This is a genomic window from Streptomyces corallincola (genome assembly GCF_019104725.1).
Lineage (GTDB): Bacteria > Actinomycetota > Actinomycetes > Streptomycetales > Streptomycetaceae > Streptomyces > Streptomyces corallincola.
This window is the reverse complement of the sequence record NZ_JAHRXF010000010.1, coordinates 1-113,326: the sequence shown is the minus strand read 5'-3', so window position 1 is coordinate 113,326 and position 113,326 is coordinate 1. Positions and strand designations below refer to the sequence as shown.

The 113,326-nt window shown below is 71.8% G+C and carries 104 protein-coding genes; 57 read left to right on the top strand and 47 right to left on the bottom strand.

Translation table 11 applies throughout. From position 1 onward, the window contains the following. Positions 1 to 6: 6 nt before the first annotated feature. Positions 7 to 213, bottom strand: coding sequence for a hypothetical protein (locus KUM39_RS09970; RefSeq protein ID WP_217785099.1), 207 nt, complete (start codon positions 211 to 213; stop codon positions 7 to 9). Positions 214 to 515: 302 nt separating this feature from the next. Between KUM39_RS09970 and lanKC the strand changes: the two genes are divergently transcribed. Continuing rightward, positions 516 to 2,981 (top strand): class III lanthionine synthetase LanKC, encoded by a 2,466-nt coding sequence (gene lanKC, locus KUM39_RS09965; protein ID WP_217785098.1) that lies wholly within the window; start codon positions 516 to 518, stop codon positions 2,979 to 2,981. Between the two features lie 445 nt (positions 2,982 to 3,426). Here lanKC and KUM39_RS09960 read toward each other — a convergent pair whose 3' ends face one another. Beyond that, complete coding sequence (locus KUM39_RS09960) at positions 3,427 to 4,149, bottom strand: HD domain-containing protein (RefSeq protein ID WP_217785097.1); 723 nt, start codon at positions 4,147 to 4,149, stop codon at positions 3,427 to 3,429. Between the two features lie 162 nt (positions 4,150 to 4,311). Between KUM39_RS09960 and KUM39_RS09955 the strand changes: the two genes are divergently transcribed. After that, positions 4,312 to 5,007 (top strand): copper homeostasis protein CutC, encoded by a 696-nt coding sequence (locus KUM39_RS09955; protein WP_217785096.1) that lies wholly within the window; start codon positions 4,312 to 4,314, stop codon positions 5,005 to 5,007. 1,056 nt (positions 5,008 to 6,063) lie between these two features. Here the strand turns inward: KUM39_RS09955 and KUM39_RS09950 are convergent. Continuing rightward, positions 6,064 to 8,169, bottom strand: coding sequence for a HelD family protein (locus tag KUM39_RS09950; protein ID WP_217785095.1), 2,106 nt, complete (start codon positions 8,167 to 8,169; stop codon positions 6,064 to 6,066). Between the two features lie 310 nt (positions 8,170 to 8,479). After that, on the bottom strand, positions 8,480 to 8,605 hold the full coding sequence (locus KUM39_RS28560; protein ID WP_281425669.1) for a hypothetical protein: 126 nt from the start codon (positions 8,603 to 8,605) through the stop codon (positions 8,480 to 8,482). 483 nt (positions 8,606 to 9,088) lie between these two features. On the opposite strand from KUM39_RS28560, the gene KUM39_RS09945 reads away from it, so the two are divergent. Together KUM39_RS09945 and KUM39_RS09940 are read left to right on the top strand one after the other, a co-directional pair. After that, on the top strand, positions 9,089 to 9,289 hold the full coding sequence (locus tag KUM39_RS09945) for a hypothetical protein (protein WP_217785154.1): 201 nt from the start codon (positions 9,089 to 9,091) through the stop codon (positions 9,287 to 9,289). A gap of 236 nt (positions 9,290 to 9,525) precedes the next feature. Next, on the top strand, positions 9,526 to 9,777 hold the full coding sequence (locus KUM39_RS09940; protein WP_217785094.1) for a chaplin: 252 nt from the start codon (positions 9,526 to 9,528) through the stop codon (positions 9,775 to 9,777). Positions 9,778 to 10,050: 273 nt separating this feature from the next. On the opposite strand, the gene KUM39_RS09935 is transcribed toward KUM39_RS09940, so the two are convergent. Further along, a complete protein-coding gene (locus tag KUM39_RS09935; RefSeq protein WP_217785093.1) occupies positions 10,051 to 10,776 on the bottom strand; it encodes an SDR family NAD(P)-dependent oxidoreductase in 726 nt (241 codons plus the stop codon). 360 nt (positions 10,777 to 11,136) lie between these two features. On the opposite strand from KUM39_RS09935, the gene KUM39_RS09930 reads away from it, so the two are divergent. Beyond that, positions 11,137 to 11,316: a hypothetical protein gene (locus KUM39_RS09930; protein WP_217785092.1), complete on the top strand. Its 180-nt coding sequence runs from the start codon at positions 11,137 to 11,139 to the stop codon at positions 11,314 to 11,316. Between the two features lie 354 nt (positions 11,317 to 11,670). Then, positions 11,671 to 12,729 (top strand): glycosyltransferase 87 family protein, encoded by a 1,059-nt coding sequence (locus KUM39_RS09925; RefSeq protein WP_217785151.1) that lies wholly within the window; start codon positions 11,671 to 11,673, stop codon positions 12,727 to 12,729. Here the strand turns inward: KUM39_RS09925 and KUM39_RS09920 are convergent. Both KUM39_RS09920 and KUM39_RS09915 read right to left on the bottom strand, forming a co-directional pair. Further along, positions 12,681 to 14,330 (bottom strand): DNA repair helicase XPB, encoded by a 1,650-nt coding sequence (locus tag KUM39_RS09920; protein WP_217785150.1) that lies wholly within the window; start codon positions 14,328 to 14,330, stop codon positions 12,681 to 12,683. The genes KUM39_RS09925 and KUM39_RS09920 overlap by 49 nt on opposite strands. A 99-nt stretch (positions 14,331 to 14,429) precedes the next feature. Continuing rightward, positions 14,430 to 16,979 (bottom strand): helicase C-terminal domain-containing protein, encoded by a 2,550-nt coding sequence (locus KUM39_RS09915; RefSeq protein WP_217785091.1) that lies wholly within the window; start codon positions 16,977 to 16,979, stop codon positions 14,430 to 14,432. Between the two features lie 150 nt (positions 16,980 to 17,129). Between KUM39_RS09915 and KUM39_RS09910 the strand changes: the two genes are divergently transcribed. Together KUM39_RS09910 and KUM39_RS09905 are read left to right on the top strand one after the other, a co-directional pair. Beyond that, a complete protein-coding gene (locus KUM39_RS09910; protein WP_217785090.1) occupies positions 17,130 to 18,191 on the top strand; it encodes a hypothetical protein in 1,062 nt (353 codons plus the stop codon). Positions 18,192 to 18,288: 97 nt separating this feature from the next. Beyond that, the gene (locus tag KUM39_RS09905) at positions 18,289 to 18,960 is read left to right on the top strand and encodes an HAD family hydrolase (RefSeq protein WP_217785089.1); all 672 of its coding nucleotides are present in this window, start codon (positions 18,289 to 18,291) and stop codon (positions 18,958 to 18,960) included. On the opposite strand, the gene KUM39_RS09900 is transcribed toward KUM39_RS09905, so the two are convergent. Beyond that, complete coding sequence (locus KUM39_RS09900) at positions 18,921 to 19,187, bottom strand: hypothetical protein (RefSeq protein WP_217785088.1); 267 nt, start codon at positions 19,185 to 19,187, stop codon at positions 18,921 to 18,923. The genes KUM39_RS09905 and KUM39_RS09900 overlap by 40 nt on opposite strands. Before the next feature lie 226 nt (positions 19,188 to 19,413). On the opposite strand from KUM39_RS09900, the gene KUM39_RS09895 reads away from it, so the two are divergent. Continuing rightward, on the top strand, positions 19,414 to 21,063 hold the full coding sequence (locus tag KUM39_RS09895; protein WP_217785087.1) for a recombinase family protein: 1,650 nt from the start codon (positions 19,414 to 19,416) through the stop codon (positions 21,061 to 21,063). 875 nt (positions 21,064 to 21,938) lie between these two features. Continuing rightward, positions 21,939 to 23,090 (top strand): helix-turn-helix domain-containing protein, encoded by a 1,152-nt coding sequence (locus tag KUM39_RS09890; RefSeq protein WP_217785086.1) that lies wholly within the window; start codon positions 21,939 to 21,941, stop codon positions 23,088 to 23,090. Between the two features lie 752 nt (positions 23,091 to 23,842). Here the strand turns inward: KUM39_RS09890 and KUM39_RS09885 are convergent. From KUM39_RS09885 to KUM39_RS09870, 4 genes are all read right to left on the bottom strand, one after another. Further along, complete coding sequence (locus tag KUM39_RS09885; protein WP_217785085.1) at positions 23,843 to 24,529, bottom strand: helix-turn-helix domain-containing protein; 687 nt, start codon at positions 24,527 to 24,529, stop codon at positions 23,843 to 23,845. A gap of 181 nt (positions 24,530 to 24,710) precedes the next feature. After that, positions 24,711 to 24,953, bottom strand: a complete 243-nt coding sequence (locus KUM39_RS09880) for a hypothetical protein (RefSeq protein WP_217785084.1) — start codon at positions 24,951 to 24,953, stop codon at positions 24,711 to 24,713. After that, positions 24,953 to 25,372, bottom strand: a complete 420-nt coding sequence (locus tag KUM39_RS09875) for a hypothetical protein (protein ID WP_217785083.1) — start codon at positions 25,370 to 25,372, stop codon at positions 24,953 to 24,955. Before KUM39_RS09875 ends, KUM39_RS09880 begins: the two co-directional genes overlap by 1 nt. A 386-nt stretch (positions 25,373 to 25,758) precedes the next feature. Continuing rightward, positions 25,759 to 25,965: a hypothetical protein gene (locus tag KUM39_RS09870; protein WP_217785082.1), complete on the bottom strand. Its 207-nt coding sequence runs from the start codon at positions 25,963 to 25,965 to the stop codon at positions 25,759 to 25,761. Between the two features lie 735 nt (positions 25,966 to 26,700). On the opposite strand from KUM39_RS09870, the gene KUM39_RS09865 reads away from it, so the two are divergent. Further along, on the top strand, positions 26,701 to 27,255 hold the full coding sequence (locus KUM39_RS09865; protein ID WP_217785081.1) for a recombinase family protein: 555 nt from the start codon (positions 26,701 to 26,703) through the stop codon (positions 27,253 to 27,255). 158 nt (positions 27,256 to 27,413) lie between these two features. Then, positions 27,414 to 27,797, top strand: a complete 384-nt coding sequence (locus tag KUM39_RS28555; protein ID WP_217785080.1) for a cold-shock protein — start codon at positions 27,414 to 27,416, stop codon at positions 27,795 to 27,797. Positions 27,798 to 27,873: 76 nt separating this feature from the next. Here the strand turns inward: KUM39_RS28555 and KUM39_RS09855 are convergent, their stop codons facing one another. From KUM39_RS09855 to KUM39_RS09840, 4 genes are all read right to left on the bottom strand, one after another. Beyond that, positions 27,874 to 28,812, bottom strand: coding sequence for a 1,4-dihydroxy-6-naphtoate synthase (locus KUM39_RS09855; protein WP_246619877.1), 939 nt, complete (start codon positions 28,810 to 28,812; stop codon positions 27,874 to 27,876). Beyond that, the gene (locus KUM39_RS09850; protein ID WP_308288096.1) at positions 28,766 to 29,512 is read right to left on the bottom strand and encodes a futalosine hydrolase; all 747 of its coding nucleotides are present in this window, start codon (positions 29,510 to 29,512) and stop codon (positions 28,766 to 28,768) included. The genes KUM39_RS09855 and KUM39_RS09850 overlap by 47 nt, the downstream gene beginning before the upstream one ends. A gap of 11 nt (positions 29,513 to 29,523) precedes the next feature. Further along, on the bottom strand, positions 29,524 to 30,024 hold the full coding sequence (locus tag KUM39_RS09845) for a DUF2771 domain-containing protein (protein WP_217785079.1): 501 nt from the start codon (positions 30,022 to 30,024) through the stop codon (positions 29,524 to 29,526). Positions 30,025 to 30,127: 103 nt separating this feature from the next. After that, positions 30,128 to 31,519: an MFS transporter gene (locus KUM39_RS09840; RefSeq protein WP_217785078.1), complete on the bottom strand. Its 1,392-nt coding sequence runs from the start codon at positions 31,517 to 31,519 to the stop codon at positions 30,128 to 30,130. A 384-nt stretch (positions 31,520 to 31,903) separates the two neighbouring features. Here KUM39_RS09840 and KUM39_RS09835 point away from each other — a divergent pair, with 384 nt between their 5' ends. Further along, positions 31,904 to 32,830: a DUF3027 domain-containing protein gene (locus KUM39_RS09835; RefSeq protein ID WP_217785077.1), complete on the top strand. Its 927-nt coding sequence runs from the start codon at positions 31,904 to 31,906 to the stop codon at positions 32,828 to 32,830. 145 nt (positions 32,831 to 32,975) lie between these two features. After that, the gene (locus KUM39_RS09830; RefSeq protein ID WP_217785076.1) at positions 32,976 to 34,055 is read left to right on the top strand and encodes a hypothetical protein; all 1,080 of its coding nucleotides are present in this window, start codon (positions 32,976 to 32,978) and stop codon (positions 34,053 to 34,055) included. A gap of 279 nt (positions 34,056 to 34,334) precedes the next feature. Here the strand turns inward: KUM39_RS09830 and KUM39_RS09825 are convergent, their stop codons facing one another. Together KUM39_RS09825 and KUM39_RS09820 are read right to left on the bottom strand one after the other, a co-directional pair. Continuing rightward, a complete protein-coding gene (locus tag KUM39_RS09825; RefSeq protein WP_217785075.1) occupies positions 34,335 to 36,017 on the bottom strand; it encodes a bifunctional 3'-5' exonuclease/DNA polymerase in 1,683 nt (560 codons plus the stop codon). A 178-nt stretch (positions 36,018 to 36,195) separates the two neighbouring features. Then, a complete protein-coding gene (locus tag KUM39_RS09820) occupies positions 36,196 to 36,930 on the bottom strand; it encodes a Clp protease N-terminal domain-containing protein (protein ID WP_217785074.1) in 735 nt (244 codons plus the stop codon). Between the two features lie 237 nt (positions 36,931 to 37,167). Between KUM39_RS09820 and KUM39_RS09815 the strand changes: the two genes are divergently transcribed. Then, entirely contained in the window at positions 37,168 to 38,274 is a 1,107-nt protein-coding gene (locus KUM39_RS09815; RefSeq protein WP_217785073.1) for a DUF2786 domain-containing protein, read from the top strand. 40 nt (positions 38,275 to 38,314) lie between these two features. On the opposite strand, the gene KUM39_RS09810 is transcribed toward KUM39_RS09815, so the two are convergent. Continuing rightward, entirely contained in the window at positions 38,315 to 38,833 is a 519-nt protein-coding gene (locus tag KUM39_RS09810; RefSeq protein ID WP_217785072.1) for a DUF4232 domain-containing protein, read from the bottom strand. Positions 38,834 to 38,926: 93 nt separating this feature from the next. Next, complete coding sequence (locus KUM39_RS09805) at positions 38,927 to 39,253, bottom strand: hypothetical protein (RefSeq protein WP_308288095.1); 327 nt, start codon at positions 39,251 to 39,253, stop codon at positions 38,927 to 38,929. A gap of 426 nt (positions 39,254 to 39,679) precedes the next feature. Here KUM39_RS09805 and KUM39_RS09800 point away from each other — a divergent pair, with 426 nt between their 5' ends. Beyond that, the gene (locus KUM39_RS09800) at positions 39,680 to 39,949 is read left to right on the top strand and encodes a DUF397 domain-containing protein (RefSeq protein ID WP_217785071.1); all 270 of its coding nucleotides are present in this window, start codon (positions 39,680 to 39,682) and stop codon (positions 39,947 to 39,949) included. A gap of 28 nt (positions 39,950 to 39,977) precedes the next feature. Here KUM39_RS09800 and KUM39_RS09795 read toward each other — a convergent pair whose 3' ends face one another. Then, positions 39,978 to 40,457: an ATP-binding protein gene (locus KUM39_RS09795; protein ID WP_246619876.1), complete on the bottom strand. Its 480-nt coding sequence runs from the start codon at positions 40,455 to 40,457 to the stop codon at positions 39,978 to 39,980. Positions 40,458 to 40,776: 319 nt separating this feature from the next. Here KUM39_RS09795 and KUM39_RS09790 point away from each other — a divergent pair, with 319 nt between their 5' ends. The 3 genes from KUM39_RS09790 to KUM39_RS09780 all read left to right on the top strand — a co-directional run bounded on the left by KUM39_RS09790 (position 40,777) and on the right by KUM39_RS09780 (position 43,876). Then, positions 40,777 to 41,637, top strand: a complete 861-nt coding sequence (locus tag KUM39_RS09790) for a Sco1979 family transcriptional regulator (protein WP_217785069.1) — start codon at positions 40,777 to 40,779, stop codon at positions 41,635 to 41,637. Positions 41,638 to 41,701: 64 nt separating this feature from the next. Then, positions 41,702 to 43,162, top strand: a complete 1,461-nt coding sequence (locus KUM39_RS09785; protein ID WP_217785068.1) for an aldehyde dehydrogenase family protein — start codon at positions 41,702 to 41,704, stop codon at positions 43,160 to 43,162. 168 nt (positions 43,163 to 43,330) lie between these two features. Next, on the top strand, positions 43,331 to 43,876 hold the full coding sequence (locus tag KUM39_RS09780) for a DinB family protein (RefSeq protein WP_217785067.1): 546 nt from the start codon (positions 43,331 to 43,333) through the stop codon (positions 43,874 to 43,876). Between the two features lie 37 nt (positions 43,877 to 43,913). On the opposite strand, the gene gad is transcribed toward KUM39_RS09780, so the two are convergent. Both gad and KUM39_RS09770 read right to left on the bottom strand, forming a co-directional pair. After that, entirely contained in the window at positions 43,914 to 45,320 is a 1,407-nt protein-coding gene (gene gad, locus KUM39_RS09775) for a glutamate decarboxylase (protein ID WP_217785066.1), read from the bottom strand. A gap of 84 nt (positions 45,321 to 45,404) precedes the next feature. Next, entirely contained in the window at positions 45,405 to 46,691 is a 1,287-nt protein-coding gene (locus tag KUM39_RS09770) for an ion channel protein (RefSeq protein ID WP_217785065.1), read from the bottom strand. A gap of 123 nt (positions 46,692 to 46,814) precedes the next feature. Here KUM39_RS09770 and KUM39_RS09765 point away from each other — a divergent pair, with 123 nt between their 5' ends. After that, positions 46,815 to 47,582, top strand: a complete 768-nt coding sequence (locus tag KUM39_RS09765) for a MerR family transcriptional regulator (RefSeq protein WP_217785064.1) — start codon at positions 46,815 to 46,817, stop codon at positions 47,580 to 47,582. Between the two features lie 10 nt (positions 47,583 to 47,592). Here the strand turns inward: KUM39_RS09765 and KUM39_RS09760 are convergent, their stop codons facing one another. Then, positions 47,593 to 47,958, bottom strand: a complete 366-nt coding sequence (locus KUM39_RS09760; RefSeq protein WP_217785063.1) for a YbjQ family protein — start codon at positions 47,956 to 47,958, stop codon at positions 47,593 to 47,595. A gap of 239 nt (positions 47,959 to 48,197) precedes the next feature. Between KUM39_RS09760 and KUM39_RS09755 the strand changes: the two genes are divergently transcribed. After that, a complete protein-coding gene (locus KUM39_RS09755) occupies positions 48,198 to 49,319 on the top strand; it encodes a DedA family protein (RefSeq protein ID WP_217785062.1) in 1,122 nt (373 codons plus the stop codon). Between the two features lie 30 nt (positions 49,320 to 49,349). On the opposite strand, the gene KUM39_RS09750 is transcribed toward KUM39_RS09755, so the two are convergent. Then, on the bottom strand, positions 49,350 to 51,008 hold the full coding sequence (locus KUM39_RS09750) for a threonine/serine exporter family protein (protein ID WP_217785061.1): 1,659 nt from the start codon (positions 51,006 to 51,008) through the stop codon (positions 49,350 to 49,352). Between the two features lie 122 nt (positions 51,009 to 51,130). Beyond that, positions 51,131 to 51,622 (bottom strand): inorganic diphosphatase, encoded by a 492-nt coding sequence (locus KUM39_RS09745; protein ID WP_003975424.1) that lies wholly within the window; start codon positions 51,620 to 51,622, stop codon positions 51,131 to 51,133. Positions 51,623 to 51,701: 79 nt separating this feature from the next. Here KUM39_RS09745 and dacB point away from each other — a divergent pair, with 79 nt between their 5' ends. From dacB to folE, 6 genes are all read left to right on the top strand, one after another. Then, positions 51,702 to 53,306: a D-alanyl-D-alanine carboxypeptidase/D-alanyl-D-alanine endopeptidase gene (gene dacB / locus KUM39_RS09740; RefSeq protein ID WP_217785060.1), complete on the top strand. Its 1,605-nt coding sequence runs from the start codon at positions 51,702 to 51,704 to the stop codon at positions 53,304 to 53,306. Positions 53,307 to 53,381: 75 nt separating this feature from the next. Beyond that, positions 53,382 to 54,518: an Rv3626c family coenzyme F420 biosynthesis-associated protein gene (locus tag KUM39_RS09735; protein ID WP_217785059.1), complete on the top strand. Its 1,137-nt coding sequence runs from the start codon at positions 53,382 to 53,384 to the stop codon at positions 54,516 to 54,518. Positions 54,519 to 54,713: 195 nt separating this feature from the next. Continuing rightward, a complete protein-coding gene (gene tilS, locus KUM39_RS09730) occupies positions 54,714 to 55,778 on the top strand; it encodes a tRNA lysidine(34) synthetase TilS (protein ID WP_217785058.1) in 1,065 nt (354 codons plus the stop codon). A gap of 96 nt (positions 55,779 to 55,874) precedes the next feature. After that, entirely contained in the window at positions 55,875 to 56,435 is a 561-nt protein-coding gene (hpt, locus tag KUM39_RS09725; RefSeq protein WP_217785057.1) for a hypoxanthine phosphoribosyltransferase, read from the top strand. Between the two features lie 206 nt (positions 56,436 to 56,641). Further along, positions 56,642 to 58,678 (top strand): ATP-dependent zinc metalloprotease FtsH, encoded by a 2,037-nt coding sequence (gene ftsH / locus KUM39_RS09720; protein WP_217785056.1) that lies wholly within the window; start codon positions 56,642 to 56,644, stop codon positions 58,676 to 58,678. A 114-nt stretch (positions 58,679 to 58,792) separates the two neighbouring features. Further along, a complete protein-coding gene (folE, locus tag KUM39_RS09715) occupies positions 58,793 to 59,398 on the top strand; it encodes a GTP cyclohydrolase I FolE (RefSeq protein ID WP_217785055.1) in 606 nt (201 codons plus the stop codon). Positions 59,399 to 59,411: 13 nt separating this feature from the next. Here folE and KUM39_RS09710 read toward each other — a convergent pair whose 3' ends face one another. From KUM39_RS09710 to KUM39_RS09685, 6 genes are all read right to left on the bottom strand, one after another. Continuing rightward, on the bottom strand, positions 59,412 to 59,900 hold the full coding sequence (locus KUM39_RS09710; RefSeq protein ID WP_217785054.1) for a DUF3180 domain-containing protein: 489 nt from the start codon (positions 59,898 to 59,900) through the stop codon (positions 59,412 to 59,414). Between the two features lie 56 nt (positions 59,901 to 59,956). Then, entirely contained in the window at positions 59,957 to 60,568 is a 612-nt protein-coding gene (gene folK / locus KUM39_RS09705) for a 2-amino-4-hydroxy-6-hydroxymethyldihydropteridine diphosphokinase (protein ID WP_217785053.1), read from the bottom strand. Beyond that, positions 60,565 to 60,924 carry a dihydroneopterin aldolase gene (folB, locus tag KUM39_RS09700; protein WP_217785052.1) on the bottom strand — a complete coding sequence of 120 codons (360 nt, stop codon included), beginning with the start codon at positions 60,922 to 60,924 and terminating at the stop codon, positions 60,565 to 60,567. The genes folK and folB overlap by 4 nt, the downstream gene beginning before the upstream one ends. A gap of 249 nt (positions 60,925 to 61,173) precedes the next feature. Next, positions 61,174 to 61,731 (bottom strand): nuclear transport factor 2 family protein, encoded by a 558-nt coding sequence (locus KUM39_RS09695; RefSeq protein WP_217785051.1) that lies wholly within the window; start codon positions 61,729 to 61,731, stop codon positions 61,174 to 61,176. Then, entirely contained in the window at positions 61,728 to 62,624 is an 897-nt protein-coding gene (folP, locus tag KUM39_RS09690; RefSeq protein WP_217785050.1) for a dihydropteroate synthase, read from the bottom strand. Before folP ends, KUM39_RS09695 begins: the two co-directional genes overlap by 4 nt. Before the next feature lie 70 nt (positions 62,625 to 62,694). After that, positions 62,695 to 64,503, bottom strand: coding sequence for a phosphatidylglycerol lysyltransferase domain-containing protein (locus KUM39_RS09685; RefSeq protein ID WP_217785049.1), 1,809 nt, complete (start codon positions 64,501 to 64,503; stop codon positions 62,695 to 62,697). A 227-nt stretch (positions 64,504 to 64,730) separates the two neighbouring features. On the opposite strand from KUM39_RS09685, the gene KUM39_RS09680 reads away from it, so the two are divergent. Both KUM39_RS09680 and KUM39_RS09675 read left to right on the top strand, forming a co-directional pair. After that, positions 64,731 to 65,861: an alpha/beta hydrolase gene (locus KUM39_RS09680; protein ID WP_217785048.1), complete on the top strand. Its 1,131-nt coding sequence runs from the start codon at positions 64,731 to 64,733 to the stop codon at positions 65,859 to 65,861. Positions 65,862 to 66,053: 192 nt separating this feature from the next. Beyond that, positions 66,054 to 67,157 carry a hypothetical protein gene (locus tag KUM39_RS09675; protein WP_217785047.1) on the top strand — a complete coding sequence of 368 codons (1,104 nt, stop codon included), beginning with the start codon at positions 66,054 to 66,056 and terminating at the stop codon, positions 67,155 to 67,157. A 98-nt stretch (positions 67,158 to 67,255) separates the two neighbouring features. On the opposite strand, the gene KUM39_RS09670 is transcribed toward KUM39_RS09675, so the two are convergent. Then, on the bottom strand, positions 67,256 to 68,647 hold the full coding sequence (locus tag KUM39_RS09670; RefSeq protein ID WP_217785046.1) for a PH domain-containing protein: 1,392 nt from the start codon (positions 68,645 to 68,647) through the stop codon (positions 67,256 to 67,258). After that, positions 68,644 to 69,219 (bottom strand): PH domain-containing protein, encoded by a 576-nt coding sequence (locus KUM39_RS09665; RefSeq protein ID WP_217785045.1) that lies wholly within the window; start codon positions 69,217 to 69,219, stop codon positions 68,644 to 68,646. Before KUM39_RS09665 ends, KUM39_RS09670 begins: the two co-directional genes overlap by 4 nt. Positions 69,220 to 69,250: 31 nt before the next feature. Here KUM39_RS09665 and KUM39_RS09660 point away from each other — a divergent pair, with 31 nt between their 5' ends. Then, a complete protein-coding gene (locus KUM39_RS09660; RefSeq protein WP_217785044.1) occupies positions 69,251 to 70,399 on the top strand; it encodes an NADH-quinone oxidoreductase subunit D in 1,149 nt (382 codons plus the stop codon). 67 nt (positions 70,400 to 70,466) lie between these two features. Here KUM39_RS09660 and KUM39_RS09655 read toward each other — a convergent pair whose 3' ends face one another. Continuing rightward, positions 70,467 to 71,519, bottom strand: coding sequence for an SAM-dependent methyltransferase (locus KUM39_RS09655; RefSeq protein WP_217785043.1), 1,053 nt, complete (start codon positions 71,517 to 71,519; stop codon positions 70,467 to 70,469). A gap of 147 nt (positions 71,520 to 71,666) precedes the next feature. Between KUM39_RS09655 and KUM39_RS09650 the strand changes: the two genes are divergently transcribed. Together KUM39_RS09650 and KUM39_RS09645 are read left to right on the top strand one after the other, a co-directional pair. After that, a complete protein-coding gene (locus KUM39_RS09650; protein WP_217785042.1) occupies positions 71,667 to 72,872 on the top strand; it encodes a sensor histidine kinase in 1,206 nt (401 codons plus the stop codon). A 125-nt stretch (positions 72,873 to 72,997) separates the two neighbouring features. After that, entirely contained in the window at positions 72,998 to 73,669 is a 672-nt protein-coding gene (locus KUM39_RS09645) for a response regulator (protein WP_217785041.1), read from the top strand. A 25-nt stretch (positions 73,670 to 73,694) separates the two neighbouring features. On the opposite strand, the gene KUM39_RS09640 is transcribed toward KUM39_RS09645, so the two are convergent. Next, positions 73,695 to 74,948 carry a threonine aldolase family protein gene (locus tag KUM39_RS09640; protein WP_217785040.1) on the bottom strand — a complete coding sequence of 418 codons (1,254 nt, stop codon included), beginning with the start codon at positions 74,946 to 74,948 and terminating at the stop codon, positions 73,695 to 73,697. A 182-nt stretch (positions 74,949 to 75,130) separates the two neighbouring features. On the opposite strand from KUM39_RS09640, the gene KUM39_RS09635 reads away from it, so the two are divergent. The 10 genes from KUM39_RS09635 (at position 75,131) to KUM39_RS09590 (ending at position 83,538) form a co-directional block, all read left to right on the top strand. Beyond that, positions 75,131 to 76,216 carry a Rossmann-like and DUF2520 domain-containing protein gene (locus tag KUM39_RS09635; protein WP_217785039.1) on the top strand — a complete coding sequence of 362 codons (1,086 nt, stop codon included), beginning with the start codon at positions 75,131 to 75,133 and terminating at the stop codon, positions 76,214 to 76,216. Continuing rightward, positions 76,213 to 77,262 carry a pantoate--beta-alanine ligase gene (gene panC / locus KUM39_RS09630; protein ID WP_217785038.1) on the top strand — a complete coding sequence of 350 codons (1,050 nt, stop codon included), beginning with the start codon at positions 76,213 to 76,215 and terminating at the stop codon, positions 77,260 to 77,262. Before KUM39_RS09635 ends, panC begins: the two co-directional genes overlap by 4 nt. Continuing rightward, on the top strand, positions 77,259 to 78,956 hold the full coding sequence (locus tag KUM39_RS09625; RefSeq protein WP_217785037.1) for an L-aspartate oxidase: 1,698 nt from the start codon (positions 77,259 to 77,261) through the stop codon (positions 78,954 to 78,956). The genes panC and KUM39_RS09625 overlap by 4 nt, the downstream gene beginning before the upstream one ends. A 67-nt stretch (positions 78,957 to 79,023) precedes the next feature. After that, entirely contained in the window at positions 79,024 to 80,001 is a 978-nt protein-coding gene (nadC, locus tag KUM39_RS09620; RefSeq protein WP_217785036.1) for a carboxylating nicotinate-nucleotide diphosphorylase, read from the top strand. Between the two features lie 5 nt (positions 80,002 to 80,006). Further along, complete coding sequence (locus KUM39_RS09615) at positions 80,007 to 80,804, top strand: type III pantothenate kinase (RefSeq protein ID WP_217785035.1); 798 nt, start codon at positions 80,007 to 80,009, stop codon at positions 80,802 to 80,804. A 149-nt stretch (positions 80,805 to 80,953) separates the two neighbouring features. Next, positions 80,954 to 81,577 carry a hypothetical protein gene (locus tag KUM39_RS09610; protein WP_217785146.1) on the top strand — a complete coding sequence of 208 codons (624 nt, stop codon included), beginning with the start codon at positions 80,954 to 80,956 and terminating at the stop codon, positions 81,575 to 81,577. A 165-nt stretch (positions 81,578 to 81,742) separates the two neighbouring features. Further along, positions 81,743 to 81,922, top strand: coding sequence for a hypothetical protein (locus tag KUM39_RS09605; RefSeq protein ID WP_217785034.1), 180 nt, complete (start codon positions 81,743 to 81,745; stop codon positions 81,920 to 81,922). 113 nt (positions 81,923 to 82,035) lie between these two features. After that, the gene (locus KUM39_RS09600) at positions 82,036 to 82,452 is read left to right on the top strand and encodes a BlaI/MecI/CopY family transcriptional regulator (protein WP_281425671.1); all 417 of its coding nucleotides are present in this window, start codon (positions 82,036 to 82,038) and stop codon (positions 82,450 to 82,452) included. Positions 82,453 to 82,461: 9 nt separating this feature from the next. Then, the gene (locus KUM39_RS09595) at positions 82,462 to 82,995 is read left to right on the top strand and encodes an amino-acid N-acetyltransferase (protein ID WP_217785033.1); all 534 of its coding nucleotides are present in this window, start codon (positions 82,462 to 82,464) and stop codon (positions 82,993 to 82,995) included. Between the two features lie 201 nt (positions 82,996 to 83,196). Next, on the top strand, positions 83,197 to 83,538 hold the full coding sequence (locus KUM39_RS09590; protein WP_217785032.1) for a histone-like nucleoid-structuring protein Lsr2: 342 nt from the start codon (positions 83,197 to 83,199) through the stop codon (positions 83,536 to 83,538). On the opposite strand, the gene KUM39_RS09585 is transcribed toward KUM39_RS09590, so the two are convergent. Beyond that, on the bottom strand, positions 83,517 to 84,173 hold the full coding sequence (locus KUM39_RS09585) for an SCO3374 family protein (protein WP_217785031.1): 657 nt from the start codon (positions 84,171 to 84,173) through the stop codon (positions 83,517 to 83,519). The genes KUM39_RS09590 and KUM39_RS09585 overlap by 22 nt on opposite strands. Before the next feature lie 461 nt (positions 84,174 to 84,634). On the opposite strand from KUM39_RS09585, the gene KUM39_RS09580 reads away from it, so the two are divergent. Next, on the top strand, positions 84,635 to 87,160 hold the full coding sequence (locus KUM39_RS09580; RefSeq protein ID WP_217785030.1) for an ATP-dependent Clp protease ATP-binding subunit: 2,526 nt from the start codon (positions 84,635 to 84,637) through the stop codon (positions 87,158 to 87,160). Between the two features lie 121 nt (positions 87,161 to 87,281). Here the strand turns inward: KUM39_RS09580 and KUM39_RS09575 are convergent, their stop codons facing one another. Next, positions 87,282 to 87,887, bottom strand: coding sequence for a TetR/AcrR family transcriptional regulator (locus KUM39_RS09575; protein ID WP_217785029.1), 606 nt, complete (start codon positions 87,885 to 87,887; stop codon positions 87,282 to 87,284). 127 nt (positions 87,888 to 88,014) lie between these two features. Here KUM39_RS09575 and KUM39_RS09570 point away from each other — a divergent pair, with 127 nt between their 5' ends. Together KUM39_RS09570 and KUM39_RS09565 are read left to right on the top strand one after the other, a co-directional pair. Beyond that, a complete protein-coding gene (locus KUM39_RS09570; protein ID WP_217785028.1) occupies positions 88,015 to 89,610 on the top strand; it encodes an MDR family MFS transporter in 1,596 nt (531 codons plus the stop codon). 166 nt (positions 89,611 to 89,776) lie between these two features. Then, a complete protein-coding gene (locus tag KUM39_RS09565) occupies positions 89,777 to 90,082 on the top strand; it encodes a hypothetical protein (protein WP_246619873.1) in 306 nt (101 codons plus the stop codon). A 15-nt stretch (positions 90,083 to 90,097) separates the two neighbouring features. Here the strand turns inward: KUM39_RS09565 and cseC are convergent, their stop codons facing one another. The 5 genes from cseC to KUM39_RS09540 all read right to left on the bottom strand — a co-directional run bounded on the left by cseC (position 90,098) and on the right by KUM39_RS09540 (position 94,657). Continuing rightward, the gene (cseC, locus tag KUM39_RS09560) at positions 90,098 to 91,477 is read right to left on the bottom strand and encodes a two-component system sensor histidine kinase CseC (protein WP_217785144.1); all 1,380 of its coding nucleotides are present in this window, start codon (positions 91,475 to 91,477) and stop codon (positions 90,098 to 90,100) included. Between the two features lie 11 nt (positions 91,478 to 91,488). After that, positions 91,489 to 92,193, bottom strand: coding sequence for a two-component system response regulator CseB (gene cseB / locus KUM39_RS09555; protein ID WP_217785026.1), 705 nt, complete (start codon positions 92,191 to 92,193; stop codon positions 91,489 to 91,491). 77 nt (positions 92,194 to 92,270) lie between these two features. Continuing rightward, complete coding sequence (locus KUM39_RS09550; protein WP_246619872.1) at positions 92,271 to 92,924, bottom strand: LppP/LprE family lipoprotein; 654 nt, start codon at positions 92,922 to 92,924, stop codon at positions 92,271 to 92,273. Further along, positions 92,912 to 93,457 carry a SigE family RNA polymerase sigma factor gene (locus KUM39_RS09545; RefSeq protein ID WP_217785025.1) on the bottom strand — a complete coding sequence of 182 codons (546 nt, stop codon included), beginning with the start codon at positions 93,455 to 93,457 and terminating at the stop codon, positions 92,912 to 92,914. The genes KUM39_RS09550 and KUM39_RS09545 overlap by 13 nt, the downstream gene beginning before the upstream one ends. A 324-nt stretch (positions 93,458 to 93,781) precedes the next feature. Continuing rightward, complete coding sequence (locus KUM39_RS09540) at positions 93,782 to 94,657, bottom strand: iron-sulfur binding domain-containing protein (protein ID WP_217785024.1); 876 nt, start codon at positions 94,655 to 94,657, stop codon at positions 93,782 to 93,784. Between the two features lie 190 nt (positions 94,658 to 94,847). On the opposite strand from KUM39_RS09540, the gene KUM39_RS09535 reads away from it, so the two are divergent. Further along, the gene (locus KUM39_RS09535) at positions 94,848 to 95,675 is read left to right on the top strand and encodes a hypothetical protein (RefSeq protein ID WP_217785023.1); all 828 of its coding nucleotides are present in this window, start codon (positions 94,848 to 94,850) and stop codon (positions 95,673 to 95,675) included. A 232-nt stretch (positions 95,676 to 95,907) separates the two neighbouring features. Here KUM39_RS09535 and disA read toward each other — a convergent pair whose 3' ends face one another. Next, a complete protein-coding gene (gene disA, locus KUM39_RS09530) occupies positions 95,908 to 97,032 on the bottom strand; it encodes a DNA integrity scanning diadenylate cyclase DisA (RefSeq protein ID WP_217785022.1) in 1,125 nt (374 codons plus the stop codon). An 80-nt stretch (positions 97,033 to 97,112) separates the two neighbouring features. Further along, complete coding sequence (radA, locus tag KUM39_RS09525; RefSeq protein WP_217785021.1) at positions 97,113 to 98,522, bottom strand: DNA repair protein RadA; 1,410 nt, start codon at positions 98,520 to 98,522, stop codon at positions 97,113 to 97,115. Positions 98,523 to 98,722: 200 nt separating this feature from the next. On the opposite strand from radA, the gene KUM39_RS09520 reads away from it, so the two are divergent. Beyond that, on the top strand, positions 98,723 to 100,474 hold the full coding sequence (locus tag KUM39_RS09520; protein ID WP_217785020.1) for a BACON domain-containing protein: 1,752 nt from the start codon (positions 98,723 to 98,725) through the stop codon (positions 100,472 to 100,474). 120 nt (positions 100,475 to 100,594) lie between these two features. Here KUM39_RS09520 and KUM39_RS09515 read toward each other — a convergent pair whose 3' ends face one another. Continuing rightward, complete coding sequence (locus tag KUM39_RS09515) at positions 100,595 to 101,479, bottom strand: DUF3109 family protein (protein WP_217785019.1); 885 nt, start codon at positions 101,477 to 101,479, stop codon at positions 100,595 to 100,597. 72 nt (positions 101,480 to 101,551) lie between these two features. On the opposite strand from KUM39_RS09515, the gene KUM39_RS09510 reads away from it, so the two are divergent. From KUM39_RS09510 to ilvD, 4 genes are all read left to right on the top strand, one after another. After that, a complete protein-coding gene (locus tag KUM39_RS09510; protein WP_217785018.1) occupies positions 101,552 to 102,484 on the top strand; it encodes a Ppx/GppA family phosphatase in 933 nt (310 codons plus the stop codon). 144 nt (positions 102,485 to 102,628) lie between these two features. After that, complete coding sequence (locus KUM39_RS09505) at positions 102,629 to 103,585, top strand: sugar phosphate isomerase/epimerase family protein (protein WP_372455733.1); 957 nt, start codon at positions 102,629 to 102,631, stop codon at positions 103,583 to 103,585. Continuing rightward, positions 103,582 to 104,187: a TetR/AcrR family transcriptional regulator gene (locus KUM39_RS09500; RefSeq protein ID WP_217785017.1), complete on the top strand. Its 606-nt coding sequence runs from the start codon at positions 103,582 to 103,584 to the stop codon at positions 104,185 to 104,187. The genes KUM39_RS09505 and KUM39_RS09500 overlap by 4 nt, the downstream gene beginning before the upstream one ends. Before the next feature lie 247 nt (positions 104,188 to 104,434). Next, positions 104,435 to 106,288: a dihydroxy-acid dehydratase gene (ilvD, locus tag KUM39_RS09495; RefSeq protein WP_217785016.1), complete on the top strand. Its 1,854-nt coding sequence runs from the start codon at positions 104,435 to 104,437 to the stop codon at positions 106,286 to 106,288. A gap of 94 nt (positions 106,289 to 106,382) precedes the next feature. On the opposite strand, the gene KUM39_RS09490 is transcribed toward ilvD, so the two are convergent. Next, complete coding sequence (locus KUM39_RS09490; protein WP_217785015.1) at positions 106,383 to 108,551, bottom strand: serine/threonine-protein kinase; 2,169 nt, start codon at positions 108,549 to 108,551, stop codon at positions 106,383 to 106,385. Between the two features lie 157 nt (positions 108,552 to 108,708). Between KUM39_RS09490 and KUM39_RS09485 the strand changes: the two genes are divergently transcribed. The 6 genes from KUM39_RS09485 (at position 108,709) to proC (ending at position 113,073) form a co-directional block, all read left to right on the top strand. Continuing rightward, entirely contained in the window at positions 108,709 to 109,008 is a 300-nt protein-coding gene (locus KUM39_RS09485) for an SH3 domain-containing protein (protein WP_217785014.1), read from the top strand. A 133-nt stretch (positions 109,009 to 109,141) separates the two neighbouring features. Beyond that, positions 109,142 to 109,615 (top strand): EamA/RhaT family transporter, encoded by a 474-nt coding sequence (locus KUM39_RS09480; RefSeq protein ID WP_217785013.1) that lies wholly within the window; start codon positions 109,142 to 109,144, stop codon positions 109,613 to 109,615. Positions 109,616 to 109,722: 107 nt separating this feature from the next. Continuing rightward, complete coding sequence (locus tag KUM39_RS09475; protein WP_217785012.1) at positions 109,723 to 110,529, top strand: class I SAM-dependent methyltransferase; 807 nt, start codon at positions 109,723 to 109,725, stop codon at positions 110,527 to 110,529. 101 nt (positions 110,530 to 110,630) lie between these two features. Further along, positions 110,631 to 111,422, top strand: a complete 792-nt coding sequence (locus tag KUM39_RS09470; protein WP_217785011.1) for an ABC transporter ATP-binding protein — start codon at positions 110,631 to 110,633, stop codon at positions 111,420 to 111,422. Beyond that, positions 111,419 to 112,201 (top strand): ABC transporter permease, encoded by a 783-nt coding sequence (locus KUM39_RS09465; protein WP_217785010.1) that lies wholly within the window; start codon positions 111,419 to 111,421, stop codon positions 112,199 to 112,201. Before KUM39_RS09470 ends, KUM39_RS09465 begins: the two co-directional genes overlap by 4 nt. Positions 112,202 to 112,260: 59 nt before the next feature. Further along, positions 112,261 to 113,073: a pyrroline-5-carboxylate reductase gene (gene proC / locus KUM39_RS09460; RefSeq protein WP_217785009.1), complete on the top strand. Its 813-nt coding sequence runs from the start codon at positions 112,261 to 112,263 to the stop codon at positions 113,071 to 113,073. Positions 113,074 to 113,326 lie beyond the last annotated feature (253 nt).

Here is a 113,326-nt window from a genome sequence, read left to right as displayed (position 1 = left end):
TGCCGCTCAGACCGGGCCGGGACGCGTCGGGTCGTGGCTGCCGCAGTACGGCGAGCCTTCGCCCCCACCGCCGCAGCCTGCGGTGGGAACGGCCTGCATCCAGGTCTCAAGGTCCTGGTCATCGAAATCCACCGGAACAATCAGTTCCTGATGATCGAGCTCGACCAGCGTCTCCGCCGGTTCGGCGAGAACCGTGGAACCGAGCGATTTCATGGGTTACCTCCTTCGTTTTGACTCACTTGCGCACATGTATCGTTGAGCAGGAGTACATCGGAAGGCTCGAAGTATCGGGTCTTCCCTCTCGCTGTCGGACGATTGCTATGATGCTAATTAGAAGGGCGGCTTTTCCGCAATCCATCGAGCCGGTCCCGGGTACTCATTTAACGTCTCTTTACCAGATTCGACCCGCCTCTGTCGGGCGCTATTCGGCTCTTCCGTGCTTTCGCGTGGTGTCGCCAGTGCCGACTTCGCGCCGGATGTGTGCCCTGATCGGATGACATAGGAGTTCACTCAGGATGCTCGACTTCCGGTTCCTTGAGTTCTGTCGGCCCGGCACGTTCTTCTACGACACCACCGACGCCGGATCGACGGAGGCGGCCTTCGACGTGCCACTGCCCGACGGCTGGGTCATGGAACACAACCGCGACTGGTCCATATGCCACCCGTCGGCTCGCGCCGGCCTTCCCGAGCAGGGCTGGAAGATCCATGTGTCCGGCACCCCGGACACGGCCCACGGCCTGCTGCAGTCGGTCGTGCCCTATCTGACTGAACGACAGGTGAGTTTCAAGTTCATCCGCAGCGCCACCGTACTCAAGCGTCGCGGCTCGAAGAACAGCGATCGCACGGCCAGCGGCAAGTTCATCACGATCTATCCCCGCGACGACCTGCAGACCGAGGAACTCCTGCACGGCCTGGACGAACTGGTCGGAGGGACCCCCGGTCCGTACATCCTGACGGATCTGCGCTGGAAGCAGGGGCCGCTTTACGTGCGCTACGGCGCGTACATGTGGAAGTGGACGCGCGACCAGCGCGGCGTGATGGTCGCAGCGATCACCGCCCCCGACGGCAGCCTCGTCCCCGACGAGCGCCGTCCGGTGTTCCGGCCTCCGGCGTGGCTGGAGATACCCCCCTTCCTGGAGGAGGCCGTCGCGGCTCGCGGGCGGGGTACTCTGCGCGACTTCCCGTTCAAGATCCGCGAGGCCCTGCACTACTCCAACGGTGGCGGGGTCTACCGTGCGACCGAGATCAGCACCGGACGGGACGTGCTGCTGCGCGAAGCCCGCCCACTCGCCGGGACGGACGCCGCCGGCGCGGACGCGGTCGAACGCATGGAACGCGAACGCTGGGCACTGGAGCGGTTGCGTGGCCTGTCCTGCATCCCGGAAGTCATCGATCACCTAGTCGGCTACGAACACCGTTATCTGGCACGTCAGTTCGTCGATGGTGAGCCGTTGACCGCGCTGCTGACCAGTCGGCACCCGTACGCGACCGGCGACCATAGCCACGCCGGGCGCCGCGCCTACCGCACCTGGGCACTGGACGTTCTGCGAAAGGTCGAGCAGGGACTTGACGAGATGCACGAACGAGGCGTCGTCTTCGGCGACCTGCACCCTGCCAACGTCCTCGTCACCGACGATGATCAGGTCGTCTTCATCGATCTGGAGACCGCGGTGCCCGTCGACCACGCCGAGCCGCAGGCACTCGGAACCCTCGGGTTCAAGGCTCCCCACCACCTGGTCGGACCGGACGTCGACCGGTACGCCCTCGCCGTACTGAAACTCACCCTGTTCGTCCCCGTACCGCAAGCCGTGCCGTGGGGCGCCGGCAAGGTTCGCCAGCTGGTGAGCTGCATGATCCGTGACTTCGACGTGCCCGCCGCATTCGTCGACTCGATCCTTGACCGGCTCGACCCGGAACAGCCGGGCGCACCTGCGGGCTACGGCATCGCCTGGCCCGAGGCCGCGGAGAGCTCCGGCGTGGAGGCACGCATCGTGCGTTCGGTGCTCGGCAACGCCACGCCCGACCGCACGGACCGGCTCTACCCGGGCGACCCGCTGCAGTTCATGACCCCCGGCGGCGGGACCACCTTCGCCTACGGGGCAGCTGGAGTTCTGTGGGCTCTGTCCCGTGCCGGGCATGCCGTGCCCGACGACCACGTCCGCTGGCTGGTCGACCGTGTCAAGGGCGGGGAAGGGGGAGACGGACCCGGTTTCAACACCGGCCTGGCGGGCCTGGGTCTCACCCTCGATGAGCTGGGCGAACACGACCTGGCCACCGAGGTGCTGGAGCGGGCCCTGCTCCAAGCCGACGACCGGGGAGTGACGGACTCCTTCGCCTCCGGCCGTTCGGGCCTCGCCCTCGCGGTACTCGCCCATCACCGGGCGACCGGCGTGGCAAGGTGGCTCGACGCCGCGGTGGACCTCGCGGAGAAGGTTGGCCATGGGTCGAGAGAGGTCCGTCAGATCGGCCTGCTGCACGGCCGTACCGGGCCGGCGCTGCTCCATGTGCACCTTCACCGCGCTACCGGTGACTCGGCTTTTCTGACCCGGGCGACCGAGGAACTCACCCGTGACCTGCAGGCACTGGACACCGCTCGGAGGACCGCAGCCGGGCTGGACGGCACCGGCGGCATCGCGGCCGTCGCTCGGGCGGCTGTCCGCTTCGGCGCGGAGGAACTACGGGAGGAGCACGAGAAGGTGGCACGGTCCCTGGACTGCCTCGCCCTCGGCTTCGGCCTGTGGACGGGCCGGTCGGGCACGGTCATCGCCCGTGTCGACCACGGCCTCCCTGTCGACGCACATGTTCGCGCGCTGGGCTGGAACGCGGTCTCCGTGCAGGACGAATCCGTCGACTTCATCGGTGATCGCCGCTTCAGGTTGTCCACCGACCTTGCCACCGGCTCGGCGGCCGCGTTGCTGGCTCTGGCCAGTGCCCGTGAACGGACCGCGCTGTTCCCGTTCCTCGGCATGGATCTCGCCTAATCGTCCGGTCGGGGCCGTGGCCCGTGCCCCCGGCCGTCGGGACGGGGGCAGGGCGACTGATGGCCTCGTCGCCTGCGGGCGGACTCTGCCGTAGATCACGCACCAGCATGGCCCGTGCTCGCGGGAACACCGTCCGAGCGAGTCAGCGTGCCGCCCATAGGCGCATCGCCGACAATGCGTTAATCGATGCGCTCTTGCGACACCGGAGTGAGTTCCAGATCGAACTCCTGACGGCGTCCCTCGACGACCTCCACGGCAGGCGCCTCAGGGCCGTCCCGTAATCCCCGGCGGGCGCACGACGACAGCTACGGCACCCCGCAGCGTTGTCGGGGTCGCCCGAATACGCTCAGTGCGAGGACGACTCTCGGCTTTGCGATGCACTGCATCTGACGCCGTGCGCCGACCCACCGGAGATTACGGGACAGCTCGTAGAAGCGGCGGACGGTCACGGCGAGAGGATTTCCAGTTCCCCGGCGAGGTTCCGGCGGGCGGTCCGTTCCCAGTGCTCCGCGCCGTACGGAGTGCGGAACAGCTTTGGCAGGGTGAGGAGTTGGCGCAGTACCGCCGAACGCCCCTCGCGGAACGCGTCGTTGGGTACGAAGTGGTACTCCGCGCGGATCTCGGCGGTGTACGCGGCGTACGCGGCCGGGGGCGCGGCCAGCACCGCGAGGTCGGCGTCGCACAGCACCTGGCCGTTCCGGTCGTCGTCCGCCGGGTCGTGCGACACGGTCAGCCGGACCAGCCGCGCCACCTCCGCCGTACGCCCCGCGTCCACGCCCGCCTCCGGCAGCGCGCGTTCCGCGAGCCGCGCCGACCGCTCCTCGTTCTCCGACCGCTCCGGCAGATACACCGCGTCGTGGAACCAGGCGGCCAGCCGGACGGCGTCGGGGTCGGCGGCGTGCGCGGCGAGGGTGTCCACGTGGTCGAGGACGGCGGTGAGGTGGGTGAGGGTGTGGTACCGGCGCTGGGGCTCCTGCCAGCGGGCGAGGAGGTTGTCGGCGTAGGGGGTGGGGTCGGGGGCCGGGGCCGCCCCGGTGGCGGACGGGGTTCCGGCGTCGGCCGTGCGCCCGTTGGCGGTCGTGGGCCCGTCGTCGGCCGTGGGGCCGGTGGTGCGGGCTCCGTCCAGCGCGCGGGAGAAGCGGAGACGCAGGGAGTCGAGGTCGGCCATACGGACCATTGTTCCGCGCGCACCCCTTCCGTGTGCGCCGGGCGTACGCGCCGTGGTGTTGCCCGGAGGGCCGCCCGGTGGCCGCTCTGGGGCGTACCCTCTTGATTGGACTAGACCTATAGCCACTGGGGTGCGCCGAGGGGCGCCGACGAATGGGGTGTCATGAGCGAGCGTGCGGTCCTGGAGGTGATCGCGCTGGACGTCGAGGACGCGGTCGCCGCGCAGGCGGGCGGCGCGGACCGGCTGGAGCTGGTCACCGAGATGGCCGCCGACGGACTGACCCCCTCGGTCGCCACGGTGGCCGCGATCCGGGCCGCCGTGGACATCGACCTGCGCGTGATGCTGCGGCTGGCGGACGGGTTCGCGGCGGGCGACCTGGACCGCCTGGCGGGGATGGCGGGCGAGTTGCGCGCGGCGGGCGCGGACCAGTTCGTCCTCGGCTTCCTGGACACGTCCGGCGGGGTGGACCTGTCGGCGGTGGAGCGGCTGGTCGCGGAACTGGACGGCTGCCGCTGGACGTTCCACCGGGCCATCGACCGCGCCACCGACCGCGCCCGCCTGCGCCGCCGTCTCGCCGGACTCCCCGGCCTCGACACCTACCTCACCGCGGGCTCCGCCTCCGGCGTGGACGCCGGACTCCCCACCCTCTGCGCCGAAGCGGGCCGCCGCGGCGAACCCGGCTACGCCCAGACCGTCCTCGTCGGCGGCGGCCTCCGCCTCGACCACGTCCCCGCCCTCCGCACGGCCGGACTTCACGCCTTCCACATCGGCGGCGCGGCCCGCCCGGACGGCTGGACGGGGCCGGTCTCGGCGGAATCGGTGGCCCAATGGCGCACGACCCTGGACACGGCGGCCTGAGACACCCGCGCACGGACGACTCCCGGCGTCGGGAGTTCCTCGGTACGGCACAAGTGGTCGGCGGTGCAGCCGAGTTCGGTGCGGAGGAGTTGACGGGCCGCGCCGTGCGTCCGCCCCGCTTCTCCACCCCGACCGGCCACTCATGTCCCGAACCAACCACGCGATTCCGGAACTTGTTCGCCAAGACCCTTTCGCCGGGAAGACCTCGGCGGCATCAGAAGTGCCCGACCGTAAGCGTTGTAGTGCTCATTTGCCTGGCGCGCAATGAAACGCTCAAGCCGTGCCCCAGCGCTCCTCGGGCGTTTTCGGGGGCGGATTCAGGAAAGCTCAATTCCGTCTCAAATAGGTGATGTGATCTGCTTCACATCGACATTGGGTGATTACGGAATCGGCTTCGGTATATCCCGATTGATACCGCTGGACCTCGGTGCAGGACCACTCTGCGTAGACATCGCAGGTGAGGCGCGGATTCCGCCAGTACGGCCGATGAAGTTATTTCCCGAAGTGCCCGCATATCCCGGTAGGGTTCCATCCGTCACCGCGAGAGGGGGAACGAAATCAACTCGCGGTGATGACCGCACGGGGGTGCGGTCACGGTCCTTCGGCAGCACCAGGCGCTCTCCGGCGACCAGCGGGTGAAGTTCCTGAATGTGAGTGCCGTCCAGGGCGGCGGGGCGTCAGGGTCGAAACCGCCGGTGCTGTGGTGAGCCCAATCGGGCACCGAGAACGCCATCCAGCTCACCCATCACCGCATGAGGAGTAGCCATGTTCGGAATGCTCGACCTCTGGCCCGTCCTGTCCTTCGTCATCGTCATGCTCGCCGTCGTCGGTGCCGCGGTCTGGGTCGTGCGGCGTCGATGACGTGCCCTCGGCAGGCGAATACGGCATACCGAAGTCCAAGGGGCCTTCGGTATGCCGTATCGCCACAACTCCCCGCCGCCGGCCGGACCGGGAAGGGAACCGCGTCCACATGAAGGCCGCCGTTCGGATTGCGGAACCGGGATCGGCCGGGGGTCCGTACGGCACCGGAGAACGCGGCCCCCGCGCCCGCGTGGGCTACTCCCCGAGCTGCTCCGGGAGTTCCGCCGCGTGCGTCACGATCAGGCCCGACACCGCTCGGGTCAGGGCGACGTAGAGGCGCCGCAGGCCGGTTCGTTCGTCGGGTTCGCCGGAGACGACGGCGGCGGGTTCGTCGAGGACGACGTAGTCGTACTCCAGGCCCTTGGCGAGGGAGGCGGGGACCAGGGTGAGGCGGGTGTCGAGGGTGGTCTCCTCGCCGGGGGTGAGGTGGCCGATTCCGGCGGCGGTGAGGGCGTCGGCGAGGGCGGGGACGCGGGCGTCGGCGGCGATGAGGCCCACGGAACCCTCGCGGCCGAGCAACTCCGCGCAGGCGGCGACGACTTCGGCCGGGCCCTCACCGGTGGCGCGGACCTCGAAGAAACCGGGGTTCTCACGGACCGAGGCGACCGGGGTGAGGCCGGGCGCGATGTGCGGGAGCAGCCGGGAGGCGTAGGTGATGACGTCGGTCGGGACACGGAAACCGGCCGTCAGCTCCTCGACCACGCCCTCCGTCTTGCCGAGGTGGGCCAGCGCCTCCCGCCAACTGCGGGTGGCCCAGGGGGTGGTGCCCTGCGCGAGGTCGCCGAGGACGGTCGCGCTGCCGGTGGTGCAGCGGCGGCCGACGGCGCGGTACTGCATGGGGGAGAGGTCCTGCGCCTCGTCCAGCACGACATGCCCGAGCGAGTGGGTGCGCTGGATCAGATCGCCCGCCTCGTCGATCAACACCGCGTCCGCGGCGGACCACTTGGCGCTCTTCACACTGCGCGCGGGCTTCGCCCGGAGGATCGTCTTCTGCTCCTCCACGTCCAGCAGCCCCTCCGCGTGCTCCGCGAGGAACTCCGGGTCCGAGAGCAGCCGCAGCACCAGCTTGGCCGGGTCCACGGCGGGCCACACCGCCTTCACGGCCGCCTTGACCGCGCTGTTGCGGGCCACCGCGTCCTGCACCCGGTCGTCCGGCGCCTCCCCGGCCCGCTCCATCTGCACCAGCACCGCGTGCGCGATCCGCTGCGGCAGCGCGTCGCGGGCCGCGCCGTAGCGGATGTCCCGGTCCAGCAGCTCGCGCACGACCTCCTCCAGCTCGTACGCCGGGACGCGCCACCGGCGGGAGCCGCGGACGACCATCACCGGCTCGGTGGGCATCGTGACGTGGGAGTACAGCGCCCGGCGCAGCACCTCCGCCATCCGCGCGTCGCCCTTGAGCACGGCCGCCGGTGCCTCGTCGGTGCCGCGCACCTCGACGTGGGCGACCAGATCGTCCACGGTCGCCTGCCGCACGCTCAGCTCACCGAGGGCGGGCAGCACCTGCTCGATGTAGTGCAGGAACGACCGGTTCGGCCCGATGACCAGCGTGCCGGTGCGCGCCAGCCGCTCCCGGTGCGCGTACAGCAGATACGCCACCCGGTGCAGACCGACGGCCGTCTTGCCGGTGCCGGGACCGCCCTGCACGCAGACCGTGCCGCCCAGCCCGCTGCGGACGATCTCGTCCTGCTCGGGCTGGATGGTGGCGACGATGTCCCGCATCGGGCCGACACGCGGGCGCTCGATCTCCTGCTGGAGCAGCTTGCTGGTCGCGGCGGCCTCGGCCGGGTCGGACAGGTGCTCGTCCTCGTACGCGGTCAGCTCGCCGCCGGTGTAGCCGAAGCGGCGGCGCAGCGCGATGTCCTGCGGGTCCTTCTTCGACGCCCGGTAGAACGGCTGCGACACCGGCGCGCGCCAGTCGATCACCATCGGGTCGCCGTCCGCGTCGTGGACGTGCCGACGCCCGATGTAGAAGCGCTCGCCGTCCGCCCCCTCGGCCGCCGCCAGGCCCGGCGCGTGCAGATAGTCCAGCCGCCCGAAGAAGAGCGGGGTGTCGCTGAGGTCGGCCAGCGCCTTGATCCGGTCGTCGATCTGGCGGGCCAGCACCTCGGCGTTGACCCAGTTCGCGGTGACATCGCGGATGTTCAGCGCCTCCGCGTCCTCGCGCATCGCGCGCAGGGCCGAGCGGGAGGCGGTGAGGTGGGTGCGCTCGCGGGTGAGCGGGTCGGCCGTCGTGCCGGAGTCCGTACGGGCGTCCGTACCGGGGGTCGCACCGGTCGTCGTGTCGTGGGCGGGGGTGGACAAGGGAGTGCCTCCGGATGGCCTGCTGCGGGCTGTGTGCGGGCTGTGACGGTGCCGTCCGGTTTCCGTCCGGGCGGCGGCGCTCCGAGGGGGAGGCGGGCAAGAGGGGGGATTTTAGTGAGGTGGGAGGTTTGACGCCAATGGATATCCCCCGCGCACGCACGTACGCCCCCGGCGGCCCGCGGGTACGGGTGCCGGGGGCGTACGGGCCCGCGCGGAGGAAGTCGGCTCGGCTCCCCATACGAGGCGTACGAGGCATACGGGGCGTACGGGCCGGGCGCGGGTGGAGTCAGGGTCGGATGTCCGGGGTGTGTCAGGGTGCCGTCGTCTCGTCGCTCGGTTTGTCCTCGGGGAACAGCAGATTGCTGAACGCGTCCATTCCGAGGAGCAGCAGGAGCATGGCGACCGGCATGAACAGGGCAAAGGCTATGGCGACCATCGGGCCTCCCCGCCGAAACACCGTCGAAGCTGTGCCGGTACCGGCGGGACCGGTAAGGGCAGCGGGCCTCTCCCACTGTGCACTCGTACGGCGTACCCCGCATGTCGGCCAGGGAGCGGGAGGGGAGCGGGAGGGGAGCGCGCGGGCGGAGCGGGCGGCTGAGGCGAGTGAGGGCGCGGGCCGGTGGAGCGTGGCGTACGGGGCGGGGTGCTTCCGGAGACAGGAAGGGCATCCCCGCAGGCTGTGCCGGGAAACGGGGGATGAGGGTTTTCCTCTCGTCCGCGTCGGCTCGGCCCGCGCCTTCGGCGGCCGACCGATCCTCGGGGGCGTTCACCGTACGGTGACCACTCCCGGGCTTTTCCTTGGCCCTGTACGGTCAACGGTCGGCCGACTCCGCGCAGTGGCACGGCACCGGCCCGGCACGTCAATCAACCCTCCGGCTCACCGAGTTGGCGGCGCACACCGGAAAGAAGTCACGTCACCATGTCCTGGAACACCCCGATTTTCGACCGTCTCGTCGCCGAGCGCGGCGACGTACCCGCGCAGGTACGGGACCAAGCGGAGCGCATACACCGCGACATGGCGCAGGTGATGCACCATTCGGCGCTCACGACCCCGGCACGGCATCCGGTGCCGGAGGGACATCTGCCGCTCGGTCCGGGAGACCAGCACGGGCCGTTCTGAGGGGCGCGGTGCGGTGCGGGGCGCTGCGGGGTGGTGCGGGGCGGCGCGCGGATGGCCGGGGGGTCTCCAGCTCCACGTGCCTACGGTGCCCTCGGGTGCCGTCCGTGGTGCGTTCGGGTGAACCCCGCCGCGCCGGGCAGTCCGCGCGGCCGGTGGTGGCGTATCACCGGTGCCTGGGCACGAGTCGTGCCGGGCCGACGGCGACAGCCGTCGTACCGCGAGGAAAGGAAAAGGACATGGCGAACCTGGCAGCACGGGTGATCCGCGGTGCGGGCCTGCTGGCGGCGGCGGGCGCGATGGTGGCCGGTGGCACGACGGCCGCCCTGGCCGACAGCGGCGCCCAGGGCGGCGCGGCCAACTCCCCGGGCGTCCTCTCGGGCAACGTCGTCCAGGTCCCGGTGCACATCCCGGTCAACGTCTGCGGCAACACGGTGAACGTCATCGGCGCCCTCAACCCGCCCTTCGGCAACACCTGCGCCAACGTCTGACCCGACGGGCGAGGGGCGCGGCCGTATCCGGCCGCGTACCGCGCCGCACGCCTGAGCGCCCCGGCACGTGCACGCGTGCCGGGGCGCTCAGGCTGTCCGGTGGCGCCCGAGATCGGCGTGTCCGGCCGGTTCCGGAGTCGGGGGACGGGGTGAACGGCTGGACCGTCGGCCGGATCAGGCGGAGATCAGGCGCAGATCACGCGGGGAGCGGGCGAAGACCAGGCGGGGATCAGGTGCAGATCACGCGGGGATCAGACGGAGATCAGGCGGGGATCACGCGGAGGTCGGCTCGGGGAAGAGGTATTCGACGCGGTCGCGCCTGACGTAGAGGTCCCAGTAGGTGTCGGCGAGTGTGTCGTTGTCGAGGGTCCCGATGCCCTTGCCCGCGACGGCGGAGAGCTGCTCCGCGGTCATGGACTCGTGGGCCTCACTGCCGGTGATCAGTGCCGTGAGCGTGACCACGGCGGCGTAGACACCGGCGTCGGCGACCTCGCCGTGCAGGGAGAAGACGTAGTTGCGGATCGCGGACATGGCCGGGCCGAGGCCGCTGATGAAGGGCTGCGGGTCCGCGGCGGTGAAGCCGCCGGTGACGAAGAACGCGCCGTCGCCGCGCTCCCTCAGCTCCGGAATCACCTCGTGGGCTATCTCGACCGGCGTCAGCACGAACAGGTCCATCAGCTTGCGGAGCTGCTCGGCGTCGAGGTCGGCGGCCGGGGTGAAGGTGGTGCCGCCGGGCAGCGGCTGGTAGGAGACGACGTCGATCCGGCCGAAGCGGGCGCGGATCGCGGCGACCGCCTCGCGGCCCGCCGCGGGGTCGGACAGGTCCGCCGGGAAGGAGGCCGCCTCGATGCCCTCGGCGGCGAGTTCCGCCTCCAGCGCCCTCAGCTTCTCCGCGCGCCGTGCCACCAGCGCGACCTTGAACCCCTCACGCCCGAACCGGCGGCCCAGCGCCACGCCGAGCCCACTGCCCGCACCGAAAATCGCCACGACCTTGGACATGAGAGAGCCCTTTCAGCTGACGGGGGATCTGATTGATCCAACCGGTTGGTTGGAAACTAGCAGGAAGGAGCGAGGAGTCGCAACCACCCGGTTGGTTGTGGGCGGGCGGAGGGGGTCGAGGGCTGGACCGTATCGGGGGCTGGGGCTGGGGCTGGGTGCTGAGGTGGGGGCTGAGGGCTGAGGGCTGGAGTGGGCGCTGGGCGCTGAGGTGCGGGTTCGCGGCTGCGCGTCAGGGTCGTCACTAGGGGGTGCGGCCCTGCGGTCTCGGGGTGCGCTCCACCCTCGGGTGGAGGGGGGCCTCCGGGAAAATAGACCCGTGGGCCGATGCCCGCTTTATGTGCGAAGTACCACTATGGAGTCATGAGTGCAGCGACCATCTCACCAGCCCCCGCCCGCCCCACCGGAGCCACCGCCGTGGACGGCCCCCGCCGCCACACCCTGGGCGACGCCCTGCGCGCCGCCAAGGTGTACGTGGTGGCCGCGTTCAACGTGGTGATCCTCGGTGAGTACGGCGAGGAAGCGGGCATACGCCGCAGGTGACGGCATAGGGTCACGTCCGTGCCGAAACGGATGGTGACGCCCCCGCCCCCTGCCCGAACCGCCCGGCACCACCCGCCACCGGACTCCGTACGCGACCCCGGCCGACATCCCGGCCCGCCCCGGCCCGCGCGGTCTGCACGGCTCACCCGTGCCATCCGTACCGCCCGCGCCGTCAGCGCCGCGTCCGTCACCCGCGCCGTCCGTGCCCTCTGTGCTTCCGGTGCTTCCGGTGCCGCCCGTGCTGTGCCCGTCGTCCGGCTTCCCCGCGTCGTCCGTGCCCCCTGGGCCGGGCCGCTCCTGCTGGCGGTCTCCTTCTGCTCGTTCGCCGTGCTGTGTCTCGCGCAGCACGCCCCGATGGCCGATCTGCTGGTCTACCGGGCCGAAGGACTGGCCGCCGCCCACGCGGGGGACCTCTACGGCTTCACGGTCACCCGGTGGCGGCTCCCCGCGACCTATCCGCCGTTCGCCGCGCTCCTGTTCGTCCCGCTGGCCTGGATTCCGCTGCCCGTCCTGAAGGTGCTGTTCCTCGTCGGCAACGCGGTCCTGGCCGCCGTCCTGGTCGCCCTGTCCGCCCGGCTGGCGGGCCGTCCGCTGCCGCTCTGCGCGCTGTGCGCGGTCACGGCTCTCGCCCTCTGGCTCGAACCCGTCTTCCAGACGCTCCTGTTCGGCCAGATCAACCTGGCCGTGGCGTGCCTGGTCCTTGTGGACCTGACCCGCCCGGCCACCGCCCGCACCAAGGGCATCGCGCTCGGCATGGCCGCCGGGATCAAGCTGACCCCGGCCCTGTTCATCGTCCTGCTGTTCCTGAGAGGAGAACGACGTCGGGCGGCCACCGCCACGGCCGCCTTCACCGGCACGGTCCTGCTCGGCGCGCTCCTGCTGCCCTCGGCGAGCACCGAGTTCTGGACCCGGCGCCTCTACGAGACCGGAAGGGTGGGCAAGGCGTGGATCGTGGACAACCAGTCACTGCAGGGCCTGCTCGCCCGCGCCCTGCACACCCCGGCACCGGGCACCCTCTGGCTGCTGTGCGCGGCGGCCGTGGCGGTGGCGGGCCTGGGTCTGGCCGCCCGGGTGCCCGACGCACGGCACGCGGTGCTGCTGACCGCGTGCACCGCCCTGCTGGTCTCCCCGATCAGCTGGTCCCACCACTGGGTGTGGTGCGTGCCGCTGCTGGCGGTGCTGCTGGCCGACGGGCGGTTCCGGCTCGCCGCGCTGACGGCCGCCCTCTTCACCGCCCGCACCTTCTGGCTGGTGCCCCATGCCGGGGACCGGGATCTCCGGCTGCCGCTGTGGGAGCAGCCGCTCGCCGCGCCGTATCCGCTGCTCGCGCTGACGCTGCTGGCGTGGGCCGCCCTCGCCCGGACTCAGCCGGTGCCCTCCGCCAGGATCTCGTCGGCGTCCACGATCCGGTAGGCGTAGCCCTGCTCGGCCAGGAACCGCTGGCGGTGCGCCGCGAAGTCCTGATCGACGGTGTCACGGGCGACCACCGAGTAGAAGTGCGCCTGGTGCCCGTCCGCCTTCGGGCGCAGCACCCGGCCGAGCCGCTGCGCCTCCTCCTGCCGCGAGCCGAAGGTGCCGGACACCTGGATGGCGACCGTCGCCTCGGGCAGGTCGATGGAGAAGTTGGCGACCTTGGAGACCACCAGCACGTTCAGCTCGCCCTCGCGGAAGGCGTCGAACAGCTTCTCGCGCTGCGCGTTGGACGTCTCGCCCTTGATCACCGGCGCGTTCAGATGCTCGCCCAGCTCGTCCAGCTGGTCGATGTACTGCCCGATGACGAGGATCTGCTGCCCGGCGAACCGGCGCACGATCGCCTCCGTGACCTTCCGCTTCGTCGCGGTGGTCGCACAGAAGCGGTACTTCTCCTCCGTCTCGGCGGTGGCGTAGGCGAGCCGCTCGGAGTCGGTGAGGTTGACCCGGACCTCGACGCAGTCGGCGGGCGCGATGTAGCCCTGCGCCTCGATCTCCTTCCACGGCGCGTCGAACCGCTTCGGCCCGATCAGCGAGAACACGTCCGACTCGCGGCCGTCCTCCCGGACCAGGGTCGCGGTCAGCCCGAGCCGCCTGCGGGCCTGGAGGTCGGCGGTGAACTTGAAGACGGGCGCGGGCAGCAGGTGCACCTCGTCGTAGAGGATCAGGCCCCAGTCGCGGGAGTCGAACAGCTCCAGGTGCGGGTAGACGCCCTTCCGTCTGGTCGTCAGCACCTGGTACGTGGCGATGGTGACCGGCCGGATCTCCTTGCGCGTCCCGCTGTACTCCCCGATCTCCTCCTCGGTCAGCGAGGTCCGCTTCACCAGCTCGTGCTTCCACTGGCGGGCGGAGACGGTGTTGGTGACCAGGATCAGCGTCGTGGACTTCGCCTGGGCCATCGCCCCGGCACCCACCAGCGTCTTGCCCGCGCCGCAGGGCAGGACGACGACACCGCTGCCGCCGTGCCAGAAGTTCTCCACGGCCTGCTTCTGATACGGCCGCAGCGCCCAGCCGTCCTCGTGCAGCTCGATCGGGTGCGCCTCGCCGTCCACGTACCCGGCGAGGTCCTCGGCCGGCCAGCCCAGCTTGAGCAGCACCTGCTTGATCTGCCCGCGCTCGGAGGGGTGCACGGCCACGGTGTCCGGGTCGATGCGGTTGCCGACCAGCGGGGCGATCCGCTTGGAGCGCAGCACCTCCTCCAGCACCGGACGGTCGGTGCTGGAGAGCACCAGCCCGTGCGCCGGGTGCTTGGAGAGGGTGAGCCGCCCGTAGCGGTCCATCGTCTCCGCGATGTCCACCAGCAGCGCGTGCGGCACCGGGTAGCGGCTGTACTGCACCAGCGCGTCCACGACCTGCTCGGCGTCGTGCCCGGCGGCCCGCGCGTTCCACAGCCCCAGCGGGGTCACCCGGTAGGTGTGGATGTGCTCCGGCGCCCGCTCCAGCTCCGCGAACGGCGCGATGACCCGGCGGCAGTCGTCGGCCTGCTCGTGGTCAACCTCCAGCAGCAGGGTCTTGTCGGACTGGACGATCAGCGGGCCATTCACGCGCGGCACACCCTTTCCACAACGGCCAAACGTCCAGTGTGCCCTATCCGCCCCGACCGGTGGAGCCCTCGACGACTCCCGGTGTCCGTCCCGGTCCGGTCAGTCCTCGGCCAGTTCCGCGACGCCCGTGATGCGGTGCAGGGGGTAGGTGCGGACCTCGTCGGCGGTGTGGTCGTAGGCGGTGACGAAGCCGCCCTCGACGCGGACCGGGGCGATGACGCGCTGGCTGGCGGTGCCCTCGGCGTTGACGTAGCCGATCCACAGGGACTCGCCGGTCAGGACGGCGGCCTGCACGGTGGCGAGGGTCTCGGCCGCGCCGGTGCGGGGCGGTTCGCCGCCCGTCCCGGCGGGGGCGGCGGACGCCTTGCGGGGCGCGGTGGCGGCCCGGTCGCCCGCCCGGACGGCGCGGACCGCCGCCGACAGCAGGGTCGCGTCGGGCGGCGGCGGACCGTCCGGGACCGGCTCGGGCGCGCCGCGCGGCGGGGTGCGGTGGGCGTCGGCGCGGGTGATCAGCACATCGCCCTCGGCGGACTCGGCGGCGGGCGCGTACCCCATCCCGCGCAGCCCCTCCAGCAGGGCCGCCGGGTCGCACGGCGCGGCCAGCACGGTCGGGGCGAGACGGCGCAGCCGCAGCCCGGCGGCCCGCTTGTCGGCGAGGATCTCGTTCAGCACGCTGTCGTCGTCGCAGCGTACGTAGGCGGACGCGGCGCCCACCCGGAGGTGGCCGTGGCGCCGGGCCACGTCGTCGATGAGGTAGGCCAACGGCTGCGGGACGGGCGTGCGGGAGTGCGCGGTGAGGAAGGCGTGCAGGTCACCGGCGGTCTGCCCGGCGTCCAGCGCGCGCCGCACCGAACCGGGCGTGAAGCGGTAGACGGTCGCCCCGCCCTTGGACTCGACGTCCGCGAGCACCCCGAGCAGCGCGGCGAGCGGGCGCTCCAGCGGGCCGGGTGCCACCGCCGTCAGGTCCGCCTGGAGCAGCACGTGGTCCAGCGGCTCGGGCAGCAGCGGCGCGAGCAGCCGTACGGCGGCGGCGGTCGCGGTGGCCCGGCCCGAGGAGGAGAGGGGAGCGGCGGCGGTGGGGCGGTGGTGGTGCACGGGGAGCCGGTCACCGGGGCCGGGGCCGGGGGAGTCGGCGGCGGCGTCCGGGGCGGCCGGGGCGTCCGCCGGGGTGCCGAGCAGCGCGCGGCCGTGGGCGGAGAGCGCGCCGCGCCCGGTGACACCGAGGAGTTCGGCCTCGGCGAGCGTCCAGCGGGCCAGCCGGGAGCGCAGGTCGTCCTCGCCGTCCCGGCGCGGACCGCGCAGCGGGCGTTCCCAGCGCAGCCGTTCCAGTACCGCACCGGCCGTCGGGGCGCCGCCCGTCGGCAGCCCGGCCAGCAGCGCGAGCACCCGGTGCCGTACCTCGGGGGCGGCGGAGCGGTCCAGGCCGGGGCCGAGCGCGGACAGGGTGCGGTCCTTGGCGTCCCGGCCGCCGACCAGGCCCGCCGTGCGGGTCGCGGCGAGCCAGGACTCGGCCAGCAGCCCCCAGCGTTCGGCGGGCGGGCGCTCCAGCCAGGTGTCGTAGGCGGGCGTCGCCGCGTACCGTTCGTCGGCCTCGCCGTCGGAGGCCAGCAGCCCGGCGGCGTGGGCGAGTTCGACCCAGAAGGCGGCGACCGGTTCCGGCACGTCCAGCGCGACGGCGGTCCGCTTCAGGTCCCGCACGCTCAGCCCACCGGCCCGCAGCACTGCCGGGCCGCCCTCGTCCCAGTCCTTCAGCAGCTCCTCGACGGTGGCCAGCGCGGTGTACGCCTGCCCGGCCGCCGTGGCGTCCACGATCCGGGGGCCGTGCACGGCGGCCGGTTCGACGGCCGGGGGCAGCGGCTCGGGCGTCCGGTGCGCGTGACCGCCCCGCAGATGGAGGGCGACCTCGCGGGGGAGTACGACGGTGCCGGGCGCGGTCGGCAGCAGCAGACCCCGGTCCAGCAGCCAGCGCAGATGAGCGGCCGGGTCGGCGGTCACCTGCCCGTACGGCGGCCCCCACACCAGCCGCTCCAGCACCTCGCGCGCCGCGTCCGGAGCCCCGGACAGCAGCTTCGTCATCTTCTTCCGGTCGCCGAACAGCCCGGTCAGCGCGGTCACGGCGGAGACGGGGTCGTGCGTGGACGCCAGCCCGGCGGCGGCCACGATCTCCTGCACACGGCCCGGCGACATGCCCGAGGTGGCCTCCCGCACGGTCGGGCCCAGCCCGGTGGGGGACGGGTGCTGCGGCGACGGCGCGAGCAGCTCCCGCGCGGTGCGCACCAGGCGCAGCCGCTCGTCGTCGCCCCACACCAGCGCCTGTTCCCGCAGCGTGGCGACGGCCCGTGGCAGCGCCGCCGCCACCGCCTCGTCCCGCTCGTCCCCGCCCATCAGCCCGAGCAGCTCGCCGTACGGCGCCGGGTCCCCGGCCACCGCCAGCGCCTCCGCGCTCTGCAACGTGAACCGGTCCAGCCGCTCCAGCGCCCGCAGCACCGAGGCCCGCGTCCCGGCCCGCGTGGCCAGCTGTGTCAGATCCGTGGGTACCGGACTGATCAGATCGGGCCGGCCGCGCAGCAACGCGCCCAGCGAGGCGTCGTCCCGCGCGCGCAACGACTCTGCGAGGGACCGGGGGGCTGAGTGGGCCTCGGGGCTCATCCGCTCAACGTTAGCGGAAGCCCACGCGCCGGGGGGCTCCACGGGGCGCCCCGTGGAGCCCCGATCCCCCCCACCCGTTCCGGACGCTCGACCCGTCCAAGGGGTACCGTCCTCACGGGGTTTTTCCGTCGTCGCCCCGGAGGGGTTCCGTTGGGGATCGAGAGCGACAAGGTCGTCTACGAGTATCTGAGCCGGGTCGGGGACGTGGCGCAGCAGCGGCAGTTGCCGTCGATGACGCGGATGCGGCTGGTCTCGGAGCTGCGGGACGAGATCGACCGGCACCGCGCGCGGACCGCGGTGGACAGTCCGGCCGCCGTGCGCCGCATCCTGGACCGGCTCGGTTCGCCGGACGACGTGGTGACGGCGGCGGGCGGGGACACACGGGAGCTGCCGCGCACGCCCGTCACCGCCGTACCCGAACAGCGCGACCAGCGCGACGCGGCCCCCGCACCCGAGCCGCGTCCCAAGGGGCTGCGCCGTGCCGTACCCCGCCCGCGCCCCACCGCCCCGGAGCCGCCCGCCCGCGCCGACGGCCCCGCACCCCCGCACCTCGCGCCCGCGCACGAACTGGGGGACAGCGCGGTACGGCCGGACTGGTGGCGTACGGAACCCCACCCCTTCGGTTCGGCGACCGGCGACTCGGTGCCCGGCTTCACGGGCGGTGTCGAGATCCCGGACCTCCTCAAACGCCCCGAGGACCTGCGCCCCGTGGAGCCGAAGGAGCGGAAGGAGGACCCGGAGGCCGCCGCCCCGCCCGCCGCGACCCCGGTGCCCCGCAGGGGCCTGCTCCGCCGCAGGACCGCTCCGGCCCCCGGCACCCCCGGCACCCCCGGGTCCCCGGCACCCCGCCGCCGTCTCCTGCCCGGCCCGGCGACCGGCTGGACCAACCCGCTGCTCCTGCTGGGGGCCGCCGCGCTGGTCGCGGGCGCGGTGCTCGGGATCTGGCCCGCGCTGATCGCCGGTTGGCTGATCGCGTACGTCTCCCGCCGGCTGACCCCGGCCGAGACGAAGTGGGCGGTGTTCGGCATGCCCGGCCTCTCCCTGGCGGCCACCGTCCTCTGGCTCTGGGGCCGCCAGACCCACCACTGGGGCACCCCGATCCCCGACGCCCGGATGAACGAGGCCCTCACCGGGACCTGGCCGTGGACCCTGCGGCTGGCCGCGATCACCTCGGCACTGTTCATCCTCTGGAGGTCGCAGCGGAGCCGGTGAGAGGAGCCGATCGGCGGAGCCGGTGAGGGGAGCCGGTGAGCGGAGCCGGTGTGGGGGTCTTGACGGACCGTGCCCCCGGGGCGGCGAGAATGCCCGCATGGCATCCACCATCGGCTTCGACCTCGACATGACCCTGATCGACTCCCGCCCCGGTATCCACGCCTGCTACGTGGCGCTGGCCGAGCGGACGGGGACGTACATCGACGCCGACCTGGCGGTGACCCGGCTGGGTCCGCCGCTGGTGGACGAGCTGACGCACTGGTTCCCGCCCGAGGAGATACCGGCGGCGGCCGACCTGTACCGCGCGCTGTATCCGGAGACCGCCATCGCCGCGACCCCGGCCATGCCGGACGCCGCCGCCGCGCTGGCCGCCGTACGGGCCACGGGCGCCCGCACCCTCGTCGTCACCGCGAAGTACGCCCCGAACGCCCGCCGCCACCTCACCCACCTGGGCATCGAACCGGACATCCTGGTGGGGGACCTGTGGGCGGAGCGGAAGGCGGACGCGCTGCGCGAGCACGGCGCGTCGATCTACGTCGGCGACCACGTGGGGGACGTACGGGGGGCCCGCGCGGCCGGTGCCCTCTCCGTGGCCGTGGCCACCGGACCCTGCGACGCTGCGGAACTCCGCGCGGCCGGTGCCGATGTCGTCCTGGAGGGCCTGCACGCCTTTCCGGCCTGGCTCACCGCCCACCTCGCGGAGAACGGGCCGTACCCGGCGGGTCGTCCCTACCGCGACGAGCCCGGTACGGCCGCCTCCCGCGCCTGACGGCGCCCGGCCGCGACGGAGCGCAGCACCCCGGCGGCGGCGATCAGGAAGCCGACGCCCATCAGCATGCACAGCCCGTACATGAACGTCGGGAACGGCTTCGCGCCCAGGAACAGCGGGGCCACCGTGACGAGGGTGGCCAGAGCGCCGAGGAAGAAGACGATCGCGCCGGTACGGATCAGGCCGTCACCGGGCGCGGCGGAATTCGGTTGGGTTTTGTCACGCACCGGACCAGGGTAGTTCCCAGCGCGGGAGAACAACCGGGAAGCGTCTTGTCACCCGCCCCAGGACCATTAGCCTGGACGCGGGCGGGTCGATGCGGACCCGCTCCCGCGCTGTGAAAAGCCCTTTTCCAGAAGCGTTTTCCCATCGAGTACGAGGACGAGGACAGACGTGCCCACCGGCAAGGTCAAGCCGGTTACCTAGGCACACAGAGCACGCTACGCTCGCGCCATGACACCTGGTCTGCGCTACCTCTCCTGTCTCCGCCTCTCTGCCGACTCGGACGGCTCGACGTCCATCGAGTGGCAGCGTGGCGTGATCCGACACCACGTCAGCTCTCCACTCCTGTCCGGCGTCCTGGTGGGGGAAGCAGAGGACACCGACGTCTCAGGCTCCATGTCCCCCTTCAAGCGGCCCAAGCTGGGGAAGTGGCTGACGTCCAAGGCTGACGACTTTGATGTCTTGATTGCAGCCAAGATGGACAGGCTCACCCGTCGCTCAATGCACTTCAACGAACTTTTGGAGTGGGCGCAGCAGAACGGGAAGTTCATTGTCTGTGTGGAAGAGGGGTTCGACCTCTCTACTCCCCAAGGCAAGATGATGGCTCGCATGACTGCCGTCTTTGCTGAGGCTGAGTGGGACACCATCCAGGCACGCATCCTGAACGGCGTACAGAGCCGTCTGGAGAACCGTTCATGGCTCACGGGCGCTCCGCCTACCGGCTACACCATCAAGGCCGTAGAGGGCGGCAAGAGGAAGGTTCTGGAGATTGATCAGGACTTCCGCCCCATCGTTCAAGAGATCTTCCGGCGTATTGGTGAGGGACAGTCCACACACCGGATTGCACGTGACTTCAATGGCCGTGGCGTACTCACGTGGGGGGATCATCTCCGGAAACTCAAGGGACAGGAAACCAAGGGGACTCAATGGCAGTCCACCATCATCAATAAATTCATCCGCTCCTCTTGGGTTCCCGGTATCTACACGTACAAGGGTGAGGCTGTCTTGGATGACCAGGGAGAGCCGGTAATTCTCCCTGTAAAGCCTCTAGCGTCAATGCAGCAGTGGGAATATCTGGTGGACCAGATCAAACCCGCTCCCAAGGCTGAGGGAACGGAAAGCCGTACAGGGGCTAAGAGCCTGCTTGCCGGTATTGCTCGCTGCGGTCATTGTGACGCTCCCTTCTCCTCTCTCCTGAACTCAGGACACAAGAGGAAAGACGGTACGAGGATTCCCGGACACAGGTATTACCGCTGCTCCAACAAGTTCAAGGGTGGCTCATGCGAGAGCGGCCCTTACGTCCGTGCTGACGTGCTGGACACGTGGGTTGATCAGGCAATCCAGGGCACCATTGGGCAGTGGGACATGTACGAGCGTGCCGGTACGGGACCGAGCCAGGCAAGGGAACTCCAGTCGGCTAGGACACGGCTGGAAAAGCTGGAAGCCGAATACATTGCAGGGGATTACGACGGAGAGGGGCAGGAAGTCTCCTACCGTCGCATTCACAAGGGCCTGTCGGCAAAGGTGGCTCTCCTGGAAAAGCAAGAGGCAGAGCGTATGACTCCTGCCCTGTGGGCGACGGGTAAGAAGTACGGGGAAGTCTGGGGAGCCAAAGACCAGGAAGACCGTAGGGAATTCCTCCGCGCTTATCGGGTAAAGGTCTGGGCGTGGAATGATGCGATTCCGAATGCGGGATTGGGTATCGTCATGGACCTTGGAGACATTCAGGCCATGTCGCAAGAGCTGAAGCTCAACAAGGAAGAAGGAATGGATAGACTCTTGACCGGTCATAACGTACCGGCGCACTGGATTAGCCCTGAATTGAGGGAATTCGGTACGGATGATGTACCGGCAATCCTAAAGGAACTGGAAGTAGCGTAAAAGAAACAGGCATAAAGAAAAGGCCCTGCCGAATAGCGGAGCCTTATTCTTTTTATGGAATTGTTTATGAATTCGACCCCCCTAGCATTAAAAAGTAATTCAAATTCCAGGGGGGTCTGGTCTTTCTCGTACTCAGGACTGCCAAGGGGGTAGGCAGTAGCCTTTCAGGGCTTGACCAGGGGTTCTCTCTAATCTTGACAGATCCCTGGTTGCTCTGTATCACGCGTACGCGCCCGTTATTTGGCCCTAAGTAAGGCCTATAAGGGTTGTTATAGGGGGTAAGTATTTTCTCCCTAAGGGGGTGTGGGGGGAAGGGGGTACGCCGGACGGTACCGGCGTCCGTGGCCGCCTAGCGGCTCTGTACGGCGCTCTGCGCCCCTATCGGAGCCTCAGGGTCTCCCTGTGCCGGACGCGGCCTCAGAGCCCCGTAGCGGTGACAGGAGCAGCCGCAGCGCCGTACGAGCAGGATGCCCCTGGAGTAAGGCAGGGGGATGTCTTTGGTCTGTCGGCACTCGCCGTGAAGGTCTGCGTAGTCCGGTTCCTGAGCCAGCGTGCACTCTGCGGACAGGTTCTCTGCGGCTCTCACCGGTTCGCCCGTTGCCGTCGGCAGTGAGGGCAGGAGCACGGCGGGTACTTGCTCCCTTGTCGGTCCCAGGCCCCCGTGGGGGATACTCGCCGCGTACCCGAATCCTGGACCACCTTGCCGTCTCTGATCTTGATCACCCGTAGCGTCATGCCACCCGTGGGCTCTGCCATGTCGGCTCCTAGCAGTCGGCTTCCCTGTCCGTCTGCCGACTCAACCGATCTGCGGACGCCATAGGGGAGTTGACCAGCGTTGACTACGATGAGCGGCAACAGTCAACGGGAGCCGCACCATGAACGACTTTGGGTCTGAGGTACGGGGCGCACTCAAGGCACAGGGAAAGAGCCTGAGGGGTGCGGCCAAGGAACTCCATTACGACGTGGCCTATCTGAGCCGGGTACTCAATGGGAAACAGGCTCCCTCAGCCGAGTTGACCCAAGCCGTTAACGAATACCTAGGGCTCTCCCTCACAGTGGAAGACAGCGGCTCCCACGATGATGAGACGGACGCTTGGGAACTTGCTCGACGTGTCCAGGCAAGTGACGTGGGGAACGCGACACTTGAGCGCCTGGAAATGGCCTTTGACCGGCTGGCTATGGCGTACCCGAAAGCCAAGCCGGAAGATCTCCTGAGGCAGGTACGCAAGCACTCCGCGTACGTCGTCAAGCTCCTGGACGGTAAGAAGACCCTCTCTGAACACCGGCGCTTGCTGGTAGTCGGTGGCTGGCTTTCCCTGTTGGGTGCCACGGCTCATATCGACTTGATGCAAGACGATGCGGCTACGGCTCGACTGGAGACAGCAGCAACGCTAGCCAGGGAAGCCGGGCATCCTGAGATTGAGGCATGGTGTTTGGAGACTGAGGCTTGGCGCGTGCTTACCGATGGGGATTACGTCCAGGCCATTGACCTCTCGCGTGCGGCTCAGGAGATAGCTCCCGCCAACGGCTCAGCCATCATTCAGGCGACCGCACAGGAGGGCAGAGCACACGCACGGCTCGGGGAAGCCAAAGAGACCTACTCTGCCATTGAGCAGGTACAGGCTCTCTCGGCTTCCAGGGGAGCCCCTGACAGTCCAGAGCACCATTACCGCTACGACCCTGCCAAAGCCCTTTCCTACACGGCTACAACGCTTGCATGGCTAGGGGATGCGGCAGCAGAGCCGTACGCAAGGGAAGTCATCGAGAGACTGAGTCCCGGTGACGAAGTGAGCCAGTGGCCTAGGCGTGTGGCTTCAGCGAATATCGACCTTGCCCTAGTCCTGTTGAAGGATGACCGGCTGGATGAGGCGTGTGACTCTGCACAGAAAGCCATTCTGTCCGGCCGTGTAGTCCCCTCGAACCATTGGCGTGCGCTGGAAGTAGTGAAGGCTGTAGAGGCTCGACAGCTTCCGGAGAGTGCAGATCTGCGCGAGGCATACCAGGGGCTCAAGGCCATCGAACAGTAAGCGGAATGACTCCCTACCGTTTGTCAGTGCTGCATGGGATGCTCAAAGCACGTTGACAACCGACTAGGGAGGCAGACCATAAGCACACCGGTACGCAAGAGGGCAGACAAGTTGAAGGTTGGCGATAGCCTGAAACTCTGGAATGGCAAGACCGCTGAAGTGCTCTCGATTGAACCAGCGATCAACCAGGTAGGAAGGAAGGCACTCATCCTCACCCTCTACAAGACAGGAAAGATGGTGGTGAAGACAGGGCGTTTCATGACCATGCACTACCCAGAGCAAGACAAGTAACTCCAGGGGGAGAATTCCCCACCCCTTGAAACTCGGAAGTTCTTGCCTGATAGGCGGAACCCCAGCAAGACAAGTAACTGTTGTCAGTCGAGATATCTACGGAAAGTAGGTGTCTCGGCTGAATTTCCTTGGAAAAACAATTACAGTAGCCTTATTCGACTATTAAATAGAGGAATTTATGTATCACAGCCAGCTGAGACCTAATGAATTCCAGGGAATTCTCATTCGCCGCAATGAGGCGCGGCGGTTTCTAGAGCCTATGTAACTTATCTAGTAAGGAATGCCAGGGAATCCAGGGGAGACCAGGGCTTAACCAGAGCCTTTCCATATCCAATAGGTCTTACCGAAGGTGCGGAGCACCGTAGGGAGAGACCAGGGCTTGCCCCAAATCCAATATCTTGAATCCAGGTCTTTCCCTGGTCTACTTGATTACTATCTCTGTACCCATTCGCTGTCCCTGGCTACGCCAGGTGCAGCGGTCGTTCCATTCTTCTTGTTACTTCTTCTAGTTCTTTCTTATTGTTTGTAGCCGGGATTCCATCTACCTCCTGGACGGGATTTCGACTACCCCTAGCCGGTTTTCCGACTACCCCCCTAGTCGGGATTCCGTCTACCTCCCTAGCTGAGGTTCCGGCTACCTTCATTCCTCGCTTATCCATCTCTAGTTTCATGCGGTTAGCTGAGATGGCCAGTCGTGGTGCCGTGTCGGTTCCCTTGGCCTCAATACCGCTCCACGCTTTGTCTTTGTCCATGAGCTTGTCTTTCACGGTGACTTCAACGCGTGCCGTCCCGTGCTTGTACTCCTCCTCAAGGGCTCTGAAGCCTGCTGGAATGGCCAGCGTGTAGGAGAGGGTGTCTCCGTTACTTCCCTGGGTGATAAGCCATCCCTGGGTGCGTAGTTCCTTCACGTACGTCTTGACCTGGGTGAGGCTGATGTTCATGAGAGCCGCTAGACGCTTCTGTCCAGCATTGGCCTTACGGTTCTGTCCGGCGTGCTCTTCCAGGATCATCCATAGGATTTTGGCTTGGGGTGTCAGGTCAAAGCTGTATAGCAACGCCTTTGGTGTGCGGATGAAAGCACCTCCCTTGTAGGAAACACTCGGTGCGTCCAATAGGTCAACGGGAACGCTTGTCTTGTTGTCTGTCATTTCTGATATCCTTGTCTTAGCGAGATTGCTTTAGCTACCGGGTTAAAAATTCGATGCATGAGATGGCTCCCCCTGTCTACACTTAGTTCATCGCAGTTTCCCTTCTTGAAGTCATGAGGCCAATGACACAGAGAGACCCCCATTTCCATCTGATTGGATCTGGGGGTCTCTCTATTTCTGCTCAATCAATACGAATGGGTCGTGCGGTTCTTTGATGAAATAGAACCCCTCTTGGAGTTTCGGGGTGGAATTCCCCGGTCGTTTCGCAGAGTAGACCTGCATTCTTCAATGCATCAAGAATCACCCAGTAATCATCTTCGGGAAACTCCTCTGAAAACCTCGCTTCGCTGATGAGTTCTCCAGTGGATTCAAGTTCTGTGTAGATTGCCAGTGCGGGAAGGCTCAATTCCTCTGGTTTGGCCACTACCCCTCCAACGGATTTGTGTACAGGTGATAGGTGCGCTCCCCCATGTATCCCTGAGTGTCACTTGTCAGCTTGTGAATGTGTCCGGTCTGCTGAAGAACCGCTAGTGCGTTTTCGAACTCAACCTCTGTAGATCCTGGAAGGCGCTTGAGAAACTGAGCTTTTACAGCACTTGCTACGGCTGGTCTGTTCTGGCCTAGGTACTGCTGGACGATATCCATGATGGCCGGTCCGGCGTGATTCATGACGGCCTGTCTCTGCCATTCGGCTCTCTGCTGCTCCTCTGCTCTCTCTGCCTCCAGCTTCTCCTGTTCCTGTCGTGCTCTCTTCTGTGCCTGGTATTCAGGTGTCATCACGCGTGCCCAGTAGTTGTCTGAACGTTCATGCGCTCCATAGTTGAATGCGTCCGGCGTCGTCATAGTTCTTTCTCCTTAGTTCAGTGATTCAATGTGTATCTGTGTGGCTTGTGGCTACGCTCCACTGTGATTAGTCCTCTGTCTTCTAGCTGCGCTACTGCTTCTCTGATGTCTGCTCGGTTCAGTCCAAGACCCAGAGCCTCGCAAAGCTGTAGGTGCGACAAGCGCAGTTCGTTCTCATCGGGAAGAGAGACCAGGTAGAGCCAAAGCATGTTCGCTCTGGCTTTCACTCTTGCCTCTCGTCTCAACTCGATTACCTCTGTCTCTTCCATCTCTTCCTTTCTCTCCTATGCTGTTCTGAGGCCGTTAGGCCACAAGTCCTTGATAAGGCTCCCTCTGACCTCTTCTAGGGCCGTGAAGGCTGCTGGTGTCATTGCCGTACCCCCTGCCTAAGCGAGCCAGCCATTACGGCGTAGCTCATCCATGCAGTCTTCAAGCGGGAAATACGGCACCTTCACGCTGACTAGGTAGTCTTCCCAAGCCTCTTCGCTGAGGCTGATTCCCTTGCTCCACACTGTCCACGCTGCCTTAGCGTGATTGGACAGGTTGGGCACTCGGTCAATGGATGCCGTCGTACGTGGAATCTTGTTGCTCATTGCTTCTCCAGGGGAGTCGTAGTTAATTGCTTTGCTTGCTACGCCTCAACCCTTCTGAGCTAATTATCGCACGTATTCGTTCAATGTTGGTTTGAGCCCAAGACAGCAAAGAGCCCCGACCGCTACGCCGTGTAGCTGATCGAGGCTCTAATTAACTCTTTAGCTACTCTAAGTAGTTTTGGAGTTGGTACTGTTTATAAATCAGTGATCTCGCCGTTATGAAATTGTTGTAAAAACCTCTTGCTTCTCAGGGTTGAAAGTGCCTATAGGGCTGTCTTCAAGGCAGTCCCTAGCCCTCCCTCGATGGCCTGGTAGCCACGTCCCTCCACGGCTCCCTGAGCAAAGTTCCCTGAGCGGCCCCCAGTAGCCATCTGATAGCCCTTCTGGAAGTCCTGGAAGCCCTGTCCCGCTCCCTCGCTTCCGGCCGTGGCTGTCGCTGCCATTGCGTCGATTGCGTCAAGGTCGTGCGGCTGTCCCGGTTCTAGTCCCATGATCGTTCTCCTGTCTGTCTCGTCTGTGCGTCTCCGTGCCTCTCTGTCTTCTATTGTCCCAGTTCTGTAGCAACGTTTGTGGCGTCTCGGAAACGATGGTTATTGAGACTGCCCGGCCGGGCGGCTTCCGACCCCTGTTTGGGTGTTCAAAACCCGTCTCACAACCCTTCCCAATGCCTTGATGTTTTGAGACGAGTTATGAGACACTTCATGTCGGCAAGGGGCACCAGGGAGGGAACGGATCATGGCGGTCATCGGATACCAGCGAGTCAGCACCAACGCTCAGGATGCGCAGCTTCAGAACGACGCTCTGACGGCGGCCGGTTGCTCGAAGATCTATGAGGACAAGGCTTCCGGCAAGAATGTGGAGCGCCCCGGTCTTCTCTCTGCTCTCGACTACATGCGAGAGGGAGACACCCTCTGTGTCTGGAAGCTGGACAGGCTCGGCCGTTCAACTAAGGACGTCCTGACGATCGCTGAGGACTTGCACGCGCGTGGAATCGCGCTCCGCATCCTCACTGGGGCTCTCGCCGGTAACTACTCGCCCAAGGGGGAGGGCAAGTTCTTCTTTACGATGATGGTTGCCTTTGCTGAGCTTGAGCGAGACATGATCGTTGAGCGCACCCGTGCGGGTCTGGATGCAGCCAAGGCGCAGAGGCGTACTGGTGGACGTCCCACCGTCATCACTGAGGATGTGCTCACTGTGGCCAAGGCATGTAAGGCCAAGGGGGAGAGCATCACTGCCATTGCCAAGGCACTCGGTGTCTCCCGTGCCACCCTCTACCGGCACATCGGCTAGCCCCCCACGCTTCCCCCCCACTTTGAGCCTCTGCCTTCACTGGTAGGGGCTCAGAGCCGTTTTAAGGCGTATCCGGGTGGAGAGACCCCCGGTAGGCTGTCTCAACGGCAGTTCAAGGGCGTCCGGCCAGTCCGGGGCGGATCGAGGGAGTGTGTGCTTTGCCCACCGGCAAGGTCAAGTGGTTCAACAGTGAGAAGGGCTTCGGCTTCCTCTCCCGTGACGACGGCGGTGACGTCTTCGTCCATTCCTCCGTCCTCCCCGCCGGCGTCGAAGCGCTCAAGCCGGGCCAGCGCGTGGAGTTCGGCGTCGTCGCCGGACAGCGCGGCGACCAGGCGCTCTCCGTGGCCGTGCTCGACCCCACCCCGTCCGTCGCCGCCGCACAGCGCAGGAAGCCCGACGAACTGGCCTCGATCGTCCAGGACCTGACCACGCTCCTGGAGAACATCACCCCGATGCTGGAGAAGGGCCGCTACCCGGAGAGGACCTCCGGCAAGAAGATCGCGGGCCTGCTCCGCGCGGTCGCGGACCAGCTGGACGTCTGACCCGGCCCGCCGCCACGGTCGTACCCCCGAGCCCGCGCCCGCCCGGCGCGGGCTCGGTCGTCCGCCCGACGAACCCCTACGGGAAGTCCAGCGCCCCCGCCGCCAGCGGCGGAACCAGCCCCTCCGCCGCCGCCCGCGTCAGCAGCCCCCGGATCGCCGCGTACCCCTCGTCCCCGAGGTCGGCGGTGAACTCGTTGACGTACAGCCCGATGTGCTGGTCGGCCACGGCCGGGTCCATCTCCTGGGCGTGCGCCATGACGTACGGCCGGGACACCCCGGGTTCCGCCCAGGCGGCCCGCACCGAGTCCCGGATGCCGTCGGCGAGGCGGGTCAGCGCCTCGGTGCCCAGCGAGCGGCGGGCGATGATCGCGCCGAGCGGGATGGGCAGCCCGGTCGTCCGCTCCCAGTGCTCGCCCATGTCCGCGAGCTTGTGCAGCCCGTAGTCCTGGTACGTGAACCGGGCCTCGTGGATCACCAGACCGGCGTCCACCCTGCCGTCCCGCACGGCGGGCATGATCTCGTGGAAGGGCAGCACCACGATCTCCCCGACGCCGCCCGGCAGGGTGTCCGCCGCCCAGAGCCGGAACAGCAGGTACGCGGTGGACCTCTCGCTCGGCACGGCCACCGTCCGCCCGGTGAGGTCGGCGCCCGCCTCCCGCGTCAGCACCAGCGGCCCGCACCCCCGCCCGAGCGCCCCGCCGCACGGCAGCAGGGCGTACGTGTCGAGGACGTACGGCAGCACGGCGTACGACACCTTCAGCGCGTCGTGCTCGCCCCGCTCGGCCATGCCGTTGGTGATGTCGATGTCCGCGAACGTCACGTCCAGCGCGGGGGCGCCCGGCACCCGGCCGTGCGCGAGGGCGTCGAAGACGAAGGTGTCGTTCGGGCAGGGGGAGTACGCGATCCGCAGCGCGTCACCGCTCGGCGCGGGGCCGCCCGGCTCCACGGGCGCGGTCCGCGCGGCGGGCTCAGTGCTCCGGGCGCTCTGGTTGCTCTGGTCGTTCAGCGAGGTCATGCGGGTTCCAACTCTCCAGTGCGGGCGCGAACTTCCCGAAACCGCCGGTGAGGGCGGCGAGGGCGTCGCCGATGCGCCAGGCGGCGCGGTCGCGCGGGCCGACCGGGTTGGACACCGCGCGGATCTCCAGCACCGGCACCCCGTGCGCGGCGGCGGCCTCCGCCACCCCGAACCCTTCCATGCCCTCCGCGAGCGCGCGCGGGTGCCGGGCCAGCAGCTCGGCGGCGCGGGCGGCGGTGCCGGTGACGGTGGAGACGGTGAGGACCGTGCCGGTACGGGCTCCGGTGGCGGCGGCGACGGCCCGTACGAGTGAATCCGGGGCGCGGTGGCTGTCGGTGCCGAAGCCCAGCGCGGTGACCGGGAGGAAGCCGTCCGGGGTCTCGGCGCCCAGGTCGGCGGCGGTGACGGTGTCCGCGACGACGAGCGAGCCGAGCGGTGCGCCCGGCTGGAAGCCGCCTCCGATCCCGGCCGAGACGACCAGGGCGTACGGGGTACCCGCGAGGGCGGCGGCGGTGAGCGCGGTGGCCGTCGTGGCGGCGGCCCGCGCGGGTCCGACTCCGGCGGCCAGCAGGTCGTACCCGCCGGGGACGCGCAGCAGCGGACCGGCGCCGCCCGGCAGCGGCGCCTCGGTGCCCGCCGGGAACGCCCGTGCCACCGCGTCCCGTTCGGCGGGAACGGCGGTGGCGACGAGAACGCGCACGGCGGACGTGATCAGGAGTCCTTGTTCAGCTTGAAGGACCAGTAGCCCTTGGCCGGGTTCTGCCCCATCTGGATGGACACCGTGTTGCTGTTGCCCTGGGTGCCGTACTGGGCGTTGAAGAACGCGCTGCCGGGGATCGTGGTGTACGTCTTCTTGCTGACGTCGGTGAACTGGCGGCCGTTGACCAGCAGAATCCATCCGGCGTCCGCGATCTTCGGGTCCACCCCGAAGCGGACCGTGGCGTCGGGGTCCACCGAGATCGACTTGGCGCTCTTGACGTTCTTCACGCAGGAGGCCAGCGTCTTGGCGGTCAGCGCGTTGCCGTCGTTGTAGCAGAGTGCCTCGGAGTTGACCGAGTTCTGGCCGACCGTCACCGTCGCCACGGGGGACGGCTTGTCGCAGGCCGACAGGACGAGCAGTCCGGCGGCGACGGCGCCGGCGGCGGCGACGGCACGGCGGCGTCGCGCGACGCGGAGTGGAGCGGCGGCTTCGCCGCGGGGCAGCGTGGTCATGGCCGAAGGCTATCGGGCCTCCGGAACCCACCGCCCACGTGGGGTACGGCGTGCCCGCTTCGTTACGCCACTCGCGGCCCCCGGGTCGCCCGCGCCCGCCGCCTCACGCCACTCGCGTCCGTGTCCTCCCGCCGTGCCGGGCCGACGCGAGCAGCCCCCGCAGCGTGGTGACCCACCCGATGGCCACCAGCACCGCCGCGACCGCCAGCCCGAGGGTGCCGTTGAGGGGCATGACGATGCCGACGGCGCCGCCGAACACCCAGGCCATCTGGAGGATCGTCTCGGAGCGGGCGAAGGCGGAGGTGCGGACCTTCTCGGGCACGTCCCGCTGGATCAGCGCGTCCAGGGCCAGCTTGGCGAGCGCCTGCGCGAACCCGGCGACCGCGCCCAGGCAGGCCACCAGGAACGCCCCGAAGAACACGGCCGCGATCACCGCCGTGCCCACGGCGACCGCGACGACCGTGACGATGATGATCTCCGGCGCCTTGGACTTCAGCCACGCCCCCACCGCCGTGCCGAGCGCGTTCCCGGCCCCGGCCGCCACGCCCACGATGCCCAGCGACACCGCCGCGCTCTGTCCGGCCATCGGGTGTTCGCGCAGCAGGAAGGCGAGGAAGAAGATCAGGAACCCGGACAGGCAGCGCAGCCCCGCGTTGGCGCCGAGCGCGTGCGTGACGGCGGGCCCGACCGTGCGCAGCCCCGGCCGCTTCCCGGTCCTCGTACGGCCCGCCCCGCGCACGTGCTCCTCGTCGGCCGCGAGCAGCGCGGTGTCCTCGCCCTTGGCCGAGTCCACCTTCGGCGGCAGGGTGAAGGACAGCACGGTCCCCGCCACGAAGATCACGAACGCGCCGTACAGCGGCCACGGGTCCCCCAGCGCGTGCAGCCCGGCGGCGGCCGGAGCGGCGGCACCGGTGGCCAGCAGCCCGGCGAGTGTCACCCGGGAGTTGGCCCTGACCAGGGAGAACGCGGGCGGCAGCAGCCGGGGTACGACCGCGCTGCGCACCACGCCGTACGCCTTGGAGGCGACCAGCACGCCGAGCGCGGCCGGGTACAGCTCCAGGCTGCCGGTGGCGACCGCGCCCGCGATGACCAGCGCGAGCAGCGCGCGGGCCAGCATCGCCCCGGCCATCGCCGCCCGCCTGCCGTGCGGGAGCTTGTCCAGCAGCGGGCCGATGACGGGGGCCAGCACGGTGAAGGGGGCCATCGTGATGGCGAGATAGAGGGCGACCCGGCCGCGTGCCTCGTCGGTCGGCACGCTGAAGAAGACGGTGGAGGCGAGCGCCACGGTGATCATCACGTCCCCGGCGCCGTTCACCGCGTGCAGCTCGATCAGCTTGCCGAGGCCCGACTCGCCCGCGCCGTGCGCGTGCGTCGCCCGCCGGATGCCGCGCGCCGGCAGGTGCAGGGCACGCCCCACCGAGCGGACGGCACCGCCGACCCGGCCCGAACCGCCACCCCGAACGCTCCCCCTGTCCGTGGCTGCCACGACGTTCATAGTGCCCCGAGACACCGCCGGATAGTGCGGTTTGCGGCCACGCGAGTCGGGACGGTGCCCGGCGGGCGGCGGGGAGAACACCCGGGAGTCCGTGACCGGGACGGCGAGCCGGGCGGGAAATCCACCGCGCGGAGAACAGGCACCGAGCGGCGCGGCGAGCGAGGTACCGCAAGACCGCCGGAGGCACACGCGCGCCCGGACTGTCCCCGACCACCACCCACGGGGTAGCGTGCGTATCTCAGCCATCAAGCAGAATAGATGGCAGAGGTGCGCCCGAGCGCGAGCCGGAGTACAGACGTCGATGCGGTCCTGCGGTCCGCTCCGTCCCCTCCGCCGCCAAAGGCAGCCGCACTCATGAGACGGCGTAGGAGAGAAGCGATACCTGTGAGCGCAGCGACAACGCGAAGCCGCACCCCCGACCGCCTGTGCGCCGAGGCCATCGACCTGGCCCGTACCGCCGCCGAGGAGGCAGCCGCGCCCGGTGTCGTGGGCGAGCACACCGGGACGGTCTCCGAGGGCGACCGCGTTGTCACCCACTTCTTCGAGTGCAAGGACCCGGGCTACCGGGGCTGGCGCTGGGCCGCGACGGTGGCCCGCGCCTCCCGCGCCAAGATCGTCACGCTGGACGAGGTCGTGCTGCTGCCCGGCCCGGACGCGCTGCTCGCCCCCGAGTGGGTGCCGTGGAGCGAGCGGCTCCGCCCCGGTGACATGGGCCCCGGCGACCTGCTCCCCACCGACCAGGAGGACCTGCGCCTGGAGCCGGGGTACACCGGCGACGAGGAGCCCGTGCCCAACTCGCCGGTCTCCGAGGAGATGGCGGAGCTGGCCGAGGCCGAGGACGCCGACGTCACACCGGGTACGCCCGCCGAGCAGCCCACCACCCCGACCCGGGGTTCCATCGCGGCGCTCGCGGAGGAGCTGGGCATGCGCCGGGCCCGGGTGCTGTCCCGCTACGGCCTGCACCTCGCGGCCGACCGCTGGGAGGAGTCGTTCGGCCCCGGCACCCCGATGGCGCAGGCCGCCCCGGCGACCTGTGTGACCTGCGGCTTCCTCAACCCGATCGGCGGCTCGCTCGGCCAGGCGTTCGGGGTCTGCGCCAACGAGTTCTCCCCGGCCGACGGCCGGGTCGTCTCCCTCTCCTACGGCTGCGGCGGCCACTCCGAAGCAGCCGTCATGCCCAAGCCGCCCCAGCCGTCCGCGCCCGTCGTGGACGAGACCCTCATCGACGCCTTCCCGCTCCGCCCGTCCCCCGACTCCGGCTCGGTCCCGGACCCCCAGGACGCGACGGCGGCGGAACTCGGACACTCGTAGACGAACCCGGCCTCCACTCCGTCCGCCCCCGTCGGACACTTGACCGAATCGTGGTCCTCCACCGGGCTTGCCCGTGACCGCGATGTGATCAACGCGCCGTAATCTCCGTGCGGTTGTCGATGATCGTGGGGGCGGGGGAGCGGGGATGACGTATCGGCGTGCGGCCGTACCGGTGTTGACCGGTGGGCTGGTGTTCGTGGTGCTGCTGTGGTGGGCGGGTCAGAGTATTCACGCGCTGGGCCTGTCGGGGGCCGACACCATGATCGACGGGCAGACCTACGCGACGCTGCGGCAGTGGCTGCTCCCCTGGTCCTACGACGGACTGGGCGCCGGACCGGGCGCCGACTACCTCCGGCTCCTGCACACCGGCCTCCAGGTGCGCTACGCCGCCGCCTTCGTCTTCTTCGTGGCCGGAGCGGTGCTCCTGGTCCACCGGATGCCGCCGGTACGGGGGCGCCGGGTCGCGCTCCTGCTCGTCCTGTGGGCGTGGGCGCAGATGGCCGCGACGCTCGCGCTGACCGTGTCCGCGCCCTGGCTGCTCCTCGCCTCCGTGCGCCCGAGCTTCCGGCCGCTGTCCCGGCTGTCCGCTCTCATCGCCGCCGGGCATGAACTCCCGCTGTTCGCCGGGCTGGTCGCGGCCGGGGTGACGGCGCTGATCGCGCGGCTCGCCATCGAGGACGCCGAGCCGCCCCGGCCGACCGCCGTGACGCGCCGCGCCGCCCGGTGGGCCGCCACCGCCGGTACGGCCGTCGTCGCCGTCTCGCTGCTCCTGCTCTCCTACGTGGCGGTCGCCGCCCGCATCCAGGCGTTCGACCCGACCGCGATCGGCGTGCTGTCGGAACCAGGTGAATTCCTGCGCCAGTGGCTGCTGCTCGGCTTCTGGGCGGGTCCCGACGGCGCCTCCCCGGGCACCTGGCTGCTGGGCCGCGCCGCCGACCTCCTCACCCTGGCCGTCGTCTGGTTCACCCTGCGCCGCCTCCCCGCCCTGCTGACCCGCCCCACCCTCCCCGCACTCGCCCTGGGCGGCGTCTGCGCGACCGTACTCGGCCTGATGGCGGGCCAACTGCTCCGCGTCCTCACCACCGGCTCCGCCCCCCTCCAACTCGTCGGCACCTTCGCCACCGCCTACCCCTCCGCCCTCACCTTCGGCCTCCTCGCCGGCCTGGCCACCACCCTCGCCCTCCACCTGACCCCCACCCCAGCCCCAGCCAACTCCCAGGAGTAACGCGCCCCCCAGGGGCGCGGGGAACTGCGCGACGAGCCACAGCGAACCCGCACGGAACAATCCGCCCGAGCCACCAGGGGCGCGGGGAACTGCGCGATCAACCACAGCGAACCCGCACGGAACAATCCGCCGAAGTCCCCGGTGCCTCGTGCCAGCGGACGCAACCTGCAACCCCCTCAGGGGCGCGGGGAACTGCGCGACCAGCCACAGCGAACCCGCACAAACCAACACAGCCCAGCGCACCAAGCGCCAGCACCGCCAACTACCCAGAAGTAAGCACTACTTGGCGTCGGCGTAGCACTCCACCACAGCCGTACTGAAAGGAAACCGCACCGGCGTCTCCCCGAACGTCAACCGCCCGGCCAACTCCGCAGCCTCCCGAATCGCCGAGACGACGACACCCGCCTCCCCAGCCGGACAGTGCACGATCACCTCGTCGTGCTGAAAGAAGACCAGCTCGGCGGAGAGCCCCGCACAGGACCGCCGCAGCGCGGCCAGCATCAGTAGGGCCCAGTCGGCCGCGCTGCCCTGGACGACGAAGTTGCGGGTGAAACGGCCCCGCGCGCGGGCGTCGGTGGAGGCGTACCCCGGTGTCCACCCCCGTTCCTCCGCGTCGGAGCCGATGGGAATCCCCGCCTCCTCCGCCACGTCCTCCCCCGGGCGCCCGGCGGGCGGGCACGTACGCCCGAGCCACGTCCGCACCAGCCGCCCCTCCTCACCGGCCCGCGCGGCGTCGTCCACGTAGGCGACGGCGAGGGGGAAACGGCGGCGCAGCGCGGCCAGGTTCTTCAGGCCGTCCCCCGAGGTCTGCCCGTAGACGGCACCGAGGACGGCGAGCTTGGCCTGGGCGCGGTCGCCGGAGAACGCGCGCTCGGAGACCGACTGGTACAGATCGCTCTCCCGCCCGGCGACCTCCATCAGCCCCGGATCACGGGAGATCGCCGCCAGCACACGGGGTTCCATCTGGTCGGCGTCGGCCACCACCAGCCGCCAGCCGGGGTCGGCGACCACGGCCCGCCGTATCACCTTGGGGATCTGCAACGCGCCCCCGCCGTGGGTGACCCAGCGCCCGGTGACCGTGCCGCCCGCCTGGAACTCCGGCCGGAACCGCCCGTCCCGCACCCAGTCGTGCAGCCAGGACCAGCCGTGCGCGACCCAGATGCGGTACAGCTTCTTGTACTCCAGCAGCGGCGCGACCGCCGGATGGTCCAGGGAGCCGATCTCCCAGCGGCGCGTGGACCGCACCTTGATCCCGGCCCCCGCGAACGCCCGGATCACATCGGCGGGCAGGTCCGGCCGGACCCGGCGGCCGAACGCGGCGGACACCTCGTCGGCCAGCTCCGCCAGTCGGCGCGGCTCACCGCCGCCCGCGTACCGCTCGCCCAGCAGACCGCGCAGCACCTCGCGGTGCGTCTCGGCGCTCCAGGGCAGCCCGGTGTGGTTCATCTCGGCGGCGACCAGGGTCCCGGCCGACTCCGACGAGGTCAGCAGCCGCATCCGGCCGGGATGCTCGGCCTTGTCGTGCCGCCGCAGCTGATCGGCGTACACCTCCAGCAGGCCGGTCAGCGGCAGGTGGGTGCCGGACTGCTCGAACAGAGCGGACTGCGCGCCCGGTCCGGCGGGGCGGGTGCGCGGATCGGGGGGCACGGGGCCGCCCCGGAGGCGGGCCAGGGCGGCGGCGGCCGAACGCGGCTCGCCGGACCGCCCCTCGTGGCCCAGCAGCAGGGTCTCGGCGTCCTCGATGTCGTAGCACCGCTCCACTCGCACCCCCGTGGCGAGCAGTCGCGGGTAGACCTCGGGAGTGGACCGCCACACCCAGCGCGTCACCTCCGGGCGGCTCCGCACCGCCCGCGCGGGATCGCTCTCCCGCAGCAACGGACCGGCGGGCAGCCCGTCCGGACCGAGGGGGGCGACCTCCACGCCACCGTCCTCGGCCAGTGCGAGAGCCCACCGGTCGGTCATGCGAAGAGTGTGGCAGGGGGCACTGACAATGGGCCCTGACCTGCGGCTTCAGCGAGGAAGCGGAGGCCGGGGCGTCCACGCGTCGGTGGGGTAGCCCGCACCCCCACCCCCACCCACACATCCACCGGCACCCACCCGCCGACCCGCACCCCCACGTACCCGCACACCCCCCGAGCGCCTACTTCTCCTCCGCCCGCCCCGCGCTCAGCAGCGCGAGCGCCTCCGTCAGCCATGCCTCGCTCGCCGCCTTGGTGACGCCGAGACCGCTGAGCACACCGGTGCCGTTCTCGTGCTCCAGGAGGGCGAGCAGCAGGTGCTCGGTGCCGATGTAGTTGTGGCCGAGACGGAGCGCCTCGCGGAAGGTGAGTTCGAGGACCTTCTTGGCCTCGGTGCCGTAGGGGACGAGTTCGGGGGCGTCTTCGACGGCCGGGGGGAGCGCGGCGCGGGCGGCGGCGCCGACGGCCTCCGGGGTGACGCCCTGCTGGACGACGGCCCGTACGGCGAGACCGTCCGGCTCCGCCAGCAGTCCGAGGACGAGGTGTTCGGGCCGCCCCTCCGCGCTGCCCGTGGCGACCGCCTCGTTGTGCGCGGTCATCACGACGTTCCGGGCGCGCGGGGTGTACCTGCTGAAGCCCTGGCTGGGATCGAGGTCGGCCGACTCCTTCGGCACGAACCGCTTCTGCGCCGCCTGCCGGGTGACCCCCATGCTGCGGCCGATGTCCGTCCAGGACGCGCCCGAACGGCGCGCCTGGTCCACGAAGTGGCCGATCAGATGGTCGGCCACGTCCCCGAGGTGATCCGCCGCGATCACCGCGTCCTGCAACTGGTCGAGAGGCTGGTCGTGCACCTTCTTGATCGACGCGATCAGGTCGTCGAGGCGCACGGATGCGGTGGGGTTCTCATTGCTCGCCATGTGTCAACCGTAGGTTGCGCTTGCCGAAGGTGTCAACCATGAGTTGACACTCGCGTCCGGACGGTGCGGCGCCACCCGAACGGCCCGCCGGACCGCCCGCGCCCCGTGCCTTCCGGCAGCCTCGGAGGGTTGGGTGCCGGAGGCGGGCGGCCCGGCGCGAGGTGCCCATCGGGAAAGTTGTCCACAGGCTGTGGACGGAGTGCGGCGCCTGTCGGACGGGCGTGGCACGATCTGGGGGTGACCAGGGATGCCAGCACCGTCGAGCGCGCCTTCCGCGCGGCGCTCTACGACGACACCGACGCCGGACTCGACACCGGCGCCTCGCTGCTCGCCGCCGACACCGGCGCGGACGGCGAACTCCGGCTGCGCGGCGAGGAGTTCGTCGCGGCGGCCTGGCAGCGCGGCTGGCAGCCCGCCGACGTGGAACGGCTCGTACGGCGTGAACTGCACGACACGCACGTACGCCTCCTCGCCGGGCTGATCCGGGATCAGGCGGGCCGGGACCGCGCGCGCGGTCCGCGCTGGGCGGAGCAGATAGCGGCCCTGCCCGCCGCACCCGACCGCCCCGGTGACCGGTTCTCGCACGCCACCGCCCTGCTCCAGCTCCACCGCCTGCTGCTCCGGCTGCCCACCCTGGAGCCCCTGGAGGAGCCCCGGCGCGCACGCGGGCCCGCCGCCTCCCGCACGCTGGGCCGTATCCGCGCGCTGCTCGCCAAGGCCGAGGCGACCGGCTATCCGGAGGAGGCCGAGGCGCTCAGCGCCAAGGCGCAGGAGCTGATGGCCCGGCACAGCGTGGACGAGGCGCTGCTCGCCGCCCACGCGCCCGCACCGGACGCCCCCGGCGCCCGCCGCATCGGGGTCGAGCCGCCGTACGAGCAGGCCAAGGCGGTGCTGATGGACGCCGTCGCCACCGCCAACCACTGCCGCGCGGTGTGGAACGAGGCGCTCTGCTTCTCCACCGTCGTCGGTTTCGAGGCGGACCTGGAGGCGGTGGAACTCCTGCACACCTCGCTGCTCGTCCAGGCGACCCACGCCATGACCAGGGCGGAGGCCGCCCAGCGGGCCGGGGGCCGGGGGCGCACCAAGACCTTCCGGCAGTCCTTCCTCGCCGCCTACGCCCACCGCGTCGGCGACCGCCTGGCCGCCACCGCGAAGGCGCAGGTCAGCGACGACCTGCTGCCGGTCCTGGCCACGCGGGACGTCGCCGTCACCGACCGTGTGGACCGGATGTTCCCCGAGACCACCACGACCCGGATGCGCGGCGTCACCGACGCGGCCGGCTGGGCCGAAGGCGCACGGGCCGCCGACGAGGCCCGGATGGGAGCGCGCCCCCGGCTGCCCTGACCCCCGCGTGCCTCGGGGCCGCCCGGCCGGAGTCTCGGCCTCAGTCGCCCACCTGCTGGAACGCGCTCACCGACGCGTCCGGTGTCGTCGCGCCGCCCTTGGTGGCGACGGGGCCGTAGGACCACGGGAAGTCCCGGCCCTGGTCCGAGCCGGGCAGCGTGATCCTGACGGACTTGGCGTCCAGGCTCCCGGCGCCCGCCGCACCGCGTACGTAGGTGAGCGTGAAGGTGGCGGAGTCGCCCTTGTTCAGCTTGAGCCGCTGGGCCTTGGCGCCGGACTGGACGGTGGCGTCCGCGTGCTTGCCGTCGGCCGTGTTCAGCCGGGCACCGGCGAAGTGGTCCAGGTAGCAGGGCGCGCTCTGGTTGGTGAGGCTGACCGGCACCTGGCCGGTGTCCCCGGCGGCCGGGGCGACGCTCGCCGCGCCCAGTTCGGCCGAGACCCCGCCGCCGATCACGCAGGCGGCGTCGCTCCCGCCGTTCTTGGCGCCACCCCCGTCGTCGCAGGCGGTCAGCAGCATGGCCGCGGTGAGGGCGGTGACGGTGAGCGGAATGACGCGCATGTGCAGGAATCCCCATCGAGGTCGAGAAGCTCTCCCCGCATCATGGCCCCTGTGCGCGGTCCGTGCTCACCCGCCCCGGCGGAATTCACCGCATCAGGGGTGCCGACCCGGCCCGGCGGCCGTCGGCAGCCCCGGCGGCAGCGTCCCGCCCGCCGCCCGGCCGTACGTCTCCTCGCCCGCCGTACCCGACCAACGCACCTTAAGTGTCCGGGAGTTCACCTCGCCGATCGTGCCTGTGCCCCGCTCGTCGGAGCCGTGCGCGCAGGTCAGCCGGATCGGACCCGCGCCGCCGGGAGCGGTGCCCCCGCACACCGTGCCGTCCGACGTGAACAGTCCCGCCCGTTCCCCGGTGACGACCAGGGCGACGATCACGCCGTGGCCGGTACGCAGCCAACTGCCTTGCAAAGAAGCTGAGTTCACCGTAGAACCGTCGGTACCACCGCCACCGCCACCGCCGCACGCGGCGAGCGCGCATCCGGCCGCCAGGACCCAGGCCGCGCCCGCCCGTCGCCGCCACCGTCGCACCGTGCGCCGCCGCGCCACCCGTACCGTCCCCGTGATCACCGCAGCAAGCTACCCCCGCGAGCGGTGCGAACCGGGCAAATCCGCACCCCCGCGCCGGAGGGTGGCCGTGTCCCTGGTCACGGCCGGTGCGCGCCGCGTACTACGGGGCGGTAACCGCGGGCAGACAGGGCACAGAAAAATCCGAAGCTGTAATCGCGGGAGCACCCCGCGTGCACGTGCATCTGCTCGGGCATCTGCATATGAGCGAGGCTATGATCCGAAACGGTCGGCCACGCTTTCGCGGGGGCCGGACCAGTCGGTGAACCACCGGGGAGACACCTGATGGACCACGACGCCAACGGCGGCTATGGGGGGTACGGCGTGCACAACGGGATGGCTGCCACTCAGCTGGACGGAGTGGCCTGGCAGAAGAGCCGGCACAGCAACTCCCAGGGATCGTGCGTGGAGTTCGCGCGGCTGCCCGGCGGCGATGTCGCGGTGCGCAACTCGCGCTTCCCGGACGGCCCCGCCCTCGTCTACACCCGTGCCGAGATCGAGGCCATGCTCCTCGGCGTCAAGGACGGGGAGTTCGACCACCTGATCGTCGGCTGACCCGCGCCGCCCGCCGGGAGCGGCCGCCTCATCCGCGGGTGTCCAGCCGGAACAGCGCCCACACGACCTTGCCGTCCAGTGCGCCGGTCAGCGGGTGCCAGCCCCAGCTGTCCGCGAAGGAGTCCACCAGGAACAGTCCCCGCCCCGACTCGGACGCGCGGTCGCCGTCCGGGTCGCGCGGCGCGGGCGACTCGGGGCCGGGATCGCGCACCGCGCACACCAGCCGCTCGGTCCAGCACAGCAGATGGAGCCGTACCGAGGAGTGCGGCTGCTCCAGGGGCGCGGTGTCGGCGGGCAGGGCGTGCCGCAGCGCGTTGGTGACGAGTTCGGAGACGACCAGGCAGATGTCGTCGAACCGGTCGCCCACGTCCCACTGTCCGAGGGTGTCGCGGGTGAAGTGCCGTGCCTCGCGCACCGCTTCGAAGCGCGGAGGAAGGGCGCAGGAGGCCGCGTTCACGACCGCGGCGGGATCGAGCGGGGGAAGGCCCTGCCGTAACGGCTTGAGCATGGTCGATCCATTCGTTCCCATGCGAGGCACTCCCGGAATTCGCGGTGGTGGCGAGGCAGCGGTGGCGCGGGCCCAATGGTTTCGGAAGCCCGGAGCAGATGCAAGGGCAGATGCACGTGCACGCGCGCGAATTGGACCCTGACGTGCCGCTTCCTGACTATTTTTTCCACGGCTCCGACACTTTTCGCTGCCAGTGGTCCAGGCCAATGCAGGCCGAAAATCGATGTCGATCTACGTTTCCGTAACCGGGTGAGTACAGCTCGAAGTGCTTTGGTGGCAGACTTGGTCCCTTGGGGCACAGGCGGGGAGGCTGGCTGACATGAGCGTGCAAGAGCCCGGATCGGTGGTGCGGCGCATGCTGCTCGGCTCCCAGCTCAGGCGGCTGCGCGAGGCGCGCGGCATCACCCGCGAGGCGGCCGGGTACTCGATCCGCGCCTCGGAGTCGAAGATCAGCCGCATGGAGCTGGGCCGGGTGAGCTTCAAGTCCAGGGACGTGGAAGACCTGTTGACGCTGTACGGCATCACGGACGGCCCGGAACGCGAGTCGCTGCTCTCCCTGGTGCGCGAGGCCAACGTGGCGGGCTGGTGGCACAGTTACAACGACGTGCTGCCGAGCTGGTTCCCCACCTACGTCGGCCTGGAGGGCGCCGCCTCGCTGATCCGGGTCTACGAGGTGCAGTTCGTGCACGGGCTGCTCCAGACCGAGGAGTACGCCCGCGCGGTCGTCCGGCGCGGCATGCGCGGCGCCTGCCAGGCCGACGTGGACAAGCGGGTCGCGCTGCGCCTCGAACGCCAGCGGCATCTGCTCGGCGAGCACGGACCCGAACTGCACATCGTCCTCGACGAGGCCGCCCTGCACCGCCCCTACGGCGACCGCGACGTGATGCGCGGCCAGCTCCGGCACCTCGCCGAGATCTCCGAGCGCCCCAACGTGCGGCTCCAGGTGATGCCGTTCGGCTTCGGCGGCCACTCCGGGGAGAGCGGCGCCTTCACCCTCCTCAGCTTCCCCGAGTCCGACCTCTCCGACGTGGTCTACATGGAGCAGCTCACCAGCGCGCTCTACCTGGACAAGCGCGAGGACGTCGCCCAGTACGAACTGGCCCTCAAGGAACTCCAGCAGGACAGCCCCGGCCCAGAGGAGAGCCGGGAGCTCATCCACAGGATCGCCCAACAGCATTGACACATCAGTACGATGACGAGTGATCGGATCAGGAACTGGCAGCCGCTAGTGATCGAGGGGTCACATGTCGTCCTACTTCAGTGAGCTGGACCGGCAGTACATCGGCGGGGAATGGCGGCGGGGCGGCGGCTCCTGGGACGTCATCGACTTCGACCCGTACGACGACGCCAAGCTGGCCTCCATCACCGTGGCCACCGTCGATGAGGTGGACGAGGCGTACCGCGCCGCCGCCCGCGCGCAGCGCGCGTGGGCCGCGACCAGCCCCTACGCCCGGCGGGCCGTGTTCGAGCGGGCGCTGCGGCTGGTCGAGGAGCGCGAGGCGGCGATAACCGAGCTGATCGTCGCCGAACTGGGCGGCACCCGCGTCAAGGCCGGGTTCGAGCTGCACCTCGTCAAGGAGTTCCTGCGCGAGTCCGTGCACCTGGCGCTGCGCCCCGAGGGCCGCATCCTGCCCTCCCCGGCGGACGGCAAGGAGAACCGGGTCTACCGGGTGCCGGTGGGCGTGGTCGGGGTGATCAGCCCGTTCAACTTCCCCTTCCTGCTCTCCATGAAGTCGGTGGCCCCGGCCCTCGCCCTCGGCAACGGCGTGGTGCTCAAGCCGCACCAGAACACCCCGATCGCGGGCGGCACCCTGGTCGCGAAGATCTTCGAGGACGCCGGGCTGCCGGGCGGCCTGCTCAACGTGGTGGTCACCGACATCGCGGAGATAGGCGACGCCTTCATCGAGCACCCCCTGCCCAAGGTCATCTCCTTCACCGGCTCCGACAAGGTCGGCCGGCACGTCGGCACCGTGTGCGCCGCGCACTTCAAGCGGGCGGTCCTCGAACTCGGCGGCAACAGCGCCCTGGTGGTGCTGGACGACGCCGACCTGGACTACGCGGTGGACGCGGCCGTCTTCAGCCGGTTCGTGCACCAGGGGCAGGTCTGCATGGCCGCCAACCGGGTGCTCGTGGACCGGTCGGTGGCCGAGGAGTTCACCGAGAGGTTCGTCGCCAGGGTGGCCGCGCTGAAGGTCGGCGACCCGCGCGACCCGGACACCGTCATCGGCCCGGTCATCAACTCGGCCCAGGCGGGCGCTCTTTCCGCCGTGGTGGACCAGGCGCTGGCCGAGGGCGCGACCGCGCTGCTGCACGGCTCCGTCACCGGCAACCTCGTCGCGCCCAGCGTGCTCACCGATGTCCCGCCCGGCTCCGGGCTGCTGCGCCAGGAGGTGTTCGGGCCCGTCGTGTTCCTCGTCCCGTTCGACGGCGAGGAGGAGGCGCTGCGCCTGGTCAACGACACCCCGTACGGGCTCAGTGGCGCCGTGCACACCGGGGACGTGGAGCGCGGGGTGGCCTTCGCCAGGCGGGTGGACACCGGGATGTTCCACGTCAACGACGGCACCGTGCACGACGAGCCGCTGGTGCCGTTCGGCGGTGAGAAGAACTCCGGTCTGGGACGGCTCAACGGCGAGACCACGCTGGAGGCGTTCACCACGGTGAAGTGGATATCGGTGCAGCACGGGCGGAGCGGGTTCCCGTTCTGAGCGGCGGGTGCCCCCGGGGGAAGCGGGTCCGGTGCCGGGTTCGTGGGGCGTCCGGCTGATTTTCCGGGGTCCGGCCGACCGGGCCGACCCTTGCGGACAGAAGCTGACCGCAAGGGTCCGTAGCGTCGTCGGTGTCAGGGAAACGGACCCGAGGAGAGGCGGCCGGACATGGTCACGCACGTGGCGTCGGAGGCACGGGGAGACGAGCGGGGCGCGCTGCTCGCGTTCCTGGAGGAGCAGCGCGGCGGCATCCGGCGCACGCTGCTGGGGCTGACCGAGGAGCAGGCCCGCTCCCGGCCCAGCGCCAGCGAGCTGAGCCTCGGCGGACTGCTCAAGCACACCGCCGAGGTCGAGCAGAGCTGGATCGCGCGGGCCAAGCAGGAACCGCCGATGATCGTGCGCGACCAGTCCAACTGGCACGAGACCTTCCAGCTCGTCGGCGACGAGACGGTGGCCTCCCAGCTGGCCCACTGGGAGCGGGTCGCCGCCGAGACGGAGACGTTCCTCCGTACGGCACCGAGCCTGGACGACACCTTCCCGCTGCCGCCCGACCCGTGGTTCCCGCCGGAGGGCCGGGTCTCGCTGCGCTGGCTCGGCCTCCACCTCATCCGCGAGACCGCCCGGCACGCCGGACACGCCGACATCATCCGCGAGTCCCTGGACGGCAGGACGGCGTACGAACTGGTGGCGCTGGAGCGGGAACGGGCGGTCTGACCCCGCCCGCCCGTCCGCACCGGGGTTCCCCGGCGGCTCAGTGGTGGAACCCCGTCGCCGTCCCCTTGTCCCGCGTCAACGGGCGTTCCTGCTTGCGGAGTTCCGGGAGCAGCCGGGTCAGGTCGGCCACGAACAGGTCGGCCAGGTCGTGGGAGAAGCCGTTGCGGCAGACGATCCGCAGCACCGACAGGTCCTCCCGGTTCGCGGGGAAGGTGTACGCCGGGACCAGCCAGCCGCTCTCGCGCAGCCGCCGGGACACGTCGAACACGTCGTACGCCGTGACGTGGTCGGCGGTGGTCACCGCGAACACCGGGAGCTCGTCACCGCGCGTCAGCAGCCGGAAATCGCCCAGCGCCTCGATCCGGGAGGCGAGCCGCATCGCCACGTCCCGCGTGGACTGCTGCACCGCCCGGTAGCCCTCGTGGCCCAGCCGCAGGAACGTGTAGTACTGCGCGACGACCTGCGCACCCGGCCGGGAGAAGTTCAGCGCGAACGTCGGCATGTCCCCGCCGAGGTAGTTCACCCGGAACACCAGTTCCTCCGGCAGCGCCTCCTTGTCCCGCCACAGCGCCCAGCCGACGCCCGGATACACCAGGCCGTACTTGTGCCCCGAGGTGTTGATCGAGGCCACGCGCGGCAGCCGGAAGTCCCAGACCAGGTCGGGGTCGAGGAACGGCGCGACCATGCCGCCGGAGGCGCCGTCCACATGCACCGGCACGTCGAGCCCGGTCCGCTCCTGGAGCGCGTCCAGGGCCGCGCAGAGGTCCGCGATCGGCTCGTACGACCCGTCGAAGGTGGAGCCGAGGATGCCGACCACGCCGATGGTGTTCTCGTCGCACAGCTCGGCCGCCGCCTCCGGGTCCAGGTGGAAGCGGTCGCCCTCCATCGGGACGAGACGGGCCTCCACCTCCCAGAAGGTGCAGAACTTCTCCCAGCAGACCTGCACGTTGACGCCCATGACGAGGTTCGGGCGGGCACCGGGGTAGCGGTCGGCGTTGCGCTGCGCCCAGCGCCGCTTCAGCGCCATCCCGGCGAGCATGCACGCCTCGCTGGAGCCGGTGGTCGAGCAGCCCACCGCCCCGGCCGGGTCGGGGGCGTGCCAGAGCGCGGCGAGCATCGCCACACAGCGCCGCTCCAGCTCGGCGGTGCGCGGGTACTCGTCCTTGTCGATCATGTTCTTGTCGCTGCACTCCGCCATCAGCACCCCGGCCTGGGGCTCCATCCAGGTGGTGACGAAGGTGGCCAGGTTCAGCCGGGCGTTGCCGTCCAGCATCAGCTCGTCGTGCACCAGCTGGTACGCGGTGGCCGGGGGCATCGGGGCGTGGGGCAGCCGGTGGGTGGGCGGGGCCTCGGTCATGCCCCCGACCGGATCGGCCTCCCCGAAGAACGGGTTGACCGACATCCGCCGCTCCTCGTGCTTCGCCGGACCTTTGTGCAGCGCCATCGGGTCTCTCCTGACGGTCGGAAATGGAGTCGGGGTGGGGGACGGGGTGGGGTCGGGACGGGGTGCGGTCCGGACGGTGCCGGGTCAGCGCACCGGTGTGCCGTCCGCGCGCAACTGCATCTGCCGGCGCCCCGTCACCAGCAGCCACGCGGGCAGCGAGGCCAGGCACAGCAGCGCCAGGATCGAGGGCGAGGAGACCAGCACGGCGGCCGTGAACAGGCTCACCCAGCCCTGCCGGGTGACCGCCAGCAGCATGCCCAGGACGCCCGCCGCCACACCGAGCGCCGGATGCACGGCCGGGACCAGCGCGTGCGCGCACAGTCCGAAGGCCGCGCCGATGAACACGGCCGGGAAGATCCGCCCGCCCCGGAAACCGCTGGCGGCGGCGACGACCAGCGCGGCCAGCTTCACCACCGTCATCAGCGCGAACTGTCCCGCCGACCAGCCGTCCGGGTTCCGCGCCAGCTCCCCGACCTCCGCCAGCCCCTTGAACAGGGTCAGATGCCCGCCGAGCGCCGCCAGCGCGCCCAGCACCGCGCCGCCCGCCGGGAGCATCAGCATCGGATGCCGCAGCTTCCCGAACGCGGTGTGGGCGTAGGGGAAGACGAACACCGCGCACATGCCGAGCAGCGCCGCCGCCGACGCGACGACCAGCGCGGCCAGCAGGTCCGGCCAGCGCGGGCGGCCGAAGGCGGGCAGCCCGAGGTCGAACGTGGGGTGCGCGAGCAGCGCGGTGGTCATCGCGCCGAACGCCGCCGCCGTGAGCGGTGCGAACAGGTTGTCCCACAGCTTGCCCGGCATGGGCCGCCCGGCCAGCGCCTCCGAGATCACCAGGGCCGCCGCGACCGGGGTGCCGAACAGCGCCCCGATCGTCGCCGCCTCGGCCAGCAGCGGCCACAGGGCGCCGGGCGCGCGGGGCATCAGCCGGGTCCCGCACCAGGCGGCCAGGCCGACGTTCACCGCGATCACCGGGTTCTCCGGACCGAGGCTCGGGCCGCCCGCCAGCATCAGCGCGGCGGCCACCACCAGACCGGGCAGCACCGCCACCGGCAGCACGGGCGCGTCCAGGCCGATGGTGGCCGGGTCCGGGCCCGCGTGCCCCGGCGCCTTCCACACCACCAGGCCGACCGCGATCCCGGTGGCGATCAGCATGACGAACATCCACGCCACCGAGTACCGCCCGATGCCCAGCGCGTCCGGCAGCGGTCCCCACAGCACGTGCTGCAACCGGTCCGCCGCCGTCTCCACGCCCAGGAAGACCAGGCTGGCCGCGATCCCGACCAGCACGGCGGGCAGGATGACCGGCAGCAGTGCTCGGGCCGGTGTCGCGGGCCGCGTCGGGGGCGCCTGCGCGACGCTGTCCTGGGTCACGGGCTCACCATAAGCGGACAAATGATGTTGAACACCCCGAAGGTGGCCGTGCGGTGGACCGGCCCTTGCACCTCACCCCACGTGAGGCCCGACCGTGGAGCCGTACCGACGAAAGGAGCGGGAGTGAGCTACTCCGTGGGACAGGTCGCGGGGTTCGCCGGGGTCACGGTGCGCACACTGCACCACTACGACGAGATCGGCCTGCTGGTGCCGAGCGAGCGCACCCGCGCCGGTCACCGGCGCTACGCCGACGCCGACCTCGACCGGCTCCAGCGCATCCTGTTCCACCGGGAGCTGGGCTTCCCGCTCGACGAGGTCGCGGCCCTGCTCGACGACCCGGACGCGGACCAGCGGGCGCACCTGCGCCGCCACCTGGAACTGCTGACCGCCCGGATCGAACGGCTGAAACGGATGGCCGAGGCCGTGGAACACGCGATGGAGGCACGCACGATGGGTATCGATCTCACCCCCGAGGAACGGTTCGAGGTCTTCGGGGACCAGGACCCCGAGCGCCACGCCGAGGAGGCCGAGCAGCGCTGGGGCGGCACCGGGGCGTACGCGGAGTCCCGGCGCCGCACCGCCCGCTACACCAAGGAGGACTGGCGGCGGATGCGGGCGGAGACGGACGACTGGAACGCCCGCTACGCCGCCCTGCTGGCCGACGGCGAACCCGCCGACGGCACCGCCGCGACCGGCCTGGCCGAGGAGCACCGGCTGCACATCTGCCGCTGGTTCTACGACTGCCCGCACCCGGTGCACCGCGCCCTCGGGGACATGTACGTCGCCGACGAGCGCTTCACGGCGTACTACGACTCCCTCGCCCCCGGTCTCGCCGAGCACCTCCGCGCGGCCATCGCGGCCAACGCGGACCGCCACGGGACGGCCGGGTGAGGCAGGGCGACTACTCCGGGGTGACGATCACCGCCGTGCCGTAGGCGCACACCTCCGTCCCCACGTCCGCCGCCTCGGTCACGTCGAAGCGGAACGCCAGCACCGCGTTGGCGCCGCGCGCCCGTGCCTGTTCCACCAGGCGCTCCATCGCCTGGTTCCGGGTCTGCACGAGGGTCTTGGTCAGGCCCTTCAGCTCGCCGCCGATCATGGATTTCAGCCCGGCGCCTATCTGGCTGCCGAGATGCCGTGAGCGCACGGTGAGGCCGAACACCTCACCGAGCACCTGCTGCACCCGGTGTCCGGGCAGGTCGTTGGTGGTCACCACCAGCACGTCGGGCTGCGGGCCCTGGCCGCCGCCGAAATCGTCGAGTCCCATGCCTCAAGCGTTCCCCGGATCACCGCCCCATGCATCCCCGACCCGACCCGCACCCGTCCCGGATCTCCGGCCACCCCGACCCTTAGGGGGTGCCGGAGAGGTCGGGGGAGTGCCGGTCCGGTCGGGAGTGCCGGGCGCGGGGGCCGGAACCGCGGAGTGGTCACCGTACGTTGGTAGCTTGGTGCGGCCCGCACCAGGACGGCATGCCGCCGCCCACATCCCCCGAGGAGCCCGGACCCGTGATGACACTCGCCCTCGGCCCGAGCTGGCTGGACCCCGACTACCTGTTGCAGACGTACAGCATCTGGGGTCTGCTGCTGATCGTGTTCGCCGAGTCCGGCCTGCTCATCGGCTTCTTCCTGCCGGGCGACTCGCTGCTGTTCACCTGCGGTCTGCTGATCACGACCAAGGCGCTGGACTTCCCGCTGTGGGGGGCCATCGCGCTGATCTGCCTCGCCGCGATCCTGGGCGACCAGGCGGGTTACATGTTCGGCAAGAAGGTCGGACCCTCGCTGTTCAACCGGCCGGACTCCAGACTGTTCAAGCAGGAGAACGTCACCAAGGCCCACGAGTTCTTCGAGAAGCACGGCCCGAAGTCCCTGGTCCTGGCCCGCTTCGTGCCCGTGGTGCGTACGTTCACGCCGATCATCGCCGGTGTCAGCGGCATGAAGTACCGCTCGTTCCTGACCTTCAACGTCATCGGCGGTGTCCTGTGGGGCGCGGGCGTCACCCTGCTCGGCTCCTGGCTCGGCCGCCACGCGTTCGTCCGGAACAACATCGAGGCGATGCTGATCCTCATCGTGCTGGTCTCGGTGATCCCGATCGCCATCGAGTTCCTGCGGGCCCGGAGCAAGAACAAGAAGGCCGCCGGGTCCGCCGAGTCCGCCGGAACCCCCGAGCACGCCCCCGAGCAGCAGCCGCACTACCAGCAGACCCCCTACGGCGCGCAGCCCCCGTACGGCCAGGCCCCCGTCATGGACGACGCCACCACCCGGCTCCGCCCGGTCACCGCCGAGGACCCGTACCCGTACCCCCAGCAACAGCAGCCCCAGCAGCCCCAGCAGCCGTACGGCCACCAGCCCGCGCACCCCCAGCAGCACCCGCAGCCCCACCCCCAGCAGTACGACCAGCAGCGGTGGAACCAGGGCTACGACCAGCAGCCGTACTACGGCGACCAGCAGTACGACCAGCAGCAGTACCCCGCCCAGCACCCGAATGGCCAGCAGCAGCAGTACGACCAGCAGCAGTACGGCCAGGAACAGCAGGGGTACGGTCGGCAGCCGTACCCCCAGCAGCCCCGGCACCAGGACCCGCGGCAGTACCCGTACGACTACGACCAGAACGGTCACCGCGAGCAGTAGCGCGCGGTCCGGCCGCCGGGCCGGGGGACCTCAGAAGCCCCTGGTCCGCTTGGCGGCCCGGCGCTTGCCCGCCGAACCGACCCGCAGGGTCAGCCGGGAGATCTCCGAGCCCAGGTTGACGCCGATGGCGATCGCCATCGCCAGCGAGGCCGCCTTGGCGAGCGAGACGAGCCCCTTGTCCACCTCGTTCTGCGCCATGTTGAGCAGCCCGAAGTAGGTGGCCGAACCCGGCAGCAGCGGCCCGATCGCGGCCGTCGTGTAGGGCAGCGCGGAAGCGAACCGGTAGCGCGACAGCAGTTGCCCGAAGAGACCCACCAGCCCGGCGGCCACAGCGGTGGACGCCACCGGTGAGATCTTGCCCACGTCGTGCATCGCGCCGTAGACACACCAGGCGACCCCGCCGTTCAGGGTCACCGCGAGCACCGTCCCGCGCTCCTGCTGGAGCAGCACGGCGAACGTCAGCGACAGCAGCATGGCCGCGACGAGCTGGACGAACGGCCGGTCGGAGGTGCCGAGAGCCGCGTCCGGGTTGAGCCGTCCGCCGAGCTTCACCCCGAAGTACAGGATCAGCAGCACACCGGTGACGATGCCGACGAAGAAGTACATGACCTCCAGCAGCCGTGCCGCCGCGGTGATGTAGAAGCCGGTCAGACCGTCCTGCACGCCCGCGACCAGCGCCCGCCCCGGCAGCAGCGCGAACAGACCACCGGTGACGACGGCGGACGCCTGGACGTCCACATGGGTCACCGCGAACGCCACCCCGATGGCGGCCGGAGGCATCGCGGCCACCGTGAACTGGTAGAACTCCGGCAGTCCGCGCCCCGCGCACAGCCAGGCCAGCCGGTCACCGAGCATCGCGCCGACAGCCGCCGCGATGAACACCAGCACGTCACCGCCGACCAGCATCGAGGCCGCGCCCGCGAGCAGCCCGCTCGCCAGGGTCAGCCCCCAGCCGGGGTAGGGGTGCCGGTTGCGGCGGATCTCCGCCAGCCGCCGGTAGGCGTCCTCCAGGGACAGCGTGGTCTCGGGGTCGGTGAGGTCGTCCACCAGCCGGAACACGGCCGCGAGCCGGTTGTAGTCCGTACCGCGCCTGCGGACCGTACGGGAGGCGGTCACCGGGTCGTCCACCAGGGACGGCTGGTGGGAGATCGACAGCAGCGTGAAGGTGACCGTGGGCTCGCACCGGTCCAGCCCGTAGGAGCGGCACACCGCGAACATCGCGGCCTCCACGTCCTCCGCGCCCTCGCCGCCCGCGAGCAGCAGCTCACCGATACGCAGGGTCAGGTCCAGCACGCGGGGCACGGCCGGGCCCTCGTCAGTGCGCTGCACCGGCTCCGGCGCGGGGCGCTCCGTGACCGACATCCGCAGCATGGTGCGCATCCGGTCCTGCCAGGGCGCGTCCTTGACCAGGCTGACCGCCGGGAAACCGGTCGCCGGGGTGAACGAGACCGTCGTCTCGCGGGCGCTGTAGGTGCTGGGCAGGCTGAACGCCGACCCCTCCTGCTCGGCGGGGGGTGCCTCCGGCACCTGGAACCCCTGCGGCACCGCGAACTCGGAGGTGGTCTCCGGCTCGCCGCCGCCCCGCGCGACCGACATGCCCTGCGGCAGCGCGAACTCCGACGTGATCTCCGGGTCGTACGTGGTCCGCGCCTCGTCCGACCGGGGCTTGCGGTCCTCCGTGTCCGCCACTGGCTCCGCTCCCTGAACGACACATTCCGTAAATCCTCAGTATGCGCGTGAACGCGCACGTGAAACGGGCCGCCGTCCCCCGGAAGGGGACGACGGCCCGTGTCACTGGACCGGGGCGGGGGTCAGTGGCCGCCCTGGTCCTTGAAGCGCTTGTAGGACCGCTCGATCTCGGCCTCGGCCTCGGTGCGGCCGACCCAGTCGGCGCCCTCGACCGACTTGCCGGGCTCCAGGTCCTTGTAGACCTCGAAGAAGTGCTGGATCTCCAGGCGGTCGAACTCCGACACGTGGTGGATGTCGCGCAGGTGCTCCACCCGCGGGTCGGTGCTGGGCACGCACAGCAGCTTGTCGTCGCCGCCGGCCTCGTCCGTCATCCGGAACATGCCGATCGCGCGGCAGCGGATCAGGCAGCCGGGGAACGTCGGCTCGTCCAGGATGACCAGCGCGTCCAGCGGGTCGCCGTCCTCGCCGAGGGTGTTCTCGACGAATCCGTAGTCGGTCGGGTAGGCGGTCGAGGTGAAGAGACGCCGGTCCAGGCGAATCCGACCGGTCTCGTGGTCCACCTCGTACTTGTTGCGCGAACCCTTCGGGATCTCGATCGTGACGTCGAACTCCACCGGTGGCTCCTCCATGATCAACACACAGTTCTGGTGGTTAAGTGTCCCTCACGCAGGTCCGTGATGGCGAAAGGGGCTGGTGATCGTGCCGGAACAGTGGCCTTGGCAGGCCGCGAGGCCGCACGCGGAGCGCCTCGCGCACACCGTGCGCCCCCTGCTGGCACGGGCCGCGCGGGCCGCCGGGCCGCCCCTCGCGGCGGTGCGCGGACAACTCGGCCGACTGCCCCGGCGCGGGCCCCTGACGACCCTTCAGTACACCGCCGCCGCCTCGGCCGCCGGACTCGCCCTCGCCGTCGGCGTCGCCTCCGCCGCCGGTCCCTGGGACGCCACCGGCCGCCGGATCGCCGAGCGCGACCGCGCCGCCGCCCTGGACCACCCCGGCTCCCGCACGCCCCGTACCGGCACCTCCGGCTCCGGTACGGCCGCAGGTGAGCCCCGGCCCGCCGCCAGCGCCCCGCCCGTGCTGGCGGCGGCGGGCGCCGCCACCGGCACCGTCGGCACCAAGAAGGCCCCGCCCGGCGCCAAGCCGCTCGGGGACGTCCTGAAGCCCCTGCTGGCCTCGCCCGCGCTCGGCGACGCCCGCGCTGCCTCCGTCGTGGACGTCGCCACCGGACGGCGGCTCTACGGCAGTGGCACCGGCACCCCGCTCACCCCCGCCTCCACCACCAAGATCGCCACCGCCGTCGCCGCGCTCAGCGCCCTCGGCCCCGACCACCGCCTCACCACCCGCACCGTCTACGAGCCCGACACCGGCGAACTCGTCCTGGTCGGCGGCGGCGACCCCACCCTCACCGCGCACGCCTCCTCCGGCGGCTGGGCCAGCCTGCGCACCCTCGCCACCCGCACCGCCGCCGCCCTCACCGACCGGGGCATCCGCGAGGTCAAGCTGTCGTACGACACCACGCTCTACGCCGGTGACGCCCTGCACCCCATCGGCGTCAACGACAACATCGCCCCGGTCAGCGCGCTCAGCGCCGACGAGGGGCGTACCGACGGGTCGAGCAGCGGGCCGGTGACGCGGGTCGCCGACCCGGCCGCCGACGCGGCGGGACGTTTCGCCGGATTCCTCGAGCGGCACGGCGTCACCACCACCGCGCCCGGCCCCTCCCGGGCCACCACCCGTGCCCGCACCCTCGCCAGCGTCGTCTCACCGCCGCTGAGCGCCGTCGTCGAGCGGATGCTGACCAACAGCGACAACGACATCGCGGAGGCGCTCGCCCGGCAGACCGCCCTCGGCACCGGGCGCGCCGCGAGCTTCGCGGGCGGCGCGCGGGCCGTCCAGGACCAGCTGAAGCGGCTCGGCCTGCCCGTCACCGGCGCCTCCTTCCACGACGGCAGCGGCCTGGACCGCGCCGACCGGCTCAGCGCCGGACTGCTCACCGCGCTGCTCGTCGAGGCCGCAGACCCGGCCAGGCCCGGCCTCCGCACGGTCCTCACCGGCCTGCCCGTCGCCGCCTTCACCGGCACCCTGTCCAGCCGCTACGGCGGTGACGGCGCCGCCGGTCTGGTCCGCGCCAAGACCGGCACCCTGACCGGCGTCAACACCCTCGCCGGGACCGTCGTGGACACCGACGGGCACCTGCTCGCCTTCGCCTTCATGGCCTCCGGCACCACCGACCCCCAGGCCGCCCAGAGCGCCCTGGACCACGCGGCGACGGCCCTGGCGGGCTGCGGCTGCCGCTGAACCCCGTACCGGGGCTCCGGACCGCTTACGCGACGGTCCGGTGCCGTGCGGCGCCGGTCCACGTACCGTTGACGCATGACGAGCTTCGGTGGCACCGCTTCACAGGGAATGGTCGATTGGAACCTCGCGGTGGCGACCGCGACTCGGCTCGTACGACCCGGCCCCGAGGTCAGCCGGGAGGAGGCCCGGGCCGTCGTGGCCGAACTGCGGCGGCACGCGAAGTCCTCCGAGGAGCACGTACGGGGCTTCACCCGCATGGAGACCGACGAGAGCCACGACACCCCGGTGCTGGTCGTGGACCGGCCCGGCTGGGTCCGCGCCAACGTCGCCGGGTTCCGCGAACTCCTCAAGCCGCTGCTGGACAAGATGGAGGAACGGCGCGGCCCCGGCGCGGGCAACGCCGTCCTCGGCGCAGTCGGCGGCAAGGTCACCGGCGTGGAACTCGGCATGCTGCTGTCGTTCCTGTCCTCCCGCGTCCTCGGCCAGTACGAGACGTTCGCCCCCGCCACCCGGGAACTCCCCGCGGGCGGCGGCCCGAACGGCGGACGGCTGCTCCTCGTCGCGCCCAACATCGTCCACGTGGAGCGCGAACTCGACGTACAGCCCCACGACTTCCGGCTCTGGGTCTGCCTGCACGAGGAGACCCACCGCACCCAGTTCACCGCCGTCCCCTGGCTCCGCGACCACCTGGAGGGCGAGATCCAGTCCTTCCTCGCCGAGACCGACGTGGACCCCATGACCGTCCTGGAACGCGTACGGGAGGCCGCGCAGACCCTCGCCGGGGGCCGTCCCGAGGGCGAGGAGGACGACGGCGGGCGCTCGCTGGTCGAACTCGTGCAGACCCCCTCCCAGCGGGAGATCCTCGGCCGCCTCACTGCCGTGATGTCGCTGCTGGAGGGCCACGCCGACTTCGTCATGGACGGGGTCGGACCCTCCGTCGTGCCGTCCGTCGCGGAGATCCGCGAGAAGTTCCAGCAGCGCCGCGCCAAGGGCGCCTCCCGGCTCGACCTCGCGCTGCGCAGGCTCCTCGGCCTGGACGCCAAGCTGCGCCAGTACCGCGACGGCGAGCGGTTCGTCCGCGCGGTGGTCGAGGAGGTCGGCATGGACGGCTTCAACCGGGTGTGGACCTCGCCCAACACCCTGCCCACCAAGGCCGAGATCGGGAAACCCGCGGACTGGGTCGCGCGGGTGCACCGCACGGCGGAGTCGTGACCGTCCCCGGGGCGCCGTGAACCGGCGCCCCGGGGACGGCAGTCGGACGCCCCCTCAATCACCCGTCCGAGGGACCGCCGGGCATGCGTAGGCGTGCAATGCTCGGGGAACGGCCCGCTTCTGTCACCATCTACACACTCTGCGTGACCGACGTCGGGATCAGCCCCCGAAAACTTCATGAAGGGAACCGGACACATGGGTCCCCATCCCGCGGTCGCGGCGATACGCCTGGCGGTACGCCGCGTCCTCAACGACATCCTCGACCAGTACCACCCCGCCCCCGCGGCGGCGCCCCCCGCACCGCGCGGCACGGCGCCCGCCCCCCGCCGGGGCGCCCCGCCCCCGCACGCCCCCCTGGTCCTCGTCGCCTGCTCCGGCGGCGCCGACTCCACGGCCCTCGCCTCCGCCCTCGCGTTCGAGGCGCCCCGGCTCGGCCTCCGCGCCGGTGGTGTCACCGTCGATCACGGCCTCCAGACCGGCTCCGACACGCGTGCCGAGGAGGTCGCCCTGCGGATGCGCCGCCTCGGCCTCGACCCGGTCGAGTCCGTCCGCGTGACCGTGGGCCGCACGGGCGGCCCGGAGGCCGCCGCCCGCGACGCCCGCTACGCCGCGCTGGACGCCGCCGCCGAACGCCACGGCGCCGCCGCCGTGCTCCTCGGCCACACCCGCGACGACCAGGCCGAGACCGTGCTCCTGGGCCTCGCCCGCGGCTCCGGCATCCGCTCGCTGTCCGGCATGGCCGCGGTCTCGGGGGCCGGCGGCCGTTACCGGCGCCCCTTCCTCCAACTGGACCGGCAGACCGCCCGCACCGCGTGCATGGCCCAGTCCCTGCCCGTCTGGGACGACCCGCACAACACCGACCCCGCCTACACCCGGTCCCGGCTGCGCCACGAGGGCCTGCCCGCGCTGGAGAAGGCCCTCGGCAAGGGCGTCGTCGAGGCGCTGGCCCGCACCGCCCAGCTCTCCCGCGACGACGCCGACGCCCTGGACGCCTGGGCCGGGCAGGCCGAGCCCACCGTCCGCGACGCCACGGGCCTGCTGGAGTGCGCCAAGCTGTACGCCCTCCCGCCCGCCGTACGGCGCCGCATCCTGCGCCGCGCGGCCATCGAGGCGGGCGCCCCGGCCGGTTCGCTGTTCGCCCGGCACATCGAGGAAGTGGACCGGCTGATCACCGGCTGGCGGGGCCAGGGGGCCATCAACCTTCCGGGCCGCGTCGTCGCGCAGCGGCAGGGTGGCAGACTGGTGATTCGGCAAGGCTGACCCGCGGACTTTCCGGAGCACGGCTCCGGACGGCGCCACGGGCGGCCCGGTGGCCGCGGCGACGCGGCCACCGGAAGTGCGGGACGACCGAAAGTGATGCGGGTGGACGCGAAAGACATGGGTGCCGACCTCGAAAAGGTGCTCATCACCAAGGAAGAGATCGACGCCAAGCTGGTTGAGCTGGCCGCGAAGATCGACGCGGAGTACGCGGGCAAGGACCTGCTCATCGTCGGCGTCCTCAAGGGCGCGGTGATGGTCATGGCGGACCTCGCCCGAGTGCTGTCCACCCCCGTCACGATGGACTGGATGGCGGTGTCCTCGTACGGCGCGGGCACCCAGTCCTCCGGGGTGGTCCGCATCCTCAAGGACCTGGACACCGACATCAAGGGGCGGCACGTCCTGATCGTCGAGGACATCATCGACTCCGGTCTGACGCTGTCCTGGCTGATCAACAACCTCGGCTCGCGCGAACCGGCGAGCCTCAAGGTGTGCACCCTGCTGCGCAAGCCGGACGCCGCGAAGGTCGCCATCGACGTGGAGTGGGCCGGGTTCGACATCCCCAACGAGTTCGTCGTCGGCTACGGCCTCGACTACGCGGAGAAGTACCGGAACCTGCCGTTCGTGGGGACGCTCGCGCCCCATGTCTACGGCGGCTGACGGGGCGCTGGGCCAACAGGGCGAGTTGACCCGGCGGGATCGGGAACCCCGGCGGGCCTCGCACCGTTGGAGCAAGCAGAGACGGGATTACCGGCCGTCGAGGACGCTCCGTGCGGCTTCGCGCGACAATGCTGGGGTACCGTCAGAAGAACTGTCTTATCAAACTCACTGTGGCAGGAGGGACGGGGCGGCTCCGCTCCGTGTGGATGGACGTGAAGCGATACTTCCGTGGGCCTGTCATGTGGATCGTGCTGGCCGTCCTTGCCGTGGTCGTGTTGATGCAGGTCGTCGGCTCGTCCGGCGGCTACAAGACGGTGGACACCGGCCAGGTCGTGGCAGCGATCAACGACAACAAGGTTCAGTCGGCCAAGGTCACCACCGGTGACCAGCAGACCGTGCAGGTCACGCTGAAGGACGGCGTGAAGGTCGAGGGCAGCTCGAAGATCCAGGCGAGCTACATCGGCGACCAGGGCGTGAACATCGCCGAGAACCTGCAGACCAAATACCAGAACAAGCAGATCCCGGACGGCTACACCGTCTCGCCGACCAAGCAGAACGCTTTCCTCGGCGTGCTGCTGTCGCTGCTTCCCTTCGTGCTCATCGTCGTCGTCTTCCTGTTCCTGATGAATCAGATGCAGGGTGGCGGTTCGCGGGTCATGAACTTCGGCAAGTCCAAGGCGAAGCTCATCACCAAGGACACGCCGAAGACGACGTTCAGCGACGTCGCCGGTTGCGCCGAGGCGGTCGAGGAACTCCACGAGATCAAGGAGTTCCTCCAGGAACCCGCCAAGTTCCAGGCGGTCGGCGCCAAGATCCCCAAGGGCGTGCTGCTCTACGGCCGTCCCGGTACCGGCAAGACGCTCCTCGCGCGTGCCGTCGCCGGTGAGGCCGGGGTGCCGTTCTACTCGATCTCCGGTTCCGACTTCGTCGAGATGTTCGTCGGTGTCGGTGCCTCCCGGGTCCGTGACCTGTTCGAGCAGGCCAAGGCGAACGCCCCGGCGATCGTCTTCGTGGACGAGATCGACGCGGTCGGCCGTCACCGCGGCGCCGGTCTCGGCGGTGGGCACGACGAGCGCGAGCAGACGCTGAACCAGCTCCTCGTGGAGATGGACGGCTTCGACGTCAAGGGCGGCGTGATCCTCATCGCCGCGACCAACCGGCCGGACATCCTCGACCCGGCGCTGCTGCGTCCGGGCCGGTTCGACCGGCAGATCGCGGTGGACCCGCCGGACCTGCAGGGCCGGATGGAGATCCTGAAGGTCCACCAGAAGGGCAAGCCCGTCGCCCCCGACGTGGACCTGGCCGCCGTCGCCCGCCGGACGCCCGGCATGACCGGTGCCGACCTGGCGAACGTCCTCAACGAGGCGGCGCTGCTCACCGCGCGCAGCGACCAGAAGCTGATCGACAACAAGGCGCTGGACGAGGCGATCGACCGCGTTGTCGCGGGCCCGCAGAAGCGGACCCGGATCATGTCGGACAAGGAGAAGAAGATCACCGCGTACCACGAGGGCGGACACGCCCTGGTCGCGGCGGCCTCACCGAACTCCGACCCCGTCCACAAGATCACCATCCTGTCCCGCGGGCGCGCCCTCGGTTACACGATGGTGCTCCCGGACGAGGACAAGTACTCGACCACGCGCAACGAGATGCTCGACCAGCTCGCCTACATGCTGGGCGGCCGTGCGGCGGAGGAACTGGTCTTCCACGACCCGACCACCGGCGCCGCCAACGACATCGAGAAGGCCACCAACCTGGCCCGCGCGATGGTCACCCAGTACGGCATGACCGAGCGGCTCGGCGCCATCAAGTTCGGCGGCGACAACAGCGAGCCGTTCCTCGGCCGGGAGATGGCGCACCAGCGCGACTACTCGGAAGAGGTCGCCGCGCTGGTGGACGAAGAGGTCAAGAAGCTGATCGAGACCGCGCACAACGAGGCGTGGGAGATCCTGGTCGAGAACCGTGACGTCCTCGACAACCTGGTCCTGGCCCTCCTGGAGAAGGAGACGCTGGGCAAGGAGGAGATCGCGCAGATCTTCGCGACCATCCACCGGCGTCCGCCGCGGCCCGCGTGGACCGGTTCGTCCCACCGGACGCCGTCCACCCGCCCGCCGGTGCTCTCCCCGAAGGAGCTGGCACTGACCAACGGCGCGAACGGCACGACCGCGGCGATCTCCACGGTCAAGTCCCCGGCCGTCGAGTCCGCCCCGGCGGACCAGACGCCCGAGGAGCGGCCGGAGAGCTGACCCGTCCCTGCTGCTCAGGGCCGGAATGCATGCCGCGACCCCCAGGTTCTAGCCTGGGGGTCGCGGCATTCTCCGTATGCGCGCGGTACGACGTACAGGAACGAGGCACCAGAGATGACCGACCCCGTGACGCTGGCAGGCGACGGAGCCATCGGCGAGTTCGACGAGAAGCGCGCCGAGAACGCCGTGCGCGAGCTGCTGATCGCGGTCGGCGAGGACCCGGAGCGCGAGGGGCTGCTGGAGACCCCGGCGCGGGTGGCGCGGGCGTACCGGGAACTGCTCGCGGGGCTCCGCCAGCGGCCGGAGGACGTGCTGACGACCACCTTCGACCTGGGGCACGACGAGATGGTCCTGGTGAGGGACATCGAGATCGTCTCCCTCTGCGAGCATCATCTGCTGCCGTTCCACGGCGTGGCGCACGTCGGCTACATCCCGGCCGAGTCCGGCAAGATCACCGGTCTCTCGAAGCTGGCCCGGCTGGTCGAGGTGTTCGCGCGCCGCCCGCAGGTGCAGGAACGGCTCACCACCCAGATCGCGGACTCCCTGGTCCGCATCCTGGAGGCGCGGGGCGCGATCGTCGTCATCGAGGCCGAGCACATGTGCATGTCCGTACGCGGCATCCGCAAGCCCGGCGCCAAGACCACCACCTCCGCCGTCCGGGGGCAGCTGCGGGACGCGACGACCCGCGCGGAGGCGATGAGCCTGATCCTGGCGCGCTGACCCGCGCGGGGGGTCAGGCGGGCTGCTGGGGACCCGGCGTGTCCTGGTCGTCGTCCTCCGGGAGTCGGCAGACGCGCTCCAGGAAGAGGGCCGCCGCTATCACCGCGACACCGGTGACGACGGAGAAGGCGGCGTAGACGGCCTGGTCCCGCCGGGCGGGGAGGTCGAGCAGCTCCAGCAGGAAGACGCCGGTGCCGCCGTACATCCCGGCGACCAGGGCGGCGACCAGGGCGCTGGCCTGGCCGAAGACGACCGCGCGGGCGGCCATCAGGGGATCGACGCCCTTGGCGCCGGGGCTGCGTTCGCGCTGGGCGCGGAAGCGGGCGCGCAGTGACAGCGCGGTGGCGAGCAGGATCACCGCGATCAGGGCGAGCACGATGGGTGCGGCCAGCGGCACACTGGGCAGGGTCCCGAACGAGTTCCACAGCCGGGCGGCGGCCCAGGACAGAATCCCGGCCACCACGAACACTCCGGCCAGCACCCTGATACGCAGTTGTTTCACGGTGTCCCTTCAGCTCCCCCGGACCGATCCGGACGGTGTCGTCCCGACCTTAACGACTACTCGGGCAGCCGGAGTTCCAGGTCCTGACGGGCAGCCACACCCGCACGGGTGACGGAGGACAGCAGTTCGGCCACCGCACCCCGGCCGGGCAGCTCCGCCGCGGGGTCCACGTCGTGCCACGGCGCGAGCACGAACGCCCGCTCGTGGGCGCGCGGATGGGGCAGCGTCAGACCGGGATCGTCGGAGGCGACACCCGCGTACGCGACGATGTCCACGTCCAGGGTGCGCGGGCCCCAGCGCTCCTCGCGGACCCGGTGGAACGCCTCCTCCACCGCGTGCGCCCGCTCCAGCAGCGAGGACGGCGGCAGGGTGGTCTTCAGCACCACGACCGCGTTCAGGTACGCGGGCTGGCTGCCCGGTTCGACGCCCCACGGCTCGGTCTCGTAGACGGGGGAGACCGCCTTGACGCGGACGCCGGGGGTGTCCTCCAGCGCGTCCACGGCGCCCTGGAGGGTCTCCAGGCGGTTGCCGAGGTTGGCGCCGAGGGCGATGACGGCGCGCTTGGGGTTGCTCAGGGTGGTGTCGGCCGCGTCCACCTGCTCGACCACGGAGGCGGGGACGGGCTGGACGGTGGGGTCGCTGTGACCCTGGAGGAAGGATCGGGTCATGCTCGGCTCCGGGTGATGGTGACGGTCACGTCGTCGAAGGGGACGGTGATCGGGGCGTCCGGCTTGTGGACGCGGACCTCGACCTCCTCGACCCCCTCGTGCTTCAGGCAGATCCGCGCGATGCGTTCCGCCAGGGTCTCGATCAGGTTGACCGGCTCCCCCTCGACCACGGCCACGACCTCCTCGGCCACGACCCCGTAGTGCACGGTCTTCGTCAGGTCGTCGTCGGCCGCGGCCGGGCGGGTGTCCAGACCGAGGACGAGATCGACGACGAACGTCTGGCCCTCCTCGCGCTCCCTGGGGAAGACCCCGTGATGCCCGCGGGCCTTCAGGCCGCGCAGCTCGACACGATCCACGCGAATCACTCCTGCAATCGTCGGGAACGGCCGTACGTCACCGCGTGCGGACAGCGTCGTCGGCCTCGGTCGAATCTACCTGCGGGTCCGTCCGGGGCCGGGGCGCGGGGGCCGGTCGTCCGGTGCCGGTCCGGGCACCGGCCCCGGCGTTCCCCGGGGGGAACCCGGTCGCGCCTTGGCCGGTAGCCGCACATACCCCCGAGTAGGTGATTCGAACCACTTCTGCCCCGTCCGGTCGCGGCGGCGCGGTCAGGCGAGCGAACCACCGTCCGGTTCGACGCCGTTCGGGCCGTTTCCGCCCTCTTCGTCGTCCCCGTCCTCGTCGTCGTCCTCGTCGGACTCCGTCATCACCGGCGACGCGTGGTGCGACCACAGCTTCCAGCCCGCGGGCGTACGCCGGAACACGTTGGTCGCCACGACCAGCTGGCCGAGCAGCGGGCCCAGCTCGTCGCCGTCCTCCGGGGGCGGGCCGCCGCTGAGGATGTTCTCCGTGCAGGTGACCAGCGCGGTGTCCCCGGTGACCGACACGTGCACGTCGGTCAGGAAGAACTGGATGTAGTCGGTGTTCGCCATGATCAGCGCGTACGACCTGAGCACCTCGCCGCGCCCGGTCAGCACCGGCCAGCCGGGGTGCACGCAGGAGATCACCCCGGTGTCCGCCGGGTCGTGGTACGTCTCGTCCACGCCCAGGTCGGCCGGGGTCAGCCAGAGGGAGGAGACCTCGTCGAAGTCTCCGCGTTCCATCGCCTCGTAGAAGGCGGTGTTGGCGGCCTCCACCTCTTCCACGTCGATGTGAGGGGCGCTCACCGGTCTCCTTCCGCGCCGGGCGTGGACTGTTCCGTGCGCGCTTCTTCCACGGCGCGCGCGACCCGTACCGCGTCCGCCGTGGCCCGTACCTCGTGCACGCGCACCGCCCACGCGCCCGCGTGCGCCGCGAGGGCGGAGACGGCGGCCGTGGCCGCGTCCCGTTCGCGGGCGGGCGGGGGCGCGCCGCCGGGTCCGGCGAGTACGCGGCCCAGGAACCGCTTGCGGGAGGCGGCCACCAGCACCGGGTGGCCGAGGGCGCGCAGCCGGTCCAGGTGGGCGAGGAGGGCCAGGTCGTGTTCGGCGTCCTTGGAGAAGCCGAGACCGGGGTCGAGGATCAGGCGGTCCGGGGCGACCCCGCCCGCGAGTACGGCGTCCACGCGGGCGCGCAGTTCGTCCACGACCTCGGTGACGACGTCCGCGTAGCCGCCCCGGACCGTGTCGCCGGTCAGGAAGCCGCGCCAGTGCATCACCACGAAGGGGGTGCCCGCGGCGGCCACGACCGGGATCATCGCCGGGTCCGCGAGGCCGCCGCTCACGTCGTTGACCAGGGCCGCCCCGGCGGTCAGGGCCTGCTCCGCGACGGAGGCGCGCATCGTGTCCACGGAGACGGTGACGCCCTCGGCGGCGAGACCGCGTACGACGGGGATCACGCGGCGCAGTTCCTCGGCCTCGTCCACCCGGGTGGCGCCGGGGCGGGTGGACTCGCCGCCCACGTCCACCATGTCGGCGCCCCGCGCGGCGAGGTCGAGGCCGTGCTTGACGGCGCTCGTGGTGTCGAACCAGTGGCCGCCGTCGGAGAAGGAGTCCGGTGTCACGTTGACCACGCCCATGACCGCGCAGCGGTTCCAGGTGGGCAGGCCCGGCGGGTGGCCCCGGCCGCGGAGGGTGCTCATGCCTTCAGCGTAGGTGAGGGGTGCTCGCCCCGGCTCGGGGGCGGGGCGGGGGCGGGGTCCGGCCGGGGTGTCACGCCGCCCGCATGTCCTGGCCCTGCTGTCCGTGCGGGCACGGAGCCGCCGTGCGGCGGGAGCGGAGGCGGAGGAAGCGGGGGAGGGCCAGCGTGACGAAGCCTTCGGCCTGCATGGCGGCGAGGCCGATGCGGGGCAGGTCGGCGGAGGCGCGGTAGACGACGAAGCGGGGTTCCCAGCGGGGCTGGAACTTGGCGTTGAACTTGTACAGGGACTCGATCTGGAACCAGCGGGAGAGGAACACCAGCAGCCCGCGCCACGCCCGCAGCACCGGACCGGCGCCGATCTTCTCGCCGCGTGCCAGGGCGGAGCGGAACATGGCGAAGTTGAGGGAGACACGGGTGATGCCGAACTTCGGGGCGTCCCGGAGGGCGGCGGCGATCAGCAGTTCGTTCATGCCGGGGTCGGCCGAGCGGTCGCGGCGCATCAGGTCCAGGGAGGCGCCGTCCGGCCCCCAGGGCACGAAGTGCAGGATCGCTCTCAGGTCGCCGTACGGGCCGGACCCGTCGTCGTACCGGTGGGCGGTGGCGATCAGGCAGTCCCCGTCGGAGGGGTCACCGACCCGGCCGAGCGCCATCGAGAAGCCGCGCTCGGTGTCGGTGCCGCGCCAGTCCTCGGCGGCCCGCCTGACCCGTTCCAGCTCGGCGTCGCCCAGGTCACGCACCCGCCGTACGCGGGTCTCGTAGCCGGCCCGTTCGATGCGCTTGACCATCTGGCGCACATTGCGCATCGCGCGTCCGGCGAGGGAGAAATCCGCGACCTCGACCACCGCCTCGTCGCCCAGCTCCAGCGCGTCGAGCCCGGTCTCGCGGGTCCACACCTCGCCGCCGGTCTCCGAGCAGCCCATGACGGCTGGGGTCCAGGAGTGCGCCTTGGCCTCGTCCATGAACCGCTCGATGGCGCCCGGCCACGCCTCCACGTCCCCGATGGGGTCGCCGCTGGCCAGCATCACGCCGGAGACGACGCGGTAGGTGACGGCGGCCTTGCCGCTGGGGGAGAAGACGACCGCCTTGTCCCGGCGGAGCGCGAAGTGGCCGAGGGAGTCGCGGCGGCCGTGCTTGGCCAGCAGTTCGCGCAGCCGGGTCTCGTCCTCGGCGGTGAGCCGGGCGGCCGGGTGCTCGGGCCGGAAGGCGAGGTAGACGGTGGTGACGGCGGTCAGCCAGCCGAGGGCGCCCAGCGAGAAGGCGACCGTCCAGGACGTGCGGCCCGCGTAGGCGACCGGGCCCTCCACGCCGAACATGCCGTACACGACGTGGGTGAGCCGGTCGGCCAGGCTCGGGTTCCCGACCATCCGGTGCGGGTGGACGCTGACGATGATCAGGCCCAGGGCCACCGAACCCGCCGCCATCAGGACGAGGTTGGCCAGCGCCCGCCACCGGCTGCGCGGGTCGGGCAGCGCCGCGAACTCGGCCCGGTGCCGCACCAGCGGGATCAGCAGCACGACCGAGATCAGCGTGCCGATCAGCGAGTGCCGGTACACGAACTCGCCCACCGCGCCCAGCGGGAGCAGCAGGACCGCCGCCCGCCAGGCCCGCCGCTTGCGGCGCCGCAGACCGTGCGCGAGGAGGAGCAGCAGGACACCGGCGCTCAGCGAGAGCGCGGCGGCGAACGGCCCGAAGGAACCGGGCAGCACCTCGGCCAACGCGTGCATCCGGCTGTGCCGGAAGCGCGGGAAGACACCGGCCGCGATGTCGAGGAGTCCCACGAGGGCGCACGCACGGGCGATGAGGGTCGGGACGACCTCGGGGCGTGGACCGCTCAGCATCCGGCGCGCCCGGTCGGATCGGCGCGGAACCTCGTCGGACATTTCCCCATCTATCCTGACAGACATCGCATCCCGTGGTTCTGCGAGAGACCTTGAATCCGGTGCCATCCCGGCATCCGGCGACATTGCGCCCTCTAGGACGGTGTCTCGGCCAGAGAGGTTCACTCCCCTCCGGAAAGTCGGGTCAAAGGCAATGGAAAGCCTCCGGCAAGCCAGCGCGACGATGTCGTGAAGGCTGCCGGGAGCGGAGAGCGCAGGCAGGAAACAGCATGGGTCTCACGAGCAACAAACTGCTGGTGCTGGCGGTCGTGTGCGCCGTCGTGCTGTTCGGGGCGACGGTGTGGCTGTGGCCACGGCTGGCCCGTCGCACCTGGCGGGCCGTCGGCGGACGCGTCGGACTGCTCCTCGCCACCCAGTTCGCCCTGTTCGCCTGCGTGGGCGTCGCCGCCAACCAGGCGTTCGGCTTCTACGGCAGCTGGGCCGACCTGTTCGGCCAGGAGACCGACCAGGGCGTCGTCGTCAACCACTCCACCGAGCTCGCGGCGGGCGGCGGGCCGCTCCAGGTGGTGTCCACCGCGAGCGTGCGGGGCACGTCCGGGGCCCCGCCGCAGCAGGCGGGCCAGATCCAGAAGGTGGACATAGTGGGCCGCCGCACCCACATCGCCACGCCCGCCTACGTCTATCTGCCGCCGGAGTACTTCCAGCCCCGCTTCCGCACCCGGACCTTCCCGGCGGCCGTCGTCCTCACCGGTTACCCCGGCACCTCCGAGGCGCTGGTGTCGAAGCTGCACTATCCGGGCACCGCGCGGGAACTCGCCAAGGACGGGCGGGCGCAGCCGATGATCCTGGTGATGATGCGGCCCACCGTCGCGCCGCCGCGCGACACCGAGTGCGTGGACGTGCCCGGCGGGCCGCGGACCGAGACCTTCTTCGCCCAGGACCTCCCCGACGCGGTCCTCGCGCACTACCGGGTCGGCAAGCGGCCCGGCAGCTGGGGTGTCATCGGGGACTCCACCGGCGGCTACTGCGCGCTGAAGCTGGCGATGCGTCACCCCGGCGTCTACTCCGCCGCCGTGGGACTCTCGCCGTACTACACGACCCCGCTGGACCCGACCACGGGCGACCTCTTCCACGGGAACCGCTCGCTGCGCGACCACAACGACCTGTGGTGGCTGCTCCAGCACGAACCGGCGCCGAACACCTCGCTGCTCGTCACCAGCAGCCGGGTCGGCGAGCAGGACTACGCGCAGACGCAGCGCTTCATCCAGCGCGTCCAGGCGACCAACCGCACCCGGATCTCCTCGATCATCCTCGACAGCGGAGGTCACAACTTCAACACGTGGCGCCGCGAGATCCCGGCCGCCCTCCAGTGGCTGAGCGGTCGGCTGAGCGACCGTTGACCCCTCCCCACCGGTGCGTTGTGCGGGCGTACGGCCGTGTGCGCCCTCCCTGGCGGCGGCGTTCCGGTGGGCACGGGGCCGTCCCGGCGGCGGGCGGCGCGGGGCGGCCGGTGCCCCGTGAACCCTGTGAGGACCCGGTGTTTTTGCGGGGCGGGGGTTCGCCGTCCGCCTACGCGCGGTAAGTTTCTGGCCATGCCACGTGGACGCCACCGCCATTCGCCGCCTCTGCACCGGCTGTTGCCCGCCTCGGCCATCGCCGGGGTCTCCGTCGTGTGCGCGCTGGGCCCCTGGGTGTTCACCGACGCCGTAGCGCTGCGCCTGCTCGCCGCCGCCGCCGCGCTGACCGCCGTCGTCGGCGCGGTCGTGCTGCGCCGCTGGGACTCCCAGGCGGGCAAGCAGGTAGCGGACCTGACCCGGGCGCGGGCCAGTGACGAGTGGCGCTTCGAGGAACGGGTCGCGGAACTGGAGACCGACCTCGACGAGTTCCGCGAGGTGCGCGGCAGGCTGGAGGGACGGCTGCGCGCCAAGCGCGCCGAACTCGCCGGGCTGCGCAACGAACACGCCGCCCTGCTGCGCCGGTACGCCACCGCCGAGACCGAGCGGGCCAGCGCCCTGGAGGGGCGCCGGCTGCTGGAGATCGAGGCCGCCGAGCCCTCCAGCAGGCCCGCGCTGCCGCCCGCCCGCCGCCCGGAACCCGAGCCCGCCGTACCGGCGCCCACCGCCGACGGGTCCCCGGCCGGGGGCGCGTTCTCCGCCGGGGGCGCCCCGCTCTACCGGCGGGCAGCCGCCGCGCTGTCCCGGCTCGACCCCGACGGCGCGTCCGCCCGCACCGGGCACCGCACGGCCGGTCGGCGGACGCGCGCGGACGGCGGCGGGGACACCGCGGCCGTCCGGGAGGACGAGTCGCGGGGGAAGTCCGAGGCGGCCGACGGGCACCCGCACGCGGTCGCCGCCACCCCCGCGCCCGAGGCCGCGCCGGTTCGCCCGCCCGGCGGCCACTACGCCGTGCCGACCGCCGTCGCCGTCGTCCCCGCGCCCGTACGGCGGCCCGCCGTCGAGGGCCGCTTCGACTTCTTCGGCACCCAGCAGGAGACGGCGTCCGCCGCGCTGGAGTCCGTCCAGCACGAGGACCTCGCGGACGTGGTCGGCGCCGAGGCGCTGGCCCTGCACGAGGCCGGTGCCCTGGACGAGCCCGCCGACGAGGCGGCACGCGGTGTGGGCCAGGTCATCGACCTGACGGCCCATGACGAGACCGAGCAGATCGACGTACAGGGGCTGCGCAGCGCCGCGTCCTGAGAGGCGGGGCGTGGAGGCGTAGGGGTTTCCGGGTCTCCCAGGTCTCCCAGGTCTCACGGGTCTCCCGGGTTCCGCGCGTCCGGGGCCGCGCCGGGGGGTCAGGAACTCCCCGCGCGCCTGCGTCCCGTACGGGAGCGTTCCGCCTGCTCGCGCAGCAGCAGCGCGGCCTCCGCCGCGTCCCGGAGTCCCGCGGTGACCGTACGGCCCGCGCCCGAGTCCACGTGGACCGACGCCAGCCGCCACAGGCGCTGCCAGGGCCCCCGCGTCAGCCGGACGCTCTGCACCTTGGCGTGCGGGACCAGGGAGAGGCGGCGGCGCAGCAGACCGTGCCGGGCGGCGAACACGGTGCCGGTCACCGCGAGCCCGTGCCCGCGCCACCACACCGGCAGTACGCGGCCCGCCCGGCGCGGCGGCCGGGACAGCACCGCCGGGACGGTCACCCCCGGCAGCACCCGCGCGACCACCTCCTCGGCCACCGCGCGCGGCGCCACCGGCACCAGCACGGAGTTGGCCGACCCGGCGACGTCCAGCTCCACCCGCACCCAGCCCAGCCGCCGCCACAGCAGCGGCTCCACGATCCGTACCGTCTGCACCCGGCCCCGCGGCACCGTCTCGTGCGTACGGTCCAGCAGCCCGTGGTCGATCCGCAGCCCGTCCGGGGAGTCGGACACCGTCCAGTCGTACTCCGCGACGTACCGCCCCGCGCTGCGCGCGCCCGCCCCGCCGAGCAGCGGCAGCGCGACCCCGAGCACCGTCCATAGGCTGTGCGTGAGGAACCACAGCAGCGGCGGTACGACGAGGGCGGCCAGCAGCGACGCCCAGGTGGCGCCGGTCAGTGCCAGGGCGAGGGCCAGCGAGCGCGGCGGCACCCGCAGCAGGCGGTGGGCGGGCGCCTCCCCGACCGTGCGGGCCGCGTCCGGCGCGAACCCGGCCGCGCGCGCGAGGAGTTCGGCCCGCAGCGCGCGCGCCTCCCGCTCGCCCAGGAAGGACAGCTCGTCCTTCTTCGCCGCGCCGACCACGTCTATCCGCAGCTTCGCCACGCCCGCGATCCGCGCCACCAGCGGCCGGGTCACGTCCACCGCCTGGATGCGCTCCAGCCGGATGTGCGCCGTCCGCCGGAACAACAGGCCGGTACGGATGCGCAGTTCGCTGTCGGTGACCGCGAAACGCGTGAACCACCAGGACAGGAAGCCGTAGAGCGCGGCGGCCGGTATCAGCACGGCCAGCCCGGCCAGCAGCATCGACCCGGTCAGCCGCTCCAACTGGCGCTGCGCCCCGCTCGGATCGTGCCCGGCCCATCCGACGAGTACGGCGACGGGCGCCCAGGCACGGCGGAAGGGGGTGAAGGGGTGGAGGCGGCGTCCGGGGAAGGTCTGGGGTGCGGGGCCGGGTGCGGCTGCGGCCTCGGGTGCGGATACGGCGTCGTCCGGCGGGAGTGGGGCCGCGCCCGGTTCCGGGGCCGCGTCCGGGGTCGTGCCCGGCGTGTTCACAGTCCCGCCGATCGGGCCTCGCCCAGCTCGGTGAGCCGGTCGCGCAGCCGCTCCGCCTCCTCCGGTACGAGCCCCGGAATCGCCGCGTCGGTCGCCGCGGCGGCCGTGTGCAGCTGAATCCCGGCCAGCCCGAACCGCCGCTGCACCGGCCCCGAGGTCACCTCCACGAGCTGCATCCGCCCGTACGGCACCACGGTCTCCTCGTGCCACAGCACGCCCCGGCTGATCAGCAGGTCGTCGGCGCGCTCGGCGTAGCGCCAGGAACGCCAGTTGCGGCCGAGCAGCCACCAGGCCCAGCCGCCCAGCGCGCACGGCAGCAGGGCGGAGGCCGCCCACGCCGGGCCCGCGAACAGACCGGGCAGCACGCCCGCGAGGAGTGCGAGGAGCACGGTCCACAGGGCGAGGAGCAGCCGCCGCATCCGCAGCAGGCCCGGTGGCAGCGCCCGCCACACCGGTTCGGCGCCGGTGCAGGTACCGCCGCCGTCGCCCTGGGTGCCGTCGTCGCCGTCGTGGGTGCCGCCGTCGCCCTGGGTGCCGTCGGTGCCCGCCCCGCCCGCTCTCCCCGTCTCCATGCGGCCAGCCTACGTAGGGGAGACTGGGTCCATGACTGCGACGGAGACCACGGTCGGTGTCGGCGGCGCGGCCGAGAGCACCGACATGGTGCTGAACATCGGTCCGCAGCACCCGTCCACACATGGCGTGCTGCGGCTCAGGCTGGTCCTGGACGGCGAGCGCATCCGCAGCGCGGAGCCGGTGATCGGCTACATGCACCGGGGCGCGGAGAAGCTGTTCGAGGCGCGGGACTACCGGCAGATCATCATGCTGGCCAACCGCCACGACTGGCTGTCGGCGTTCTCCAACGAACTCGGTGTGGTCCTCGCGGTCGAGCGGATGCTCGGCATGGAGGTGCCCGGGCGCGCGGTGTGGACCCGTACCCTGCTCGCCGAGCTGAACCGGGTGCTGAACCACCTGATGTTCCTCGGCTCCTACCCGCTCGAACTCGGCGGGATCACCCCGGTGTTCTACGCGTTCCGGGAGCGCGAGGTGCTCCAGAACGTCATGGAGGAGGTGTCCGGCGGGCGTATGCACTACATGTTCAACCGGGTCGGCGGCCTCAAGGAGGACCTCCCCGACGGCTGGACCGGCCGCGCCCGCGCCGCCGTCGCCGCCGTCCGCTCCCGCATGGACGTCTTCGACGACCTCGTCCTCGGCAACGAGATCTTCCGGGGGCGCACGCGGGGCGTGGGCGCCCTCTCCGCCGGGGCGGTGCACGCCTACGGCGTGAGCGGCCCCATCGCGCGCGCCTCCGGCGTGGACCTCGACCTGCGCCGCGACGAGCCGTACCTGGCGTACGGCGAGCTCCAGGACACCCTGCGCGTGGTCACCCGGAGCGAGGGCGACTGCCTGGCCCGCTTCGAGTGCCTGCTGGAGCAGACCCATGTCGCGCTCGCCCTGGCCGACGCCTGCCTGGACCGGATCGCGCAGCTCCCGCCCGGCCCGATCAACCAGCGCCTCCCCAAGGTCCTCAAGGCCCCCGAGGGCCACACCTACGCGTGGACCGAGAACCCCCTCGGCATCAACGGCTACTACCTCGTCAGCAAGGGCGAGAAGACCCCGTACCGCCTCAAGCTCCGCTCCGCCTCCTACAACAACGTCCAGGCCCTCGCGGAACTCCTCCCGGGCACGCTGGTCGCGGACATGGTGGCGATCCTGGGGTCGATGTTCTTCGTGGTGGGGGACATCGACAAGTAGCCGGGGCGGGGGGCCGGGCCGGAGGCCGGGCAGGGGCCGGGGGCCCGGCGGGCTCTTCCCGGGGGCGTCACGGCCCGAGCGGGTCTCCGACGCCCACGCCCTGGACCAGCCACGTGAAGCCGCCGAGGCCCGCCGGGTCGGTCAGTTCGGCCGCTTCGCCGGTGGTGGTGAGGGCGCGTAGGTAGGCGGTGGGGTCGGTGGTGGCCAGGGCCAGCGGGGGGCGGGCCGGGGTGACGCCGAGGGCGTGCAGGGCGGCGCGCTGGGTGTGGAGGCGTGCGGTGGGGGGCGCGGGCGCGGGGGAGTGCGCCGTGGGGGCGGCCGTGCGCGCCGCTTCCGCGCACGCGTCCAGCGCCACGTGCGCCGTGATGTCGCAGGAGCCGTCGGGCACGGGAGCCGTCTCCTGTCCGGCGCGGAAGCCGGTCAGGGTGCCGAACGGGGGGCGGGCCGCCGCCGTGTGGGCGTAGTCCACGGCGACCGCGAGGCCGCGCGCGACCCGGCCCACCGCCGCCGCCCAGGCGAGATCGCGGGGGTGCCCGATCTCCGCCCGCAGCCCCTCCTCCGGCGGCAGCGGCCACCACCGCGCCAGCCACGCGGCGTCCGCCCCGGACACCGGTGCCCCCGGCTGCTCCGTCCCGTCCGGCGCGACCAGCACCTGCCGGGCCACCCCCGCCGCGTCCACCTCGGCCACGTCCACCGGTACGTTGTCCAGCCACTCGTTGGCGAACAGCAGCCCGGTGACCGACTCCGGCGGCTCCGCACTCCAGCCGATCCGCCGGTCCAGGCCCGCCGGGCGTGCGGCGACCTCCACGGCGTACAGCCGCGTCCGGGCGGCCACCCCGGCGGGCAGTGCGCCCAGCACCCCGGCGGCCAGCTCCCCGCGCCCGGCGCCCATGTCCACGAAGTCCAGCGCGGCCGGATGCCCGAGGGCGTCGTCCACCCGGCACAGCAGCCGGGCCACCGCCCCCGCGAACAGCGCCGACGCGTGCACCGACGTACGGAAGTGACCGGCGGGCCCCTCCGGCCGCCGGTAGAACCCCCGCTCCCCGTACAGCGCCTCCCGAGCGGCCTCCCGCCAGCCCCGTACCGCCTGCGCACCCGCCGACGCGGTGTCGTCCGTCACCGGGCCAGGCTAGGACGGTGGACCTTTCCGGTCGCGCGCGGTCCCCGGCGCCGATCACTCCCTCCACCTTGGGGAGTACGCGCGGGGGCCAGGGATCGGCCCTCCGGTTGACCCCTGCACGCATCCGGTTTCCCTACTCTGGGTTACGTGCAGCGCCTCTACGACTTCCTCCGCGGACACCCCGGCTGGGTGGACGGTTTCTGGGCCGTCGTCCTCGTCGGGCTCTCCTGCGCGAGCGTGGTGCACTCCGGTGCCACGGCCGGCCCGCACATGTCGCGCGGGGTGGGTGTCGCGGTCTCCGTCGCGCTCGGGGTCGTCGTGGCGCTGCGGCGCCGGTGTCCGGAGCCGATGCTGCTGCTCGCGCTGGCCGCCGGGATCGCCCAACTGGTGCTGGACACCGAGCCGGTGGTCGCGGACTTCGCGCTGCTGGTGATCATCTTCACGGTGTCCGCGAACGGCGCCCGCTGGGCCTCCCGGCTGGGCCTGGCCTGCGGACTCGTCGCCGCCCTGCTGGCCCAGATCCGCTGGCCCGCCCAGCACACCAGCTTCGCCGGGCAGGTGGCGATCACGGTGTTCCAGACGGTGCCGTTCGCGCTGGCCTGGGTGCTGGGCGACTCCCTGCGCACCCGGCGCGCGTACTTCGCCGAGCTGGAGGAGCGCGCCGCCCGGCTGGAGAAGGAGCGCGAGGCGCAGTCCAAGGTCGCCGTCGCCGCCGAGCGCGCCCGGATCGCCCGCGAGCTGCACGACGTCGTCGCGCACAACGTCTCCGTCATGGTCGTCCAGGCCGACGGCGCCGCCTACGTCCTCGACGCCGCCCCCGACCAGGCCAGGAAGGCGCTGGAGACGATCTCCTCCACCGGCCGCCAGGCCCTCGCCGAGATGCGCCGCCTGCTCGGCGTCCTGCGCACCGGCGAGCACCAGGAGGGCGGGGAGTACGTCCCGCAGCCGGACGTCGAGCAGATCGACGACCTCGTCCAGCAGTGCCGCACCTCGGGACTCCCCGTGGACTTCAAGGTCGAGGGCACCCCGCGCCCGCTCCCCAGCGGCGTGGAGCTGACCGCGTACCGCATCGTGCAGGAGGCGCTGACCAACACCCGCAAGCACGGCGGCCCCGACGCGGGCGCCAGCGTCCGGCTGGTCTACTTCGACGACGGTCTCGGCCTGCTGGTCGAGGACGACGGCCAGGGCGCCCCGCACGAGCTGTACGAGGAGGGCGGCGCCGACGGCAGGGGGCACGGCCTGATCGGGATGCGCGAGCGGGTCGGCATGGTCGGCGGCACCCTGGACGCGGGACCGCGCCCCGGCGGAGGATTCCGGATCAGCGCCCTGCTCCCGCTGAAACCCGCTCACTGACCCGACGCACGCCTTTCGTTGACACCTGTCACGCACGGCACTTGTACACACGGCACTCCTACACACGGCATTTGTACGCACGACCCCTGTAACGCACGGCCCCTGTACGCACGGAAGAGGACCCGATGGCGATCCGCGTGATGCTCGTCGATGACCAGGTGCTGCTGCGCACCGGTTTCCGGATGGTGCTCGCCGCCCAGCCGGACATGGAGGTCGTCGCGGAGGCGGGCGACGGCGTCGAGGCGCTCCAGGCGGTCCGCTCCACCGAGGTGGACGTCGTCCTCATGGACGTCCGGATGCCCAAGCTGGACGGTGTGGAGGCGACCCGCCGCATCTGCGAGGAGCCCGACCCGCCCAAGGTGCTGATCCTGACCACCTTCGACCTGGACGAGTACGCCTTCTCCGGGCTGAAGGCGGGCGCCTCCGGCTTCATGCTCAAGGACGTGCCGCCCGGCGAACTCCTCGCCGCGATCCGCTCCGTGCACAGCGGGGACGCGGTGGTCGCCCCCTCCACCACCCGCCGCCTCCTCGACCGCTTCGCCCCCCTGCTCCCCGCCGCCCATCCGGAACCCCGCCACCAGGAACTCGGCCGCCTCACCGACCGCGAACGCGAGGTCATGATCCTCGTCGCCCAGGGCCTCTCCAACGGCGAGATCGCCGCCCACCTCGTCCTCTCCGAAGCCACCGTCAAGACCCACGTGGGCCGCATCCTCACCAAGCTCGGCCTCCGCGACCGCGTCCAGGTGGTCGTCCTGGCCTACGAGACGGGCCTGGTCAGAGCGGGCGGCCACGGCTGAGCGGCCGACCGGGACCCGAGGGCCGCTACACCTCCCGCAGCAGCCGCGCGTACTCCCTCGCCGCCTCCCCGACCTCCGCCGCGGACCACTCCAGGCCCTCCGCTTGGAGGGAGACCTCGGTGCGGGAGATACCGGGGGCGGGGCTGTCCCACCAGCCGCCGAAGAGAAGGGTGGAGGTCTGTTCGGCCTGGCGGACGGCCGCCTCGGCGGTGATCTCGGGCGGGTGGGGAAGCCAGACCTGGAACTCGTGGGTGTGCGGGGTCTCGGGGTTGATCCGGAACCAGGGCAGGCCCGCCTCAGTGAAGCCCTCGCGCAGGGCGGTGGCGACCACGCGGGCGTGGCGGACGTACTCGGGCAGGCGGGGGAGGGCGCGGTCCAGGCCGATCAGGGCGGACAGGGCCGTCGGGAACTGCTGGAAGACCATCCCGCCGTACCGGTGCCGCCAGGTGCGCGCCTCCTCCACCAGTGTCCGGGGACCGGCGAGGGCGGCGCCGCCGAGGCCGTCGAGGGACTTGTAGAAGGAGACGTAGACGCTGTCCGCGAGGTCGGCGATCTCGTCGAGCGGGCGCCCGAAGTGCTCGGTGGTCTCCCACAGCCGCGCACCGTCGAAGTGCACCACCGCGTCCCGCTCCCGCGCCGCATCGACCAGCGCGGTCAGTTCCTCCCAGGTCGGCAGCAGGAACCCCGCGTCCCGCAGCGGGAGTTCGAGCATCACCGCGCCCACCGGCTCCGGCAGGTCCCGTATCTCCTCGGCGGTCGGCTGCCGGGGCTCACTCGTCAGCCGCACCGGGCGCAACCCGCTCACCTGGGAGAACGCCTGCCGCTCGTGCACCTCGGGGTGGGACAGTCCGTGCAGTGCCACTGCCGGGTTCCCGGTACGCCCCGCCCAGCAGCGCAGCGCCACCTGCTGCGCCATCGTGCCGGTCGGGAAGAAGACGGCCGCCTCCTTGCCGAGCAGCGAAGCGACCCGCTCCTCCAGCGCGCCCACGATCCGGTCGCCGTACACATCGGTCGGCCGGTCCAGGTCGTACGCCTCCTCGCCCGCCGCCAGGAGACCGGTCAGCCGGTCCCGTATCGACGCCCGCGCCGTGGGCCGGTTCAGCACGCGCCGCGCCTCCCGCTGGACCACCCCGCGCCGCTCGCGCAGCAGCTCGGCCGCGGACGGTCGCCCGTCCGGCCCGGTCGCGCCGTCGGGCGCGGATTCCGGCCCGCTCACGTCCTCGGACCCCTTCGCATGACCCGGTTCGGTCGTACCGCCGGACTCGTTCGCATCGCTCATGACCTGGATGATGCCCTGCCCGGTCACGAGCGGGCAGCGGAGTTTCCACAGGCGGCGGCATTCGTACGACCGCGGCCCCCGGCCTGTGGACGACGCCGGGCCCCGCCGCACCCGATAGCGTTAACATGACGAGAAATCGTCCGGTACCCAGATGCGGACTGGAACGGGAAGGCCGCCGTCGCGTGAGTACAGTCCACCAGCCAGATCCCCAGGACCGCCCCGCGCGGCTCACCGTCGGTGTCGTCGGCGCCGGACGCGTGGGCCCCGCGCTCGCCGCGTCCCTCCAGCTCGCCGGACACCGCCCGGTCGCCGTCTCCGGGGTCTCCGACGCCTCCCGCAGGCGGGCCGGGGAGCTGCTCCCGGACGTCCCCCTGGTGCCCCCCGCCGAAGTCCTCCGCCGTGCCGACCTCGTCCTGCTCACCGTCCCGGACGACGCCCTGCCCGGCCTGGTCGCGGGCCTCGCCGAGACCGGCGCCGTCCGCCCCGGCCAGCTCCTCGCGCACACCTCGGGCCGGTACGGCGCCCGGGTGCTCGACCCCGCCCGGCGCGCGGGCGCGCTCCCGCTGGCCCTGCACCCGGCGATGACCTTCACCGGCACCCCCGTGGACGTGCAGCGGCTCGCCGGATGCTCGTTCGGGGTGACCGCCCCCGAGGAACTGCGGCTGGCCGCCGAGGCACTGGTCATCGAGATGGGGGGCGAACCCGAGTGGATCGGTGAGGAGAACCGCCCGCTCTACCACGCGGCCCTCGCGCTCGGCGCCAACCACCTCGTCACCCTGGTCGCCCAGTCGATGGAACTGCTGCGCACCGCCGGTGTCTCCGCTCCCGACCGCATGCTCGGCCCGCTCCTCGGCGCCGCCCTGGACAACGCGCTGCGCTCCGGCGACGCCGCCCTCACCGGCCCGGTCGCACGCGGCGACGCCGGTACGGTCGCCGCGCACGTCACCGAACTCCGCCGCCACGCCCCGGCCACCGTCGCCGGATACCTGGCGATGGCCCGCGCCACCGCAGACCGCGCCCTCGCCGCCGGTCTGCTGAAGCCGGAACTGGCCGAGGACCTGCTCGGCGTGCTGGCCGAGAGCGACCGCCGCACCCCCGGACCCGGACCCGAGGGCGGACCCCGACCAGAGGGCGGACCCGGAGCCGCCCCCCACTCCGGTCCGCCCCACCCCCAGGCCCCCGGCAGCTCCCCCGGCACACCCCCCGGTGACGACCCCACCGACCCCACCGAAGGTCCCGCCGACGGCCCCGAGGGGGACCCCCGATGAACCTCACCCCGAACCCCGCCCCCGGCACCACGCCACCCCCCGGCACCACCCCCACCCTTCTCCACACCGCCCCCGACCTCCACGCCCGCACGCCCCGGGGCCGCCGGGCCGTCGTCATGACGATGGGCGCCCTGCACGAGGGGCACGCCACCCTCGTCCGAGCCGCCCGTACCCTCGCGGGCCCGGACGGCGAGGTCGTGGTCACCGTCTTCGTCAACCCGCTCCAGTTCGGCGCGGGCGAGGACCTCGACCGCTACCCCCGCACCCTGGACGCGGACCTCGAAATCGCCGGACGGGCGGGCGCCGATGTGGTGTTCGCGCCGTCCGTGGACGAGGTGTACCCCGGCGGCGACCCGCAGGTACGCATCGCGGCGGGCCCGATGGGCACCGTCCTGGAGGGCGCGTCCCGGCCCGGCCACTTCGACGGCATGCTCACCGTCGTCGCCAAGCTGCTGCACCTCACCCGCCCCGACGCCGCCCTGTTCGGGCAGAAGGACGCCCAGCAGCTCGCGCTGATCCGCCGTATGGTCCGCGACCTGAACTTCGGCGTGGAGATCGTCGCCGTACCCACCGTCCGCGAGGACGACGGACTCGCCCTGTCCAGCCGCAACCGCTACCTCTCCGCCGGGGAGCGGGCGACCGCGCTCGCGCTGTCCCGCGCCCTGTTCGCGGGCCGCGACCGGCACGCGGCGCAGGAGGCGCTGCGCGCCCGCGCCCTCGAAGTGCCGTCCTCGCGGGCCCGCGCCGAGGCGCTCAGCAGGCTCGGTGAGTCCCGCGCGGCGGCCGACGCGCACGCGGTCGCCACGGCCGCGCCCGGCGGCCCGGCGGCCGTGCGCGCCGCCGCCCGCCAGGTGCTGGACGAGGCCGCCCGCCTCGACCCGCCGCTGCACCTCGACTACGTCGCCCTGATCGACCCGTCCGACTTCACCGAGATCGCGGACGGCCACACCGGCGACGCCGTCCTCGCGGTCGCCGCCCGCGTCGGCGCCACCCGGCTGATCGACAACCTCCCGCTCACCTTCGCACCACCCGGAGCCGCCTCGTGACCAGCACCGGCATACGCCTGCACGCGCCCGCCCCCGGCTGGTCGATCGACGCCGACGTGGTCGTCGTCGGCTCCGGCGTGGCCGGTCTGACCGCCGCGCTGCGCTGCGAGGCGGCGGGCCTGAGCACGGTCGTCGTCACCAAGGCCCGCCTGGACGACGGCTCCACCCGCTGGGCCCAGGGCGGCATCGCCGCCGCGCTCGGCGACGGGGACACCCCCGCCCAGCACCTCGCGGACACCCTGGTCGCGGGCGCGGGCCTGTGCGACGAGGAGGCCGTCCGCATCCTCGTCACCGAGGGCCCGGACGCGGTACGACGGCTCATCTCGACCGGCGCCCACTTCGACACGGACGCCGGGGGCACCATCCAGCTCACCCGCGAGGGCGGCCACCACCGGCGCCGCATCGCGCACGCGGGCGGGGACGCGACCGGTGCGGAGATCTCCCGCGCGCTGGTCGAGGCGGTCCGCGCGCGCGGCCTGCGCACGGTGGAGAACGCGCTGGTCCTGGACCTGCTGACCGACGGGGAGGGCCGTACGGCCGGGGTCACCCTGCACGTCATGGGTGAGGGGCGGCACGACGGGGTGGGCGCGGTGCACGCGCCCGCCGTGGTGCTGGCGACCGGCGGCATGGGCCAGGTGTTCTCCGCGACCACCAACCCGTCCGTCTCCACCGGCGACGGTGTCGCCCTCGCGCTGCGCGCCGGTGCCGAGGTCAGCGACCTGGAGTTCGTGCAGTTCCACCCGACCGTGCTGTTCCTGGGCGCCGACGCGGAGGGCCAGCAGCCGCTGGTGTCCGAGGCGGTGCGCGGCGAGGGCGCCCACCTGGTGGACGCCGACGGGGTGCGCTTCATGGTCGGCGCCCACGAACTGGCCGAGCTGGCGCCCCGCGACATCGTCGCCAAGGGCATCATGCGGCGGATGCTGGAGCAGGGCGCCGAGCACATGTACCTCGACGCCCGGCACTTCGGCGCCGACATGTGGGAACACCGCTTCCCGACCATCCTGGCCGCCTGCCGCGCGCACGGCATCGACCCGGTCACCGAGCCCGTCCCGGTCGCCCCGGCCGCGCACTACGCCTCCGGCGGCGTCCGCACCGACGCGCGCGGCCGGACGACGGTGCCCGGCCTGTACGCGTGCGGCGAGGTCGCCTGCACCGGTGTGCACGGCGCCAACCGGCTCGCCTCCAACTCCCTGCTGGAAGGGCTGGTCTACGCCGAGCGCATCGCCGCCGACCTGGCGGCGGCCCGTACCGCGGGGGAGCTGGTCCCGCGCGTGCCCGGCTCCGTCCCCGCCCCCGAGCGGCCCGCGCACCCGCTGCACGCGCCGGAGACCCGGTTCGCCGTCCAGCGGATCATGACCGAGGGCGCGGGCGTCCTGCGCTCGGCGGACTCCCTCGCCGAGGCCGCCGACCGGCTGCGGCGGCTGGACGAGGCGGCCCGCGACGCGCTCGACGACGGCAAGACCGCCGAACCCGGCGTGGACACCTGGGAGGCCACCAACCTCCTGTCCGTGGCCCGCGTCCTGGTCGCCGCCGCCCTGCTGCGCGAGGAGACCCGCGGCTGCCACTGGCGCGAGGACCGCCCCGACGCCGACGACACCGCCTGGCGCCGCCATGTCGTCGTACGACTCGATCCCGACCGCTCGCTGGCCCTGCGCACCACCGGCACCGCGGACTTCCCCCCGACCCTCCCCTGACACCCGCGCCCGCACCGCACACCCGCCCCACCCCGCAGACCCCACTTCGCACCCCAGGAGCAGACACGTGAGCAGCGACGACCTTCCCCTCGTGACCGACGGCGGCTGCGGCGACGGCTGCGCCTGCGGTGCGGACGGCGACGAGGAGTACCTGGAGAGCGGTCTCGACCCCGCCCTCGCCGAACTGCTGGAGGCCGCCGGGCTGGACCCGATCGAGGTCGAGGACATCGCCAACCTGGCCGTACAGGAGGACCTGGACGGCGGGGTGGACGTCACCACGGTCGCCACCATCCCCCAGGAGGCCGTCGCCACCGGCGACTTCACCGCGCGCGAGGCCGGTGTGGTCGCGGGCCTGCGGATCGCGGAGGCCGTGCTCTCGGTGACCTGCACCGACGAGTTCGAGGTCGAGCGGCACGTCGAGGACGGCGACCGGGTCGAGGCCGGGCAGAGGCTGCTGTCCGTCACCACCCGCGCCCGCGACCTGCTCACCGCCGAGCGCAGCGCCCTCAACCTGCTGTGCCGCCTCTCCGGCATCGCCACCGCCACCCGCGCCTGGGCGGACGTCCTCCAGGGCACCGGCACCCGGGTGCGGGACACCCGCAAGACCACGCCGGGCCTGCGCTCCCTGGAGAAGTTCGCGGTGCGCTGCGGCGGCGGCGCCAACCACCGCATGTCCCTGTCGGACGCGGCGCTGGTCAAGGACAACCACGTGGTCGCGGCGGGCGGGGTCGCCGAGGCGTTCAAGGCCGTCCGGGAGACCTTCCCCGAGCTGCCCATCGAGGTCGAGGTGGACACCCTGCACCAGCTCCGCGAGGCCGTGGACGCGGGCGCCGACCTGATCCTGCTGGACAACTTCACGCCGGGCGAGTGCGAGGAGGCCGTCGGGATCGTCGCCGGGCGCGCGCTGCTGGAGGCGTCCGGGCGGCTCACCCTCGCCAACGCCCGCTCCTACGCGGACACCGGCGTGGACTTCCTCGCGGTCGGGGCCCTCACCCACTCCTCGCCGATCCTGGACATCGGCCTGGACCTGCGCGAGGCGGAGTAACGCCCATGCTGCTCACCATCGACGTCGGCAACACCCACACCGTTCTCGGTCTGTTCGACGGCGAGGACATCGTCGAGCACTGGCGCATCTCCACCGACCCGCGCCGCACGGCGGACGAACTCGCGGTGCTGCTCCAGGGGTTGATGGGCATGCACCCGCTGCTCGGCGGCGAACTCGGCCAGGGCATCGACGGCATCGCCATCTGCGCCACCGTCCCCTCCGTCCTGCACGAACTCCGCGAGGTCACCCGCCGCTACTACGGCGACGTCCCCGCGATGCTGGTCGAGCCGGGCGTGAAGACGGGCGTCCCGATCCTCACCGACCACCCCAAGGAGGTCGGCGCCGACCGCATCGTCAACGCGGTCGCCGCCGTGGACCTCTACGGCGGCCCGGCGATCGTCGTGGACTTCGGTACGGCGACGACCTTCGACGCGGTCTCCGCGCGCGGGGAGTACGTCGGCGGTGTCATCGCACCCGGCATCGAGATCTCCGTCGAGGCGCTCGGGGTGCGCGGCGCCCAGCTCCGCAAGATCGAGGTCGCCCGCCCCCGGCGCGTCATCGGCAAGAACACCGTCGAGGCCATGCAGGCGGGCATCGTCTACGGCTTCGCCGGACAGGTGGACGGCGTCGTCGCCCGCATGGCCCGCGAACTCGCCGACGACCCCGAGGACGTCACCGTCATCGCCACCGGCGGCCTCGCCCCGATGGTGCTCGGCGAGTCCTCCGTCATCGACGAGCACCAGCCCTGGCTGACCCTGATCGGCCTGCGGCTGGTCTACGAGCGGAACCTGCCGCGCAGGTGAGGACGGCACCGGCACCGGCGGTACCCACGCCCCGGTGCCGGTGGGCGAATCTGCACGACACGCCCCGAACACACCATCCCGATCTGTCGCTTTTGTCCGATTAGCGATAGCGTCGCCGCATGCCCACGCCACACGGATCCCGCGGCGGCATGGCGTTCGGTGCGGAGGAGCTGCGCGTGCTCCGCCGGGCCCTCGCCCTCGCCCTGAACCCCCGCCGAGCCTCCGCCGAGGACGTCAAGGACTGTCACCGCCTCGCGCGGTCGCTGGACGAGGCGACGCGGGAGGGGGAACGGCTGCGCGCCTTCCTCGTGGCCGACCTCGGCCGGTACCGCGCCGCCCTGCCCGGCACGGCCGCCGGGTACCTCGCCCTCCTCGACGAGGCGCTCGGTGCCGGACACCGGCCCACCCCCGACGACCTCGCCGCCCTGCGCGCCCTGCGCGGCACCCCGGAGGCGGCGGCCCTGCTCGCCCGCTGCCGCACCCTGAACGAGCAGGACATGCGGGCCCGCTTGGCCCAGGGCGCCCGCACGGTCCCGGCGCCCGCCGTACCGCACTCCCGCTCCCGCCTGGTCGGGCTGCGGGGCGGGGTGACGGCGGGACCCGCCGACACCGGCGCCACCCCGGGGTCCCGGCCGAAGCCGGGGAGCACCCCCCAGCCCCGGCCCGCCGAGCCCCCGGCCCCGCCCAAGCGCCCCATCCCCACGCCCGGCGAGGTCTTCCCGCGCCGCAAGCCCGCCGACCCCCCGGCCTCCCGCGAACTGGCGGCGGGCTGACCGCACCGCACCGCATCGCCGCACGTCCACCGGCACCGACGGCCACCGCACCCCCACGGCGGTGGCCGTCGCCGTACCCCGAGGGCGCCGTCCACGCGAACCGCCGGACGGCCCGTTCGTCCACCCCGCCCGATTCGTGCCCGTTGGCGTCGCTACTCTGTCGTCATGGACTACCTCTCCGCGCTCGTGCCCCCGGTCGTCATGGCCCTCTTCTTCATCGGTGTGGTCCGGGTCATCGTGAAGACCCAGGGCGGGGCGGCCAAGGCCAAGGAGGACGCGGCCGTGGACGCGGCCCTCTCCCGCGCGGAGTCCGCCCGGCAGGCCCCCGTCGGCCAGGAGTCCTGACCCGTACGCCTTTCCCGACCCGTACGTCCTTTCGTCCCCTTTCTTCCCTCTCGTGCACGTCCGGCACGCGACGGGATGCTTCGCGCACTATCGTGCAGAGCGTGCCTCGCCCCCTGGGAGAACTCGAAGACGCGGTCATGACGCGGGTGTGGAAGTGGAACCGTCCGGTCACCGTCCGGGAAGTCCTGGAGGACATCCAGCGGGACCGGTCCATCGCCTACACCACCGTGATGACCGTTCTGGACAATCTCCATCAGAAGGGCTGGGTGCGCCGAGAGGCGGAAGGCCGCGCCTATCGATATGAGGCCGTCTCCACCCGCGCCGCCTACGCCGCCGCCCTGATGAACGACGCCTGGTCGCAGAGCGACAACCCGGCCGCCGCTCTCGTCGCCTTCTTCGGCATGATGAGCGAGGAACAGCGCGCCGCTCTCCGGGACGCCATGCGCATCGTCCAGGGACCCGAAACACGCTCTCCCGAGCCGGAGACCACCGAGAACCCCGGTTCGTCCGGCGGGGGTACGGGGCGATAGCGTCCGCCCATGTCAGCAGAACCTTCCGCGGCAATCGCAAAAGCCATCACGGTCCGGCGGGCCCGAACCGCCGATGTCCCGGCCGTACGCCGCCTCCTCGACGACTACGCCCGCGAACGCATCCTGCTCGACAAAGCCACCGTGACGCTTTACGAGGACATCCAGGAGTTCTGGGTCGCGGAACGCGACGACAACGCCGAGGTCGTCGGCTGCGGTGCCCTGCACGTCATGTGGGAAGACCTCGCGGAAGTGCGCACTCTCGCGGTGAAGCCCGGCCTCACCGGTACCGGAGTGGGCCACCGCGTCCTCGCGAAGCTGCTGGAGACCGCGCGCTGGCTCGGTGTCCGCCGGGTTTTCTGTCTCACCTTCGAAGTGGACTTCTTCGGCAAGCACGGCTTCGTGGAGATCGGGGAGACTCCCGTTGACGCCGATGTGTACGCGGAGCTGATGCGTTCCTATGACGAGGGCGTCGCGGAGTTCCTGGGTCTCGAACGAGTGAAACCCAACACCCTGGGCAACAGCCGGATGCTTCTGCATCTGTGAGCGCCATTGCCCCGGTCGCCTATGTCCGAAACGCGCATCTTTCCGGACCGGGGCGGAGCTCTGGCCTCTCACAGGGGTTTGTGTTTTTACGGCAAAAGCGGTTTGCTTTCCGACGTACTGCATAGTGCATATAACAGAGGCGGCGGCGAAACGGGGACGCGGCACCCTCTGCTCCACACGTTTTCGATGAAAGGAATTGCGGTGGCACAGAAGGTTCAGGTCCTTCTTGTCGATGACCTCGACGGCGGCGAGGCGGACGAGACCGTGACGTTCGCCCTTGACGGCAAGACCTACGAGATCGACCTCACGACCGCCAACGCGGACAAGCTGCGCGACCTTCTCGACCGCTATGTCAAGGGCGGCCGGCGTACCGGTGGCCGTTCCTCCGGCGGCCGGGGCAAGACGGCACGCGCCACCTCCGGCGGCGGCAACCAGGACACCGCGGCCATCCGCGCCTGGGCCAAGGAGAACGGCTACGACGTGAACGACCGCGGGCGCGTCCCCGCGACCATCCGTGAGGCCTACGAGAAGGCCAACGGCTGATCCCCCCGGCAGGCGGGCGGCCCACCGCCCGCGCGCCCGAGCCGGACGCGGTGGCACCACAGCGCCACCGTGTCCACGAGCCGTACGAGGTCGGGGGCACCGCCCCCACGCACCCCCACCGTCGGCAGCCCCGGCAGCGAGGACTCACCCCCGCGTTCCCGACCAGGGGGCCGCAACCACACCGCGGCCCCCTGCGGGCGTCCGGCGCCCGGCAGCGCACCGGCGCCCCACGCGCCGTCCACCGGAACCGCGGGCGCCGTCATCCGCCCGCCCGCGCCCAGCGCCCGTACGTCCGGCTCCAGCGGAGCCCACTCCAGCCACTCCAGCAGCCCCGGCAGCTCCTCCGCGCCGCCCGGCGCCACCAGGACGCACATCCGCCCCGCCACCAGGGCCACCGGGGAGCCCGGCCGCAGATGGCGCAGCGCCGCCGTCCCCGCCCCGGCCGGTACGTCCAGCACGTCGAAGCGGACCCCCGTCAGCAGCCCGAGCGGACGCCCCGGGGCCGTCGGCCAGCCCAGCCCCTCCTCGTACCACTCCCGCGCCACGGCGGACCCGCCGGGCGCCCCGCCGGACGCCCCGTCGGGCGGGCGGCGGGGGCGTGGGACGAGTGAGGTCGCGGGGGCCGGGCGAATCATGCCAAGCGCAACCGTCCGGAAGGGCGCGGAGTTACGCTGAGTGCCCCGGTGCTCGCTTCCCGTGGCCTCGCGCGGCGGGCTCCGGCGCCCGGAGAGGCGCAAGGTTGTTCGCCCATAGCGGAGGGAACCGGTGTGCGCGGCATGGAGTGTCCGTCCCAGCGGGTAAGACATGCCTAGTGGGAGGGGGCGACGCGGGGAAAGGTCCGGCCTCACGTTCGCCATCGGCGTAGCGGCGAGTGGGGTAACTGCCTGGCCTGCGGGAACATCGTCTCGCACCATCGGGTTGAGGCAGATGTCGGCGTACGGGGGTCGGGAGAGGGATTCCGGCTCCGCGAGAGCGGAGGCGATCCGGACGGTGTCGGCAGTTGGAATGAGCGGTCCCCGCTTGCGGGACTAAGCTGCGGAAGGACAGTGAGGGGATCGTCCCCCCACCGCCTGACCGCTCTGAGGAGCGATTAACGATGTTCGAGAGGTTCACCGACCGCGCGCGGCGGGTTGTCGTCCTGGCTCAGGAAGAAGCCCGGATGCTCAACCACAACTACATCGGCACCGAGCACATCCTCCTGGGTCTCATCCACGAGGGTGAAGGTGTCGCCGCTAAGGCCCTGGAGAGCCTCGGCATTTCGCTTGAGGCGGTCCGCCAGCAGGTGGAGGAGATCATCGGGCAGGGGCAGCAGGCCCCGTCCGGCCACATCCCCTTCACCCCCCGTGCCAAGAAGGTGCTGGAGCTGTCGCTCCGCGAGGCCCTTCAGCTCGGCCACAACTACATCGGCACGGAGCACATCCTGCTCGGCCTGATCCGTGAGGGCGAGGGCGTCGCCGCCCAGGTCCTGGTCAAGCTGGGCGCCGATCTCAACCGGGTGCGGCAGCAGGTCATCCAGCTGCTCTCCGGTTACCAGGGCAAGGAGACCGCCACCGCCGGTGGCCCCGCCGAGGGCACCCCCTCGACGTCCCTCGTGCTGGACCAGTTCGGCCGCAACCTCACCCAGGCAGCCCGCGAATCCAAGCTCGACCCGGTCATCGGGCGCGAGAAGGAGATCGAGCGGGTCATGCAGGTGCTGTCCCGCCGCACCAAGAACAACCCGGTGCTCATCGGTGAGCCCGGCGTCGGCAAGACCGCCGTCGTCGAGGGGCTCGCCCAGGCCATCGTCAAGGGCGAGGTGCCCGAGACGCTGAAGGACAAGCACCTCTACACCCTCGACCTCGGCGCCCTGGTCGCCGGTTCCCGCTACCGCGGTGACTTCGAGGAGCGCCTGAAGAAGGTCCTCAAGGAGATCCGCACCCGCGGCGACATCATCCTGTTCATCGACGAGCTGCACACGCTGGTCGGTGCGGGTGCCGCCGAGGGCGCCATCGACGCGGCCTCCATCCTCAAGCCGATGCTGGCCCGCGGTGAACTGCAGACCATCGGTGCCACCACGCTCGACGAGTACCGCAAGCACCTGGAGAAGGACGCGGCCCTGGAGCGCCGCTTCCAGCCCATCCAGGTCGCGGAGCCGTCGCTCCCGCACACCATCGAGATCCTCAAGGGCCTGCGCGACCGGTACGAGGCCCACCACCGGGTCTCCATCACCGACGAGGCGCTGGTCCAGGCCGCCACCCTGGCCGACCGGTACATCTCGGACCGCTTCCTGCCGGACAAGGCGATCGACCTGATCGACGAGGCCGGTTCCCGGATGCGCATCCGCCGGATGACCGCGCCGCCGGACCTGCGCGAGTTCGACGAGAAGATCGCCGGTGTCCGCCGGGACAAGGAGTCCGCGATCGACTCGCAGGACTTCGAGAAGGCCGCCTCCCTGCGCGACAAGGAGAAGCAGCTCCTGGCCGCCAAGGCGAAGCGCGAGAAGGAGTGGAAGGCCGGTGACATGGACGTCGTCGCCGAGGTGGACGGCGAGCTGATCGCCGAGGTCCTCGCCACGGCGACCGGCATCCCGGTCTTCAAGCTGACCGAGGAGGAGTCGTCCCGCCTGCTGCGCATGGAGGACGAGCTCCACAAGCGGGTCATCGGCCAGGTCGATGCGGTCAAGGCGCTGTCGAAGGCGATCCGCCGTACGCGCGCCGGTCTGAAGGACCCCAAGCGCCCCGGCGGCTCGTTCATCTTCGCCGGTCCGTCCGGTGTCGGTAAGACCGAGCTGTCCAAGGCGCTCGCGGAGTTCCTCTTCGGCGACGAGGACGCGCTGATCTCCCTCGACATGTCGGAGTTCAGCGAGAAGCACACGGTCTCCCGCCTCTTCGGTTCGCCCCCCGGCTACGTGGGCTACGAGGAGGGCGGCCAGCTCACCGAGAAGGTGCGCCGCAAGCCGTTCTCCGTGGTCCTCTTCGACGAGGTCGAGAAGGCCCACCCGGACATCTTCAACTCGCTGCTGCAGATCCTGGAGGACGGTCGCCTGACCGACTCCCAGGGCCGGGTCGTGGACTTCAAGAACACGGTCATCATCATGACGACCAACCTCGGCACGCGGGACATCTCCAAGGGCTTCAACCTGGGCTTCGCGGCCTCGGGCGACTCGAAGACCAACTACGAGCGCATGAAGAACAAGGTGTCGGATGAGCTGAAGCAGCACTTCCGCCCCGAGTTCCTCAACCGTGTGGACGACGTGGTCGTCTTCCCGCAGCTCACGCAGGAGGACATCCTCCGCATCGTCGATCTGATGATCGGCAAGGTGGACGAGCGCCTGAAGGACCGGGACATGGGCATCGAGCTCTCCCAGTCCGCCAAGGAGCTGCTGTCCAAGAAGGGCTACGACCCGGTGCTGGGCGCGCGTCCGCTGCGCCGCACGATCCAGCGCGAGGTCGAGGACACCCTCTCGGAGAAGATCCTCTTCGGTGAGCTGCGCCCCGGTCACATCGTGGTCGTGGACACCGAGGGCGAGGGTGACGCCGCCACCTTCACCTTCCGCGGCGAGGAGAAGTCGGCGCTGCCGGACTCCCCGCCCATCGAGCAGGCGGCCGGCGGTGCCGGTCCGAACCTGAGCAAGGACGCGTAAGCGCCCGTACGGCGTGACGAGAGGGGCCGGTGCCTTCGGGCACCGGCCCCTCTCGTCGTCGTGGCCTCTTGTTCGCCGTTCGCCGCGGACACCGGCGGGACGCCGGGAGTCCGGTGGGACGCTACGACCGGTCCTCCGGCACCGTGCCCTGGTGGGCCTGGGTGACCAGGTCCACCGCCACCTCCAGGACCGCCTCCCGCTTCTTCTCGGGGTTGCCCTCGATGTCCTGCATGACGAACATCCCCGCGTGCAGCGTGAACAGCGCGCTCACGCAGCGGACCTGGTCGGCCAGCGGGGCGTCCGGGTCGATGATGATGTCCCGCAGGCGGCGCATGCGGTCCTTGAAGGAGTCCCCGATGCGCAGCTCGCGCACGGTCGCCTGATTCTCCTGCATGAACCGGAACAGGGGTTCCGCCTCGTTGAGCGCCTCGCTGTAGCGGCGTACGATCTCCTGCTTGGTGGCCAGGGTGTGCGGCTGGTCCGCGCCCCAGGCGATCAGCTCCTCGATGGGCATCGTCAGGTCGTCGAAGAGACTGACGATGATCTCTTCCTTGGTCTTGAAGTGGTAGTAGAGCGCCGCCTTGGTCACGTCGAGGCGCTCGGCGATCTCGCGCAGCGAAGTCTTCTCGTAGCCCTGCTCGGCGAAGAGTCCGAGTGCGACGTCCTGGATGCGCTGGCGGGTGTTGCCGCGGCGCTGCTGCTTGGTGCCGTCCATGATGACGCCCATCCTCGTACTCCTCGGGCTCCGCGGAAACTTACTTGACGACCGGCTAGTTGCAAGGCTACCTTCTCACCATCAGCAAAACTAGCCGGGCGACAAGTAAGTTTGTGCGCCAGGGGGAGTGTGGAGAGAGATGGCGGACACGCAGACGGCCGGGGCGGAGCGGGCGATACCCGACGCGTCCGGCAAGCGGCCTCGGAGCGTACGGGTAGTCCTGCTCGCGCTCATGATCGCGATGATGCTCGCGATGCTGGACAACATGATCGTCGGTACGGCGATGCCGACCATCGTCGGTGACCTGGGCGGCCTGGAGCACCTGTCGTGGGTGGTCACCGCCTACACGCTCGCCACCGCCGCCTCCACCCCGGTCTGGGGCAAGGTCGGCGACATGTTCGGGCGCAAGGGCGCCTTCCTCAGCTCGATCGTGATCTTCCTGATCGGCTCCGCGCTCAGCGGCGCCGCGCAGAACATGGGCCAGCTCATCGGGTTCCGTGCCGTGCAGGGTCTCGGCGCGGGCGGTCTGATGGTCGGCGTCATGGCGATCATCGGTGACCTGATCCCGCCGCGCGAGCGCGGCAAGTACCAGGGCATGATGGCCGCCGTCATGGCGCTGGCGATGATCGGCGGTCCGCTGGTCGGCGGCACCATCACCGACAACTGGGGCTGGCGCTGGGCCTTCTACATCAACCTGCCGCTCGGCGTGGTCGCGCTCGCGCTGGTCACCGCCGTACTGCACCTGCCGAAGAAGCGGTCCAAGGCCGGTATCGACTACCTCGGCGTGGCCCTGCTGACCGTCGGCATCACCTCGATCGTCCTCGTCACCACCTGGGGCGGCACGCAGTACCCGTGGTCCTCGGCCCGCATCGTCGGCCTGATCGTCCTTGGTGTGGTCGCGCTCGCCGGGTTCGTGTTCTGGCAGACCCGCGCCGCCGAGCCGGTGCTGCCGCTGCACATCTTCCGCAGCCGGAACTTCACCCTGATGGCCGTCATCGGCTTCGTCACCGGCTTCGTGATGTTCGGTGCCGTCCTGTTCCTCCCGCTCTACCAGCAGTCCGTGCAGGGCGCGTCCGCGACCAACTCCGGTCTGCTGCTCCTGCCGCTGCTCGGCGCGATGCTGGTGACCTCGATGGTCGCGGGCCGGGTCACCACCGGCACCGGCAAGTACAAGGTCTTCCCGATCGCGGGCGGTGTGCTCATGATCGTGGGGCTCTACCTGCTGTCCCGCATGGACGTGGAGACCACCCGCCTCACCTCCGGCGTCTACATGGCGGTGCTCGGCGCGGGCATGGGCTGCCTGATGCAGATCACCATGCTGGTCGCGCAGAACAGCGTGGAGATGAAGGACATCGGCGTCGCCTCGTCCTCCGCCACCCTGTTCCGTACCCTCGGCTCGTCCTTCGGTGTGGCCGTCATGGGCGCGCTGTTCAACAGCCGGGTCAAGGACGTCATGGCCGAGCGGATCGGCGCCCGGGGCACGCAGTTCCTCGGCAGGTCCACCCAGCTCGACGCGGCCGGCCTGAAGCGGCTGCCCGCCGTCGCCCGCGAGGCGTACCAGCACGCGGTGTCCGCCGGTACGCACTCCGCGTTCCTGCTCGGCTCCGTGATCGCGGTGGTCGTCCTGGTCGCGGCGTTCTTCGTCAAGGAGGTCCCGCTGCGCGGCGGCCCCCAGAAGGACGCGCCCGCCGACAGCGCGGACGCCGCTCCGGTCCCGCTGGTCGAGGCGGTCTGACCCTCCCCGCACCACCCAGAAGGCCCCCGGCAGGTGTCCGCCCCGGGGGCCTTCGGCGTGGGCGGGGGTGTGAGGGTCGTACGGCCACTGCCGTTCGGTGGTGACGGCGTGTCATGATCACGTCTGCGCCGGGTGAGGGGCCGGGCGTGGAGGGAGAGCCGCCGTGATGCTGTACGTCAAAGTCCTGCTGGCCGTCGTGGTCCTGCTCCTCGCCGCGTCCGGGATCGCGGCCCTCACCCGCGGCTGGGTCCTGCCGCGCAACCGGCATCTGATCAGGTCCACACGCCTCTACGGCGCCGGGCAACTGCTGATGGCCGGTGCGATCGGCTGCCAGCTCTACTTCGGCGCGTTCCGCGGAGACAGCACGTGGACGCTGGTCGGGGCACTGCTCCTGCTCATCGCTTTCGGGGTCCTCCTCCGGGCCCAGAGCGGGACCGACCGGACCGACCATGCCGGGTCGCCCGGACAGTGAGCGCCCCGGCCCGCCCTACGGCAGCACCGGGTGCGACCCCGTGTCCGTGGGCGCGTGCTCCGGGAGCCACAGGACGGCCACCGCGCCCTCGGCGGGGAGGTCGGGGGAGGCGCCCAGGGGGCGGATGTTGCGGAAGGTGAGGCGGGCGCCGAGCACGCGGGCCTGACCGGCGGCGATGGTGAGGCCGAGGCCGTGGCCCTGACCGGCGCGGTCGGCGGAGCCGGTGCGGAACCGGCTCGGTCCGTCGGCCAGCAGGTCCTCCGGGAAGCCGGGGCCGTGGTCGCGGACCCGGACCACCCGGCCCTCCACGGTCACCTCGACCGGCGGACGCCCGTGCCGGGACGCGTTGGCGAGCAGGTTGATCAGCACCCGCTCAAGACGCCGGGGGTCGGTCGTCACCTCCGACTCGTGCACCACCCGTACGGCGATGTCCGGGTCCCGCGCGGTCACCCGGCGGGCGACGAACTCGCCGAGCAGGATGTCCTGGAGTTCCGCGCGCTCCGAGGCGCCGTCGAGACGGGCCACCTCCAGCACGTCCTCGACCAGCGTGCGCAGCGCCTTCGCCCGGTCCAGCACGAGTTCCGTGGGGCGGCCGGGCGGCAGCAGCTCGGCCGCGGTGAGCAGCCCGGTCACCGGGGTGCGCAGCTCGTGCGCGATGTCGGCGGTCACCCGCCGTTCCGCCTCCAGCCGTTGCTGGAGCGCCTCCGCCATCGCGTCCACCGCCCGCGCCAGGTCGTCGGTCTCGTCGCGCACGACACCGCCGATGGACTCCCGCACCCGTACGTCCGTCTCGCCCCTGGCGACGCGGTTCGCGGCCGTGGCCGCCTTGCGGAGGCGCCGGGAGAGCTGGCCGCCGATCAGCACGCCCAGCGCGCTGCCGCCCAGGACGACCGCGATGGAGCCGATCAGCAGCGCCTGGTCGAGGTCCTTCATCACGTCGGTCGAGCGGTCGGGGAAGTTGGTGTGCAGGGACAGCACGTGCCCGTCCTTGACCGGCACCGCCGCCCAGATGTCCGGGGCGCCGTCGCCGTGGTCGCTGACATAACTGGCCCGGCGCCCCTCCTCGACCTTCGCGCGCAGCGGCGCCGGGAGGTCCGGGTCGTCGATCTTGACGCCGGGGAAGTTGGGGCGGCCGGACAGCTCGTAGTTCCGCTGGGCGATCTGCACCCGCTCGTTGGCCAGGTCACGGGCGTTGTCCAGCATGGAGACGCGGGCCGCGTTGTGCACGACCAGGCTCAGCCCGAAGGCGACCAGACCGGCGACCAGCGCGATGGCCGCGCTCAGCTTCCAGCGCAGCCCGGTGCGCAGCCCCGCGTGCCGCACCCGGCCCGCCCGCTCGGGGCGCGGCCCGGCGCGCCTCGGCCCCGCTCCCGGTTCCCGGACCGTCCGCCGCATCCGTGCCCCGCTCACGCCTTGAGTTTGTAGCCGAAGCCGCGGACCGTCTCGATGCGGTCCTGGCCGATCTTCTGCCGCAGCCGCTGCACATGCACGTCCACGACACGGGTGTCCCCGCCCCAGCCGTACTCCCAGACCCGCTCCAGCAGCTTGTCGCGGGAGAGCACCGTGCCCGGCGCGGCGGAGAACTCCAGCAGCAGCCGCATCTCGGTCGGGGTCAGTGCCACCGGCTCCCCGGCCCGGCGCACCTCCATGCCCTCGGTGTCGATCTCCAGGTCCCCGAAGACCAGCGGCCCGCCGTCCGGCTCGACCGGGTCCCGCTCGGCCCGTCCGGCGCCGCCCGCGTGCCCGAAGCGGCGGAGCACCGCCCGGATGCGGGCGACCAGCACAGCGCCGTCGAACGGCTTGGTCACGTAGTCGTCGGCGCCCGCCTCCAGGCCGAGGACCACGTCGATGGCGTCGGCGCGCGCGGACAGCATGATCACCGGCACGGTGGACTCGTCGCGGATACGGCGGCACAGGCTGACCCCGTCCAGGCCCGGCACCATCACGTCCAGCAGCGCGATGTCCGGCCGGTCGGCGCGGAACGCGGCCAGGCCCGACAGCCCGTCGGGCATCGCCGTCACCGCGAAACCGTCCCGCTCCAGGGCGAGCTGGGTGGCCTCGCGGATCACGTCGTCGTCCTCGACGAACAGGACATGGGTCTGGTCTGCCATCCCGGTGCTCTCAACTCCTCGGTGCCGAAGGGGGTGCGGGGGCGCGGTACGGGGGTGTCGGGGGCGCGCGGCGGGGGTCAGCCGCTCGGCTCGGGTGAGGGGTCGGCTCCGGCCGCGCTGCCGTAGTCGGTGTGGACGACGCGTCCCTCCACGAACCGGCCGCCCTTCCAGTCGTAGGTGATCACGTCCTCCCCGGAGGGGGCGGTGATCGGATCGTCCTTCTTGTAGACCTGCTTGGTGACGGTCAGGGTGTCCTGGTCGATCTCCGCGTACACCGGGGACTCCTCGGTGTGGAAGACGTTCCGGTAGACACCGTCCACGTCCTGGTAGACGTACGACCCGATGCCCACCGCGTCCGCGCAGGTCAGGACGTTGACGACGACGTCGTCCGCGGTGGAGCCGGTGAGATGGCCGTAGGAGACGTCCACCGGGTAGTCGTGGCCGCTGCACGGCTTCAGCTCGCGCTTGACGGTCTCCGAGACCGCCGGGTCCTTCTTGATCAGCGCGACCGCGTCCACCCGCCGGTAGCTCTCGGACGGGCTCGGCGGCGGGGAGGGGACCGCGCCCGCCACGGCCGAGGCGTGCGCCGGGCCCTCGTCCCGTGCCCCGGTGCCCCCGGTGCCGCACGCGGCGACGAACAGCGCCAGGGCGGCGATCCCGGCCAAGGCCACGATCACCGCCTGCACCCTGCCCCGGACCCCGCCGGGCCCGGACCCTGTCAGGCCGCGCAACGCTCCCGCTCCTCATGCTCCAGCGCGCGTGCGTCCCTCTCGCGCGCCTCCAGCTCCTCACGGAGCCGGGCCAGCGCCCGGTGCAGCGTGCTCTTGACCGTGCCCGCGGACATGCCGAGGGCGGCTGCCGTCTCCTCCGTGGACATCTGCTCCCAGTGTCGCAGCACCACGACACTGCGCTGCTTGGGCGCCAGTACCTTCATGACGTCCATCAGCAGGGCGCGGTCCGCGTGCTGCTCGGCGGCGTCGTCCACGCATGCGTCGGGCAGCTGCTCGGTGGGGATCTCCTCCAGCTTGCGGGCCCGCCACCACTCCGTCCGGGTGTTGATCATGACCCGGCGCAGATAGGCGTCCGCGAGCCGCTTGTCCGCGATGCCCTCCCAGCGGCCGTACGTGCGCACCAGCGCGGTCTGGAGCAGGTCCTGCGCGTCCACGGGGTCCGGCACCAGCCGGCGGGCACTGCGCAGCAGCGCGTCCTGCCGGGTCCGCACGTACTCCTCGAACGCGAGCACCTCGCCGCCCTGCTGCTCCATGTCAACCGCCTCCGCATCCCCGCGCACCACGGCTCCGGGCCGCCCTGCCGATGTCCTGCCGTCCCGGTGGTCTGCCCGGCACGAGGACTGAAGCTACGGACCGCTTGTCACGGGGTGGTGCGCGGCAGACGGCGGACGCCCCTCGGCTGTCCGTCGGTTGTGTAACGGATGTAGGTACGGGGTAAGGCGGCGGTGGTTGTGTCCGGTTACGGGGACATTTGCCGGGCGGTGCGGGTGACAGCCGCCCATGACATGGGGCCTGACGCCGTGTCATCCCACCGGGGCGGGCGCGTCCACCGGGGTTCGGCGGGCCGGGACGGCGGGTCAGCCCACGGGGAGGCGGTACAGCCCGCCCGGCAGCGGTTCGACCAGGCCGTCGCCGACCAGCCCGTCCAGCGCGCGGGCCCGCTGCACCGGCTCGTGCCACACCCGGTCCAGCGCCGACTGCGGCACCGGTACGTGCGCGTCGCGCAGGACGGCGAGCAGCTTGCCGCGCACCTGACGGTCGGTCCCGGCGTACGTCTGGCCCCGGCGCGGCGGTCCGTCGTGCTCCGGCTTGCCCGCGAGCCGCCACGCGCACAGCGCGGCGATCGGGCAGCGGTGGCAGCTCTCGTTCTTCGCCGTGCACACCAGCGCGCCCAGCTCCATCGAGGCCGCGGCCCAGCGCGCGGCCGTCCCCTCGTCCTCGGGGAGCAGCTCGCGGGCGAGACGCCGCTCGGCCGCGGTGGTGGCGTTCGGGGGGTACCGCACACCGGTCACCGCACGGGCGAACACCCGGCGCACGTTGGTGTCCAGCACCGGGTGCCGCTGCCCGTACGCGAAGGACGCGACGGCCGCCGCCGTGTACTCCCCGATGCCGGGCAGCGCGAGGAGCTGGGCGTGGTCGGTGGGTACGTCGCCGCCGTGCCGTTCCGTTATGGCGACGGCCGCGCCGTGCAGGCGCAGCGCGCGGCGCGGGTAGCCGAGCCGTCCCCAGGCGCGCACCGCCTCGCCGGGTGCCTCGGCGGCGAGGTCCGCCGGGCGCGGCCAGCGGGCGAGCCACTGCTCGTACACGGGCAGGACGCGGCTGACCGGGGTCTGCTGGAGCATGAACTCGCTGACCATCACGCCCCAGGGCCCCGCCTCCGGGCGGCGCCAGGGGAGGTCGCGGGCGTTGCTGTCGAACCAGTCGATCACGGGGTCGTGAAGGGTCTCAGTCATGGCCTTCCGATCCTGCCACGGCCGGGCGGTGTTGGCGGGCGTCCGCACGGTCGCGGAGCGTCGCGGGCCGTGTCGGAGTGTGAACATGCGCTCCGCTGGCGGCAGTTGCCGTGATGATGATCCGGAAAAGTTGTCGCCGGGGCGGCATGTGACGCGAGTCGGCGCGACGATCTCTCGTAAGGTTTGCGCCGTGGGATCTCTGCGCAATCCGGTCGGGCCGCTTCCCTCCTCCATCTACTGGCGTCGGAGGGTCGTCATCGTGTCCGTGCTGGCCGTGTTGGCGCTGCTGATCGCCTGGATCGTGGTCTCCGGCGGCGGCGCGGGCAAGAAGCCGCACGACGGCGCCGACGGCAAGAATCCCGCCTCCACGATCACACCGGGTCCCACTCCCTCGGGCTCCGCGATCAGCCAACACCCCGGCGGGCGCGACGAGTCGGGCGGGGGTTCCGGCGGCTCGGGCGGCTCCGGTGGCTCGGGCGGCGCGGACTCCGGTGCGGGGAACGGCGGTTCGGGCTCCGGCTCCAACTCCGGTACGGGTACGGGTACGAGCGCCGGTTCCGGTGGCGGTGCCGGTACGGCTGTGGGGTCCGGTGACACGCTGCCCGCCTCCTCGTCCCTCGCCGACTGCGCCTCCGGCAAGGTGTCGCTGACGCTGAGCAGCGAGCGGAACTCCTACTCGCCCGACCAGAAGCCCCGGTTCAGGATCACCGTCAAGAACTCGGGTTCCGGGGACTGCGCGATCGACCTCGGCCCCAAGCGGGCGGTGCTCACGGTCGTCACCGCCGACGACGACACCTTCTGGTCCTCCGCCGACTGCCCCAAGGGCCCCTCCTCCCTCTCCTTCCGCGTCCCCTCCGGCCGGTCCATCACCTACACCACCTCCTGGGACCGCGACTCCAGCACCAAGACCTGCCCGACCAAGTCCCCCAAGAAGGCCCCTCCCGGCACCTACCTCCTGGAACTGGACGCGGGCACGTACGGCAAACAGCAGACGTCCTTCGTCCTGGCCGCCGACTAGAACCGGCCGAGCGGCATGCCCCCCAGGGGCGCGGGGAACCGCGCGGCCGGAGGGGTTTTCAGGGGCGCGGGGAACTGCGCGGAAGGTGGAAGCGGACCCGCACCCGTGAGCGCCGGTGCGCAGTCCGGCCCAAAGGGGCGCGGGGAACTGCGCGACCGGCCACGGCGGACCCGCGGCCGGAGTCGGGACGGTGATGTGCCGCCGAGGGACCGTACTCCGGAAGCCGGCGGAGCTACACGTACCGTTCCAGGATGGAGGACTCCGCCAGACGCGAGAGCCCCTCGCGGACGCTGCGCGCACGCGCCTCGCCCACCCCATCCACAGCCTGAAGATCATCGACGCTGGCCGCGAGCAACTTCTGCAACCCCCCGAAGTGCTCGACAAGCCGGTCGATGACGGCACCGGGAAGCCGGGGCACCTTCGCCAGCAACCGGAACCCGCGGGGCGACACCGCGGAGTCGAGGGTCTCGGGCGACCCGGTGTAGCCCAGCGCCCGCGCCACCGTGCCGAGTTCGAGCAGCTCCCCGTGACTCAGCGCGTCCAGCTCGGACAACGCCTCCTCCACCGTGCGGGACCGCTTGGCGGTGGGCTCGGGGACGTAGTCCCGGACGACGAGGGAGCGGTCGGGCTCGACACCCGCGATGAGTTCCTCCAGCTGGAGGGACAACAGCCGCCCGTCGGTACCGAGTTCGACCACGTACTCCGCGATCTCGGCGGCGATGCGCCGGACCATCTCCAGACGCTGGGCGACGGCGGACACGTCCCGGACGGTGACGAGGTCCTCGATCTCCAGCGCGGACAGCGTGCCCGCGACCTCGTCGAGCCGGAGTTTGTACCGCTCCAGCGTGGCCAGCGCCTGGTTGGCCCGGGAGAGGATCGCCGCCGAGTCCTCCAGCACGCGTCGCTGCCCGTCCACGTAGAGCGCGATGAGCCGCATCGACTGGGAGACGGAGACCACGGGGAAACCGACCTGCTTGGAGACGCGGTCGGCGGTGCGGTGCCGGGTGCCGGTCTCCTCGGTGGGGATCGTCGGGTCCGGCACCAGCTGCACGCCCGCGCGCAGGATCTTCGACAGGTCGGAGGAGAGCACGATCCCGCCGTCGAGCTTGCACAGTTCGCGCAGCCGGGTCGCGGCGAACTCCACGTCCAGCACGAACCCGCCGGTGCACATGGCCTCGACCGTCCGGTCGGAACCCAGCACGATCAGGCCGCCGGTGTTGCCGCGCAGAATCCGCTCCAGGCCGTCCCGCAGCGGCGTACCCGGAGCGACGGCGCTCAGGGAGGCGCGCATCCGGGCATCGGCACCGGTGCTCCCACCGGACTTTCCGGGAGCTGCCGCCCGCTCGTTGGCTGCCACTGCTCTCCTCCGGTCGGGGTTCTCTCAACGCCGCCGTCGCGCGTACGCGGTCGTACGGACGGGCGAGACCTGGGCAAAGTCTACCGGCGGTCCTCCGCCTCCCGTGGGGCCTCCCGGCGAGGTGCGCGCGGCAGGACCCGCAGCGCGTCCCCCATGTCGGCCACTTCCAGCACCTTCATACCGGCCGGGACCTTGCCCGGATCGCCGGGTACGAGCGCGTGCGTGAAGCCGAGCCGGGCCGCCTCCGCCAGCCGCCGCTGCACCCCGGTGACGCGTCTCACCTCGCCCGCGAGGCCCACCTCACCGATCGCCACGAGGTTCTTCGGCAGCGGGGTGTCGCTCGCGGCCGAGGCGAGGGCCAGCGCGATGGCGAGGTCGGCGGCCGGTTCGGACAGCTTCACCCCGCCCACCGTCGCGGAGTAGATGTCCCGCTTGCCGAGCGCGCTGATCCGGCCGCGCTGCTCCAGCACCGCCAGCATCATCGACACCCGCGAGGTCTCCAGCCCGGAGGTGGTCCGGCGCGGGGAGGGGATCTGGGAGTCCACGGTGAGCGCCTGCACCTCGGCCACCAGCGGGCGGCGGCCCTCCAGGGTGACGGTCAGACAGGTGCCCGGCACGGGTTCGTCCCGGCGGGTCAGGAACAGGCCGCTGGGGTCGGTGAGCCCGGTGATGCCCTCGTCGTGCAACTCGAAGCAGCCGACCTCGTCCGTCGCGCCGTACCGGTTCTTCACCCCGCGCACCAGGCGGAGCCGGGCGTGCCGGTCGCCCTCGAAGTGCAGCACCACGTCCACCAGATGCTCCAGCAGCCGGGGGCCCGCGATGGCGCCGTCCTTGGTGACGTGGCCGACCAGCAGGGTGGACATCCCGCGGTCCTTGGAGGCGCGGATCAGCGCGCCCGCCACCTCCCGGACCTGGGCCATGCCGCCGGGGGCGCCGTCGATCTCCGGGGAGGCCACCGTCTGCACCGAGTCCAGGACCAGCAGGGACGGCTTCACCGCGTCCAAGTGGCCCAGCACGGCGGAGAGATCGGTCTCGGCCGCCAGATACAGGTCGTCGGCGAGGGCGCCGATGCGGTCGGCGCGCAGCCTCACCTGGCTCGCGGACTCCTCGCCCGTCACGTACAGCGTGCGGTGCTCGTCGCTCGCCGCCTTGGCCGCCACGTCCAGCAGCAGCGTGGACTTGCCGACGCCCGGCTCACCCGCGAGCAGCACGACCGCGCCGGGGACCAGGCCGCCGCCGAGCACCCGGTCCAGCTCGGGCACGCCGGTGGAGCGGGCGGTGGCCTGCCGTCCGTCCACCTGGCCGATGGGCAGCGCGGAGGAGGTGACCCGGCCGGGCGCCGTGGTGCGGACGGCGGGCGTGCCGTACTCCTCGACCGTGCCCCACGCCTGGCACTCGGGGCAGCGGCCGAGCCACTTGGCCGTCTGCCAGCCGCACTCCGTGCAGCGGTAGGACGGACGGTCCTTGGTGGTCTTGGTACGGGCAGCCATGCGGAAACCGTAGCCCCCGCCACTGACAACGCCGTTCCGCTCCCGTCCACAACCGACCGGTATCGGCCACTTCACCCCCGGATCGCGCCACCGTACGGCCGACCCGTGTCCCCTATCGAGGGATCGTTTCACCCGTACGAAGGAAAAGGACTCAAGGTTCGCCGACCACCGCACGAAAGGGGCCTACGGTCGCACGGGTGATGAGCAGCAGTCCCCAGACCACGACCCGCTCCGGCGGCACGCACCGGGCGTCGCGCCAGGCCCGCGACCCGCGCGAGACACGCGACGCACGCGAGTCGCGCGACCGTGCCGCCGCCCGCAACGTCGCCCGTCGCCCGGCCCCCCGCCACGAGCCGTACCTGGACGGTCTGTTCACCTACTGCCTGTCCGTGCTCTGCGACCACGACGCCGCCACCACCGCCCTCGCGGAGGTGCTGCGGCTGGCCGAACGGCGCGCGCACCGCGCCCCCGGCGACCCCGCCGACCACAGGGCCTGGCTCTACGCGCTGGCCCGCTGGGCGTGTCTGCGCGGCCTCGCCGAGGCCCGGCGGAGACGCCGGGCCACCCACGCGGCCGGACGCCCGGCCGGTACCGGCCCCGACGGCCCCGGCACCCCCGAGGACGCGGCGGCCCCGGGCACCGCGACGGCGGAGGAACGGCGCCGCGAACTCGCCCTGCTCGCCTGGCCGGAGGCGGCCGGCACCACCCCCGAGCAGCGCGAGGCGCTCGAACTCGCCGTCCGCCACCGGCTCGCCGCGCACGAGGTCGCCGCCGTCCTCGGCATGGAACCCGGCGCCACCCGCGAACTGCTCTCCGCCGCCGCCTGCGAGGTCGAACGCACCCGCGCCGCCCTCGCCGTGGTCGAGACCGGCGGCTGCCCGGCCGTCGCCCACCTCACCGGCGACAGCCGCATGGTGCTCAGCGCCGCGCTCCGCCGCGAACTCGTCCGGCACGTGGACGACTGCCCGCGCTGCCGCCGTACCGCCGAACGCGCGGTGCCCGGCCGCTGGCCCGGCGCCACCGTCACCCCCGCCGAACTGCCCGTGCTCGAAGCACCCCGCGCGGCGCTCGGCACCGTACCCGCGCACCACGCCCGCCCGCGGGGCGCCGACGCGCCCCGGTTCGACCGGCGCGGCTTCCCGATGGACCCCAAGGACCGCGCAGCGCGCCGCGAGCGGATGCGGGCGCGGGCCGTCACCACGACCGTCGTCGCCACCGTCGTCGCCGCACCCGTGCTCGCCCTGTGGGCCGCCTACCGGGGCGAGCCGCTGGGGGAGGGCGAGGCCCATCCGCCCACCGCGAGCGAGGCGCGCGACCCCGACGCCCTCGCCGGTGACACCGGCGGCTACCAGAACGCGGGCAACGCCGGTACGCGCCCCGGCACCCCGGCGAGCGACGGCACCGGGCGCTCCGACGTCTCCGTGGCGGTCGTCTCCGTGGGCGGCGGCGACCGGAAGAACGCGGGCCGCCTCACGGTCGGCGCCGTCAGCGACGGCGACACCACCCTGATCACCCTCAGCGCCTCCGGTTCCGGCCCGGTGGAGTGGTCGGCGGCCACCGCGGCGCCCTGGCTCCGTCTCAGCCGCTCCCACGGAACCCTGGAGCCGGGCGCCAGCGAGACGGTCAAGGTGCGTGTCGATCACCTCCGGGAACCCTCCGGCCACTGGCGCGCCCGCGTCGCCGTCGCCCCGGCCGGTTCGGTCGTCACCATCGACGGCCACGGCAGGACCCCCACCCGCTCCGTCCCGCACCCCGTCCCGAGCACCCCGGCCCACCCGACGACACCCCCGCCGACCGAGTCGTCCACACCCCCGCCGACCAGCGAGTCCCCGCCCCCGACCACCCCCACCACCCCGCCCACCGACACCCCGACCGACCCGCCCCCGAGCACCCCGGAGGAGCCGTCGTCCCCGCCGCCCCCGGACGACACCCCGTCGCCCACGGGCAGTTAGCCGCCGCAGGGCGAAGGGTGGCAGGGCGCGGAAACGGCGGAGGGCCGAGGCGCGCGGGAACGGCGAAGGGCGGGCCGCTCGCCCCCGCCCCTCCCGCGCTCCGTCCGCTCCCGCGGGGCCCTACGCCCGCGGCGGGTCCGCCGGGTGCGGGGCGACCAGCGGGAGCTGCGACGCCAGCCGCTGTTCGCACAGCTCGGTCAGGCGGTCGTAGCCCTCCTTGCCCATCAGCTCGATGAGTTCGGGGCGGTAGGAGACGTAGACCGGGTCACCGGCGCCGTGGGCGGAGGTGGCGGAGGTGCACCACCAGTGCAGGTCGTGGCCGCCGGGACCCCAGCCGCGCCGGTCGTACTCACCGATGGAGATCTGGAGCACGCGGGTGTCGTCGGGGCGGTCGATCCAGTCGTAGGTGCGCCGGACCGGGAGCTGCCAGCAGACGTCGGGCTTGGTCTCCAGCGGCTCGCGGCCCTCCTTCAGCGCGAGGATGTGCAGCGAGCAGCCCACGCCGCCCGCGAAACCGGGCCGGTTCTGGAAGACGCAGGAGCCCTGGAAGGGCCGGGTCTGCCGGGAGCCCTCCTCGTCCTCGGAGACCCAGCCGTTCCGGGTGCCCTCGGCGTGGTTCTGCCAGATGTCCGGGGTGAGCCGGGCCACGTGCTCCGCGACCCGGCGCTCGTCGTCCTCGTCGGAGAAGTGGGCGCCCAGCGTGCAGCAGCCGTCGTCCGCGCGGCCCGCCTGGATGCCCTGGCAGCCGCTGCCGAAGACGCAACTCCAGCGGGAGGTCAGCCAGGTCAGGTCGCAGCGGAAGACCTGTTCGTCGTCGGCCGGGTCGGGGAACTCCACCCAGGCACGCGGGAAGTCGAGCCCCTTCTCGTCCCCCGCCGGGGCACCGCCGCCCGCCCGCCCCGCACCCTTGCCGGACATCTTGTCGTACTTGACGTCTTTGGCACCCGAGGCGCCCTTGGCACCCTTGGCGGCTTTCGCGTCCTTCGCCTTTTTCGTCTTTGGCACGCGTCCAGGGTATGCGTCCCCGCCCCGCTCCGGGGACCGCGCACCGGGGAGATGGCAGTAGCGTTTCCGTCCATGAGACTCGGAGTCCTGGACGTGGGTTCCAACACGGTGCACCTGCTGGTGGTGGACGCCCACCCCGGCGCCCGCCCGCTGCCCGCGCACTCGCACAAGGCCGATCTGCGGCTCGCCCAGCTGCTCGACGCCCGCGGCGCGATCGGCGCCGACGGGGTGGACCGGCTGATCGCCGTCGTGCGCGAAGCCCTCCAGGCCGCCGAGGACAAGGGCGTCGAGGACCTCCTCCCGTTCGCCACCTCCGCCGTGCGCGAGGCCACCAACGCCGACGACGTCCTCGCCCGCGTCGAGTCCGAGACGGGGGTACGGCTCCAGGTGCTCACCGGCGCCGAGGAGGCCCGGCTCACCTTCCTCGCCGTCCGCCGCTGGTTCGGCTGGTCGGCGGGCAAGCTGCTGGTCCTGGACATCGGCGGCGGCTCGCTGGAGATCGCGTACGGCATGGACGAGGAGCCCGACATCGCCGTCTCGCTGCCGCTCGGCGCCGGACGCCTCACCGCGGGGCGGCTGCCCGGCGACCCGCCCGCCCCCGACGACGTACGCGCCCTGCGGCGGCACGTGCGCGCCGAGATCGCCCGCACCGTCGGGGAGTTCAGCCGCGCCGGGACCCCGGACCACGTGGTCGCCACCTCCAAGACGTTCAAGCAGCTCGCCCGGATAGCCGGTGCCGCCCGCAGCACCGAGGGCCTCTATGTCCAGCGCGAGCTGAAGCGGGAGTCCCTGGAGGCGTGGGTGCCCCGGCTCGCCGGGATGACCGTACGGCAGCGCGCCGAGCTGCCCGGCGTCTCCGAGGGCCGCGCCGGACAGCTCCTCGCCGGGGCGCTGGTCGCCGAGGCCGCGATGGATCTCTTCGGCGTGGAGAGCCTGGAGGTCTGTCCGTGGGCGCTCAGGGAAGGCGTGATCCTGCGACGCCTGGATCACATGGGGAGCGCGTAGCGGTTCCCCGCGCGCCGGGTGCGAAGTCGGTACGCGCGAGGGCGCAGGGAGGACCACGGGACCCGCATGGCGAAGCTCACACCCCCGCACGACGGCCGCCCGACGCCGCCCGGCCGCCCCGGCCGACCCCGTAAGGTGACGGACGTGCCCGAACCAAGGAACGTCCCCACCGGCCCCCGGGACGTGTCCGCCGGACGGACGGAGGCCGGGACCACCCCGGCCCGCCCCCGCACCGAGCCCGAGGACGCACCGGCCGCACCCGCCGGGCGCGACGAGGAAGCCCCCTGCGGCCCCGGCTCCGGCCGCGTCCCCGTCGCCCTCTCCACCGCCTCCGTCTACCCGGAGTCCACGGCCACCGCCTTCGAGATCGCCGCCCGCCTCGGCTACGACGGCGTCGAGGTCATGGTGTGGACCGACCCGGTCAGCCAGGACATCGAGGCCCTGCGCCGCCTCTCCGACCACCACGGCGTGCCGATCCTCGCCGTGCACGCGCCGTGCCTGCTGATCACCCAGCGCGTCTGGTCCACCGACCCGTGGACCAAGCTCCAGCGGGCCCGCGCCGCCGCCGAGAAGCTCGGCGCCTCCACCGTCGTCGTGCACCCGCCGTTCCGCTGGCAGCGGCAGTACGCCCGCGACTTCGTCACCGGGATCTGGCGGATGGCCGACGAGACCGATGTGCGGTTCGCCGTCGAGAACATGTACCCCTGGCGCTACCGCGACCGCGAACTCCTCGCCTACGCCCCCGACTGGGACGTCACCCGCGACGACTACCGGCACTTCACCATCGACCTCAGCCACACCGCGACCGCCCGCACCAGCGCCCTGGACATGACCGCGCGGATGGGCGACCGGCTCGGCCACGTCCACCTCGCGGACGGACGCGGCTCCGCCAAGGACGAACACCTCGTCCCCGGCCGGGGCACCCAGCCCTGCGCGGAACTCCTCGGCCACCTCGCCCGCACCGGGTACGACGGGCACGTGGTCATCGAGGTCAACACCCGCCGCGCCATGTCCGGCGCCGAACGCGAGGCCGACCTCGCGGAGGCGCTGGCCTTCACCCGCCAGCACCTCGCGCCCGGCGTCCCGGTGCCCCGCCGGTGACCGGCACCCCCGCCCGCCGCCGGGGCCGCCCGCCGCGCGCCGAGTCCGCCGACACCCGGGACCGCATCCTCGCCGCCGCCCGCGCCGAGTTCTCCGCGCACGGGTACGAGAAGACCTCGGTGCGCGGCATCGCCAAGGCAGCCGGAGTGGACTCCGCGCTGGTCCACCACTACTACGGCACGAAGGAACAGGTCTTCGGCGCCGCCGTCGAGGTCGCCTTCGCCCCCGCCCTCGAAGCGCCGGGCGCGGTGGCCGAGGGCCCGCGGGACGCGCTGGGGGAGCGGCTGACCCGCTTCATCCTGGGTGTCTGGGAGAACCCGGCGACCCGCGCCCCGCTCCTCGCCATCCTGCGCTCCGCCGTCAACAACGAGACGGCCGCTGCCGTCTTCCGCCGCCTGGTCGCCGCGCAGCTGCTGCGCCGGATCGCCGCCCAGGTGGACCTCCCCGACGCCGAACTCCGCGCCGAGCTCGCCGCCGCCCAGCTCATCGGCACGGCCATGCTGCGGTACGTGGTCGGACTGGAGCCGCTCGCCTCGGCGGACCCCGAGGAGATCGTGGCCCGGATCGCCCCCGTGGTGCAGCGCCACCTCACCGAGCCGTAGCCGCCGCCGGAGACCCCGGCCGCGCACGGACGCGAGCCGTACGCGGCCCGGCCCCGGGTCGCCCACCGGACGCTTCGGACTCCACCGGCACCCCCCGAACATCCGTCCGCCCCGTACCCCCGACGTCGCGGTACGTGGACCACCCGTCCCGCATTCCGGACATCCGTGTCCGCCCCTTGGAGCGGCGGCGTACGCTCGTCAGCAGTCAGAACTCTCTGGCGCACGGTCTTCGAAGGAGCGAACGACGATGCCCGAGCTGAGGTCCCGCACAGTCACCCACGGCCGCAACATGGCGGGCGCCCGCGCCCTGATGCGCGCCTCCGGTGTACCCGGTGCGGACATCGGCCGGAAGCCCGTCATCGCCGTCGCCAACTCCTTCACCGAGTTCGTCCCCGGACACACCCACCTCCAGCCGGTCGGCCGGATCGTCAGCGAGGCGATCAAGGAGGCCGGGGGCATCCCGCGCGAGTTCAACACCATCGCCGTGGACGACGGCATCGCGATGGGCCACGGCGGCATGCTGTACTCCCTGCCCTCCCGCGACCTGATCGCCGACTCGGTGGAGTACATGGTTGAGGCGCACTGCGCCGACGCCCTGGTCTGCATCTCCAACTGCGACAAGATCACGCCGGGCATGCTGATGGCCGCCCTGCGGCTGAACATCCCCACGGTCTTCGTCTCCGGCGGCCCGATGGAGTCCGGCCGGGCCACCCTGGTGGACGGCACGGTCCGCACCCTGGACCTGGTGGACGCGATCTCCGACGCGGTCAACGACAAGATCAGCGACGAGGACATCCTCCGCATCGAGGAGAACGCCTGCCCGACCTGCGGCAGCTGTTCCGGCATGTTCACCGCCAACTCGATGAACTGCCTCACCGAGGCCATCGGCCTCTCCCTGCCGGGCAACGGCTCGGTCCTCGCCACCCACACCGCCCGCCGCCGCCTCTACGAGGACGCGGCCCGCACGGTGATGGACCTGACCCGCCGGTACTACGAGCAGGACGACGACTCGGTGCTGCCGCGGGGCGTCGCCACCTTCGCGGCGTTCGAGAACGCGATGGCGCTGGACATCGCGATGGGCGGCTCCACCAACACGATCCTGCACCTGCTGGCCGCCGCCGAGGAGGCGGGCGTCCCCTTCGGCCTCGACCAGATCGACGCCGTCTCCCGCCGCGTCCCGTGCCTGGCCAAGGTCGCGCCCAACGTGGCGAAGAACCGCACGTACTACATGGAGGACGTGCACCGCGCCGGAGGCATCCCCGCCCTGCTCGGCGAACTGCACCGCGCCGGTCTGCTCAACGAGGACGTGCACGCCGTGCACAGCCCCTCGCTGGCCGACTGGCTCAAGACCTGGGACGTGCGCGGCGGCTCGCCCTCGCCCGAGGCGGTGGACCTGTGGCACGCGGCGCCCGGCTGCGTCCGCTCCGCCGAGGCGTTCTCCCAGTCCGAGCGCTGGGACACCCTGGACGACGACGCCGAGGGCGGCTGCATCCGCTCCGCCGAGCACGCCTACTCCAAGGACGGCGGCCTCGCCGTACTGCGCGGCAACCTCGCCGTGGACGGCTGCGTCGTCAAGACCGCCGGGGTGGACGAGTCGATCTGGACCTTCGAGGGCCCGGCCGTCGTCTGCGAGTCCCAGGAGGAGGCCGTCCGGCGCATCCTCACCCAGGAGGTCAAGGACGGCGACGTGGTCGTCATCCGCTACGAGGGCCCCAAGGGCGGCCCCGGCATGCAGGAGATGCTCTACCCGACCTCGTACCTCAAGGGCCGGGGCCTCGGAAAGACCTGCGCGCTGATCACCGACGGCCGCTTCTCCGGCGGCACTTCGGGCCTCTCCATCGGCCACGCCTCCCCGGAAGCGGCCTCCGGCGGCACCATCGCCCTGGTCCGCGACGGCGACCGCATCCGCATCGACATCCCCGGCCGCTCCGTCGAACTCCTCGTCGAGGACGCCGAACTCACCCGCCGCGAGCGGGAGTTGAACGGCGTGTACGCCCCGGCGAACCGCGAGCGCAAGGTGACCGCCGCCCTGCGTGCCTACGCGGCGATGGCCACCAGCGCGGACCGGGGCGCCGTCCGGGACGTCGGCAAGCTGGGCTGAGGAAAGCGAGCCGGGGACACGGCAACCCGCCGCGCCCCGGCACCGGTTGACGCACCGTGACCTCCGGGCCCGCGCGTCCGGCGCGGGCCCGCCCTCACCAGGAGGCGGGGTCCCGCGTGTCCTCGGCGAACACCGTGCCGTCCGGCGCGGTGCCGAACACCCGCTGTCCGCCCCCGTGTTCGTCGCCCAGCAGCGGCGCGGGCAGCGTGGCCGGGGCACCCCGACCGGACGGACCCGGCCGGGCCCGCGTCTGCCCCACCAGCCGCCCGTCCCGCGCGCCCACCGCGAGCAACCGCCCGTCCCCGGCCGAGAGATACACGTACCGCCCGTCGGTGACTGGCGCGGACCCGTAACTGACCGCCGTCTCCAGATGCCACAGCCGCCGCCCCGCCCGGCTGTCGATGGCGTCCAGCGCCCCGTCGGAACCCAGCAGATAGACCACGTCCCCGTGCACCGCCGCCTGGGCGCCCTGCCGGGGCGCGGGCAGCGCCGTCCGCGTCGCCGTACCGGACGCGTCCCGCCGTACGACGGCTCCCGTGTCCCCGTACACCGGATCGGCGGCCAGGAACACGACCGCCCCGTCCCCCGCCCCGGCCGGGGACAGGGTGCCCTTCAGCGCCGCGTCCCAGCGGACCTCGCCCGTCGCCGGGTCCAGCGCGGCCACCCGGCTCTCGCCGCCGTCGCCCGCGACCCGCGTGGCGTACGCGGTGCCGCCGCCCGCGAACGCCGACACCTCCGGCCGTACCCCGCCCGGCAGCCGCCGGTGCCACAGGGTCCTGCCGGACGCGCCGTCCACCCCGGTGACCGTGCCGTCCGCGCGGGTCAGCAGCAGCGACCCGGCCGCGTACGCCACCCCGCTGTCCCCGGGCAGCGCCTGCCGCCACCGGGTACGCCCCGACGCCGGGTCCAGCGCCTCCAGGTGCCCGGTGCCGGCCGCGACCAGGTGCAGCAGACCCCCCGACACCACCGGCGGCCCGTCCCACCGCGCGCCGGGAAACGCCCGCCGCCACACCACCCGGCCGTCCGCCGGGTCCAGCGCGACGACCTGCCCGGCCCGCGCGCAGAACAGCCGCCCGCCGCCGGTCCCGCACACCGGCACCCCCGTGCCGCCCGCGAGCGGCTTGCCCCGCCAGCCGCCGGAAGCGGCGGGCGCGGAGGCCGTCGGCGTGGCACTCGTACGGGGCGCGGGCGCGTCGTCGGGCCGGGCCAGCGGGGTGAGCACACCGCCCGCCAGCACGGCGACGGCGCTCGCGGTGACGACGAGGGTGCGGCGCGAGGGGCGCCTGCGGGGCGCGGGCGGAGCGCCGTCGGCGGGGGAGCCGGGCGGAGCGCCGTCGGGGGATTCGGTGCCGGAGTCCGTGGGCGCGGCCGTGTCCGTCCGCTCGTCCAGCACCCCGATCCGCTGGGCCGGTATGAACGGCTGGGTGTCCAACGAGGCTGCGGAGGACCGCAGTTCACGCATCAGCTCGTCCGGCGTCGGCCGGTCCTCCGGCTCCTTGGCCAGACACCGCAGCACCAGCGGTACGAGGCTGTCCGGCAGCCCCGTGACGTCCGGCTCGTCGTGCACCACCTGGTACGCGACGACGTACGGGCTGTCCGAGTCGAACGGCCCCCGCCCGGTCGCCGCGTGCACCAGCACCGACCCGAGCGCGAACAGGTCGGCGGCGGGCCCCACTTCACGGGGGCGCCGGAACTGCTCCGGTGCCATGAACGGCGGTGTACCGATCAACTTGCCTGTCTCGGTGCGCAGTTCACTGTCCTTGGGCCGGGAGATCCCGAAGTCGATGACCTTCGGACCGTCCTCGGCGAGCAGGACGTTGCTCGGCTTGAGATCGCGGTGCACCACACCGGCGCGGTGGATGTCCCGCAGTGCCTCGGCGAGTCCGGCCATCAGCCGCCTCAACTGCTCCGCGTCCAAGGGGCCGTTGGCCTTCACCTGCTGCGCGAGCGTCGGACCGGGGATGAACAGCGTGGCCATCCAGGGGCGTTCGGCCTCCGGGTCCGCGTCCACCACGGGCGCGGTGAACGCACCGCTCACCCGCCGCGCGGCGGCCACCTCCTGCCGGAACCGCCCCCGGAACTCCGGGTCCCGCGCGTACTCCGCGTGCACGACCTTCACCGCCACGCGCATCCCGGAGGTGCTGCGGGCCAGATGGACGACGCCCATGCCGCCCGAGCCCAGGCGCGACTGAAGCCGGTAGTGGCCCGCGTACTCGGGAAGTCCCGCCTCCGCGCCCGCTCCGACGCTCCCCGCTGGCGCCATGTGGAGTACCCCCGTGCCCTGTTCCGTCCGCGCGCGCGACGCGACGGAGCCTAGTCGATAACCCGTACGAGGCAGAGGCGGCGTGCGTTAGCCTCCGGCCAGCGAGTCGCACCACGGCCCCGTGCGGGACACGGGGCCCCACAGGGGGAGTCTTCACATGTCCGCAGAATCCGTCGCCGCACCGCCCGCGCCCATGACGGCCTCCGCCGTCCGCACCTACGACGTCGCACCCGGCGTCCGCCTCAACGTCCGCAGCGGCCCCGGCACCGGCTACCGCGTCGTCCGCGTCCTCCCCGAGGGCGCCAAGGTCACCCTCCGCTGCCAGTCCCCCGGCACCACCGTCACCGGCCCCTACGGCACCACCCCCATCTGGGACAACATCGCCAACGGCGAATACGTCTCCGACGCCTACGTCCACACGGGCAGCGACGGCTACGTGACGGACCGCTGCGACTAGGACCGCGACCGGAGGGGTCCACCGGTTCGCGGCATCGCGTCTCCGGGCCGGGGGGACCCCCGCACACGGCCCCGCAGTCCGCACATCCCGGCCCGCGCCGACCGCACGTCGGCGCGGGCGCCATAATCGAACCGTGAGCGACGAAACCGGACCGCGCCCCGAGCCCCTGCGCTTCTTCGGCACGTCCTGGGTGAACCACGACCACGGCTACGCGGCCCGCCGCGCCGGAGTCGCCGTGGGCGCCCTCGCGGCAGCGGCCGTCTCCTGCCTCGTGCTGCGCTTCGCCTACCAGGGCCTCCGCATCGCCGACACCGGCACCTTCGTCGTCGCCCTCGTCGTGGTCATGTTCGCGGTCTGCACCGCGCTCGCCTTCCGCACCACCTGGCAGAACTTCTCCCAGCGCCCCGACCCCGCCCGCCAGGCGTCCCTCCGCGGCCTCCTGGCCATCGGCTTCGTGGGCTCCCTCCTCGCCCACGCGCTCCGCTGCGCGACCGAGGCCCCCGGCGAGCGTCTCCACCGCGCCGAATACGACGAGGCCCGCGCCCATCACGCCCGCCGCACCACCCGCCGCACCGGCAACCCCGCCAAGCGCACCCCCAAGCCCTGACCCCGGCCGCGCGGTCCCCGCGCCCCGAGCGGAGCGCGGGCTCGCGGAGACTCCCCCCGCCCCGGGAACATTGCCCCCGCCTTACCAACCTCCCGCACCATTGCCCCATGACCACCACCCCGGACCCCACCCACCCCTCAGAACCGGCCTACCCCTCGGCCGCCCTCAGGGCGCACTCCTTCAACGGAGCCGCGGCGCAGTACGCCGACAACCGCCCCTCCTACCCGACCCCCCTCTTCGAAGCCGTCGAGGAACTCAGTGGCCGCCCCCTGAAGGGCGCCCGAGCGGTGGACGTGGGCGCGGGCACCGGCATCTCCACCGCCCAGTTGGACACCCGCGGGGCGAAGGTGCTCGCCGTGGAACCCGGCACCGGCATGGCCGCCGAGTTCCGCCGCAGAAACCCCCACATCCCCCTGGTGCGGGGCAACGGAAACGAACTCCCCCTGAGGACCGGCTCCGCCGACCTCCTCACCTACGCCCAGGCATGGCACTGGACGGACACCACCCGCTCGGTACCGGAGGCGATCCGCGTACTCCGCCCCGGCGGCGCCCTCGCCCTCTGGTGGAACGCCGACGCCCTGGAACTCGACTGGATCTCCGCCCAGTCCGACCGCATCGCCCGCTTCTTCGACCTCGACATGGCCGCCGAGAAGCGCAAACCCGCCGCCCGCATCGAGCACGCCGACCCCAGCGGACGGCTGGACTTCCGGCTCCGCGAGATCCGCTGGAGCCGTCGCGTCCCGCTCGACACGCACCTGGCGAACATCGGCAGCCACTCCGGCTTCCTCGTCGCCCCCGAAGCCCGCCGCGCCGCCTTCCTGGAGACCGAGCGCGACCAGCTCCTCCGCATCTTCCCGGACGGCGTCGTGGAGGAGACGTACGACGTGTTCCTCGCCCTCGCCACCACCCCCTGAGCCACCACCCCCTGAGCCACCGCGCGGCGCCACGGCACGGCCACCGGCGGGGTCCCGCCCCTTGACGACGGGACCCCGTCCGGCCAATTATTCATCACGTGATGAATAAAGTGCCGACCCCACCCACGCCCCCACCACCCCCCGCCCTCCACGCCGACGCCCTCACCGTCACCCGGGGCGCCCGCACCGTCCTGGACCACCTCACCTTCACCGTCCCGAAGGGCCGCGTCACCGGCCTCCTCGGCCCCTCGGGCTGCGGCAAATCCACCCTCATGCGGGCAGTCGTCGGCACCCAGGCCCGCCCGACCGGCACCCTGACCGTCCTCGGCCACCCCGCGGGCCACCCCGCCCTGCGCAGCCGCATCGGCTACGTCACCCAGGCGCCGTCCGTCTACGACGACCTCACCGTCCGCCAGAACCTCGACTACTTCGCCGCGATCCTCCTGGCCGACCGCCCCACCGCCGACCGCCGCGCGGACACCACCCGCGTACTCGCCGAAGTGGACCTCACCCCGCACGCCGACGCCCTCGCCGGGACCCTCTCCGGCGGCCAGCGCAACCGCGTCTCCCTCGCCGTCGCCCTCCTCGGCACCCCCGAACTCCTCGTCCTGGACGAACCCACCGTCGGCCTCGACCCCGTACTCCGACGCGACCTCTGGCACCTCTTCCACGACCTCGCCGCCCGCGGCACCACCCTCCTCGTCTCCTCCCACGTCATGGACGAGGCCGAGCGCTGCCACCGCCTGCTCCTGCTCCGCGACGGCCGCCTCCTCGCCGACGACACCCCGGCCGCCCTCCGCGCCCGTACCGGCACCGACACCGTTGAAGCCGCCTTCCTCCGTCTCACCGACGAGGGCCGGGCACCCGCCCGCACCCAGGAGACCCTCCGATGACCACCACCCACCCCGCCACCCCGACCGCGACCACCCGGCCCGCGTTCAGCCCGACCCGCACCCTCGCCACCGCCGCCCGCGTCCTGCGCCAGCTCCGCCACGACCCGCGCACCATCGCCCTGATGCTCCTCGTCCCCTGCGCGATGCTGCTCCTGCTCCGCTACGTCTTCGACAGCGACCGCGCCTTCGACACCATCGGCGCCTCCCTCCTCGGGATCTTCCCGCTGATCACGATGTTCCTGGTCACCTCCATCGCCACCCTCCGCGAACGCGCCTCCGGCACCCTCGAACGCCTCCTCGCCCTGCCCCTCGGCAAGGCCGACCTCATCGCCGGATACGCCCTCGCCTTCGGCGCCGTGGCCGTCCTCCAGTCCACCCTCGCCACCGCGCTCGCCGTCTGGCCGCTCGGCCTCGACGTGGCGGGCTCACCCTGGCTGCTGCTGCTCGTCGCCCTCCTGGACGCCCTGCTCGGCACCGCCCTCGGCCTCTTCGTCTCCGCCTTCGCCGCCTCCGAGTTCCAGGCGGTCCAGTTCATGCCGGCGGTGATCTTCCCCCAGCTCCTCCTGTGCGGCCTGTTCACCCCGCGCTCCGCCATGCACCCCGTCCTGGAGGCCGTCTCCGACGTCCTGCCCCTGTCCTACGCCGTGGACGGCATGAACCAGGTCGTCCACCACACCGACCCGACCAGCGCCTTCCTCCGCGACGCCCTGATCGTCGGCGGATGCGCGGCCCTCGTCCTCGCCCTCGGCGCGGCCACCCTCCGCCGCCGCACCCCCTGACCCGTCCGACCGCCGGACAACGCCCCGCCCGCCGCGCCACCGGTGCGAGGATGAACCGCATGAGCCAGAAAGTCGCAGTCCTCGGCACCGGCAAGATCGGCGAAGCCCTGCTCAGCGGCATGATCCGGGGCGGCTGGACCCCGGCCGACCTCCTGGTCACCGCCCGCCGCCCGGAACGCGCCGAGGAACTCCGCGCCCGGCACGGCGTCACCCCGGTCACCAACACCGAGGCGGCCAAGGCCGCCGACACCCTGATCCTCACCGTCAAGCCCCAGGACATGGGCACCCTGCTCGACGAACTCGCCCCGCACGTCCCCGCCGACCGCCTGGTCATCAGCGGCGCGGCCGGTATCCCCACCTCGTTCTTCGAGGAACGCCTCGGCACCGGCACCCCGGTCGTCCGCGTCATGACCAACACGCCCGCGCTGGTGGACGAGGCCATGTCGGTGATCTCCGCCGGTACCCACGCCACCGCCGACCATCTCGCCACCGCCGAGGAGATCTTCGGCGCCGTCGGCAAGACCCTCCGCGTCCCCGAGAGCCAGCAGGACGCCTGCACCGCCCTCTCCGGCTCCGGCCCGGCGTACTTCTTCTATCTGGTCGAGGCCATGACCGACGCGGGCATCCTCCTCGGCCTGCCCCGCGACAAGGCCCACGAGCTCATCGTCCAGTCCGCCATCGGCGCCGCCGTCATGCTCCGCGACAGCGGCGAACACCCCGTCAAGCTCCGCGAGAACGTCACCTCCCCGGCGGGTACGACGATCAACGCCATCCGCGAGCTGGAGAACCACGGCGTACGCGCCGCCCTAATCGCCGCCCTGGAAGCCGCCCGCGACCGCAGCCGCGCCCTGGCCACCGGCAAGAAGGACTGACCCCGGCCCGGCCACGAGCCGTTGCCCGCCGGTGGTTTGACACACCCCGGGGCCGCTCCGTAATGTTCTCCGAGCTGTCCGACGTGAGCGCCGACTCCGGTCGGTCCCCGGACAGCCAATCCGCAAGTACCAGCCACTCTTCGGCACCCCGGTGTCGTTGCCTTTGGCACGTGTATTCGTGAATTGAGGAATCCCCGTTCGAAAGGACGGAGCCCGATTAGCTCGGGCGCCGGGAATCCGCTAAAGTCTCACT

What these genes read in the sequence shown, in the direction of transcription:
- KUM39_RS09645 (WP_217785041.1), top strand. Translation starts at nt 72,998, where the DNA reads ATGGCGATCCGCGTGATGCTCGTCGATGACCAGGTGCTGCTGCGCACC.
- KUM39_RS09945 (WP_217785154.1), top strand. Translation starts at nt 9,089, where the DNA reads ATGTCCTGGAACACCCCGATTTTCGACCGTCTCGTCGCCGAGCGCGGC.
- KUM39_RS09800 (WP_217785071.1), top strand. Translation starts at nt 39,680, where the DNA reads ATGGACCACGACGCCAACGGCGGCTATGGGGGGTACGGCGTGCACAAC.
- KUM39_RS09680 (WP_217785048.1), top strand. Translation starts at nt 64,731, where the DNA reads ATGGGTCTCACGAGCAACAAACTGCTGGTGCTGGCGGTCGTGTGCGCC.
- KUM39_RS09475 (WP_217785012.1), top strand. Translation starts at nt 109,723, where the DNA reads ATGACCACCACCCCGGACCCCACCCACCCCTCAGAACCGGCCTACCCC.
- KUM39_RS09875 (WP_217785083.1), bottom strand. Translation starts at nt 25,372, where the DNA reads ATGACGACGCCGGACGCATTCAACTATGGAGCGCATGAACGTTCAGAC.
- KUM39_RS09810 (WP_217785072.1), bottom strand. Translation starts at nt 38,833, where the DNA reads ATGCGCGTCATTCCGCTCACCGTCACCGCCCTCACCGCGGCCATGCTG.
- KUM39_RS09940 (WP_217785094.1), top strand. Translation starts at nt 9,526, where the DNA reads ATGGCGAACCTGGCAGCACGGGTGATCCGCGGTGCGGGCCTGCTGGCG.
- KUM39_RS09790 (WP_217785069.1), top strand. Translation starts at nt 40,777, where the DNA reads ATGAGCGTGCAAGAGCCCGGATCGGTGGTGCGGCGCATGCTGCTCGGC.
- KUM39_RS09470 (WP_217785011.1), top strand. Translation starts at nt 110,631, where the DNA reads ATGAATAAAGTGCCGACCCCACCCACGCCCCCACCACCCCCCGCCCTC.
- KUM39_RS09665 (WP_217785045.1), bottom strand. Translation starts at nt 69,219, where the DNA reads ATGGAGACGGGGAGAGCGGGCGGGGCGGGCACCGACGGCACCCAGGGC.
- KUM39_RS09575 (WP_217785029.1), bottom strand. Translation starts at nt 87,887, where the DNA reads ATGGGCGTCATCATGGACGGCACCAAGCAGCAGCGCCGCGGCAACACC.
- KUM39_RS09760 (WP_217785063.1), bottom strand. Translation starts at nt 47,958, where the DNA reads ATGGGACTCGACGATTTCGGCGGCGGCCAGGGCCCGCAGCCCGACGTG.
- gad (WP_217785066.1), bottom strand. Translation starts at nt 45,320, where the DNA reads ATGGCGCTGCACAAAGGTCCGGCGAAGCACGAGGAGCGGCGGATGTCG.
- KUM39_RS09785 (WP_217785068.1), top strand. Translation starts at nt 41,702, where the DNA reads ATGTCGTCCTACTTCAGTGAGCTGGACCGGCAGTACATCGGCGGGGAA.
- KUM39_RS09660 (WP_217785044.1), top strand. Translation starts at nt 69,251, where the DNA reads ATGACTGCGACGGAGACCACGGTCGGTGTCGGCGGCGCGGCCGAGAGC.
- KUM39_RS09840 (WP_217785078.1), bottom strand. Translation starts at nt 31,519, where the DNA reads ATGAACGTCGTGGCAGCCACGGACAGGGGGAGCGTTCGGGGTGGCGGT.
- folP (WP_217785050.1), bottom strand. Translation starts at nt 62,624, where the DNA reads ATGAGCACCCTCCGCGGCCGGGGCCACCCGCCGGGCCTGCCCACCTGG.
- KUM39_RS28560 (WP_281425669.1), bottom strand. Translation starts at nt 8,605, where the DNA reads ATGGTCGCCATAGCCTTTGCCCTGTTCATGCCGGTCGCCATGCTCCTG.
- KUM39_RS09955 (WP_217785096.1), top strand. Translation starts at nt 4,312, where the DNA reads ATGAGCGAGCGTGCGGTCCTGGAGGTGATCGCGCTGGACGTCGAGGAC.
- folK (WP_217785053.1), bottom strand. Translation starts at nt 60,568, where the DNA reads ATGACCCGATCCTTCCTCCAGGGTCACAGCGACCCCACCGTCCAGCCC.
- KUM39_RS09855 (WP_246619877.1), bottom strand. Translation starts at nt 28,812, where the DNA reads ATGACCTCGCTGAACGACCAGAGCAACCAGAGCGCCCGGAGCACTGAG.
- KUM39_RS09685 (WP_217785049.1), bottom strand. Translation starts at nt 64,503, where the DNA reads ATGTCCGACGAGGTTCCGCGCCGATCCGACCGGGCGCGCCGGATGCTG.
- KUM39_RS09520 (WP_217785020.1), top strand. Translation starts at nt 98,723, where the DNA reads ATGAGCAGCAGTCCCCAGACCACGACCCGCTCCGGCGGCACGCACCGG.
- folE (WP_217785055.1), top strand. Translation starts at nt 58,793, where the DNA reads ATGACCGACCCCGTGACGCTGGCAGGCGACGGAGCCATCGGCGAGTTC.
- KUM39_RS09830 (WP_217785076.1), top strand. Translation starts at nt 32,976, where the DNA reads ATGACGTATCGGCGTGCGGCCGTACCGGTGTTGACCGGTGGGCTGGTG.
- KUM39_RS09960 (WP_217785097.1), bottom strand. Translation starts at nt 4,149, where the DNA reads ATGGCCGACCTCGACTCCCTGCGTCTCCGCTTCTCCCGCGCGCTGGAC.
- KUM39_RS09675 (WP_217785047.1), top strand. Translation starts at nt 66,054, where the DNA reads ATGCCACGTGGACGCCACCGCCATTCGCCGCCTCTGCACCGGCTGTTG.
- KUM39_RS09865 (WP_217785081.1), top strand. Translation starts at nt 26,701, where the DNA reads ATGGCGGTCATCGGATACCAGCGAGTCAGCACCAACGCTCAGGATGCG.
- KUM39_RS09510 (WP_217785018.1), top strand. Translation starts at nt 101,552, where the DNA reads ATGAGACTCGGAGTCCTGGACGTGGGTTCCAACACGGTGCACCTGCTG.
- ftsH (WP_217785056.1), top strand. Translation starts at nt 56,642, where the DNA reads ATGGACGTGAAGCGATACTTCCGTGGGCCTGTCATGTGGATCGTGCTG.
- KUM39_RS09905 (WP_217785089.1), top strand. Translation starts at nt 18,289, where the DNA reads ATGGCATCCACCATCGGCTTCGACCTCGACATGACCCTGATCGACTCC.
- KUM39_RS09465 (WP_217785010.1), top strand. Translation starts at nt 111,419, where the DNA reads ATGACCACCACCCACCCCGCCACCCCGACCGCGACCACCCGGCCCGCG.
- KUM39_RS09895 (WP_217785087.1), top strand. Translation starts at nt 19,414, where the DNA reads ATGACACCTGGTCTGCGCTACCTCTCCTGTCTCCGCCTCTCTGCCGAC.
- KUM39_RS09565 (WP_246619873.1), top strand. Translation starts at nt 89,777, where the DNA reads ATGCTGTACGTCAAAGTCCTGCTGGCCGTCGTGGTCCTGCTCCTCGCC.
- lanKC (WP_217785098.1), top strand. Translation starts at nt 516, where the DNA reads ATGCTCGACTTCCGGTTCCTTGAGTTCTGTCGGCCCGGCACGTTCTTC.
- KUM39_RS09540 (WP_217785024.1), bottom strand. Translation starts at nt 94,657, where the DNA reads ATGACTGAGACCCTTCACGACCCCGTGATCGACTGGTTCGACAGCAAC.
- panC (WP_217785038.1), top strand. Translation starts at nt 76,213, where the DNA reads ATGAACCTCACCCCGAACCCCGCCCCCGGCACCACGCCACCCCCCGGC.
- KUM39_RS09735 (WP_217785059.1), top strand. Translation starts at nt 53,382, where the DNA reads ATGACGAGCTTCGGTGGCACCGCTTCACAGGGAATGGTCGATTGGAAC.
- KUM39_RS09845 (WP_217785079.1), bottom strand. Translation starts at nt 30,024, where the DNA reads ATGACCACGCTGCCCCGCGGCGAAGCCGCCGCTCCACTCCGCGTCGCG.
- KUM39_RS09485 (WP_217785014.1), top strand. Translation starts at nt 108,709, where the DNA reads ATGTCCGCAGAATCCGTCGCCGCACCGCCCGCGCCCATGACGGCCTCC.
- hpt (WP_217785057.1), top strand. Translation starts at nt 55,875, where the DNA reads ATGCGGGTGGACGCGAAAGACATGGGTGCCGACCTCGAAAAGGTGCTC.
- KUM39_RS09930 (WP_217785092.1), top strand. Translation starts at nt 11,137, where the DNA reads ATGAGTGCAGCGACCATCTCACCAGCCCCCGCCCGCCCCACCGGAGCC.
- KUM39_RS09935 (WP_217785093.1), bottom strand. Translation starts at nt 10,776, where the DNA reads ATGTCCAAGGTCGTGGCGATTTTCGGTGCGGGCAGTGGGCTCGGCGTG.
- KUM39_RS09820 (WP_217785074.1), bottom strand. Translation starts at nt 36,930, where the DNA reads ATGGCGAGCAATGAGAACCCCACCGCATCCGTGCGCCTCGACGACCTG.
- radA (WP_217785021.1), bottom strand. Translation starts at nt 98,522, where the DNA reads ATGGCTGCCCGTACCAAGACCACCAAGGACCGTCCGTCCTACCGCTGC.
- KUM39_RS09545 (WP_217785025.1), bottom strand. Translation starts at nt 93,457, where the DNA reads ATGGAGCAGCAGGGCGGCGAGGTGCTCGCGTTCGAGGAGTACGTGCGG.
- KUM39_RS09580 (WP_217785030.1), top strand. Translation starts at nt 84,635, where the DNA reads ATGTTCGAGAGGTTCACCGACCGCGCGCGGCGGGTTGTCGTCCTGGCT.
- KUM39_RS09925 (WP_217785151.1), top strand. Translation starts at nt 11,671, where the DNA reads ATGGCCGATCTGCTGGTCTACCGGGCCGAAGGACTGGCCGCCGCCCAC.
- tilS (WP_217785058.1), top strand. Translation starts at nt 54,714, where the DNA reads ATGGGTCCCCATCCCGCGGTCGCGGCGATACGCCTGGCGGTACGCCGC.
- KUM39_RS09915 (WP_217785091.1), bottom strand. Translation starts at nt 16,979, where the DNA reads ATGAGCCCCGAGGCCCACTCAGCCCCCCGGTCCCTCGCAGAGTCGTTG.
- KUM39_RS09615 (WP_217785035.1), top strand. Translation starts at nt 80,007, where the DNA reads ATGCTGCTCACCATCGACGTCGGCAACACCCACACCGTTCTCGGTCTG.
- KUM39_RS09585 (WP_217785031.1), bottom strand. Translation starts at nt 84,173, where the DNA reads ATGATTCGCCCGGCCCCCGCGACCTCACTCGTCCCACGCCCCCGCCGC.
- KUM39_RS09795 (WP_246619876.1), bottom strand. Translation starts at nt 40,457, where the DNA reads ATGCTCAAGCCGTTACGGCAGGGCCTTCCCCCGCTCGATCCCGCCGCG.
- KUM39_RS09605 (WP_217785034.1), top strand. Translation starts at nt 81,743, where the DNA reads ATGGACTACCTCTCCGCGCTCGTGCCCCCGGTCGTCATGGCCCTCTTC.
- KUM39_RS09595 (WP_217785033.1), top strand. Translation starts at nt 82,462, where the DNA reads ATGTCAGCAGAACCTTCCGCGGCAATCGCAAAAGCCATCACGGTCCGG.
- proC (WP_217785009.1), top strand. Translation starts at nt 112,261, where the DNA reads ATGAGCCAGAAAGTCGCAGTCCTCGGCACCGGCAAGATCGGCGAAGCC.
- ilvD (WP_217785016.1), top strand. Translation starts at nt 104,435, where the DNA reads ATGCCCGAGCTGAGGTCCCGCACAGTCACCCACGGCCGCAACATGGCG.
- KUM39_RS09970 (WP_217785099.1), bottom strand. Translation starts at nt 213, where the DNA reads ATGAAATCGCTCGGTTCCACGGTTCTCGCCGAACCGGCGGAGACGCTG.
- cseB (WP_217785026.1), bottom strand. Translation starts at nt 92,193, where the DNA reads ATGGCAGACCAGACCCATGTCCTGTTCGTCGAGGACGACGACGTGATC.
- KUM39_RS09825 (WP_217785075.1), bottom strand. Translation starts at nt 36,017, where the DNA reads ATGACCGACCGGTGGGCTCTCGCACTGGCCGAGGACGGTGGCGTGGAG.
- KUM39_RS09890 (WP_217785086.1), top strand. Translation starts at nt 21,939, where the DNA reads ATGAACGACTTTGGGTCTGAGGTACGGGGCGCACTCAAGGCACAGGGA.
- KUM39_RS09490 (WP_217785015.1), bottom strand. Translation starts at nt 108,551, where the DNA reads ATGGCGCCAGCGGGGAGCGTCGGAGCGGGCGCGGAGGCGGGACTTCCC.
- KUM39_RS09640 (WP_217785040.1), bottom strand. Translation starts at nt 74,948, where the DNA reads ATGAGCGATGCGAACGAGTCCGGCGGTACGACCGAACCGGGTCATGCG.
- KUM39_RS09610 (WP_217785146.1), top strand. Translation starts at nt 80,954, where the DNA reads ATGGCGTTCGGTGCGGAGGAGCTGCGCGTGCTCCGCCGGGCCCTCGCC.
- cseC (WP_217785144.1), bottom strand. Translation starts at nt 91,477, where the DNA reads ATGCGGCGGACGGTCCGGGAACCGGGAGCGGGGCCGAGGCGCGCCGGG.
- KUM39_RS09870 (WP_217785082.1), bottom strand. Translation starts at nt 25,965, where the DNA reads ATGAGCAACAAGATTCCACGTACGACGGCATCCATTGACCGAGTGCCC.
- KUM39_RS09885 (WP_217785085.1), bottom strand. Translation starts at nt 24,529, where the DNA reads ATGACAGACAACAAGACAAGCGTTCCCGTTGACCTATTGGACGCACCG.
- KUM39_RS09570 (WP_217785028.1), top strand. Translation starts at nt 88,015, where the DNA reads ATGGCGGACACGCAGACGGCCGGGGCGGAGCGGGCGATACCCGACGCG.
- KUM39_RS09780 (WP_217785067.1), top strand. Translation starts at nt 43,331, where the DNA reads ATGGTCACGCACGTGGCGTCGGAGGCACGGGGAGACGAGCGGGGCGCG.